This is a genomic window from Streptomyces sp. NPDC127595 (genome assembly GCF_042671685.1).
Taxonomy (GTDB): domain Bacteria; phylum Actinomycetota; class Actinomycetes; order Streptomycetales; family Streptomycetaceae; genus Streptomyces.
Map to the genome: position 1 here is coordinate 56,431 of NZ_JBHXWK010000005.1, position 115,343 is coordinate 171,773.

General features: G+C 68.8%; 88 protein-coding genes, 4 tRNA genes and 2 pseudogenes (1 of these 94 running past the window's edge). 24 read left to right on the plus strand and 70 right to left on the minus strand.

Annotation, left to right across the window (positions count from 1 at the left end; translation table 11 throughout):
- A protein-coding gene (gene hrcA, locus ACFVKT_RS17310; RefSeq protein WP_384392481.1) for a heat-inducible transcriptional repressor HrcA crosses the window boundary here: on the minus strand, window positions 1-585 show its 5' portion. 432 nt of this gene lie to the left of the window's left edge; 585 of the gene's 1,017 nt are visible here — the first part of the coding sequence; it begins with the start codon at window positions 583-585; the stop codon falls past the left edge of the window.
- 170 nt (window positions 586-755) lie between these two features.
- On the opposite strand from hrcA, the gene ACFVKT_RS17315 reads away from it, so the two are divergent.
- Together ACFVKT_RS17315 and ACFVKT_RS17320 are read left to right on the plus strand one after the other, a co-directional pair.
- Window positions 756-1,544, plus strand: a complete 789-nt coding sequence (locus ACFVKT_RS17315; RefSeq protein WP_385732254.1) for an MBL fold metallo-hydrolase — start codon at window positions 756-758, stop codon at window positions 1,542-1,544.
- A 45-nt stretch (window positions 1,545-1,589) separates the two neighbouring features.
- A complete protein-coding gene (locus tag ACFVKT_RS17320; RefSeq protein WP_385732256.1) occupies window positions 1,590-2,396 on the plus strand; it encodes a DUF3097 domain-containing protein in 807 nt (268 codons plus the stop codon).
- 193 nt (window positions 2,397-2,589) lie between these two features.
- Here the strand turns inward: ACFVKT_RS17320 and hemW are convergent, their stop codons facing one another.
- Both hemW and ACFVKT_RS17330 read right to left on the minus strand, forming a co-directional pair.
- Window positions 2,590-3,822, minus strand: coding sequence for a radical SAM family heme chaperone HemW (hemW, locus tag ACFVKT_RS17325; protein ID WP_385732258.1), 1,233 nt, complete (start codon window positions 3,820-3,822; stop codon window positions 2,590-2,592).
- A 162-nt stretch (window positions 3,823-3,984) separates the two neighbouring features.
- Window positions 3,985-6,330 carry a SpoIIE family protein phosphatase gene (locus ACFVKT_RS17330; RefSeq protein WP_385732260.1) on the minus strand — a complete coding sequence of 782 codons (2,346 nt, stop codon included), beginning with the start codon at window positions 6,328-6,330 and terminating at the stop codon, window positions 3,985-3,987.
- A 313-nt stretch (window positions 6,331-6,643) separates the two neighbouring features.
- Between ACFVKT_RS17330 and ACFVKT_RS17335 the strand changes: the two genes are divergently transcribed.
- Window positions 6,644-10,783, plus strand: coding sequence for a HAMP domain-containing protein (locus tag ACFVKT_RS17335; RefSeq protein ID WP_385733149.1), 4,140 nt, complete (start codon window positions 6,644-6,646; stop codon window positions 10,781-10,783).
- A gap of 12 nt (window positions 10,784-10,795) precedes the next feature.
- Window positions 10,796-11,380, plus strand: a complete 585-nt coding sequence (locus tag ACFVKT_RS17340; RefSeq protein WP_385732262.1) for a two-component system response regulator — start codon at window positions 10,796-10,798, stop codon at window positions 11,378-11,380.
- A 21-nt stretch (window positions 11,381-11,401) separates the two neighbouring features.
- Here ACFVKT_RS17340 and ACFVKT_RS17345 read toward each other — a convergent pair whose 3' ends face one another.
- Entirely contained in the window at window positions 11,402-13,276 is a 1,875-nt protein-coding gene (locus ACFVKT_RS17345; RefSeq protein WP_385732264.1) for an AMP-dependent synthetase/ligase, read from the minus strand.
- A 218-nt stretch (window positions 13,277-13,494) separates the two neighbouring features.
- On the minus strand, window positions 13,495-15,363 hold the full coding sequence (gene lepA, locus ACFVKT_RS17350; RefSeq protein ID WP_385732266.1) for a translation elongation factor 4: 1,869 nt from the start codon (window positions 15,361-15,363) through the stop codon (window positions 13,495-13,497).
- A 223-nt stretch (window positions 15,364-15,586) separates the two neighbouring features.
- Between lepA and rpsT the strand changes: the two genes are divergently transcribed.
- Complete coding sequence (rpsT, locus tag ACFVKT_RS17355; RefSeq protein WP_385732268.1) at window positions 15,587-15,853, plus strand: 30S ribosomal protein S20; 267 nt, start codon at window positions 15,587-15,589, stop codon at window positions 15,851-15,853.
- A gap of 384 nt (window positions 15,854-16,237) precedes the next feature.
- Here the strand turns inward: rpsT and holA are convergent, their stop codons facing one another.
- The 8 genes from holA to leuS form a co-directional block, all read right to left on the minus strand.
- The gene (gene holA, locus ACFVKT_RS17360; protein ID WP_385733150.1) at window positions 16,238-17,224 is read right to left on the minus strand and encodes a DNA polymerase III subunit delta; all 987 of its coding nucleotides are present in this window, start codon (window positions 17,222-17,224) and stop codon (window positions 16,238-16,240) included.
- A 166-nt stretch (window positions 17,225-17,390) separates the two neighbouring features.
- Window positions 17,391-17,636, minus strand: coding sequence for a hypothetical protein (locus ACFVKT_RS17365; RefSeq protein WP_385732270.1), 246 nt, complete (start codon window positions 17,634-17,636; stop codon window positions 17,391-17,393).
- 143 nt (window positions 17,637-17,779) lie between these two features.
- The gene (locus ACFVKT_RS17370) at window positions 17,780-18,619 is read right to left on the minus strand and encodes an arylamine N-acetyltransferase (RefSeq protein ID WP_385732272.1); all 840 of its coding nucleotides are present in this window, start codon (window positions 18,617-18,619) and stop codon (window positions 17,780-17,782) included.
- A 4-nt stretch (window positions 18,620-18,623) separates the two neighbouring features.
- Window positions 18,624-20,864: a ComEC/Rec2 family competence protein gene (locus tag ACFVKT_RS17375; protein ID WP_385732273.1), complete on the minus strand. Its 2,241-nt coding sequence runs from the start codon at window positions 20,862-20,864 to the stop codon at window positions 18,624-18,626.
- Between the two features lie 794 nt (window positions 20,865-21,658).
- Entirely contained in the window at window positions 21,659-22,450 is a 792-nt protein-coding gene (locus tag ACFVKT_RS17380; RefSeq protein ID WP_385732275.1) for a helix-hairpin-helix domain-containing protein, read from the minus strand.
- Between the two features lie 712 nt (window positions 22,451-23,162).
- A complete protein-coding gene (locus tag ACFVKT_RS17385) occupies window positions 23,163-24,008 on the minus strand; it encodes a DegV family protein (RefSeq protein WP_385732277.1) in 846 nt (281 codons plus the stop codon).
- 72 nt (window positions 24,009-24,080) lie between these two features.
- The gene (locus ACFVKT_RS17390) at window positions 24,081-24,815 is read right to left on the minus strand and encodes a hypothetical protein (RefSeq protein ID WP_385732279.1); all 735 of its coding nucleotides are present in this window, start codon (window positions 24,813-24,815) and stop codon (window positions 24,081-24,083) included.
- Between the two features lie 158 nt (window positions 24,816-24,973).
- The gene (leuS, locus tag ACFVKT_RS17395) at window positions 24,974-27,862 is read right to left on the minus strand and encodes a leucine--tRNA ligase (protein WP_385732281.1); all 2,889 of its coding nucleotides are present in this window, start codon (window positions 27,860-27,862) and stop codon (window positions 24,974-24,976) included.
- A gap of 417 nt (window positions 27,863-28,279) precedes the next feature.
- Between leuS and ACFVKT_RS17400 the strand changes: the two genes are divergently transcribed.
- Together ACFVKT_RS17400 and ACFVKT_RS17405 are read left to right on the plus strand one after the other, a co-directional pair.
- The gene (locus tag ACFVKT_RS17400) at window positions 28,280-29,584 is read left to right on the plus strand and encodes a cytochrome b/b6 domain-containing protein (protein WP_385732284.1); all 1,305 of its coding nucleotides are present in this window, start codon (window positions 28,280-28,282) and stop codon (window positions 29,582-29,584) included.
- Window positions 29,581-31,200, plus strand: coding sequence for an NADH-ubiquinone oxidoreductase-F iron-sulfur binding region domain-containing protein (locus ACFVKT_RS17405; protein ID WP_385732286.1), 1,620 nt, complete (start codon window positions 29,581-29,583; stop codon window positions 31,198-31,200). Before ACFVKT_RS17400 ends, ACFVKT_RS17405 begins: the two co-directional genes overlap by 4 nt.
- Window positions 31,201-31,249: 49 nt before the next feature.
- Here ACFVKT_RS17405 and ACFVKT_RS17410 read toward each other — a convergent pair.
- Window positions 31,250-31,322, minus strand: a tRNA-Ala gene (locus ACFVKT_RS17410).
- Window positions 31,323-31,470: 148 nt separating this feature from the next.
- Here ACFVKT_RS17410 and ACFVKT_RS17415 point away from each other — a divergent pair.
- Window positions 31,471-32,652 carry a glycosyltransferase 87 family protein gene (locus tag ACFVKT_RS17415; RefSeq protein WP_385732289.1) on the plus strand — a complete coding sequence of 394 codons (1,182 nt, stop codon included), beginning with the start codon at window positions 31,471-31,473 and terminating at the stop codon, window positions 32,650-32,652.
- Here the strand turns inward: ACFVKT_RS17415 and ACFVKT_RS17420 are convergent.
- Window positions 32,621-32,854: a hypothetical protein gene (locus ACFVKT_RS17420; protein ID WP_010986886.1), complete on the minus strand. Its 234-nt coding sequence runs from the start codon at window positions 32,852-32,854 to the stop codon at window positions 32,621-32,623. The genes ACFVKT_RS17415 and ACFVKT_RS17420 overlap by 32 nt on opposite strands.
- A gap of 593 nt (window positions 32,855-33,447) precedes the next feature.
- Here ACFVKT_RS17420 and ACFVKT_RS17425 point away from each other — a divergent pair.
- The gene (locus tag ACFVKT_RS17425) at window positions 33,448-33,969 is read left to right on the plus strand and encodes a hypothetical protein (protein ID WP_385732293.1); all 522 of its coding nucleotides are present in this window, start codon (window positions 33,448-33,450) and stop codon (window positions 33,967-33,969) included.
- Between the two features lie 124 nt (window positions 33,970-34,093).
- Window positions 34,094-34,345: a hypothetical protein gene (locus ACFVKT_RS17430; protein ID WP_385733152.1), complete on the plus strand. Its 252-nt coding sequence runs from the start codon at window positions 34,094-34,096 to the stop codon at window positions 34,343-34,345.
- Between the two features lie 80 nt (window positions 34,346-34,425).
- On the opposite strand, the gene ACFVKT_RS17435 is transcribed toward ACFVKT_RS17430, so the two are convergent.
- From ACFVKT_RS17435 to ACFVKT_RS17465, 7 genes are all read right to left on the minus strand, one after another.
- Window positions 34,426-34,498, minus strand: a tRNA-Ala gene (locus ACFVKT_RS17435).
- Between the two features lie 116 nt (window positions 34,499-34,614).
- Window positions 34,615-35,286: a histidine phosphatase family protein gene (locus ACFVKT_RS17440; protein WP_385732295.1), complete on the minus strand. Its 672-nt coding sequence runs from the start codon at window positions 35,284-35,286 to the stop codon at window positions 34,615-34,617.
- The gene (rsfS, locus tag ACFVKT_RS17445; protein WP_385732297.1) at window positions 35,283-35,726 is read right to left on the minus strand and encodes a ribosome silencing factor; all 444 of its coding nucleotides are present in this window, start codon (window positions 35,724-35,726) and stop codon (window positions 35,283-35,285) included. Before rsfS ends, ACFVKT_RS17440 begins: the two co-directional genes overlap by 4 nt.
- A gap of 254 nt (window positions 35,727-35,980) precedes the next feature.
- The gene (locus tag ACFVKT_RS17450) at window positions 35,981-37,804 is read right to left on the minus strand and encodes a LytR C-terminal domain-containing protein (protein ID WP_385732299.1); all 1,824 of its coding nucleotides are present in this window, start codon (window positions 37,802-37,804) and stop codon (window positions 35,981-35,983) included.
- 19 nt (window positions 37,805-37,823) lie between these two features.
- Complete coding sequence (nadD, locus tag ACFVKT_RS17455; RefSeq protein WP_384390847.1) at window positions 37,824-38,387, minus strand: nicotinate-nucleotide adenylyltransferase; 564 nt, start codon at window positions 38,385-38,387, stop codon at window positions 37,824-37,826.
- Window positions 38,388-38,703: 316 nt separating this feature from the next.
- Entirely contained in the window at window positions 38,704-38,868 is a 165-nt protein-coding gene (locus ACFVKT_RS17460) for a hypothetical protein (protein ID WP_192583393.1), read from the minus strand.
- A 398-nt stretch (window positions 38,869-39,266) separates the two neighbouring features.
- Window positions 39,267-39,428 (minus strand): hypothetical protein, encoded by a 162-nt coding sequence (locus tag ACFVKT_RS17465; protein ID WP_385732301.1) that lies wholly within the window; start codon window positions 39,426-39,428, stop codon window positions 39,267-39,269.
- Window positions 39,429-39,524: 96 nt separating this feature from the next.
- On the opposite strand from ACFVKT_RS17465, the gene ACFVKT_RS17470 reads away from it, so the two are divergent.
- A complete protein-coding gene (locus ACFVKT_RS17470) occupies window positions 39,525-40,706 on the plus strand; it encodes a M48 family metallopeptidase (protein ID WP_385732303.1) in 1,182 nt (393 codons plus the stop codon).
- Between the two features lie 120 nt (window positions 40,707-40,826).
- Here ACFVKT_RS17470 and ACFVKT_RS17475 read toward each other — a convergent pair whose 3' ends face one another.
- From ACFVKT_RS17475 to ACFVKT_RS17585, 23 genes are all read right to left on the minus strand, one after another.
- Window positions 40,827-41,891 (minus strand): hypothetical protein, encoded by a 1,065-nt coding sequence (locus ACFVKT_RS17475; RefSeq protein ID WP_385732304.1) that lies wholly within the window; start codon window positions 41,889-41,891, stop codon window positions 40,827-40,829.
- 124 nt (window positions 41,892-42,015) lie between these two features.
- Window positions 42,016-42,669 (minus strand): hypothetical protein, encoded by a 654-nt coding sequence (locus ACFVKT_RS17480; protein WP_385732307.1) that lies wholly within the window; start codon window positions 42,667-42,669, stop codon window positions 42,016-42,018.
- A 204-nt stretch (window positions 42,670-42,873) separates the two neighbouring features.
- Window positions 42,874-44,160, minus strand: a complete 1,287-nt coding sequence (locus ACFVKT_RS17485; RefSeq protein ID WP_385732310.1) for a glutamate-5-semialdehyde dehydrogenase — start codon at window positions 44,158-44,160, stop codon at window positions 42,874-42,876.
- 73 nt (window positions 44,161-44,233) lie between these two features.
- A complete protein-coding gene (locus ACFVKT_RS17490) occupies window positions 44,234-44,692 on the minus strand; it encodes a hypothetical protein (RefSeq protein ID WP_365441819.1) in 459 nt (152 codons plus the stop codon).
- A gap of 219 nt (window positions 44,693-44,911) precedes the next feature.
- The gene (gene proB, locus ACFVKT_RS17495) at window positions 44,912-46,039 is read right to left on the minus strand and encodes a glutamate 5-kinase (protein WP_385732312.1); all 1,128 of its coding nucleotides are present in this window, start codon (window positions 46,037-46,039) and stop codon (window positions 44,912-44,914) included.
- Between the two features lie 203 nt (window positions 46,040-46,242).
- Window positions 46,243-48,480, minus strand: coding sequence for a hypothetical protein (locus ACFVKT_RS17500; RefSeq protein WP_385732314.1), 2,238 nt, complete (start codon window positions 48,478-48,480; stop codon window positions 46,243-46,245).
- A 136-nt stretch (window positions 48,481-48,616) separates the two neighbouring features.
- Complete coding sequence (locus tag ACFVKT_RS17505; RefSeq protein WP_385732316.1) at window positions 48,617-50,116, minus strand: D-ribitol-5-phosphate cytidylyltransferase; 1,500 nt, start codon at window positions 50,114-50,116, stop codon at window positions 48,617-48,619.
- A 224-nt stretch (window positions 50,117-50,340) separates the two neighbouring features.
- Window positions 50,341-51,108, minus strand: a complete 768-nt coding sequence (locus ACFVKT_RS17510) for a hypothetical protein (RefSeq protein ID WP_385732317.1) — start codon at window positions 51,106-51,108, stop codon at window positions 50,341-50,343.
- A 9-nt stretch (window positions 51,109-51,117) separates the two neighbouring features.
- Window positions 51,118-51,279 carry a hypothetical protein gene (locus ACFVKT_RS17515; RefSeq protein ID WP_385732319.1) on the minus strand — a complete coding sequence of 54 codons (162 nt, stop codon included), beginning with the start codon at window positions 51,277-51,279 and terminating at the stop codon, window positions 51,118-51,120.
- Between the two features lie 425 nt (window positions 51,280-51,704).
- Window positions 51,705-53,141, minus strand: coding sequence for a GTPase ObgE (gene obgE, locus ACFVKT_RS17520; protein ID WP_385732321.1), 1,437 nt, complete (start codon window positions 53,139-53,141; stop codon window positions 51,705-51,707).
- A 136-nt stretch (window positions 53,142-53,277) separates the two neighbouring features.
- On the minus strand, window positions 53,278-53,532 hold the full coding sequence (gene rpmA / locus ACFVKT_RS17525) for a 50S ribosomal protein L27 (RefSeq protein ID WP_028802588.1): 255 nt from the start codon (window positions 53,530-53,532) through the stop codon (window positions 53,278-53,280).
- 14 nt (window positions 53,533-53,546) lie between these two features.
- Window positions 53,547-53,867 (minus strand): 50S ribosomal protein L21, encoded by a 321-nt coding sequence (rplU, locus tag ACFVKT_RS17530; RefSeq protein ID WP_081221565.1) that lies wholly within the window; start codon window positions 53,865-53,867, stop codon window positions 53,547-53,549.
- Between the two features lie 374 nt (window positions 53,868-54,241).
- A complete protein-coding gene (locus ACFVKT_RS17535; RefSeq protein ID WP_385732324.1) occupies window positions 54,242-55,036 on the minus strand; it encodes a class I SAM-dependent methyltransferase in 795 nt (264 codons plus the stop codon).
- Between the two features lie 96 nt (window positions 55,037-55,132).
- A complete protein-coding gene (gene rfbC / locus ACFVKT_RS17540; RefSeq protein ID WP_385732326.1) occupies window positions 55,133-55,729 on the minus strand; it encodes a dTDP-4-dehydrorhamnose 3,5-epimerase in 597 nt (198 codons plus the stop codon).
- 20 nt (window positions 55,730-55,749) lie between these two features.
- Window positions 55,750-57,342, minus strand: a complete 1,593-nt coding sequence (locus tag ACFVKT_RS17545; RefSeq protein WP_385732328.1) for a glycosyltransferase family 2 protein — start codon at window positions 57,340-57,342, stop codon at window positions 55,750-55,752.
- Window positions 57,339-58,238: a dTDP-4-dehydrorhamnose reductase gene (rfbD, locus tag ACFVKT_RS17550; protein ID WP_385732329.1), complete on the minus strand. Its 900-nt coding sequence runs from the start codon at window positions 58,236-58,238 to the stop codon at window positions 57,339-57,341. Before rfbD ends, ACFVKT_RS17545 begins: the two co-directional genes overlap by 4 nt.
- Window positions 58,235-59,224: a dTDP-glucose 4,6-dehydratase gene (gene rfbB, locus ACFVKT_RS17555; RefSeq protein ID WP_385732330.1), complete on the minus strand. Its 990-nt coding sequence runs from the start codon at window positions 59,222-59,224 to the stop codon at window positions 58,235-58,237. Before rfbB ends, rfbD begins: the two co-directional genes overlap by 4 nt.
- Complete coding sequence (locus tag ACFVKT_RS17560) at window positions 59,221-60,288, minus strand: glucose-1-phosphate thymidylyltransferase (protein ID WP_385732331.1); 1,068 nt, start codon at window positions 60,286-60,288, stop codon at window positions 59,221-59,223. Before ACFVKT_RS17560 ends, rfbB begins: the two co-directional genes overlap by 4 nt.
- Before the next feature lie 360 nt (window positions 60,289-60,648).
- Window positions 60,649-64,635, minus strand: coding sequence for an Rne/Rng family ribonuclease (locus tag ACFVKT_RS17565; RefSeq protein WP_385732333.1), 3,987 nt, complete (start codon window positions 64,633-64,635; stop codon window positions 60,649-60,651).
- 245 nt (window positions 64,636-64,880) lie between these two features.
- Entirely contained in the window at window positions 64,881-65,735 is an 855-nt protein-coding gene (locus ACFVKT_RS17570; protein ID WP_385732335.1) for a TIGR03936 family radical SAM-associated protein, read from the minus strand.
- A gap of 48 nt (window positions 65,736-65,783) precedes the next feature.
- Window positions 65,784-66,974, minus strand: coding sequence for a hypothetical protein (locus ACFVKT_RS17575; RefSeq protein ID WP_385732337.1), 1,191 nt, complete (start codon window positions 66,972-66,974; stop codon window positions 65,784-65,786).
- Window positions 66,975-66,989: 15 nt separating this feature from the next.
- Window positions 66,990-67,538, minus strand: a complete 549-nt coding sequence (locus ACFVKT_RS17580; protein WP_385732339.1) for a GNAT family N-acetyltransferase — start codon at window positions 67,536-67,538, stop codon at window positions 66,990-66,992.
- Window positions 67,539-67,840: 302 nt separating this feature from the next.
- A complete protein-coding gene (locus ACFVKT_RS17585) occupies window positions 67,841-68,578 on the minus strand; it encodes an SDR family NAD(P)-dependent oxidoreductase (RefSeq protein WP_385732341.1) in 738 nt (245 codons plus the stop codon).
- 115 nt (window positions 68,579-68,693) lie between these two features.
- On the opposite strand from ACFVKT_RS17585, the gene ACFVKT_RS17590 reads away from it, so the two are divergent.
- A complete protein-coding gene (locus tag ACFVKT_RS17590; protein ID WP_385732343.1) occupies window positions 68,694-69,359 on the plus strand; it encodes a TetR/AcrR family transcriptional regulator in 666 nt (221 codons plus the stop codon).
- Window positions 69,360-69,424: 65 nt separating this feature from the next.
- Here ACFVKT_RS17590 and ACFVKT_RS17595 read toward each other — a convergent pair whose 3' ends face one another.
- Window positions 69,425-69,667: a VOC family protein gene (locus tag ACFVKT_RS17595; protein ID WP_385732346.1), complete on the minus strand. Its 243-nt coding sequence runs from the start codon at window positions 69,665-69,667 to the stop codon at window positions 69,425-69,427.
- A gap of 125 nt (window positions 69,668-69,792) precedes the next feature.
- Between ACFVKT_RS17595 and ACFVKT_RS17600 the strand changes: the two genes are divergently transcribed.
- Window positions 69,793-70,239: a DUF6069 family protein gene (locus ACFVKT_RS17600; protein WP_385732348.1), complete on the plus strand. Its 447-nt coding sequence runs from the start codon at window positions 69,793-69,795 to the stop codon at window positions 70,237-70,239.
- A gap of 118 nt (window positions 70,240-70,357) precedes the next feature.
- Here the strand turns inward: ACFVKT_RS17600 and ACFVKT_RS17605 are convergent, their stop codons facing one another.
- Window positions 70,358-71,173 (minus strand): MerR family transcriptional regulator, encoded by an 816-nt coding sequence (locus tag ACFVKT_RS17605; RefSeq protein ID WP_385732350.1) that lies wholly within the window; start codon window positions 71,171-71,173, stop codon window positions 70,358-70,360.
- A gap of 41 nt (window positions 71,174-71,214) precedes the next feature.
- Here ACFVKT_RS17605 and ACFVKT_RS17610 point away from each other — a divergent pair, with 41 nt between their 5' ends.
- The 6 genes and pseudogenes from ACFVKT_RS17610 to ACFVKT_RS17635 form a co-directional block, all read left to right on the plus strand.
- Window positions 71,215-71,700: a DUF6194 family protein gene (locus ACFVKT_RS17610; protein ID WP_385732352.1), complete on the plus strand. Its 486-nt coding sequence runs from the start codon at window positions 71,215-71,217 to the stop codon at window positions 71,698-71,700.
- Between the two features lie 1,284 nt (window positions 71,701-72,984).
- Window positions 72,985-73,521 (plus strand): hypothetical protein, encoded by a 537-nt coding sequence (locus ACFVKT_RS17615; RefSeq protein ID WP_385732354.1) that lies wholly within the window; start codon window positions 72,985-72,987, stop codon window positions 73,519-73,521.
- A 293-nt stretch (window positions 73,522-73,814) separates the two neighbouring features.
- The gene (locus ACFVKT_RS17620; RefSeq protein WP_385732356.1) at window positions 73,815-74,993 is read left to right on the plus strand and encodes a Cmx/CmrA family chloramphenicol efflux MFS transporter; all 1,179 of its coding nucleotides are present in this window, start codon (window positions 73,815-73,817) and stop codon (window positions 74,991-74,993) included.
- A complete protein-coding gene (locus ACFVKT_RS17625) occupies window positions 74,990-76,000 on the plus strand; it encodes an IS481 family transposase (protein WP_385732358.1) in 1,011 nt (336 codons plus the stop codon). Before ACFVKT_RS17620 ends, ACFVKT_RS17625 begins: the two co-directional genes overlap by 4 nt.
- Before the next feature lie 984 nt (window positions 76,001-76,984).
- Complete coding sequence (locus ACFVKT_RS17630; protein ID WP_385732360.1) at window positions 76,985-82,300, plus strand: DUF6531 domain-containing protein; 5,316 nt, start codon at window positions 76,985-76,987, stop codon at window positions 82,298-82,300.
- A gap of 755 nt (window positions 82,301-83,055) precedes the next feature.
- Window positions 83,056-83,721 (plus strand): annotated as a pseudogene (locus tag ACFVKT_RS17635) (transposase family protein); the annotation flags it as partial.
- Window positions 83,722-84,030: 309 nt separating this feature from the next.
- Here the strand turns inward: ACFVKT_RS17635 and ACFVKT_RS17640 are convergent.
- The 11 genes from ACFVKT_RS17640 to ACFVKT_RS17690 all read right to left on the minus strand — a co-directional run bounded on the left by ACFVKT_RS17640 (window position 84,031) and on the right by ACFVKT_RS17690 (window position 100,002).
- Entirely contained in the window at window positions 84,031-85,980 is a 1,950-nt protein-coding gene (locus ACFVKT_RS17640) for a TIGR03960 family B12-binding radical SAM protein (protein WP_385732362.1), read from the minus strand.
- Between the two features lie 324 nt (window positions 85,981-86,304).
- Window positions 86,305-87,834 (minus strand): CHAD domain-containing protein, encoded by a 1,530-nt coding sequence (locus ACFVKT_RS17645; protein WP_385732364.1) that lies wholly within the window; start codon window positions 87,832-87,834, stop codon window positions 86,305-86,307.
- A gap of 126 nt (window positions 87,835-87,960) precedes the next feature.
- A complete protein-coding gene (gene rodA / locus ACFVKT_RS17650) occupies window positions 87,961-89,160 on the minus strand; it encodes a rod shape-determining protein RodA (protein WP_385732366.1) in 1,200 nt (399 codons plus the stop codon).
- Window positions 89,157-91,433 carry a penicillin-binding protein 2 gene (gene mrdA, locus ACFVKT_RS17655; RefSeq protein ID WP_385732368.1) on the minus strand — a complete coding sequence of 759 codons (2,277 nt, stop codon included), beginning with the start codon at window positions 91,431-91,433 and terminating at the stop codon, window positions 89,157-89,159. The genes rodA and mrdA overlap by 4 nt, the downstream gene beginning before the upstream one ends.
- A gap of 98 nt (window positions 91,434-91,531) precedes the next feature.
- On the minus strand, window positions 91,532-92,203 hold the full coding sequence (gene mreD, locus ACFVKT_RS17660) for a rod shape-determining protein MreD (RefSeq protein WP_385732370.1): 672 nt from the start codon (window positions 92,201-92,203) through the stop codon (window positions 91,532-91,534).
- A 13-nt stretch (window positions 92,204-92,216) separates the two neighbouring features.
- Window positions 92,217-93,155, minus strand: coding sequence for a rod shape-determining protein MreC (gene mreC / locus ACFVKT_RS17665; RefSeq protein WP_385732372.1), 939 nt, complete (start codon window positions 93,153-93,155; stop codon window positions 92,217-92,219).
- Between the two features lie 216 nt (window positions 93,156-93,371).
- Window positions 93,372-94,391 (minus strand): rod shape-determining protein, encoded by a 1,020-nt coding sequence (locus tag ACFVKT_RS17670; RefSeq protein WP_164369335.1) that lies wholly within the window; start codon window positions 94,389-94,391, stop codon window positions 93,372-93,374.
- Window positions 94,392-94,776: 385 nt separating this feature from the next.
- Window positions 94,777-95,190, minus strand: a complete 414-nt coding sequence (ndk, locus tag ACFVKT_RS17675; RefSeq protein WP_365441692.1) for a nucleoside-diphosphate kinase — start codon at window positions 95,188-95,190, stop codon at window positions 94,777-94,779.
- 104 nt (window positions 95,191-95,294) lie between these two features.
- Window positions 95,295-95,666 carry a DUF4233 domain-containing protein gene (locus tag ACFVKT_RS17680; protein WP_385733154.1) on the minus strand — a complete coding sequence of 124 codons (372 nt, stop codon included), beginning with the start codon at window positions 95,664-95,666 and terminating at the stop codon, window positions 95,295-95,297.
- A gap of 5 nt (window positions 95,667-95,671) precedes the next feature.
- On the minus strand, window positions 95,672-97,201 hold the full coding sequence (locus ACFVKT_RS17685) for a bifunctional folylpolyglutamate synthase/dihydrofolate synthase (RefSeq protein ID WP_385732374.1): 1,530 nt from the start codon (window positions 97,199-97,201) through the stop codon (window positions 95,672-95,674).
- 176 nt (window positions 97,202-97,377) lie between these two features.
- Window positions 97,378-100,002 (minus strand): valine--tRNA ligase, encoded by a 2,625-nt coding sequence (locus tag ACFVKT_RS17690; protein ID WP_385732376.1) that lies wholly within the window; start codon window positions 100,000-100,002, stop codon window positions 97,378-97,380.
- Window positions 100,003-100,139: 137 nt separating this feature from the next.
- On the opposite strand from ACFVKT_RS17690, the gene ACFVKT_RS17695 reads away from it, so the two are divergent.
- Window positions 100,140-101,111: a hypothetical protein gene (locus ACFVKT_RS17695; protein ID WP_385732379.1), complete on the plus strand. Its 972-nt coding sequence runs from the start codon at window positions 100,140-100,142 to the stop codon at window positions 101,109-101,111.
- Between the two features lie 68 nt (window positions 101,112-101,179).
- Here ACFVKT_RS17695 and clpX read toward each other — a convergent pair whose 3' ends face one another.
- From clpX to ACFVKT_RS17720, 5 genes are all read right to left on the minus strand, one after another.
- On the minus strand, window positions 101,180-102,466 hold the full coding sequence (gene clpX / locus ACFVKT_RS17700) for an ATP-dependent Clp protease ATP-binding subunit ClpX (RefSeq protein WP_385732381.1): 1,287 nt from the start codon (window positions 102,464-102,466) through the stop codon (window positions 101,180-101,182).
- A gap of 160 nt (window positions 102,467-102,626) precedes the next feature.
- Window positions 102,627-103,307 (minus strand): ATP-dependent Clp protease proteolytic subunit, encoded by a 681-nt coding sequence (locus tag ACFVKT_RS17705; protein WP_384468206.1) that lies wholly within the window; start codon window positions 103,305-103,307, stop codon window positions 102,627-102,629.
- A 116-nt stretch (window positions 103,308-103,423) separates the two neighbouring features.
- Complete coding sequence (locus tag ACFVKT_RS17710; protein ID WP_385733156.1) at window positions 103,424-104,029, minus strand: ATP-dependent Clp protease proteolytic subunit; 606 nt, start codon at window positions 104,027-104,029, stop codon at window positions 103,424-103,426.
- A gap of 431 nt (window positions 104,030-104,460) precedes the next feature.
- A complete protein-coding gene (gene tig, locus ACFVKT_RS17715) occupies window positions 104,461-105,843 on the minus strand; it encodes a trigger factor (RefSeq protein ID WP_385732384.1) in 1,383 nt (460 codons plus the stop codon).
- A gap of 201 nt (window positions 105,844-106,044) precedes the next feature.
- Window positions 106,045-106,121, minus strand: a tRNA-Pro gene (locus ACFVKT_RS17720).
- 152 nt (window positions 106,122-106,273) lie between these two features.
- Between ACFVKT_RS17720 and ACFVKT_RS17725 the strand changes: the two genes are divergently transcribed.
- Window positions 106,274-106,347: transfer RNA gene (locus tag ACFVKT_RS17725), tRNA-Gly, on the plus strand.
- A 66-nt stretch (window positions 106,348-106,413) separates the two neighbouring features.
- Here ACFVKT_RS17725 and ACFVKT_RS17730 read toward each other — a convergent pair.
- Both ACFVKT_RS17730 and ACFVKT_RS17735 read right to left on the minus strand, forming a co-directional pair.
- Complete coding sequence (locus ACFVKT_RS17730) at window positions 106,414-106,587, minus strand: integrase (protein WP_385732386.1); 174 nt, start codon at window positions 106,585-106,587, stop codon at window positions 106,414-106,416.
- 410 nt (window positions 106,588-106,997) lie between these two features.
- On the minus strand, window positions 106,998-107,420 hold the full coding sequence (locus ACFVKT_RS17735; RefSeq protein WP_385732388.1) for a DUF6578 domain-containing protein: 423 nt from the start codon (window positions 107,418-107,420) through the stop codon (window positions 106,998-107,000).
- Window positions 107,421-107,892: 472 nt separating this feature from the next.
- On the opposite strand from ACFVKT_RS17735, the gene ACFVKT_RS17740 reads away from it, so the two are divergent.
- Window positions 107,893-108,852, plus strand: coding sequence for an IS481 family transposase (locus ACFVKT_RS17740; RefSeq protein WP_385732390.1), 960 nt, complete (start codon window positions 107,893-107,895; stop codon window positions 108,850-108,852).
- Window positions 108,853-108,862: 10 nt separating this feature from the next.
- On the opposite strand, the gene ACFVKT_RS17745 is transcribed toward ACFVKT_RS17740, so the two are convergent.
- Together ACFVKT_RS17745 and ACFVKT_RS17750 are read right to left on the minus strand one after the other, a co-directional pair.
- The gene (locus tag ACFVKT_RS17745; protein ID WP_385732392.1) at window positions 108,863-109,489 is read right to left on the minus strand and encodes a YdcF family protein; all 627 of its coding nucleotides are present in this window, start codon (window positions 109,487-109,489) and stop codon (window positions 108,863-108,865) included.
- Window positions 109,486-109,785: pseudogene (locus ACFVKT_RS17750) on the minus strand (UTRA domain-containing protein); the annotation flags it as partial. The pseudogene ACFVKT_RS17750 and the gene ACFVKT_RS17745, both read right to left, overlap by 4 nt.
- A 697-nt stretch (window positions 109,786-110,482) precedes the next feature.
- Between ACFVKT_RS17750 and ACFVKT_RS17755 the strand changes: the two are divergent.
- Window positions 110,483-111,115: a hypothetical protein gene (locus ACFVKT_RS17755; RefSeq protein WP_385732394.1), complete on the plus strand. Its 633-nt coding sequence runs from the start codon at window positions 110,483-110,485 to the stop codon at window positions 111,113-111,115.
- A 321-nt stretch (window positions 111,116-111,436) separates the two neighbouring features.
- Here ACFVKT_RS17755 and ACFVKT_RS17760 read toward each other — a convergent pair whose 3' ends face one another.
- Window positions 111,437-111,631, minus strand: coding sequence for a hypothetical protein (locus ACFVKT_RS17760; protein ID WP_055611884.1), 195 nt, complete (start codon window positions 111,629-111,631; stop codon window positions 111,437-111,439).
- A gap of 613 nt (window positions 111,632-112,244) precedes the next feature.
- Between ACFVKT_RS17760 and ACFVKT_RS17765 the strand changes: the two genes are divergently transcribed.
- Window positions 112,245-113,435 carry an acyltransferase family protein gene (locus ACFVKT_RS17765; protein ID WP_385732397.1) on the plus strand — a complete coding sequence of 397 codons (1,191 nt, stop codon included), beginning with the start codon at window positions 112,245-112,247 and terminating at the stop codon, window positions 113,433-113,435.
- Between the two features lie 43 nt (window positions 113,436-113,478).
- On the opposite strand, the gene ACFVKT_RS17770 is transcribed toward ACFVKT_RS17765, so the two are convergent.
- Together ACFVKT_RS17770 and ACFVKT_RS17775 are read right to left on the minus strand one after the other, a co-directional pair.
- Window positions 113,479-113,931, minus strand: coding sequence for an HD domain-containing protein (locus ACFVKT_RS17770; protein WP_385732398.1), 453 nt, complete (start codon window positions 113,929-113,931; stop codon window positions 113,479-113,481).
- A 200-nt stretch (window positions 113,932-114,131) separates the two neighbouring features.
- Entirely contained in the window at window positions 114,132-115,316 is a 1,185-nt protein-coding gene (locus ACFVKT_RS17775) for a PP2C family protein-serine/threonine phosphatase (RefSeq protein WP_385732400.1), read from the minus strand.
- Window positions 115,317-115,343: the final 27 nt, after the last annotated feature.

A 115,343-nucleotide genomic window follows, 5' to 3' on the forward strand; every position in this document is an offset into this window, starting at 1 on the left:
CAGTTGCGGAACGTCCGAAAACCGCCGCCCCGCGACCCGGCTGTTGAGCCGCGCGCGCAGATCCGCGAGAGACGTCTCCCCGAACGGCGCCGGGCAGTCGATCAAGCGCTGCTCGACCCGGCCGGTGTCCGTGATCAGGACGAGCATGACGCGGGCCGGAGCCAGCGACAGCAGCTCGACGTGCCGCACGGTCGACCGCGTGAGGGACGGGTACTGCACGACGGCGACCTGCCGCGTGAGCTGCGCGAGCAGCCGCACCGTACGCCCCACCACATCGTCGAGGTCGACGGCGCCGTCGAGGAAGTTCTGGATGGCCCGCCGCTCGGGCGCGGTCATCGGCTTGACGCCCGCGAGCTTGTCGACGAAGAGCCGGTAGCCCTTGTCGGTGGGGATGCGCCCGGCGCTGGTGTGCGGCTGGGCGATGTACCCCTCGTCCTCCAGGGCGGCCATGTCGTTGCGGACCGTCGCCGGGGAGACCCCCAGCCGGTGCCGCTCGGTGAGGGCCTTGGAGCCGACCGGCTCCTCCGTCCCCACGTAGTCCTGGACGATGGCGCGCAGCACTTCGAGCCTGCGTTCGCTGAGCATCGCGCACACCTCCAGATGTCGTCGCCATGGTCTCCCGGAATCTCCCCCTGGCACTCAGCGCGTGCGAGTGCCAGCGTTCCCCGGCCAGTGTACGGCGGGGAGGTACGCCCCCGGCAAGGGCGGGCCCCGCGCGGTCGTGCCGACAGCGTGCTCGCCGTTAGCGTCTGCCCATGAGCGTGACTTGGGAAGAGGCGGGGTGGGAGAGGCTCGCGCCGCGGGTCGGACGGCGGCGGCTTCCTGGCTGGGACTGCACGGTCGGGCTGGTGGTCGGCGAGGGAGCCGCCCTGCTGATCGACGCGGGGTCGAGCCTGCGGGAGGGCGCGCGGTTGCGTTCCGAGGCACGGAGGCTGCTCGGCGAGACCGGCGAGGACACGCGGCCGACTCCCGGGACGCGGAGGCCACCCGGCAGCGACCCCCGCGTGACGCATCTCGCGCTCACCCACGCACACTTCGACCACGTGTTCGGCGCGGCCGCCTTCGCGGGCGTGGAGGTGTTCGGGGCGGCCGGCCTGGACACCGTCCTGGCGCACGGCCGTGAGGAACTGCGCGTGGACGCCGTACGCAACGGCCTGGACCCGCTGGAGGCGGCCGAGGCCGCCGATCTGCTGGTCCGCCCCCGCCACCAGGTGTCCGGCGAGTGGACCCTGGACCTGGGCGGCGGCACCCAGGTCCTCCTCGCGAACGTCGGCCCCGGCCACACCGCCCACGACCTGGTGGTCCTGATCCCAGGATCGCCGTCACGGCCCGCCGTCGTCTTCTGCGGCGACCTGGTGGAGGAATCCGGCGAACCCCAGGCGGGCCCCGACGCCGCCCCCTCCAACTGGCCGGCCGCGCTGGACCGTCTGCTCGATCTGGGCGGGGAGGACTCGGTGTACGTACCCGGTCACGGAGCGGTGGTGAATGCGGCGTTTGTCCGGGCCCAACGGGACACGCTGGCGGGCCGTTTCGGCGTGTCGTAGGAGGCCGTACGACACGGGGGCCCGGCTTCTCCTATCGTCATCCGAATGCGCCAGTACTCTCCGGACCTGACCCCGCCGTGGAAGAAGCCCAAGCCCGTGCCGGAGGTCCCCGCGGACCCCGGGCTGGTGGTCGAGGAGCCCGGCACCGGCTTCTGCGGCGCGGTGATCCGCTGCGAGGCGGGCACGGTGACGCTGGAGGACCGCTTCGGCAAGCACCGGGTGTTCCCGCTGGAGCCGCGCGGTTTCCTCCTGGAGGGCAAGGTGGTGACGCTGGTCCGCCCGGCGGCGGGTGCGCCCGTACGTCCCTCCCGCACCGCCTCCGGTTCGGTCGCGGTGCCGGGCGCGCGGGCGCGGGTGGCGCGGGCCGGGCGGATCTATGTGGAGGGCCGGCATGACGCCGAGCTGGTCGAACGCGTCTGGGGCGACGACCTGCGCATCGAGGGCGTCGTCGTCGAGTACCTGGAGGGCATCGACGACCTGCCCGCGATCGTCGCCGACTTCGCCCCGGGCCCGGACGCCCGCCTCGGCGTCCTCGTCGACCACCTGGTCCCCGGCACCAAGGAATCCCGCATCGCCGACGCGGTCACCAGCGCCCACGCCCTGGTCGTCGGCCACCCCTACATCGACATCTGGGAGGCCGTGAAACCGTCCTCCGTCGGCATCCCTGCCTGGCCTCGCGTCCCCCACGGCCAGGACTGGAAAACCGGCGTCTGCCGCGCCCTTGGCTGGCCCGAGAACACCGGAGCGGCCTGGCAGCACATCCTGTCCCGGGTCCGCTCCTACAAGGACCTGGAGCCGGAACTCCTGGGCAGGGTGGAGGAGTTGATCGATTTCGTGACGGCGCCGGAGTGAGCCGCAGGGTGTTTTCTCGCCCGGCGGGGCTGAGGATTTCTCCGGCCGCGGCTGGAGAGTTTCAGCCCGTCCGGCGTTTGGGGACGAGCGCGTTCAGCGCGACAGCGGAGTCTGGGGGCGGCAGCGGGGTCTGGGGGCGGCAGCCCCCAGAAACAAGGGACGGGCAGGGGCGGAGGGGGCGAAAAACCCCACCTCAGTCCACCAGATCCCGCACCACCGCATCCGCCAACAACCGCCCCCGCAACGTGAGAACGGCACGACCGGCGTCGTAGGGCCCGTCCTCCAGCAGCCCCTCGGACAGCGCCCGCCGAGACGCGGACAACCCCTCCGGCCGGAGCAGCGACAAGGGACACCCCTCCCGAAGCCGCAGCTCAAGAAGAATCCGCTCCACCCGCCGGTCCTCACCGGACAGCAGCTCCCGCCCCGCCCCGGGCGACCTTCCCGCCGCCAGGGCGCCCGCATACGCCCCCGGATGCTTCACGTTCCACCACCGCACCCCGCCCACATGACTGTGGGCACCAGGCCCGGCACCCCACCAGTCGGCGCCCCGCCAGTACAGCTCGTTGTGGAGACACCGCCCGGCATCGGAGGTGGCCCAGTTGGACACCTCGTACCAGTCGAACCCCGCCCGGGCGAGCACATCGTCGGCGATCAGATACCGGTCCGCGTGGACGTCGTCGTCCGTCATCGGCACCTCCCCACGCCGGATCCGCCGGGCAAGCTGCGTACCCTCCTCGACGATGAGCGCGTACGCGGAGATGTGATCGGGCCCGGCCCCGAGGGCCGCCTCCAGCGAGGCGCGCCAGTCGTCGTCGGACTCCCCAGGGGTGCCGTAGATCAGGTCGAGGTTCACGTGGCCGAAGCCCGCCGCACGGGCCTCGGCGACACAGGCCTCGGGCCGCCCGGGCGTGTGCGTGCGGTCGAGCACCTTCAGCACGTGCTGCCTGGCGCTCTGCATACCGAAGGAGATCCGGTTGAAGCCGCCGGCCCGCAGGGTCGCCAGGTACGCCGGGTCGACGGACTCCGGGTTCGCCTCGGTGGTGATCTCGGCGTCGTCCGCGAGCCCGAACTCGGCACGGATCGAGGCGAGCATCCGTACGAGATCGGCGGCGGGCAGCAGCGTGGGCGTACCGCCGCCGACGAACACCGTACGGACGGGACGCGGGTCGTCGCCGAGCACCTTGCGGGCGAGACGGATCTCGTCGATCAGCGTCTCGGCGTAGTTGTCGCGGGAGGCGAGCACGCCTCCGGTGCCCCGCAGCTCGGTCGCCGTGTAGGTGTTGAAGTCGCAGTAGCCGCAGCGGGTCGCGCAGTACGGCACGTGCAGATAGAACCCGAGGGGGCGGTCGGCGGCACCGGCCAGGGCGTGCGCGGGCAGCGCCCCGTCGTCGGGGACGGGCTCACCGTCGGGGAGTGCGGAAGGCATACCTTCCATTGTCCCGTACGCCCGCCGGAACTCCGTACGGGACGCTGTTCGGCACTCCCCGGAGCCGAATGGTCCGCACTCCCCGGCCGAATGATCCGCACTCCCCGGAGCCGAATGATCCGCACTCCCCGGAGCCGAATGATCCGTACGCCTCACGGCCCGCTATTCCGCCTGGAGGACCAGCAGCGCCATGTCGTCCTCCGGCGCCTTGGCGCCGAACTCGTGGACCAGCCTGCGGATGCGTTCCGCGATGAGTTCGGCGCTCAGGCCGGTACAGCCGACCAGGGCAGCGGCGAGGCCGTCGTCGTCATCGAACTGACGGGGCCCGCTGCGGCGCTCGGTCACGCCGTCCGTGACGCACAGCAGGGTGTCGCCGGGGTGCAGATCGAAGGTCTCGGAGACGTAGGTCGCGTCCTCGAAGACGCCGAGGAGGGTCTGTGGGCAGGCCACCTCGCGTACGTCGCCGTCGGGGCCGAGGAGCAGCGGCAGCGGATGCCCGGCGGAGGCGAGGGTGCAGCGCACTCCGCCGTCGAAGGGCACCAGTTCGCCGTACAGCATGGACAGGAAGCGGGTCTGCGGTCCGGGGTCCGCGGCGAGCCCGGGTCCGCCCGCCGCGACGAGCGCGCGGGCCGCCGCGTCGGCCGCCTCCGTCGCGTCGTCGAGCAGGAGCCTGTTGAGGCGGTCGAGGACGTCGGCGACCTCGTACCCCTCGCGGCCCAGCAGCCGCAGCCAGGGCCGGGCGAGGCCGATCACCACGGCGGCCTCGGGCCCCTTGCCCTGTACGTCACCCACGACGAAGCACCAGCGCCCGTCACCGGCCGGGAAGAGGTCGTAGAAGTCGCCGCTGGGCCCGCCCTTGTCGAGCGGCTCGTAGACGAGGGCGCTGCGCACCCCGGGTATCTCGGCGACCGCGCCGGGCAGCAGGCCGCGCTGGAGGACCCGGCTGATGGTGGCCTGGCGCGCGTACTGGCGGGCCGCGCCGATGGCGAGCGCGATACGGCGGCTGAGGTCCTCGACGAGCCCCGTGATCTCGTCGGGGAAGCCGGTCGCTCCGGCCCGCCCGATGACGAGCGTGCCCAGCGGCCGCCCACCGGCGATCAGCCGATACGCGAGCGCCGCCCCACTCACACCGGGTCCGCTCACACCGCTACTGATGCCGGCCCCGCTCCCGAGACCGGCCCCACTCGCCCCGCCCACCAGGTCAGCCGCGCTGCCACTCGCCCCACTCGCCAGGGCCGGCGCACTCCCACCCGGCCCACTCGCCAGCCCCACCCTTTCCGCACCGCCCGCCCCGCCCGCCCCGCCCGCCCCGAAAATCCCACCTGCCGTACCCGCCCCACGCTCCCCATCTGCCCCACCGGCCCCTTGCACCCCACCCATCCCGTACGCCCCACCCGCCCCACCAGATGCACCAGCTCCACGCACCTCACCCCCTCGATCCGCCCCGCCACTCCCTCCGCTCCCCCCGCCCGAAGCCAGCGCCTCCCCCGGCCAGGGCACGGGCACGGCCCGGGAACGTACCGAGTCGGGCAGCCGGGGTGGGTCCTTTTCCAGGGCGCGGCGCAGGTCCTCGATGCGGTTCTCGCTGCCGTGCCAGACGCGGGCCAGGCGCGGCCCCAAGGCGAGGCCAAGACCGCCGGCGCGGTCGGTGGCCTCGTCCTCCAGCCACACCGCGCACCAGTCGGCGAGGCGCGGCACGATCAGCTGTCCGGCGAGGGCGGCGACGAGGTCCTCGTCGAGCTGCCCGGCGAGCAGATCGGAGGCCTCGGCGAGGAGGGAGAGGGCGCCGCGATCGAGCCAGTCCTGGTCGTGCTGGGCGCTGCGCCTCGGCTCGGGGGCGAGTATTTCGGCCACCGGCTGCCCGCGCTCCAGGACCTGTTCACCGGCGTACGCCTCTGTCTGTTCTGTCTGTTCTGTCTGTTCTATCTGTTCGCCGACTTCCACGACCCTGTCGGCCCTGTCGATGCCCGAGATCACCTCGCCGCCCACACCCAGGCCGCCTCCGCCCACGGGCAGCCGCGCCCAGACGGTCTTGGTTCCGGTGCGGTACGTGATCCCCCAGGCGTCGGAGAGCGCGGAGACGAGCCGTAGACCGCGCCCGTACTCCGGTGTGCCGTACGGCCGTTCGACGCAGTCGTCACGTATCGCGCGCGTGGCATGGTGATCGGACACCTCGATGACCAGCGGGCCCGGCGAACCCTCGTCCGTGCTCTCGAGGCCGCATGCCAGCTCAACGTCGGTGCCCGCGTGCACAACTGCGTTGGTGACGAGTTCGCTGACCACCACGACGGCGTCGTCGGTGAGTCGATCGTCGATCATCTCGGCGCCGTGCGGGGCGAGTTCGGCCCACTCGGCGAGTGCGGCGCGCACGAAGTCGCGGGCGGCTCCGGGCGCGAGCGGGGTGCCCGGCAGCGAGGTGCGGGCGACCGATTCATGGCCGGCGCGGTGGTGCGCGGGCGCATCGGGCGCACGCGCCTTGGACTCCCGTTGCGTCGGAATGGCCCCCACGGTGCGGCTCCCTGAGCAGTTCGGACGAATTGGCCTCAGCCGATGCGGACACAGTGACAGACTGACTGTGCCCATAAGCGCCGAGTTACCGAAGTGGGCCGCCATGGCTGAGAACAGTGGTATGCGTGGGCTCGAAGACGGTCGGCTCGACGACCGGGTCGACGACCGGGTCGACGACCGGGTCGACGACCGGGTCGACGACCGGATCGACGACCGGATCGACAGCCGTGTCGACAGCCGTGTCGACAGCCGGAGCGACGGTCAGATCGACAGCCGGATTCGGGCATCGGATCTGCGTCCGCTGCTCGCCGCGATGACCGCCGCCCGAGACGGTGACTTCAGCAAGGTGCCGGAGACCGGCGACGGTGTGGTGGCCGATCTCTGCGCGATGTTCAACCAGATCATGGACCGCAACTCCCACTTCAACTCCGAGGTGCAGCGAGTCCGCCGGGACCTGGTGCGGCACGGCCGCCTCGACGAGCGCCTCTCGGCGAGCCCGGGCCAGGGCAACTGGACGACGCGGGTCAACGACGTGAACCAGTTGCTCGACGCGCTGGTCGCGCCCGCCGCGAACGCGACACGCGTCCTGGACGCGGTGGCCGGCGGCGATCTGACCCAGCGGGTGGACCTGCACGACGGCAACCGTCAACTGCGGGGCGACTTACGTCGGTTGGGCCGGGCCGTCAACAAGATGGTGGACCAGCTCTCCCTGTTCACCGGCGAGGTGACCCGGGTCGCGCGCGAGGTCGGCACGGAGGGACGGCTCGGCGGCCGCGCCAAGGTGACGGGTCTGTCCGGGAGTTGGCGGGATGTGACCGAGGCGGTCAACACCATGGCCTCCCGGCTGACCGCCCAGGTCCGGGACATCGCCCTGGTGACGACCGCGGTGGCCCGCGGCGACCTGACCCGCACGGTGACCGTCGAGGCGACCGGCGAGCTGCTCGAACTGAAGCTCACCGTGAACACGATGGTCGACCAGCTCTCCGCCTTCGCCGACGAGGTGACGCGCGTCGCCCGCGAGGTCGGCACAGAGGGGCAGTTGGGCGGCCGGGCGCAGGTGCGGGGTGTGTCCGGCGTCTGGAAGGACCTCACCGACAACGTCAACTTCATGGCCTCGAACCTGACCTCCCAGGTCCGCAACATCGCCCAGGTCACCACGGCCGTGGCGAACGGCGACCTGAGCCAGAAGATCACGGTCGACGCACAGGGCGAGATCCTCGAACTGAAGTCGACGATCAACACGATGGTCGACCAGCTCTCCGCCTTCGCCGACGAAGTCACGCGCGTCGCCCGCGAGGTCGGCACCGAAGGAAACCTCGGCGGCCGCGCGCAGGTGCGGGGTGTGTCGGGCGTATGGAAGGACCTCACCGACAACGTCAACTTCATGGCGGACAACCTGACTTCGCAGGTCCGCAACATCGCCCTGGTGTCCACGGCGGTGGCCCAGGGCGACCTCGGCAAGAAGATCACCGTGGAGGCGAAGGGCGAGATCCTGGAGCTCAAGTCGACCATCAACACCATGGTCGACCAGCTCTCCGCCTTCGCCGACGAAGTGACGCGCGTCGCCCGCGAAGTCGGCACCGAAGGAAACCTCGGCGGCCAGGCTCAGGTGCGCGGGGTGTCCGGCGTCTGGAAGGACCTCACCGACAACGTCAACTTCATGGCCCTGAACCTGACTTCGCAGGTCCGCAACATCGCGCAGGTCACCACGGCCGTGGCGAACGGCGACCTCTCCAAGAAGATCACCGTCGACGCCCGCGGCGAGATCCTGGAGCTGAAGGACACCGTCAACACGATGGTGGAGCAGCTCCGCGCCTTCGCCGACGAGGTCACCCGCGTCGCCCGCGAGGTCGGCACGGACGGCCGGCTGGGCGGTCGCGCCCAGGTGCTCGGCGTCTCCGGTGTCTGGCGCGACCTGACCGACAACGTCAACTACATGGCCGACAACCTGACTTCACAGGTCCGGAACATCGCGCAGGTCGCCACCGCGGTGGCCCAGGGCGACCTCTCCAAGAAGATCGACGTGGACGCGCGCGGCGAGATCCTGGAGCTGAAGACGACGATCAACACGATGGTCGACACCCTCTCCTCCTTCTCCTCCGAGGTCACCCGCGTCGCCCGCGAGGTCGGCTCCGAGGGCCAACTCGGCGGCCAGGCACGGGTCGAGGGCGTGTACGGCACCTGGAAGCGCCTGACGACGAACGTGAACGAGCTGGCGCTGAACCTGACGACCCAGGTCCGCGCCATCGCCGAGGTGGCCTCCGCGGTGGCCCAGGGCGACATGTCCCGCTCCATCACGGTGGAGACCCAGGGCGAGGTCACCGAGCTCAAGGACAACATCAACCTGATGGTGGCCAACCTCCGTGAGACCACCCGCGCGAAGGACTGGCTGGAGTCGAACCTCGCCCGCCTCGCCTCGCTGATGCAGGGCCACCGCGACCTGATGGAGGTCGCCGACCTGATCCTGCGCGAGCTGACCCCGCTGGTGAACGCGCAGTACGGTGCCTTCTTCCTGGCCGACCCCGGAGAGGAAACCCTGCGGACCGCCATCCCCGCCAAGGGGCTCGCCTTCATCGCCGGGTACGGCTCGGCACAGGGCGCCACCGTCGACACGGGCGGCATGCCGGTGCACGGACTGGTCCGGCAGGCCGCGCGCGAGAAGAAGCGGATCCTGGTGGAGGAGGCCCCACCGGACTACATCAAGATCAACAGCGGGTTGGGTGAGGCCGCCCCCGCGAGCGTCGTCATCATCCCGATCCTCTTCGAGGACAAGCTCCTCGGCGTGATCGAACTGGCCTCGTTCTCCCGCTTCTCCGACGTCCACCTGGCCTTCTTCGACCAGTTCGTGAACACCATCGGCGTCGCGATCAACACCATCATCGCCAACTCCCGCACCGAGTCCCTGCTCGGCGAGTCCCAGCGCCTCGCCATCCAGCTCCAGGACCGCTCGGACGAACTCCAGTCACAGCAGGCGGAGTTGCAGCGCTCGAACGCGGAACTGGAGGAGAAAGCAGCCCTCTTGGCGACGTCGTCGCAGTACAAGTCCGAGTTCCTGGCGAACATGTCGCACGAACTGCGCACCCCGCTGAACTCACTGCTGATCCTCGCCCGCCTGTTGTCGGACAACCCGGACGGCCATCTCTCCGACCAGGAGGTGCAGTTCGCGACCACGATTCACCGGTCGGGCTCCGACCTGCTCCAGCTCATCAACGACATCCTCGACCTCTCGAAGATCGAGGCCGGCCGGATGGACGTACGCCCCAAGAAGCTCCCCCTCATCAAACTGCTCGACTACGTCCACGCCACCTTCCGCCCGCTCACCCTCGACCGGGGGCTCGCCTTCGAGGTGGCCGTCAGCGAGGACGTACCGCGTGAGATGTGGTCGGACGAGCAGCGGCTCCAGCAGATCCTGCGCAATCTTCTCTCCAACGCGATCAAGTTCACCGCGACCGGCCGGGTCGAACTGCGCGTCAAGCGCGTCAAGGACCCGGACCACGTCCACACCCGCGAGAACAGCGACGACGTGATCGCCTTCGCCGTCTCCGACACCGGCATCGGCATCGCCGCGGAGAAACTCCCGGTGATCTTCGAGGCGTTCCAGCAGGCCGACGGCACCACCAACCGCAAGTACGGCGGCACGGGCCTCGGCCTGTCCATCAGCCGGGAGATCGCCGGGCTGCTCGGCGGCCGGATCGTCGCCGAGAGCAAGCCGGGCCGGGGTTCCACCTTCACGCTGTACGTCCCTGTCGTCAGCCCCGGGCACGCGGCGACCGGTCCCACCCACGAGGACCACGACCTGCCGGTGCCCGAGCTGTCCACCGAGCCGTACACCGCCCACGACGCGGACGACACCTGGCCCACGCCCACCAAACTGGAGGCGTGGAAGGCCGGCCGGGCGGGCCAGGTCCTGCCGGGGCGGCGGGTGTTGATCGTCGACGACGACATCCGCAACGTCTTCGCGCTCACCCATGTGCTGGGCCGGGTCGGCATGCCCGTCCTGTACGCGGAGAACGGCCGCGAGGGCATCGAGACGCTGGAGCGCAACCCCGACGTCGAACTCGTCCTGATGGACATCATGATGCCGGAGATGGACGGCTACGAAACGATCTCCGCCATCCGCCGCACCCCCCGCTGGGCGGGCCTGCCCATAGTCGCCCTCACCGCGAAGGCGATGCCGGGAGACCGCGACAAGTCCATCGCGCAGGGCGCCAACGACTACGTACCCAAACCGGTGGATGTCGACCAACTGCTCACCGTCGTCTGCGCACTCCTCGACCCGCAGGCCACGACGGACTCCGGGGACCCGGGCACCCCGGTTGTGCCGGAGGAACCGGGGAACCCGGAGCGCGCGAACGAGGACCGGCGGCCGGACGCCGCCACAGAGACTGCTGTACCCGTTGTACCGGGACCGAGCACATCAGGGGAGCCCGCGATCCCGCCGACGACTGAGTGAGGCACAGTCACCATGAGCGCTGAGGAAACGACCGACGAGCGCGCCAGCATCCTCCTGGTGGACGACATGGAGGACAATCTGATCGCCCTTGAGGCCGTCCTGGGGTCACTCAACGAGCCGCTGGTGCGCGCGCGTTCGGGCGAGGAGGCGATGAAGGCCCTGCTGCGGCAGCGGTTCGCCGTCGTGCTCCTCGACATCAGGATGCCGGGCATGGACGGCTTCGAGACCGCCGCGAACATCAAGCGGCTCGACCAGACCAAGGACGTCCCCATCATCTTCCTGACCGGCACCGACGCCGACGCGGGCTACGCCTTCCGCGGGTACGCGACCGGAGCCGCCGACTATCTGACGAAGCCCTTCGACCCTTGGGTACTGCGCGCCAAGGTCACCGTCTTCCTCGACCTCCACCGCAAGAACCAGCAGTTGGAACGCATGCTCGCCCGCGAACAGGAACAGTTCGACGAACTCGCGGGCCGCCTGAAGAAGATCGAGACACACATGTCGGCCGGCAGCGCGCAGGATGTGTCCGAACTGCGTCACCAGGTACGGCAGATGGAAGAGCTGCTGCGGGAGATGCGGAGGGGGCGAGGCCTGTGACTCCCCGCCCCCTTGGGCGGCTTACGCCTCGCGCGACCCCGCGTACATCTCCTCGATCAGGTGCTTGTACTCGCGCTCGACGACCGGTCGCTTCAGCTTCAGGCTCGGCGTGACCTCACCGTGCTCGACGTCGAGGTCACGGGGCAGCAGCCGGAACTTCTTGATGGTCTGCCAGCGCTGCAGCCCTTCGTTGAGTTCCTTGAGGTAACCCTCGACGAGGCTGACCGTGGCGGGCGCGGCGACGACTTCGGCGTACGACTTGCCCTCCAGGCCGTTCTCCGCCGCCCAGACGAGAATTGACGGCTCGTCAAGTGCGATCAGCGCGGTGCAGAAGTTCCGGTCGGCGCCGTGGACGAGGATGTTGGAGACGTACGGGCACACGGCCTTGAACTGGCCCTCGACCTCCGCCGGCGAGATGTACTTGCCGCCCGAGGTCTTGATGAGGTCCTTCTTGCGGTCGGTGATGCTGAGGTAGCCGTCCGGGGACAGCTCGCCGATGTCACCGGTGTGGAACCAGCCGTCGGCCTCCAGCACTTCGGCGGTCTTCTCGGGCAGCCCGTGGTAGCCCTCCATGATGCCGGGGCCGCGCAGCAGGACCTCACCGTCGTCCGCGATGCGCACCTCGGTGCCGGGCAGTGGCTTGCCGACGGTGCCGGTGCGGTAGGCCTCACCGGGGTTCACGAAGGAGGCGGCGGAGGACTCCGTGAGGCCGTACCCCTCCAGGATGTGGATGCCGGCGCCGGCGAAGAAGTAGCCGATCTCGGGCGCGAGCGCCGCGCTGCCCGAGACACAGGCGCGCAGCTTGCCGCCGAACGCCTCGCGGATCTTGGCGTAGACGAGCGCGTCGGCGACCTTGTGCTTGGCGCCGAGCGCGAAGGGCACGGAGGCGACGCCGGTGCGGCGGAAGTTGTCCTGGCTGGCCTTCGCGTACTCGCGCGAGACCTCGGCCGCCCACTGGAAGATCTTGTACTTGGCGCCGCCGCCGGCCCGCGCCTTGGCCGCGACCCCGTTGTAGACCTTCTCGAAGATGCGGGGCACGGCCGCCATGTACGTCGGCTGCACCACCGGAAGATTCTCGATGATCTTGTCCACGCGGCCGTCCACGGCGGTGACGTGCCCGATCTCGATATGGCCGGAGGTGAGCACCTTGCCGAAGACGTGCGCGAGCGGCAGCCACAGGTACTGCACGTCGTCGGGGCCGAGCAGCCCGGTCGCGGCGATGGCCTTCGCCATGTACGACCAGTTGTCCTGCGGCAGGCGGACACCCTTGGGGCGGCCGGTGGTACCGGAGGTGTAGATCAGCGTCGCGAGCTGGTCGGAGGTGATCGCGCCGACCTTCTCCTTGATCAGGTCGGGGTTCTTCTCCAGGTACGCGGCGCCGCGGGTCTCCAGCTCGGCGAGGGTGAGGACCCAGTCGCTGCTCTCGACGCCCTCGGGGTCGATCACCACGACATGCGTCAGCTCGGGAAGGTCGGCGCGCTTCTCCACGGCCTTGGCGAGCTGTGCCGCGTCCTCCGCGATCAGGATCTTGCTCCCGGAGTCCGAGAGGATGAACGCCGACTCCTCGGCGTTCGTCTGCGGGTACACGGTCGTGGTGGCCGCGCCCGCGCACAGGATGCCGAGGTCGGCGAGGATCCACTCGACCCGGGTGGAGGAGGCGAGCGCGACGCGCTGCTCGGGCTGTACGCCCAGTTCGATCAGGCCTGCCGCCACGGCGTAGACCCGCTCGGCGGCCTGGGCCCAGTTCAGCGACTTCCAGTCGTCCGGGCCCTCGCCCGAGGCGGCGGGCACCGGGTAGCGGTAGGCCTCGGCGTCCGGCGTGGCCGCCACACGCTCCAGGAAGAGCGCCGCCACGGACGGCGGACGGTTCTCGATCAGGGTCTGTGTGTCGCTCACGACATCCTCCGGGGCCCGCGACAGTGCGGCTGGCTCAATGGTGCGGCTGTTGTTTAACTCGCGAGTAACTATCGAGCAGTGATCAGAGTAAAGCCCGTCCGGCCACCGCGTAAGAGTCGGCGGCCTGTCACTTCCTACAGAGCGCGACCGGACGCATGCGCAGGGGCCCGCCGCGCCGGAGCGCAGCGGGCCCTTGAGAACAACGGCGTACCGCGGGTCTACTTCTTCCCCTTGCCCGAGTTGCTGTCCTCGTCGCTGGAGAGCACGGCGATGAAGGCCTCTTGCGGAACCTCCACAGAGCCCACCATCTTCATCCGCTTCTTGCCTTCCTTCTGCTTCTCCAGCAGCTTCCGCTTACGGGAGATGTCACCGCCGTAGCACTTGGCGAGGACGTCCTTGCGGATGGCGCGGATGGTCTCGCGGGAGATGACCCGCGAGCCGATGGCCGCCTGGATCGGCACCTCGAAGGCCTGCCGCGGGATCAGTTCCCGCAGCTTGGCGACGAGCCGCACCCCGTACGCGTACGCCGCGTCCTTGTGCGTGACCGCCGAGAAGGCGTCGACCTTGTCGCCGTGCAGCAGGATGTCGACCTTGACCAGGCTGGAGGCCTGCTCACCGGTGGGCTCGTAGTCGAGCGAGGCATAGCCGCGGGTCTTGGACTTCAGCTGGTCGAAGAAATCGAAGACGATCTCCGCGAGCGGCAGCGTGTAACGGATCTCAACCCGGTCCTCGGAGAGGTAGTCCATGCCGAGCAGGGTGCCGCGCCGGGTCTGGCACAGCTCCATGATCGAGCCGATGAACTCGGAGGGCGCGAGGATCGTCGCCCGCACGACCGGCTCGAAGACCTTGTCGATCTTCCCCTCGGGAAACTCGCTCGGATTGGTGACGATGTGCTCGCTGCCGTCCTCCATGTCGACGCGGTACACGACGTTCGGCGCGGTCGCGATGAGGTCGAGCCCGAACTCGCGCTCGAGCCGCTCCCGGATCACGTCGAGGTGCAGCAGTCCGAGGAACCCGACACGGAACCCGAAGCCGAGCGCGGCGGAGGTCTCCGGCTCGTAGACGAGCGCGGCGTCGTTGAGCTGCAGCTTGTCGAGGGCCTCGCGCAGCTCGGGGTAGTCGGACCCGTCGAGCGGATACAGCCCGGAGAAGACCATGGGCTTGGGGTCCTTGTACCCGCCGAGCGCCTCGGTCGCCCCCTTGTGCAGGGTGGTGATGGTGTCACCGACCTTGGACTGCCGGACGTCCTTCACGCCGGTGATGATGTAGCCCACCTCACCGACACCCAGCCCGTCGGCCGCGGTCATCTCGGGGGACGAGACCCCGATCTCCAGCAGCTCGTGGGTCGCACCGGTGGACATCATCCGGATCCGCTCACGCTTGTTGAGCTGCCCGTCGATCACACGCACATAGGTCACGACACCGCGGTAGGAGTCATAGACGGAGTCGAAGATCATCGCGCGAGCGGGTGCGTCCACGACACCGATCGGGGCGGGGATCTCGGCGACCACCTTGTCCAGCAGCGCCTCAACACCCAGCCCGGTCTTGGCCGAGACCTTCAGTACGTCCTCGGGATCGCACCCGATGAGGTTGGCGAGCTCCTCGCCGAACTTCTCCGGCTGCGCGGCCGGCAGGTCGATCTTGTTGAGTACGGGGATGATCTTGAGGTCGTTCTCCATCGCCAGGTAGAGGTTGGCGAGAGTCTGCGCCTCGATGCCCTGGGCGGCGTCGACGAGGAGCACGGTCCCCTCGCAGGCGGCAAGCGACCGGGACACCTCGTACGTGAAGTCCACGTGCCCGGGGGTGTCGATCATGTTGAGGATATGGGTCTTGCCCGGGTCCTCGGACGGTGCCCAGGGCAGCCGGACCGCCTGGGACTTGATCGTGATGCCACGCTCGCGCTCGATGTCCATGCGGTCGAGGTACTGGGCGCGCATCTGCCGCTGCTCGACCACCCCGGTCAGCTGGAGCATGCGGTCGGCGAGTGTGGACTTGCCGTGGTCGATGTGCGCGATGATGCAGAAATTGCGGAGCAGCGCCGGGGCGGTACGGCTCGGCTCGGGCACATTGTTAGGGGTCGCGGGCACGCAGGGTCCTGTCTCTTGAGGCGCCTGTCGCCTCGGGTCGGATCGATACGTAGGCTCCATGGTCCCACGGGCGGGGAGCTGCGACCGGTTTGGGCCGCTCGCACGAGCACTGGTAGCCTGGGTAGCTGTGTCTCATGCCCTCTCTGCAGGAGGCACACCCAAGGAAATCAAACGGCGTGCGAGACGTGCTGTCTCGCGTGCCTGAACCTGTAAAGGCTCATTCGTGGCGAACATCAAGTCCCAGATCAAGCGGATCAAGACCAATGAGAAGGCTCGGCTGCGCAACAAGGCCGTCAAGTCCTCCCTGAAGACCGCGATCCGCAAGGCCCGCGAGGCCGCTGCCGCCGGTGACGCCGAGAAGGCCACCGAGTACACGCGCGATGCTTCGCGCGCGCTCGACAAGGCCGTCTCGAAGGGCGTCATCCACAAGAACCAGGCCGCCAACAAGAAGTCGGCGCTTGCTTCCAAGGTCGCTTCCCTCAAGGGCTGATCCAACCCGACTTAACCGCCGGAAAGGACCCAGCGGGCCCTCTCTTCCGCTCCTGCCCGGCACCCCGGACCCACGCACGATCTGCGTTCGCCACGCGGGCGTGGTTCCAACAACGTGATCCAGAGCCCCGCCTTCCCTCCCTTCCCCGGGAGGAAGGGCGGGGCTTCTGGCGTTTCTCAGCCTGCCCGAGGCTGGAGGCCTTCCCCCACCCGCCTGCGGGGGCGGTGCTCTTCATCCCGGGCCGGGGTAGATCTTTTAGCCCGTCCGGCGTTTGAGGACGAGCGCGTCCAGCGCGATACGGGGGTCTGGGGGCGGAGCCCCCAGAAACAAGGGACGGGTAGGGGCGGAGGGGGCGAGGAAACGCCCCTACGTGGGGCCGGACACCTATCCCCGCCGGGCCCGCGCAGCCCGAGCAATCACCACAACGGCCTTCTCCAAGGCGTACTCAGGATCATCCCCGCCCCCCTTGACGCCCGCGTCAGCCTCAGCAATCGCCCGCAGGGCATCGGAAACCCCATCCGGAGTCCACCCCCGCATCTGCTGCCGAACCCGATCGATCTTCCACGGCGGCATACCGAGCTCACGGGCAAGGTCGGCCGGCCGCCCACCCCGCGCGGACGACAACTTCCCGATCGCCCGCACCCCTTGCGCCAACGCACTGGTGATCAGCACCGGAGCAACCCCGGTCGACAGAGACCACCGCAACGCCTCCAGCGCCTCCACCGCCCGCCCCTCCACGGCCCGATCGGCCACGGTGAAACTCGACGCCTCGGCCCGCCCGGTGTAGTACCTCCCGACAACGGCCTCGTCGATCGTCCCCTCGACGTCCGCGGTCAGCTGCGACACCGCGGAAGCCAGCTCCCGCAGATCACTCCCGATGGAATCCACGAGCGCCTGACAGGCCTCAGGCGTGGCCGACCTCCCCACCGCCCGGAACTCACTCCGCACGAAAGCCAGCCGATCCGCCGGCTTCGTCATCTTGGGGCACGCCACCTCCCGTGCCCCCACCTTGCGCGCGGCATCGAGCAGCCCCTTGCCCTTGGCCCCACCCGCGTGCAACAGCACCAGGGTGATCTCCTCGGCGGGCGCCCCCAGATACGCCTTCACGTCCTTGACCGTGTCGGCCGACAGGTCCTGCGCATTGCGTACGACCACGACCTTCCGCTCGGCGAAGAGCGACGGACTCGTCAGCTCGGCAAGCGTGCCGGGCTGCAACTGGTCCGGGGTGAGATCCCGTACATCCGTGTCGGCGTCGGCAGCCCTCGCAGCGGCCACCACCTCCTGCACGGCACGGTCGAGCAGGAGATCCTCCTGGCCCACCGCAAGCGTGAGGGGGGCGAGAGGGTCGTCATTAGCAGTCTTCCTGGCCATCGCTGCAAGCATCCCACGCGCCACTGACAACACGACGCGAGCGCCCGCCACCCGACACTCCGCACCCGGCACTCCGCACCCGCATCCTGCGCCCAGCACCCGGCACCCGGCACCCGGCACCCGGCACCCGGCACCCGGCACCCGGCACCCGGCACCCGGCGGAGCGTTACGGCTCCTCGCGCCACCCGTCCCACTCCGCCACGAACTCGTCCAGTTCCTTCGGGTCGAGCCGCTCCTCGGTATCGCGCAGCACCACCAGCCACTGCGCGTCCTCGGCGTCATCCTCACCGGCCAGCGCGTCCCGCAGGAGCTGCGGTTCCTCATCCAGCCCGAACCTGTCACCCAGTGCCTGCGCGGCCTCTTCGGCGGCGTCTCGGTCGGGCAGTACCAGCACATGTCTCACATCACTCACGCAGACATTTTCCGATACGCCGGACGCCGACCGACGCCAGACCCCACCAACGCCAGACCCCACCAACGCCGAGGCCGACCACCGCACGCGAGTGCCCCGGGGGGACCGACCCGGCCAAGCCCCCTCACCCAGGACCCCGGTGCTCAGCCCGCCTCCCCCGACTCCCGTACCTCGGGCACTCCCTCCAACTCGATCCCGAACTGGTCGCGATAGGCCGCCAGCACCTCCTCGTCCGTGGCCAGTTCCGACACCTGCTTCGTCCCGTCGGCCGCAGTCACCGTGAAGCTCCGACCGCTGAGCGTGATCCTGCCGCCGTCCCCGGTGACCCGCGAACAGACCAGCGACCGCGCGAAATGCGACGTCGGCGAGGTGCTGTGCCACCAGACCCCGGTCACGAAGTCCTTGAGCACCCGCGGCCGCACCTCCAATCGGTACTGCACCTTGCCGTTCCGGATGACGTCGAGGTCCTCCCTTTCGCGCGACCCGCCGGCACCCCGCACCCCCGCCCCGTCCGGCCCCGCCTCCACGACCCGGAACGTGCCCCCGGGCTCCTGCTGCTCCCCTCGCTCCCCGAATGCCAGCGGGTAGAGGCTGAGCGCCCCGAACCCGACATCGCTCAGCCAGTCACCCCCGTCCACCGTCCGCACACGCAGCGCGAGATGGTCGTACGGAATCCCGAGCCGCTCCTCGTCGTCGTACACCCGCCCCGCCAGCAGCGTCACATCGAAGCCCAGCGCTCCCAGCAACGCCCCGAACGCACCGTTCAGTTCGTAGCAGAACCCGCCTCTGCGCGCCCCCACCAGCTTGTCCAGCAGCCTCTTCTCCTCCAGCACGATCTCCTCACCGAGGTGAATCGACAGGTTCTCGAACGGCACCGTCTCCAGATGGCGGCGATGGAGCTCACGCAGCGCATCGGAGGTGGGCCACGCGGGGTACTGAGCCCCGATCCTGCGGAGGTAGGCGTCGGCCTGTGCGGAGTTCATGGGTTCAGTGTCTCGCCACGCTCGGCTCTCCGCCCGCACCTACGACCGCCAGCGCCCCGTCCTCGTCGGTCCGCAGCACCACCGCACCCCCGGCCCGCAGCGCGGCGACCGTGCTGGGCGCCGGATGCCCGTAGGGGTTGTCCTCGCCGCACGAGATGAGCGCGAGCCGCGGCGCCACCCTGCGTATGAGGTCCGGGTCCTGGTAGGCCGAGCCATGATGAGCAACCTTGAGTACGTCCACGGCTCCCAGCTCAGCGGCCGCGGGCGATCTCGACAGCGCCTGCTGAGCCGGCGGCTCGAGATCGCCGAGCAGTAGCATCCTCAGCCCCGCCGATCGTACGAGCAGGGTGACACTGGCGTCGTTCGGGCCGTCCGGCGTTGGAGCCGAGCTCGGCGGCGGCCACAGCACCTGCCAGTCGAGACCGCCCGTACGCCGCCGCTCCCCCGACGCAGCCCGCGTCACCGGGATGTGCCGTGCCGCGGCCTCCCGTCTCACGAACTCGGCCTGGTCCGGCGGCTCTTCGAGACCGGTCGTCTCGATCGCACCCACCGAACGCCCACGCAGCACTCCCGCCAGCCCCGCCACATGATCGGCATGGAAGTGCGTGAGTACGACGAGCGGAATGCGGGTGATGCCGAGCGCGCCCAGACACCGGTCCACCAGTACCGGGTCGGGCCCGGCGTCCACCACCACAGCGGTACCGTCACCCGCGGCGAGCACCGTCGCGTCTCCCTGTCCCACGTCGCACATCACCATCCGCCAGCCGGGCGGTGGCCACCCCGTAATCACCCTGGTGAGCGGCGGCGGCTGCACCACGGCCAACAGGAACAGCACCCCGCAGACACCAGTCAGCCACGGGTATCTCAGGAGCCGTCGGCCGACGAACACCACGGCCACCACCACCAGGGCGAGCAGCAGCGCCCCCGTCCAACTGCCCGGCCAGTCCACTCCCCCACCTGGCAGCGCCGCCCCGGTACGAGCGATGTCCGCGATCCACTGGACAGGCCAACTCGCGCACCACGCCATGGCCTTGGCGGCGGGCATCGCGACCGAGGCCGTCGCCAGCGTCGCGAAGCCCAGCACCGTGGCCGGTGCGACCGCGAACTCCGCGAGCAGATTGCACGGCACCGCCACCAGACTCACCCGGGCCGAGAGGACCGCGACGACCGGCGCGCACACGGCCTGCGCAGCGCCGGCGGCGGCGAGCGCCTCGGCCAGCCGCGGCGGCACCCGACGCCTCTGGAGCGCGGCACTCCACCGTGGCGCCAGGGTGAGCAGCGCACCGGTCGCCAGGACGGAGAGCACAAAGCCGTAACTTCGGGACAGCCAGGGGTCGTACAGCACCAGCAGCAGGACAGCCGTGGCCAGCGCGGGAATCAGCGATCTACGGCGCCCGGTCGCGATGGCGAGCAGCGCGATCGATCCGCAGGCCGCGGCCCGCAGCACACTCGGGTCCGGTCGGCACACGATCACGAAGCCGAGCGTGAGCGCGCCGCAGAACAGCGCGGTGGCCCGTAGCGGGATGCCGAGCCGCGGTGCGAGACCACGCCTCTCCACACGCTGAGCGAGGCCGGGTGGTCCGATGAAGAGAGCAAGCAAGATCGTTAGGTTGCCGCCACTGACCGCCAGAAGGTGCGTGAGATCGGTCGCCTTGAACGCTTCGTCCAGCTCTGGTGTGACCCGTGATGTGTCACCCACGACCAGCCCCGGAAGCAGCGCCCGCGCGTCCGCGTCCAATCCGTCGGTCGCCTCCCGCAAGCCCTCACGCAGCCCGCCTGCGAACTGCTGTGGCCCGGACGGCTCCCCCACGACCTCCGGCGGCGCACTCCCCCGCACCCGCAACACCGCCGCGATCTCGTCCCCACCCGACAGGGCGGGCGCGAGCCGCGCGGCCACCCGCAACCGTGTGGACGGCAGCAGCGACAGCCAGGGCGAACGCTCCCCGGACAAGCCTGGCGATCCCCTTGCCGAGCCGGCGTCGACGATCATCAGCACCGGTGTACGCGTCACCACGTCGGTCCCGTCCGCCCGCATCAGCCGCCGGACCTCGGCGTCGAGGAGCACTGCCGTCGGAGCCGCGTGATCTCCCTTGACCCGGGGCCGGGTGAGCCGTGGATCGGAGGTGACCTCGACCTCGACGGTCACCTGCGCGTACTGCTTTGCCAGGGCAGGAACGGGCCCCCGCCGCAGATCCGCCCCGTGCAACCCCGCGGAAGCAGCGGCCGCGGCGACACAGAGCAGCACGGCGGCAACAGACGCCCGCGGCCACGTGCGCGACCGTTCTCCCCGGCGCCCGTCGACGAAGGGAACCCGTTCTCGCCGTCCACCGAGCCGAAGCGCCGCCGGCCCCTCCCGAAACCGACCTTCCCATGCCCTTTCCCGAGGCCAACGTCCCTCCAGCCCTTCCCGAAACCGACCTTCCCCCGCCCCCTCCCGAAGCCAACGTCCCTCCGGCCCTTCCCGAAACCGACCTTCCCATGCCCTTTCCCGAGGCCAACGTCCCTCCAGCCCTTCCCGAAACCGACCTCCCGCCGCCGCCTCACCGACCCGACGGCCAGCTTGCCCTCCACCGGGTCGGAACCGTCGTTCCGCGCGCCCCTCCCGGAGTGGACCTCCCTCGCCCACCTCGCCGACCCAACGTCCGTGTTGCCCCTCACCGAAGACGAACCGTCGTCCCGCGCGCCCCTCCTCGCCCTCCTCGCTGTCGCCGTGCACCCCCCTTCGTCCCGCAATCAGCAGCGCCCCACCCACGACCAGGCAGCCCACCGCCACGCCTGCGACCCACCCGGGCGGCCCCCCAAGCGTCACCGCCGCCGTAACCCACGCCGCCAGCGCGGGCGGCACGAGCCGCAAGTCCGCCGGTCCTTCCTCCCGGGGATTCGAGGCTCCCAGCCGCTTGCCAGAGGCAGCATGCACAGCACGCCGGTTCGCGGCACCGACCTCAGGCCCACCGGGATCAGCACCACCCCCAGGCCCCGCACCAGCACCAGCACCAGCACCAGCACCAGCACCAGCGAAGCGCACAACCCTCCGCCCGCTCACGGACGCACCAGATTCCGCAGATCGGCGAACCGACGGTCGCCGATCCCATTGACCTCACGAAGCTCGTCCACCGAGCGGAAGCCTCCGTTCTGGGCGCGGTAGTCGACGATGTGCTGGGCCAGTACGGGGCCGACGCCCGGAAGGCCGTCGAGCTGCTCCACGGTGGCCGTATTGAGTGAGACGGGAGCGGCGGGAGCGGCGGGAGCGGCGCCGCTGACGGATGCGGCGCTGCCGGCCGCCCCCGCGCCCGGTCCCCCGGCGAGCGCGGGCGCACCGACCGCGACCTGTTCGCCGTCCACGAGGAGGCGGGCACGATTGAGTCCTTCAGTATTCGTGCCCGGACGCACCCCGCCCGCGGCTCGTAGCGCGTCCTCCACGCGAGAACCGGCCGGCAGGCGTTGGAGCCCGGGACTGCGCACCTTGCCGCTGACATCCACCACGATCACGGACCCGGCCGCACCAGCCGGGCCGGGGGATCCGGCCGAGGCATCGGGCGCCAGCTCCTGCTGTTTCGCCTGTCCGGCCGTCTCACCGAATGGAGCCGCCGCCCGAACCACCTCAGGGGCCCGCACCGGCTGAGTCCGGCCGGTCCAGAAATGCTGCCCGGCGAAGACCGCAGCAACGACGAGCAGGACGGTAAGGGCGATCACACTCCTGCGTTCAAGCCCACACCTCGACTGCAACCACAGCGGCATCCGCTCCCGCACGGCGGGCCCGACCCGATCCCGCCACGCCCCCACCGCCCCACCGGAGGCAACGTCGCCACGCACACCGGCGTCAACAGCCACCCCCTCACCTGAAGCATCACGGTCAACCGCCCACCTCACACGGGAGGGTTCACGGCCGTCCTCCCCGCTCCCCCGCCAACCACCAGGGTCAACTGCCCTGCGCCTGCGGAGACCACCCTCGCCCCCGACTCCCCGTACCGCGGACGACTCACCCTCACCCCGGCCCGAACCCCCAACACCACGCCCCTCAACCCCCCACACATCAGCGACGCCCACCCCCACCGCAGTTTTCGCGCGTGGGCTGTCCCCCACATCCCAATCCCCCGCCCCCGGAGGCCCACTCCCACCCCCACTCCCACTCCCGTTCTCGAACTCCCGCCGCTCTTCAGCCCTTTCGCCAAAGAGCGCCTCCGCGCGCAGGCGGAGTGCCTCGGCGGCGGCCTCGCGGCGCCGGGCACGGCTTCGGGGATGGTTGCGGTCATGGTGATGGTCAGGGCGACGGCGATGGCGGGTGCGGCCGTCGGAGACGGGCCCGCGGCCCGGGCCGCTGGTCGGAGTGGCTGCGTGTGAACGTGATCGAAGTGCCATGCGGCGAGGATCCAGCACCTCGACCACTCCGCGATGATCTTGCTCAATTCCCGGGGACTACCGCCCAGTTGTGGATAACTCCTTCACCCGCACGAGCCACACTCGCCGCCGCACCCGGCGACACCGCCGACACCCGCCAGAGGAAACCCCCCACACACCCCTGGCCTCGCCCTCCCCCTCCCCCTCACCGGGGAGAGACAACCGCCCCCAGCAGACCAGGCCCCGTGTGCGCACCGATCACCGCACCGACCTCGCTGACATGCAGATCCACGAGACCGGGCACCCGCGCCCGCAGCCGGTCCGCGAGAGCCGAGGCCCGGTCGGGAGCGGCGAGGTGGTGGACGGCGATGTCGACCTGGGCGCCGCCCGCGCGGTCGGCGGCGATCTCCTCCAGGCGGGCGATGGCCTTGGACGCCGTCCGTACCTTCTCCAGGAGTTCGATACGGCCGCCGTCCAGCTGCAGCAGCGGCTTGACCGCGAGCGCGGAACCCAGCAGCGCCTGCGCGGCTCCGATCCGGCCGCCGCGGCGCAGATAGTCGAGGGTGTCGACGTAGAAGTACGCGGAGGTGCCGGCGGCTCGTTTCTCCGCGGCCGTGACCGCCTCGTCGATCGTGCCCCCCGCCTCCGCGGACTCCGCCGCGGCCAGCGCGCAGAAGCCGAGTGCCATCGCGACCATCCCGGTGTCCACCACACGCACGGGTACCGGAGCCTCCCGCGCGGCGAGGACCGCGGCGTCGTACGTACCCGAGAACTCGGACGACAGGTGGAGGGAGACAATGCCGGTGGCGCCCGACTCGGCGACCTTGCGGTAGGCCGCGGCGAAGACTTCGGGGCTGGGCCGTGACGTCGTGACGGAGCGCCGCTTCTGGAGCGCCTGGGCCAGGGAGCGGGCCGAGATCTCGGTGCCCTCTTCCAGGGCCCGGTCGCCGAGGACCACGGTGAGGGGCACCGCTGTGATGCCGTGGCGCTCCATCGTCCGCGGCGGCAGGTAGGCCGTTGAATCGGTGACGATCGCGACATGGCGGGACATGAGCTGGAGGTTACCTGCCGGGGCACACGGTCGGCAGCCCGGCCCCTCCCACCTGCGGCTGGTGCGGCCGGATCAAGTCGTGCTCTCGGGGCGGGGCTTCTTCTGCCAGGGGTAGACGGGCCGCTGTCCGGGCGGGGTGATGGCAGGCCGTGTCGGCTCCTCGGCCATGCGGGCCTCGGGGCTGTCGGGCCAGGTCTGTCGTCCGTCGGAGGAGGCCGCGTCCGGAGCCGGTGCCTCGGGCCACGAAGCCGCGGGCTCCGGCTCCGTGGTCCAGTGCCGCAGCGCGCCGGCCTCGACGTCTATCTGCGCGCTCAGCGAGTCCAGGTCGTCGTCCGCGAACCGGTGGGCCCTGTCCCGCGCGGCCCAGCGCAGCGAGTCCGCCGAGTGTGTAATGCGCTCGGTGCGCTCGCGCAGTCCGGGCAGCAACGAGATGAGCGTGCGCCGGTCGGGCTCCGTCTCCAGGCGCTTGAGGTCGGCGTCCAGTTCGTGTCCGTGCACGCTGAGCCGGCCGAAGAGGCTCAGGGACTCCTTCAGGGACTCGTCCTCCGTCACGCCCGCGTGCAGTGCGTCCTGTGTGGCGCGCATGGAGGTGCGCAGCTTGAGGCGGAGCTGGGCCAGCTCGCCGAGCGGGCCCGGCTGGGCGTAGGTCTTGGCACGCAGGGTGGTGTCCTCCACGGTGCGGCGGGCCTGCGCGATGGTGCGGTCCACACCTCGCTTGGCGGCACCGACCACCTTCACCGTGGCGTACACGCCCAGACCCACGAACAGCAGGAAGAGCAGGGCGATTACTGTGATCACGGCTTCCACCACACTCCTCCTCCGAACAGGTCGCGGCAGTTGCCACGGCTCTCTTCAACGGTAAACGCTACGGGCAGACCCCGAGTTCCAGAAGAACCCCGAACCTGCCCGTAGGGGACTACCCCGACAGCCGCGCTCGAAAAGCGCGCGACTGCCGTCTTTCAGAGTTACGCCGGAACGATGTTCACCAGTTTCGGCGCCCGCACGATGACCTTGCGGATCCCCGCACCACCCAGCGCGGCGACGACCTTCTCGTCTGCCAGGGCCACCTTCTCCAGTTCCTCGTCGGAGATCGACGGGGAGACCTCCAGGCGCGCCTTGACCTTGCCCTTGATCTGCACGACGCAGGTCACGGCCTCGTCCACGGCGTATGCCGGGTCGGCGACGGGGAAGTCCTGGTGGACGACCGAGTCGGTGTGGCCAAGCTTGCGCCACAGTTCCTCGGCGATGTGCGGGGCCAGCGGTGCGATCAGCAGCACCAGGGGCTCGGCGACCGTGCGCGGCACGGGGCCGCCCGCCTTGGTCAGGTGGTTGTTCAGCTCGGTGACCTTGGCGATGGCGGTGTTGAAGCGCATGCCCCCCAGGTCCTGGCGTACGCCGTCGATGGCCTTGTGCAGGGCACGCAGGGTGTCCTCGTCGGCCTCGGAGTCGACGACCGTGACCTCGCCCGTGACCTCGTCCACGACGTTGCGCCACAGCCGCTGCAGCAGCCGGTACTGGCCCACCACCGCGCGCGTGTCCCACGGCCGCGAGACGTCCAGCGGGCCCATCGCCATCTCGTACAGGCGCAGCGTGTCCGCCCCGTACTCGGCACAGATCTCGTCCGGAGTGACCGCGTTCTTCAGGGACTTGCCCATCTTGCCCAGCAGTCGGGAGACCTTTTCGCCCTGGTAGTAGTAGGCGCCGTCGCGCTCCTCCACCTCGGCGGCGGGCACCGCGATGCCACGGCTGTCGCGGTACACGTAGGCCTGGATCATGCCCTGGTTGAACAGCTTGTGGAACGGTTCGGCCGAGGAGATGTGGCCCAGGTCGAACAGCACCTTCGACCAGAAACGCGCGTACAGCAGGTGCAGTACGGCGTGTTCGGCGCCGCCGACGTACAGGTCGACGCCGCCGGTCGGCTGTCCCTCGCGCGGGCCCATCCAGTACTGCTCGATGGCCGGGTCGACCAGCTTCTGGTCGTTGTGCGGGTCCAGGTAGCGCAGCTCGTACCAGCAGGAACCGGCCCAGTTGGGCATGGTGTTGGTCTCGCGGCGGTAGCGCTGCGGACCACGGCCGTCACCCAGGTCCAGCGTGACGTTGACCCAGTCCTGGTTACGGGACAGCGGCGTCTCCGGGGACGTGTTCGCGTCGTGCGGGTCGAAGGTGCGCGGCGAGTAGTCGTCGACCTCGGGCAGCTCCAGCGGCAGCATCGACTCGGGCAGAGAGTGGGCGATGCCGTCCGCGTCGTAGACGATCGGGAAGGGCTCTCCCCAGTAGCGCTGGCGGCTGAACAGCCAGTCACGCAGCCGGAAGTTGACCGTGCCCTCGCCGATGCCCCGGGCCGCCAGCCACTCGGTGATGCGCGCCTTGGCCTCGACGACGCCCAGGCCGTCCAGGGAGACGCCGTCACCGGTGGAGTTGACGATTTTCGCCTCGTAGGACACAAAGGCCTCGTCCCACGCGGAGGGGTCCGTACCACGACCGTCCGTCGGCTCGACCACGCATTTGATCGGCAGCTCGAAGGCGCGCGCGAACTCGAAGTCGCGGCCGTCGTGCGCCGGCACGGCCATGATCGCGCCGGTGCCGTAGCCCATCAGGACGTAGTCGGCGATGAAGACCGGGACCTGTTCGCCGTTGACCGGGTTGGTCGCGTACGCGCCGATGAAGACGCCGGTCTTGTCCTTGGCCTCGGCCTGTCGCTCGACGTCCGACTTGGCGGCGGCCTGCGCGCGGTACGCGGCGACGGCCTCGGCCGGGCTCGCGTGGCCGCCGGTCCACACCTGGTGCGTGTCCTGGGGCCACGCGTCCGGAGTGAACTTCTCGACCAGCGGGTGCTCGGGCGCCAGCACCATGTAGGTCGCACCGAACAGGGTGTCCGGGCGCGTGGTGAAGACGGTGATGCGCTCGCCGTCGATCGGGAAGTGGACGCGGGCGCCCTCGGAGCGGCCGATCCAGTTGCGCTGCTGCAGCTTGATGGCCTCGGGCCAGTCCAGTGCGTCCAGGTCGGCCAGCAGCCGGTCGGCGTACGCGGTGATGCGCATGTTCCACTGGCGCAGCTTGGCCTTGAAGACGGGGAAGTTGCCGCGCTCGGAACGGCCGTCGGCGGTGACCTCCTCGTTGGCCAGTACGGTGCCCAGGCCCGGAGACCAGTTGACGGGCGCGTCGGAGGCGTACGCCAGGCGGTACTCGCTCAGGACGTCGGCGCGCTCGACGGCGGTCAGCTCGTTCCACGCGCGCGCGTGGCCGTCGGTTGCCGGTACGGCGCGCTCGCCGCTCTCGAACTGGGCCACCAGCTCGGCGATCGGGCGGGCCTTGTCAGCCTCCTCGTCGTACCAGGAGTTGAAGATCTGCAGGAAGATCCACTGGGTCCACTTGTAGTACTCCGGGTCGATCGTGGCGAACGACCGGCGCTTGTCGTGCCCCAGGCCCAGCGCGCGCAGCTGGGACTTCATGTTGTTGATGGCCGCCTCGGTGGTGATCCGGGGGTGCTCGCCCGTCGATACGGCGTGCTGTTCCGCGGGCAGTCCGAAGGCGTCGAAGCCCAGGGTGTGCAGGACGTTGTGGCCCGTCATGCGCTGGTACCGGGCGGATACATCGGTGGCGATGTATCCCAGGGGGTGACCGACGTGCAGGCCCGTACCGGAGGGGTACGGAAACATGTCCATGATGAACTTCTTGGGCTTGGCGACCAGCTCGGGGTCGCCCGCCAGGTCCCCGCTCGGGTTCGGAGCCTCGTACGTCCCCTCGGCGTCCCAGAAGTCCTGCCAGCGTGCCTCGATCTCAGCGGCCAGCGCGGCCGTGTAGCGGTGCGGCGCGGCCACCTCGGAGGCGGCAGCGGTATTCGTCTCGCTCATGATCCTCAAAGCTCCATCGATCGTCTCTGCCAGCGGCTCAGGAAATGAAAAAACCCCTCGCACAGGAGGGGACGCCGCGCCGATGCCGACCACGATTCGTCAGTGGCCGGGACTGGTCAGCGCGGCTCGCTAAGCAGAAGGCGTACGGCACGCATGGCGTCAGGGTACCGCAGCCTCCACGCGGGCCGCGACGGGCTTCCGAGGAGCAGCCGACACTCCGTGCCACCACACAGAATCGTCACAAAAAATTGACCAGCGTTCAAATGTTACTTCGCGTAACGGAACCTAAGGGACAACACAAGGGCCTCAGCGCCCTTAGATAACAACGCAATAACTCAAACGTCGCACTCATAGGTATGGCTCGACTTAGAGTGCGGCTTCGGGACCGCTTCCCCGAACTGTTTGGGAGTAACCCCCATGACCCCTCTTCGCAAGAACAGCTCGCTCCCTCAACCGGGCCGATCGGCTTACGGGGCGCTGACGGCTGCCGCGCTGTTGCTCATACCCATGGTCGTGCTGGTCGGAGGTGACGGCCTGCGCGACTTCCTCAACTTCGGCGCCGGCGTGCTGTCACTGGTCGCCCTCACCTGCTCCGTGGTGTGGGGAATCGTCGCCACCGACCGGCTGTTCCTCAACGCGCGCCAGCGGCTGATCGCGCAGGCCGTGCACAGGACGACCGCCGTGTCCTCGGTCGCCTTCCTCTTGTTGCACGTTTCGGTCAAAATCGTGCTGGACCACACCACACTGGTCGCCGCGTTGGTCCCCTTCGGGCTCGGCATCACGGGCACCAACGGACTCATCGGCTTCGGCTCCCTGGCCGGCCTGCTCATGATCTTCACGGCCATCACCGGCGCGCTGCGCAGCGCCTTCGCGTCGCCCGCGCCGGTCGCGGCACGCTGGCGCGCCGTGCACATGCTGGCCTACCCGGCCTGGTGCTCGGCCCTGGTGCACGGCCTGTACGCGGGGCGTCCCGCCGCGACCTACGTCACGGTGATGTACAGCCTCTGCCTGATCTTCGTAGCGGTCGCCCTGGCGTTGCGCTCGTCCTCCGGCCCCTTCAAGCGCGCCGTCGCCGAGCGGATCCTCGCGGTCCTCGGAGAGGGCAACAACACCGGCGGCCGCCTCGCTCGCGAGGATCTGGCGGCATCGCGTGCCGCCGCCGCGGGCTCCTCGTTGCCGGGCTTCGCCCCGCGGCCACGGCAGTCCCCGGAGGACACGTACGCGCCCCCACAGCGCACGGCGCCTCCCACGCAGCCGTACGAGGCCCCGTACGACCCGAACACGGCCACCGGGGGCAACGGCTTCGCCGCCGCCTACCGCGCCGTACAGGGAGGCAGCACGCCCGGCGGAAACACCCCGGGCCCCGAGCGCTTCCAGGCGCCCATGGACATGCAGCCCACGCAGGCGTTCCAGCCCGTCGACAACGGGAGCACGTCGGGCAGCTGGCCCATTCCCTCGCCGCCGCCCGTCGGCGCGGCGCCCCCCTCCGCGTACGACCCGCTCAACGACACGGGCTACAACATCCCCGTCTATGACAATTCGGCCACCAACGTGTACGGCACAAGTGATGTGTACGACACCGGTGAGTCGAACCAGGCCTACGGCACGTACAACGCCAACGACACGTACGACAGCGGTCCCACGACTGAAGTACTGCCGGGCGCCTTCGACGCTCCTGGCTCCGGTGAATCATGGAACGCCCCTTCCGGAGGCTTTAAGTGAACGAGGCCCTGCCCGACGTCCCGGAAGTCCGCGTCGTCGGACTTCCGCAGCTCACGTCGGGTTTCGACCTGGTTGAACGACTTGACCTCCCGATGCACCTCAAAGTGCACGGGCCGCTCGAACCCATGGGCGGCGAGCAACTCGCGGGCCTCGCCGAAGCGATCTCCCTGAAGGGCCGCGGCGGCGCGGGCTTCCCCTTCGCCAAAAAACTGCGCTCCGTCGCGGAATCGGCCATCAAGAAGGGCATCCGCCCGGTGGTCGTCGTCAACGGAAGCGAGGACGAACCCGCCTGCCGCAAGGACACGGTGCTCATCAACCGTGCCCCGCACCTCATCCTGGACGGCGCGCTGCTCGCCGCCGAGGCCATGGGCGCCCGAACCCTCGTGATCGGCGTGACCCGTGAATCCACCCAGCGGTCCATGGAGGCCGCACTGGCCGAGCGCGGGCTGAGCAACCGGCGCGGATCACCCCTTCGCGCGCGCGTGCAGCGCAATCCGGTGCGCATGGTGACCGGAGCGGCCGCCTCACTGATCCGCTCCATCGACGGCGGCCCGGCCATCCCGCCCGGCCGCAAGGTCAGCGCCTCGCAGACCGGTGTCGGCGGCGCGCCCACGCTGCTGTCCAACGCCGAGACGTTCGCCCAACTGGCCATCGCCGCCCGCATCGGCCCGGACCGCTATCGCAACACGGGCCTGTACGACGAGCCGGGCACCGTCATGCTGACCGTCTCCGGCGCCGTCGCCCGCCCCATGGTGATCGAGGTCCCGACCGGCGTCCCGCTGCGCTACGTGCTCCAGCTCGCGGGCGCCCCGCCCATGCCGCAGGGCGTGCTGACCGGCGGATACCACGGCAAGTGGCTGGACGCGGCGACCGTCAACGAGGCGATCGTCTCGCGCAACTCCCTGGACGCGGTGGGCGGTGCGCTCGGCGCCGGCGCGATTCTCCCGATCACCCAGCAGACCTGCCCGCTCGGGGAGTCGCTGCGAGTGGCCCAGTGGCTCGCCGAGGAGAGCGCGGGACAGTGCGGTCCCTGCTACCTCGGACTGCCGGCCGCGGCCCGCGGCCTCGAGGACATCCTCAACGGCGGTGGCCCGGCCGCGCTGGAGGCCGTGAAGCAGGTCGCCAAGGCCGTGAAGCGGCGCGGCGCGTGCTCGCACCCGGACGGCTCCGCGATGTTCATCGAGTCGACGATCAAGGCCTTCACCGACGACCTGGCCGCGCATGTCCTCGGCAATGGCTGCGGAAGGCCCGTGGAGGGCGTTCTGCCGCTCTTCGAGGGCGGCCAGACCCCTACGGGCATCCCGGGCGGCCAGAACCAGCTGGAGGCGGGTCCTCCCCGCCAGAAGATCTACGTCGACTGGACGCTGTGCCGCGGCCACGGCCTGTGCGCGGACATCCTTCCGGAGGTCTTCGAACTGGGCGCCGACGGCTTCCCCACCGTCGCGCAGGCGCCGGTGCCCCGGGTCGCGGAGGCGAAGGCCCTGCGCGCCGTACGCCGCTGCCCGGCGCTGGCACTGCGCCTGGAGGAGGACACCCGGTCGTCCGCTCCCGCGCGCAACAACCTGCCCGTGCTCTCCCAGGGACGCGGCCGCCGGGCGCTCGGCAGCGGTCGCTGAACACGAAGAAGCGGGCCACCCGGATCGGGTGGCCCGCTTTCAACGTCTGTGGAGCTAAGGAGAATTGAACTCCTGACCTCCTGCATGCCATGCAGGCGCTCTACCAACTGAGCTATAGCCCCTCGCGGTCATGCGCCGAAGCCGCATATTGACCGCGTCGCCCCGGTTTCCCTGGGGGCGACGCCAACATTACACGGTCCTCCGGGTGCACCACCAAATCGTTTCCGGGCTGTGCGGACAATACGGATATGCGGGATAGTGTCGGCCTTCGTGACCGTGATCGCCGTGCCCCGTGTCCGCCGGGTGCCCGTTGCCCTGGGGGCATGCCTTCTGTCGTTCGCGGCCTTCTGGTGCGCGCAGCGGGCCGCGCACGTGTCGATGATCGACCTGATGGTGTACCGGGCGGAGGGCGAGACGGTCCGCGCAGGCGGCGACCTCTACGCACTGCGCACGACCGACGCCCATCTGCCCACCACCTACCCGCCGTTCGCGGCGCTGCTGTTCACCCCGCTGACACTGCTTGACGCGGCGAGCATGCGCACCCTGGCAACGGCCGGAAACCTGGCCCTCCTTGTGGCGTTCGTGGCCCTCTCACTGCGGCTCGTCGGGCACGCACGCGTGGAGAGCGTCTGGTGGGTCTCGGCGGCGGCCGTGTGGTGCGAGCCGGTGTGGACGACGCTGCGATACGGCCAGATCAATCTGCTGCTCGCCGTGCTGGTGCTGTGGGACCTGTCCCGGCGGCCCGGGCACCGCTGGGCCGGGGTGGGCATCGGGATCGCGTCGGCGGTCAAGCTGACACCCGCACTGTTCGCGGTGTTCCTGCTGGCCACCGGCCTTGTGGAGTACGCGAGGCGGGGCTCCGGAGGGCCATGGTTACGGCACGCGCGCAGAACGGCCGCCACATTCGCAGGGGCGACCCTGCTGGCGGCGGCATTCCTGCCGTACGACTCCTGGCGCTTCTGGACCCGTATGGTCTTCGAGGCGGGTCGCGTGGGGCTCGTCGAGGACACCGCGAACCAGTCCCTGCGCGGCGTCCTGGCCCGGCTGCTGCACACCACGGAGCCCGGCGCCTGGTGGGCCGCCACGGCGGCCGTGGCGGGCGCGTCGGGCCTCGTTCTCGCCGTGGCCGCCGAGTTGCGCGGGCGGCGGGCCTGGGCGGTGGTCACGTGCGCGGTGACGGCTCTGCTGATCAGCCCGGTGTCGTGGTCGCACCACTGGGTGTGGTGCGTACCGCTGCTCCTGCTCCTCGCGACGACCAGCCGGCCCGCCGTCATCTGCACGGCGCCGGTCTTCTTCTCGTACGCACTGTGGTGGGTACCACACGGCCCCGGCAGGCTCGAACTTCATCAGACCGGCGTCGAGTTGACGCTGTCGGCACTCTACGTGGGAGCCGGTTCAGCCTTCCTGGCCCTCACTGGGCTCAGGCTGTCGCGAACGAATAGAACCGTTTGAGAGTGCAGTGCTCGTCGAGGAGCCGGCCGTAGATCGGCTCGCCCTCCAGTTCGCGGTACGTCTCGATCGGGTCGCCTTTTATGATCAGCGCCCGCGCGCACTCCTCGCACCAGTACTGGTAGTCGTGGTTGACCGGTTCCATGTCGCGGACAATGGGCGTACCACTGCCGCACCAATCGCATTTTCGCCTGTGCGCACCCATCGATCAGCTCCAGCTGTGGCCGCAGGCCGTGCACACGTAGGAGATCCCTCCGTTGTCACCGAGAACCTGGGCGACATGGAGCGATCCGCAGGAAGGGCAGTCAAGGAGAGTGACTTTTCTGCGTGTCTGTGCCGCTTCGAGAAGATCGTCGACCTCCTCGAGCCTGCTCCCAGGCATCGCTACTCCCTCCCGTCGGGCCGCGCCCCCTTCCGGCCGTTTGATTCTGCCACGGCCGGAGCAATACGGTCAGCGACGCCTGCGTACCAGTCCGGACACAGCGCCCAGTGTGGCTGTCCCGGCCAGGGCATACGTGCACGCGAGGAGCGCCTCCGCAGAGGTATACGCCCCGAGGGCCCCAAGTGACTCAAGCCGGTTCAGCGAATTCTTGCGGGGAACCCCGGGCATTCACGCCCGGGAGGAATCGCATCCTCAAGGCTGCTGCGCGGAGCGCCGCAGCGGCGTTGTGGTTGTTCGGCCGCGGAACGGCTGAGTGTCACGACTGGCGGAGACTGTCGATGCAGAGCCCATCCGTTCGCTCGATCGCGTGATCAATATCGACGGGTAGTGGCGTCTCGCGCAGGTGTGTACGTCCGGTGATCGTGAAGATGGTGGTGCAGGTCAGACTCCTGCCAACGCCCGAGCAGGCGGCGGCGCTTGAGGCGACATCGCACGCCTGTAACGAGGCCGCCAGCTGGGTGAGTGAGGTGGCCTTCGAGCGCGGGGAGTTCAAGGACTTCGCCCTGCGTAAGCACACCTACGACAACGTCAGGTCCCGCTGGAACCTGGGCGCGCAGGCCGTCCAGCACACGGTCAAGAAGGCGTGTGACGCGTACACCACATTGAAGGCGAATCTGAAAGCCGGCAATCTCGGCAAGCCCGGCTCGAAGCGCTACCGCCAGGTCACCGAGAAGCCGATCGCCTTCCGCCCACACGGCGCGCAGCCTTACGAAGACCGCATGCTGTCCTGGCAGGCCCACGCGAGCGCGGCCTGCGCACCAAACTCCGGAAGAAGAACACCTCGTCCGCCAAACGCCGCCTCAAGAAGCGGCGCCGTAAGAGTGCATACGTCGATCCGGCGTACACCTCCCGCACCTGCGCCGAATGCAGCCACGTAGACAAGGCGAACCGGGTCTCGCAGGCCTGGGTTCGCGTGCCGGTCGTACGGATTTGTTGATCACGCAGACCGGAGCGGCTCCCGCAACAGCCGCGCCCTCGGCCCAGAGAGTGGCCAGGGCCTTGGTGACACTGTCGGAGGCCAGCGCGCTCTTCGACCGGCTGTGGCGCGACGGCGATGTGGCGCGGCCGGGCCAGCGCGGGAAGACGTTCCGGCACAGGGCGGTCGGTGAGATGCGGGTGACGTCCGTCTCCCTGTCGATCAACGGCATGCCCGAGTGCCGGATCGTGGTCCACCAGCCGGACGACGAGGAGAGGCACCTGCGGACGGCACGGCTCAGGGACCTACGGGCGGCACCGACAGCCATCCAGAGATGACGGCAACGAAAAATCCCGCCCCCCTGATGGGGACGGGATCCTTCACCACTGATCTTTGACAACTCAAAAGAGTTGATCTGTGGAGCTAAGGAGAATTGAACTCCTGACCTCCTGCATGCCATGCAGGCGCTCTACCAACTGAGCTATAGCCCCGTGTGTTCTTCCCGCCCGGCGGGGCGAACAAGAAGAACTTTAGCCTGCGACCAGCCGGAAAGTGAAATCCGGTCCCGACGGGTCCGCGGGGCCGGAGGCCGGCCTGCCGGGGCCGCTCAGTCGTCGTCGCCGAGCACCGGTTCCGGCAGCGTGCCGGCGTTGTGCTCCAGGAGGCGCCAGCCGCGGGCGCCCTCCCCGAGGACCGACCAGCAGCAGTTGGAGAGGCCGCCGAGGCTCTCCCAGTGCTGGGACTCCAGACCGAGAAGGCGACCGATGGTGGTGCGGATCGTGCCGCCGTGGCTGACGACCACAAGGGTGCCTTCGTCGGGGAGCTTTTCGGCATGCCGCAGCACCACAGGGGCGGCACGGTCGGCGACCTCGCTCTCCAGTTCGCCACCACCGCGCCGCACGGACTCACCGCGCTTCCAGGCGGAGTACTCCTCGCCGTGCCGGGCGATGATCTCGTCGTGTGTCAGCCCCTGCCAGACGCCCGCGTAGGTCTCGCGCAGGGCCTCGTCGTGGGTGACGTCGAGGCCGGTGAGCACGGAGAGTTCGGCGGCCGTGTCGGCGGCGCGCTTGAGGTCCGAGGCGACGATCAAGTCGGGCTTCAGCGAGGCGAGCAGCCGGGCGGCACGGCGGGCCTGGCCGATGCCGGTCTCGGTCAGCTCGACGTTCGTGGTGCCCTGGAAACGCCGCTCCACGTTCCACGACGTCTGTCCGTGCCTCCAGAGGATGATGCGGCGTCCCCGGCCGGGCTTCTTCCCGGCCTCGGCACCCGCGGCGCTCACCGCAGCTCTCCGAGCTCGGCGACGTCCTCCGCATCCTGCAGCTTGGCGTGCTCGGCGCCCTTGCCTCGGGTCGCCTTGGCGTCGGCGGGCAGGTCGACCTCCGGGCAGTCCTTCCACAGCCGCTCCAGAGCGTAGAAGACACGCTCCTCGCTGTGCTGCACATGCACCACGATGTCGACGTAGTCGAGCAGTACCCAGCGGGCCTCGCGGTCGCCCTCGCGGCGTACCGGCTTGGTGCCGAGTTCCTTGTTCAGCCGCTCCTCGATCTCGTCGACGATCGACTTGACCTGGCGGTCGTTGGGCGCGGACGCCAGCAGGAAGGCGTCGGTGATCGAGAGTACGTCGCTGACGTCGTACGCGATGATGTCGTGCGCGAGCTTGTCTGCAGCCGCCTGCGCGGCGGTCTTGATGAGCTCGATGGAGCGGTCCGTGGCGGTCACTACGCGGCTTTCCGTCGGCGGTCAGTAATGACCCAAGGGTCTCACGGACCGCCGACGACACCCCACGCGTTTCTCCGACCTTGCTCCGGGCGCCCCGGGGAGGACCGCCCACCCTGCCCGGGAGGGCCGTCCGCCGTCCCCGGGAGGACCGTCCGCCGTCCCCGGGGGGTCTAGGCGACGGCCCTTCGCCGGGGCCGGCGCTCCGCACTCCGGCACTCCGGCACTCCGACCTCTGGCCCCTGGCCCCTGACCGCCTACGGCGACGAGGGCTCGTAGTCCTGGCCGAGGACCACGGACACGTCCGCGTTGGAGGTGACCGTGCCCTTCTTCACCGAGGTGGTGGGCAGGCCCAGGGTCTTGGCGACCTCGACGGCGTTGTCCTTCTGGGCATCATCCGCGTACGTGATCTGGGACACGCTCTGGGCATCGGCTGCCGTACCGGAGTCCAGGAAGGTGTAGCCGCCGTTGACCAGGACGACACGGGCCTTCTCGGTGGTGTCCTTGTCGCCGGTCGCGTTCTTGATGCCGACGCGCACGGCGGCACCCTGCTCGGGGCTCTTCACGGTGCCTCCGAGCACGTCCTTGACGACGCTGCCGGTGGCCTCCTCGCTGAGGGTTCCGTCCTCCTGCACGGGCAGCAGCGCCGTCTTGTAGTCGCCGCTCTTGGCGTCGTCGGCCAGCTTCGCGAGGAAGGTGCCCAGGTCCTTGTCGGTCAGCGACGGGTCGAGGATCTGCGCCAGGGTCTGCACGGTAGTCGTGGCGGCCTGTGAGTCGGAGGACAGCTTGCGCAGCACTCCCTGCATGACCTGGCCGAACCGCTCCAGCTGGGCGGTCTGCGACTCGCCGGAGGCCTTGTAGGTGGCGTAGGCCACGGCCATCTTGCCGCTGAGGGACTGGTCCGACCCCTTCTTCACGAGGGGGGCGTCGCCCTCCTTCTCCGCATCGGGGTCCGGCACCTCGGCGTTGGTGTCGATCTCGATGCTGCCGACGAGTTCGACGAGGTTGTTCAGGTACGGGGTGTCGAGGCGCCAGGTGCCCTCGATGTCGGTGCCGAGCACCGTGTCGATGGCGTCCAGGGTTCCGGCCGAACCGTCGTCGTCGACGGACTTGGCGAGCGTGGTCGTGCTGCCGTCGTCGCTCGTCAGGGCAAGGGAGTTGGGCAGCAGGACGGTGGTGCCCTGCTTGGTGGTGGTGTTGTTGACGAGCAGCATCGTGGAGGTGCCGCTGCCGCTGGTGTTGTGCAGGTGGACGACGATCACGTCGCGCTTCTGGGCGGCCGCGGACGTGGCGGTGCCGGTTTTCTCACTCGTCGAGGACAGGCCGGGCAGCTTGCCCGCGTACCAGAGGTAGCCGACACCGCCGGTCGCGACCAGGGCGAGCGCCACGACCAGGCCGATGATCCGGCCGCGGGTGCGGCGCTTGGCCTCCTCACGGCGTTCGGTGCGGTTCTCGGTGAACTTCAGCCAGTCGATGACGTCTTCGGACTCGGCTTCCTGCTCCTCGACGAAGGCGAACTGCTCGGTGCGGTAGTCCCGGTCGGCCCGGGCTTCGCCCTGCTCCGCGGGACCCGCCTGCTGCGGGATGTACGCGGTCTGCTCGGCAACCCGGGGCTGCTGACCGGTACTTGACGCCTGCCCGGCCTGCCCGGTCTGCGCAGCCCGCCCGACCTGGCCGGCCTGACCCGTCTGCCTGGTCTGCCCGCCCTGCCCCTGCCCGCCTTGGCCCGCCTGCCCGTACGGGTCGTACGCCGTGGGCGTCCCGCCGGTCCCGGGTGCGCCGGTGCCGTACGGGTCGTAGGAGTCGGGCGAGTTGTAGGTGGGGACGGACGGCTGTTGGCCGGTGTCATGGGACGACACCTGTTGCTGCTGACCGGTGTCATACGGCGACACAGGCGGCTGCTGGTCCGTCGCGTAGGGGTCGTAGCCGTAGCCCTGCGGGTGCTGCTGTCCGTAGGTGTCGTAGCCCTGCTGCTGAGGCTGCTGGGGCGACACCTGCTGGTACACAGGCTGCCCGAACTCGTCGTAACCGACGAGCTCGTACTGGTCGCCGCCCGCGTACCCGTCGTATCGGTCGTTCACCGGTGCCCCTCTCGGCTCACTAGCCGCGGTACAGCTCACGCTTGTCGATGTAGCGCACCACACCGTCCGGCACCAGGTACCAGACAGGATCGCCCTTGGCGACCCTGGCACGGCAGTCTGTGGACGAGATGGCGAGTGCGGGGACCTCGACGAGCGAGACACCGCCCTCGGGAAGCCCCGGGTCGGTCAGGGTGTGGCCGGGCCGGGTGACCCCGATGAAGTGCGCGAGGGAGAACAGCTCTTCCGCGTACCGCCAGGTGAGGATCTGGCCGAGCGCGTCGGCGCCGGTGATGAAGAAGAGGTCCGTGTCGGGGTTGAGCGCGCGCAGGTCGCGCAGGGTGTCCGTGGTGTAGGTGGGGCCGCCGCGGTCGATGTCGATGCGGCTCACCGAGAACGTGGGGTTCTCCGCGGTCGCGATGACCGTCATCAGATAGCGGTCCTCGGCCGGGGTGACCTTGCGGTCGGTCTTCTGCCACGGCTGTCCGGTCGGCACGAACACCACCTCGTCGAGGTGGAACTGCGCGGCGACCTCGCTGGCCGCCACGAGGTGCCCGTGGTGAATCGGGTCAAACGTTCCGCCCATGACGCCGAGGCGGCGTTTGCCCGGATTCAAGGGGGCGTTCCCGGGGCCGATCGTCAGACGCTTCACGACGTCAGGGCTCACCGCGCCGGAACTCACCACGCCCGAACTCACCACGTCAGGGTCCACCGCGCCACCACCGACAGTGCCATCACCGCCCGCGCCACCGGCGATCCCGGCGCTCGCGTTGCCGTCGGCCGCACCGCTCTCCGTGTCACTCGCCGGACCGGTAGGCATGTCCTGCTCTCCCATGCGTGCAGACCCTACCGGCCCGACCTACGAGCCCTGATCGACAGGGTCCCCGGAGGCTCCGGCGGGGTCAGCGGTCCCGGTTGAAGCGCGTGGTGATCCACAGCAGCAGCAGAAGGACGAAGAGGGCGCCGCCGCCGGTGAGGTAGGGGCTGAGGCTCTCGTGGTTGCCGCCGTGCTCCTCGCCCTCGGCGGCGAGCGTGACCAACTGTGCGGCGGTGCTGTGGAAGCTCATCTCGGCAGACCTATCCGGTGTGGGCGGGATAAAGACGTCGGCCCATCGTAAGCGTGGGCCTCGGCCACGATCACGCCGACTCCGCCGTTGGTGAGACATACGGCACTCGAGCAACCACCGGCCACCAGCTACCCGGTATCCGGCATCCACAACTGCGACCCACAACCCACAACCCGCAACCCGCAACCCGCAACCCGCAACCCGCAACCCGCAACCCGCAAGCAACGTCGACCGCAAGGAAGACGTCAGTCAAGAAGAAGGCCCGGCACCAGGGACCCAGGCACCATAGCAAGCACGCCGGTCGACAAGAACGGCAAGACCGACGAGACCGACCGGATCGACAAGAGCGACGAGAGCGACGAGAACCTCCGGTCGTCCAGACGAGAACTTCCAGTCGTCTAGTCGTCGTCCCGCCTGTACCCGCGCAGCAGGAACCACGCCAGCAGGACGGAGCCCAGCACCATCACGATCAGCACGACACGGAGCAGATCGCCCGACCCCTGTCGGTCGGCGGCGTCGGCCGCCTCGGTCAGCCAGAGGGCCGCGGGAATGTGCTCCATGGGGATAGCTCCTTACGGTGTGCTGCCCCATCACCGTATCTCCGCCTACGCTGGAGCCCGCTTCGGGGGCACGGCACTCAGAGCATGGGGGAACACATGTCCGATGACAGCCAAGAGCAGAACGGGCACGAGAACGTGCCCAGCAGGCAGCGCAGGCGCTTCGAGGGGATCTCCTCGCGGGCGTACGAGCACCCGGCGGACCGTTCGGCCCTGGTGGCCCTGCGCAAGCTCAGCGGCTTCGACACGGTCTTCAAGGCGCTCAGCGGTCTGCTTCCGGAACGCAGTCTGAGGCTGCTGTTCCTGTCCGATTCGGTGCGCGTCTCGGACGCCCAGTTCGCGCACCTCAACGCCATGCTGCGGGACGCCTGTTACATCCTGGACCTGGAGAAGGTCCCGCCGATGTACGTCAACCAGGACCCGCAGCCGAACGCGATGTGCATCGGCCTGGACGAGCCGATCATCGTCGTCACGACCGGCCTCGTCGAGCTGCTGGACGAGGAGGAGATGCGCGCCGTCATCGGGCACGAAGTCGGCCACGCGCTCTCCGGCCACGCGGTCTACCGCACGATCCTGCTCTTCCTGACCAACCTGGCGCTCCGGGTCGCGTGGATCCCGCTGGGCAACCTCGCGATCATGGCGATCGTAACCGCGCTGCGCGAGTGGTTCCGCAAGTCGGAGCTGTCGGCGGACCGCGCCGGCCTCCTCGTCGGCCAGGACCTGAAGGCCTCGATGCGCGGCCTCATGAAGATCGCGGGCGGCAATCACCTGCACGAGATGAACGTGGACGCGTTCCTCGCGCAGGCCGAGGAGTACGAGGCGGGCGGCGACCTGCGCGACTCGGTGCTCAAGATTCTCAACGTGCTGCCGCGCACCCACCCCTTCACCACGATCCGCGCCGCCGAGCTGAAGAAGTGGGCGGAGTCCCGCGACTACCAGCGGATCATGGACGGCCACTACCCGCGGCGCAGCGAGGACAAGGACACGTCGGTCGCGGACTCCTTCCGGCAGTCGGCGGCGAGCTACGCCTCCGACGTGAAGAACTCCAAGGACCCGCTGATGAAGCTGGTCGGCGACATCGCCGGCGGCGCGGGCGACCTCGGCGGCCGGGTGCGGCGCGGCTTCGGCGGCTTCGCGAGCAGTTCGCCGAAGGACTCGGGCGGTTCACCGAAGGACTCGGGCGACTCGCCCAAGGGCTCCACGGCCACCAAGGACCAGGACACGCCGCCCCGGGCCACCGACGACCGCCCGGACGACGAGCGCCCCGACGGCAACAGCTGACCGGAGGCCGGCACGACAAACACAACCGGAGACCGGCACGACGAAACACAGGAGCTCCGGGGCGCGCAAGGACTCAGCCCCGGGCTCAGCCGCAGCTCAGCCCCGGACTCGGCCCCGGACTCAGACCTTCGGCTGTGCGCTCGTCGCCAACGACCCGCACAGCGCCGTGGCGCTCCCGGTCGCGTACGGATCCGTACCGGCCGGGCCGCCCGCCTTCGCCGTCTGCCCCGCGAGCAGCGGGCGCAGTTGGTCGACCGAGTCCTCGGAGCAGGCGAGCGGTCCGGCCTGGACGTAGGAGACGACCAGCTCGGCCTGGTGCATGCGCAGGTCGTCCCGGTCGAAGCGGAAGTGCAGCTCGCGCCGGACGGTGAAGAGTGAGGCGGCGGCCTTCTCGTCCGAGCCCGTCGGCTTCAGCGCGTAAACGAGGGTGTGGTCGGCGATGACCTCAAGGGTGTTCGAGTCGAACTCCGCGGCCTGGAGGGAGCCCTGCACCCGGATCTTGGTGTCGGCGAGCTGGACGGTCGGGTCGAAGCGCACCAGCCAGCCGGTGGGGGCGTGCCGTCCGTCGGCGGTCGGGCGGGCGAAGCTCTGGTCGAACTGGTCCAGTTGCTGAGGGTCGAGCAGGATCCGTACGGGCCGGGTGGCGCCGCCTGTGAGTACCTCAGGGTCCAGGGAGGACTCGACGAGGTAGTCCTTGACGGTGGTCAGGGCGGTGACGACCTGGCTGTCGGAGAAGTGGGCGGTGCGCCGTGAGGCGGGCAGCGTGATGCCCTCGGCGCCGATGCGGAACTGGGCGGCCGGGCTGTTCGCGTACAGGTCCTCGGGGCGCGCGGCCCCCGGTACGACGGTCTGCGGGGCGAGCGGGATCACCGTCATCCGCAGTGGCTCGGGGGGCAGGGCTACAGGGGTCTGGTACGGGTGGCGTACGCCCATGTAGATCGCGGTTCCGAAAGCGACGGTGATCAGCAGGACGAGGATCAGCGCCTGCCGGGAGAGGCCGTGGCGGCGGGGCGGGCGGCGGCGTACGGCCGGGGCGTGATCGGCGATGCGCTCCTGCGCGGAGAACTCCTGGAGGCGGGCAGCGCGGACGAACGACTCGTCGAAGACGACGGATCGGTACTCGTCCTCTCCACCTGCGGGAGCCCCCTCGGGTGTCCCCTCAGGTGGGTCTCCAGGCCCGCCCATACCTTCAGAGTAGGTCGCGGGAGGCTCACATAAACGCCCTGCTACACGACAAGTTCTGACAGGTTCTCACCAGAGTCGTCCCGGCGTTCGCTCCGGGTTCGCCCTGGTGATCACCCAGCCTTCGTCACGGTGTGCGAGGCACCGCCGACACCGCCGGCTGGGAATAGTCGGCCGAAGCGGAAGGACTGCTGCCGGTGACCTTGTCCAGGCCCTGTTCGAGACCCTGCTCGAGGCCCGTCGAGGCGGGCGCCGGGACCTGCTCCTGGCGGTTCGAGGACGCTCCCCGGTAGACCGCCGTGAAGGCCAGCGCGACCATGCCGATGCCCATCACGAGGGCGAGCATCCAGGCGACGGGGCGCTGCCAGCGGGTGTGCTTCCCGTAGGCCCTGCCGTACGTGCCCGGCATGCCGTAGCGACGCTCCAGGGTCTCGGCGTCGTCCAGGTCGTCCAGATCCGGGTCATGGCCGAATTCACCACGGCCATCGGGGCCGAACCCGTCCTCGTAGCGCTCGTCGTCGCCGCGTGCGCCCCGGGTGTGTGCCCGGCGCGCCTCGGCCTCGGAGGCCTCCGCGCGGGCCTGGGCCGCGGCGAGCAGCCGCTCCACGGCGGTCGGCTCGTGGACCGCGGCAGCCCGTACGAAGTCCTCGTCAAAGACCACGGAGGCGAACTCTTCGTCCGCACCCCCGCGGTCGCGGTCGTCGTCGGGCTCCCAGCCGTCGGGAAACGGCGAGCCCCCCACGTCCTCCGGCACGAATCCAGAGTAGACCTGGGGGGTCATTTTGGGCAGACGGTATGGAAATTCATCCACCTGACGAGACGCGTCTCACGCGCCGCGCGCCCCGCCCCCACGCCGGACGCGCCCGCCGAAAACACCCCTGAACGCACCCGCCGAAACCCGTAGGCCACCTCAGCGCCGAATGGGTCCGATGGGTCCAATGGGTCCAATGGGTCCAGCGGGCCCCCGTCGCCCGCCCCCGCCACTTCAGCGCCGGATGTGCCCGTCCCCCGTGACGATGTACTTCGTGCTCGTCAGCTCCGGCAGCCCCATCGGCCCCCGCGCGTGCAGCTTCTGCGTGGAGATACCGATCTCGGCGCCGAAGCCGAACTGGCCACCGTCGGTGAACCGGGTCGAGGCGTTGACCGCGACCGTCGTGGAGTCGACCAGCTGGGTGAAGCGGCGGGCCGCCTGCTGCGAGGTGGTGACGATGGCCTCGGTGTGGCCGGAGCTCCACAGCCGGATGTGCGTCACGGCCCGGTCCAGCGAGTCCACGACGGCCGCGGCGATGTCGTACGACAGGTACTCGGTGTCCCAGTCCTCGGCCGTGGCCTCCACGACGGTGGCCCTGGAGCCCTTGGCGTACGCGAGGACACGCTCGTCGGCGTGCACGGTGACCCCGGCGTCCGCGAGGGCGTCCAGGGCGCGCGGCAGGAACTCCGGGGCGATGTCCTGGTGGACCAGGAGCGTCTCGGCGGAGTTGCATACGCTGGGCCGCTGCGCCTTGGAGTTGATCAGGATGTCGATCGCCATGTCGAGGTCGGCGTGCGCGTCGACGTACACATGGCAGTTGCCGGTGCCGGTCTCGATGACCGGGACGGTCGATTCCTGGACGACCGTGCGGATCAGCGAGGCGCCGCCGCGCGGGATGAGGACGTCGACCAGGCCCCTGGCGCGCATCAGCTCGCGCACGGCCTCGCGGCCCTCGCCGGGGACGAGCTGGATGGCGTCGGCGGGCAGCCCGGCGCCGCCGACGGCGTCGCGCAGGACGCGGACCAGGGCGGTGTTCGACTCGAAGGCGGAGGACGAGCCGCGCAGCAGCACGGCGTTGCCGGACTTCAGGCAGAGGGCGGCGGCGTCCACCGTCACGTTCGGGCGGGCCTCGTAGATGATCCCGACGACGCCGAGCGGGACGCGGACCTGGCGCAAATCGATGCCGTTCGGGAGGGTCGAGCCGCGGACGACCTCGCCGACCGGGTCGGGCAGCGCGACGACGTCGCGTACGTCCGAGGCGATCGCGCGCACGCGCTCGGGCGTGAGCGTGAGCCGGTCGATGACGGTCTCGCTGGTCCCGGCCTCGCGGGCGCGCGCGATGTCCTTGGCGTTGGCGGCGACGATCTCGCTCGTACGGACCTCCAGCGCGTCCGCGATCGCGAGCAGCGCGTCGTCCTTCTCGGCCCGCGGCAGGGGCGCGAGGTCGGCGGCGGCAGACTTCGCGCGGTAGGCGGCCTGGGTGACCGGAGACATCGAGTCGTACGGCGAAAGCGTGGTCATGTCGGCAGCGTAATGCTCCGAACGGGTCTGTTCAGCCCATGTCCCAAACCCCGAGACACACGGTGAAGGTGGCTCAAAAGGGGTGAACGCCGACAGGTGTGGCCGGCAGGGGTCCGTAGCCCTCCGCGATCCGCTGGTGGTAGGTCTCGCGGTCGATGACCTCCAGGCCGACGATCTCCCAGGGCGGCAGCTTGGCGGTCTGCCGGTGCTCGCCCCACAGGCGCAGCGCGACGGCGGCCGCGTCGTGCAGGTCGCGGGCCTCTTCCCAGTAGCGGATCTCGGCGTGGTCGTTGGCGTACCGGCTGGTCAGCAGAAAGGGGTGGTCGTGGGCGAGCTGCTCGAGGCCGCGCCTGACCTCCTTCAGCGGTGCCTCGTCACCCGAGACGCTCAGCGTGACGTGCCACAGCCGGGGCTGGTCCGCCGGCTTCTCGCTCTCGTACGTGTCTCCGGCCGCGACACTCGTCAGCGCCCGTTCCTCACCCACCGCACGGGAGGCGGCACCACCGCGGGACGCCGCCGCCCCAGGGCGCACTCGTCTCACGACGGCCTCCTTTACGCAATGGTGGTGATGAATCTCGGGGTCTCCCTGCAACAAAGTTGAGCAGGTGGGGCGCCGTCGCGTGGCGGTTTTACGGAACGTCCCCCGGCGGAGGACGGGCTTTCGGACGTTTATGGGGCAACTCCACGACAACTGCACGTGCGGGTGCACGAGGTCCTGCACGTGCGGGACCCCAGAACACCTACTGAACTCTTACTGCTGGAGCAGGACGAGAGCGTCCCTGTGTACGACCTCGCGTTCGTACGCGGGTCCCAGCTCGCGCGCCAGTTCCCTGGTCGAGCGTCCGATGAGCTGGGGGATCTCCTTGGCGTCGAAGTTCACGATCCCCCGTGCCACCGCCCGCCCCGTGCTGTCGCGCAGTTCGACGGGGTCACCCGCGGTGAACTCGCCCTCGACGGAGGCGATTCCCGCGGGCAGCAGCGAGGTGCGGCGCTCGACGACCGCGCGCACGGCTCCGTCGTCCAGGGTGAGCGCGCCCTGCGGGGTCGAGGCGTGCTGGAGCCAGAGCAGCCGGTCGGCGGAGCGGCGCCCTGTGGGGTGGAAGTAGGTGCCCGTGTCCCGGCCCGCGAGGGCGTCGGCGGCGTGGACCGCGCTGGTCAGCACCACGGGGATGCCCGCGCCGGTCGCGATCCGGGCCGCCTCGACCTTGGTGACCATGCCGCCGGTGCCGACGCCGGCCTTGCTCGTGCTGCCGATGTCGATGCCGTCGAGGTCGGACGGACCGCGTACTTCGGCGATCCGCGACGTACCGGGTTTGCTGGGATCGCCGTCGTACACGCCGTCCACGTCGGAGAGCAGGACGAGGAGGTCGGCTCGTACGAGATGGGCGACGAGCGCGGCGAGACGGTCGTTGTCGCCGAAGCGGATCTCGTCCGTGGCGACGGTGTCGTTCTCGTTGACGATCGGCAGGGCTCCCATCGCGAGGAGCTTGTCGAGGGTGCGGGAGGCGTTGCGGTGGTGGGCGCGGCGGCTGGTGTCGTCGGAGGTGAGGAGCACCTGTCCGACGCGGATGCCGTGGCGGGCGCAGGAGGCGGTGTAGCGGGCGACCAGGAGGCCCTGGCCGACACTGGCCGCGGCCTGCTGCCGGGCGAGGTCCTTGGGACGGCGGCGCAGCCCCAGCGGGGCGAGGCCGGCGGCGATGGCGCCGGAGGAGACGAGGACGACCTCCCGCTCGCCGCCGCCACGCACCTTGACGAGTACGTCGACGAGGGCGTCGACCCGGTCGGCGTCGAGGCCGCCGGCGGCGGTGGTCAGCGACGAGGACCCCACCTTGACGACGATCCGGTGAGCCTGCGCCACGGCCTGCCTTGCCCCTGCCACCTGCGTGCATCCCCTCGCGTTCGGTCCGGCTCCCCCGCCCGGCAATTTACGCGAACGGGACCGGGCATCGCGCATCGGTCCACTTCCCGGACAGGCGTCTTGTGCATATTCGGCCCGTACGTACGCTTCCTCGACGCAAGGGGCCCGGCTGCCGAGGGAAATCCTCGGCAGCCGGGCCCTGGAGCACTCGCTGATCCGGCAGGTCAGCCCTTGACCGCCGCGCCGTCGGTCCCGCCGGTCCCGCCGGTCGCTCCCCGGCCGGGCAGCGCGCTCGCCAGGTCCTCGGCCGCGGCCGAGGCGGGCGAGGCGTCCGGGGAGGCGGCATCCGGCTCCGGGGCGCCCGGGGCCGGGACATCCTCGGCCGAAGTAGCCGAAGTAGCCGAAGTAGCCGAAGTGACCGAAGAAGTGGCCGAAGAAGTGGCCGAAGTGCCGCTCTCCTGGCCGAGGTTGCGCGTCTCGGCCTGCTGCGCCAGCTGCCGCACCGCGGAGTTGAACTGTTCGATCGAGGTCGGCTCGTCGGGGCCGAGCAGATACCGCTTCAGCTCCTGACGTTCGGCGGCCTGCGCGTCGGCCGCCGGGTCGCGCACCGCGGTGAGCAACTCGGTCAGTTCGGCAGCCGAGTTGGACAGGATCACGGCGGCCCGCACCGCGGTGTTCTGCCGCTTGAACTCCTCGACGCCGAGCTCCGCGGAGTCCGTGACGGCATACGGCTTGCCGCTCGCGATGAAGTCGGAGACCACGCTGGAGATGTCGGAGACCATGGCGTCGGAGACGTTGAAGCAGTCGTACAGGCGCGGCTCGGTGCCCATGATGACGCGGTGCTCCCAGCTTCCGGCCGAACGCCAGTACGCGGCGTCCCACTCGGCGCGCAGCCGCAGGATCTCGGCGTGCTTGGCCAGGTCGACCATGCCGTCGCGGGTGGCCTCGGCCTCGTCGCCCGCCTCGGCGCCGCCGGTCAGCTTGGCGATGCGCGCCTCGATGCCGGTCAGCTCGGCCTGCGCCGCGCTCCGGTCCTCGGTGTCGGCGGCGAAGCGCGGGTCGGCGGCGCGTTCGGCGGCCGCCTTCACGATCAGCGCGACGATCCGTTCGTGGGCGGTCTTGGCCTGCGCGCTGACGGTGCCGGTGAAGGGGTGCGGCTTGTAGAGGACGCGGACGGGCGGGTCGGCGGCGAGCAGTTTCCGCACGATGTTCCCGCCCGCGAGCAGGAGCGAGGTGTTGCCGGGGTTGCCGTCCCAGCCCTCCCAGGTGGGCGCGTAGAGGACGGTCGGCATGCCGCCGTCGACGGGCTCACCACGGCCGGTCCGGATCGGCGCGAGCTGCGGGCGGCCGACCTCGACGATGTCCTCGTCGCGGACGCCGACGTCGGCGATGGCGTAGCGGTCGCGGCCCGCACGGCCGGCGGTCCACACCTCGTCGTACGCCTTGCTGAACGGGTTGACGCTGGCGAGCTTGTCGCTGTCACCGTGGCCGATGAAGACGTGCTTCATGGTCGGGACGCGCAGCAGGTGGATGTTCTTGCCGACGTTCGCCGCGTACAGCGCGACCCGCACCGTGGACAGGTCCATGTTCATCAGGTGCACCCCTCCGGGCACGCAGATGACCGGCACGGTGGTGGGTGCCATGAGCTCCAGGATGGCGCGCTCACGGAGGATGATCAGCGGCCGGGTGTCGAGCTGCTCCATCGTCTCCAGCCACATGTTGACCTGGTACGCCGAGTCCTTTGAGCCCGAGAAGTAGAGCACCGTCTCCGGGCGGTACTCGCGCAGCCACTCGTCGGCCGCCGCCAGGACCTTGTCCGCGTCCGGCGGGGTGCTCTTCCCACGGACGTACGGGACGAGCACGGCGACGTAGCCGAGGGCCAGCACCAGCGTGATGCCGACGCCGACGAACCCGTACACGGCAGAGCCGGTCGCCGCGGTGAGGAGCACGCCGACGACCGCGGCCAGGTCGAGGTGGAGCATCTTCTCGGCGGACCGGTCCAGCAGGCCGTTCGGAGGCGCGTCCGGGATGCGGATGCGGGAGCCGAGGTCGACGTTGCGGGTGACGACCGGCATCCTGCGGCGCGACCGGATCAGCGTGGCCAGCGCGCTGTGCGGGACCTGGAAGCCGAAGAAGGTCAGGAAGCAGGCGATCGCCGTGTAGAAGACCATGCTGTCGGACAGGTCCAGGCGGGCCAGGAGCAGCACCAGGAGCAGTTCCCGGATCAGGAACCTGATGGACAGACCGGCCCGCACCTTGCCGAGGCGGTTGATCAGGTAGCTGCCGCGCCGGTGCAGATAGTGGTCCGCCAGATAGGTCACAGCGGCCGCGGCCGCGAAGGCGGGGACGCTCGGCAGCAGCGCGGCGACCATCAGGCAGGGGAAGCCGAGCATCATGAGGGCCGCCGCGGCCAGCTCGGCCGCACTGCCCACCCGGGCAACGCGAATAGCGGTGGAAATCACGAAGAAACCTGCTCTTGGGAGTGAGTGCGGGTCCGATGCCAAAAGAAGAGGGTTTGAATATTTACGGATTCAGGCCTCTGTGAATGCGCGGAAAACGCAACCACAGAGGCCTGAATTATTAAGATCGATTAATTGATTATGCCACGCCGTCCTGGCGGTCGAGAACACCGGCCAGTGCCGCCTCGAAGCCGGAGGCCTTTCCGGCCTCGGCCGTCGGGTCCTGCTGACGGACGTCGATGACGTGCCCGGTGAGCTCGGAGAGCAGCACGTCGAGCGAGGTCCGCGCGACGGCCTCGGAGGAGAGCAGCGAGTCCGCCGGTTCCTGGCCGAACGCCTTGGTCCGCATGGGGGTCGCGGTGCGCTCGGGGTTGATGCAGTTGACCCGGACACCGTCGGCGGCCCACTCGTCGGACAGCGCCTGGGTGAGGTTGACCATGGCGGCCTTGGTCGAGGAGTAGAGGCTGTACTCGGCACGCCCGCGGGTGTAGCTGCTGGACGTGTAGAGGAGCAGCTGGCCCTTGGTCTCGGCCAGGTACTTGTACGAGGAGCGGGCGATCTGCACCGGCGCCAGATAGTTGACCTTGAGCGCTTCCTCGATGGTCGCGTTGTCCGTCTCGGCGAGCTTGCCGATGCGCAGCACGCCCGCGGTGTTGATGACGTAGTCGATCCGCCCGGTCGCCGCGTACGCCGCGGACAGCGCGTCGTCGACCTCCTCCGGGTTCTCGACGTGCGTGCCGGTGGTCGAGCGGCCCAGCGCGTACGCCTTGGCGCCGTAGCTCTCGGCGAGCTCGGCTATGTCCTTGCCGATGCCGTACGAACCGCCGAAGACCACGACGGTTTTGCCGGTGAGGAGCTCGCGGTAGGCGGCCTCGTCGGCCTGCTCGGGCGCGGCGGTGGAGGCGAGCTGGAAGAGCTTGTCGGCGATGAAGACGTCGACGGGCTGGGTGACCTTCATGTTGTACTCGTCGCCCGCGACGACGTGGATCGGCACGTCCGGCAGGTACTTGAGTACGACACTGCAGTCGTCGGTGGCCTGGAAGTTGGGGTCGCCCGCGGCGACCTCGTAGGCCCGGCGGATGGTGGACAGCTTGAAGGCCTGGGGCGTCTGGCCGCGGCGCAGCCGGGAGCGGTCCGGGATCTCGGTGATGAACTCGCCGTCCTCGCCGTGGGTGCGGGTCACGATGATCGTGTCCGCGGACGGGATGGCGACGTCGACCGCCTGGTAGCGCTCCAGGGCGATGACACAGTCGTCGATGACACGCTCGGACAGCAGCGGGCGCACGGCGTCGTGGAAGAGGACATTGGCGTCCTCGCCCTCGGCCAGGCCCTCGCCGAGGGCCGCGATGGCACGCTCGGTGGTTTCGTTCCGCGTGGAGCCGCCCTCGATGATCCTCGTCACCTTGGCGAAGCCCGCCTTCGCGACGATCTTCTCGACGTCCGCCACATAGCCCGGCGCCATCAGCACGATGATGTCGTCGATCGAGCCGGCCTTCTCGAAGGTGGCCAGCGTGTGCTCGATGACCGCCTTGCCGGCGATCTTCAGCAGCTGTTTCGGAATCGACAGGCCGACGCGCTGACCTGTCCCACCGGCAAGGATCACTGCGGTGGTACGGGGCTTGGCGATGTACTCAGACACGGGCGACCTACCTTGGGGGAACAGGGAACGCTTGAATGGTCCCACTTTCGGTTACCGCCATGCAAGGTGAGCGACGTCTGCTGCATATGTACGCGCAACCAGTTATTCACCTTGCATGCAGGCGCCTTCCGAGCGCCGAACCGGATCGTCCGTATTTGCTGTGAGTAACTGCACACGATTTCCGTACGGCCTTCACGCGGACGTCAGACGCGGACTTCGGCAGCTCAGGTCCGCCTCAGACGCCTGAGGACCCGGTGGCCCGGCAACCGCACGAGTTCCCTGGACGGGGTCTGGCGAACCGTACGTGCCGGGGCCGCGCCCGGAGGTACGGCCGCCGCGGCGGCGAGCGCGCCGTACAGCGCCTGTGCGGCCACCTCCGGGTCGATCCGCACGGGCGCCGGCTCCGCGCCTTCCGCATTTTCAGTGCTTTTCGCGGTGGGTACGGCGGACAGCAGTGCCGGATCTCCGATTACCCGTACGCCCATGTCCGCGATCCGCCCGGCCATTTCCGCGCCGATTCCCGCGGCCGAATCCAGCGCCCAGGCCGGCGCGCTGATCCGTGCGTCTTCCGGGGTGGGGCGGCAGGTGTTTTTCATATGCAGGACCGCGCCGCCGCGCACGAGCTTGGAATACAGCTCGTCCGGCAGGCCATTTCCGCGGAATTCCCGGTTGAGCTTCCGCAGCATTTCTGTCTCGGCCAGCGTGAGGGAACGGTTGACGGTGTCCGGCTCCGGCTCCGGCTCCGGCTCCGGCACCAGAAGACCGCCGGGCAGACCGAGGAGGGTTTCGAAGGCACGCATGAGGCCGCCCCGGTCGCTGTCGTCGACCACGACGACGGGGAGGTTCTCGGCGCCGACGACCCGCACCCAGCGCTCCACGAGCCGGTCATCGCGGTGCCGCCGCCAGAAGCTCGGGTTGGGCCTCTCGTACGGCGCCTTGCGCGGCATGTGGGTGAGCCAGTCCTCGTAGCCCATGCGCAGCCCGTTCTGCACGTACTGCTGTCACTGCGAGGGCATGATCCTGGCCAGCGGGCGCAGGGTGATCAGCACGGGCACCCGGTCCCGGCCCAGGTCGTCGACGATCCGCGCGATGGTCTCGTCGTCCGGGGCGTCGGCGAAGAACTCGCTGCTGACCACCGAGGTGCGCTTCCCGGTAGCCCGCACCAGATCCACGAGCCGCTGCCAGTGCTGCTCGGCCGGGCCGGGTGTCGCCGATCATGCCGGGCCGCGCGCAGACCGCCAGAGCGGCTTCCATGGGGTGTCTGCTGCGCGCCGGGAAGTCGATGCCTTGCCCGGCCATCGCGTCCTTCGCGACGAACAGCGCGCCCTGGATCGAGGCGGTCCCGGTCTTGCGGGGGCCTATGTGCAGCAGCCGGGTGCCCACGGGAAGCGGGCGCCGGCAGGGTCGTCTCCGCGGTCACCCCGGCGATCATCTCTGCGGCCGTCTCCGCAGCCGTCCCGTCAGATGTCGAACAGTCGATCTCCACGGTAAGAGGACGTCAAGAGGAGATGCCGAGGGGACACTGAGAATGCCCTGGGACTCAGGTGAGTCCCAGGGCATCGGAGTCTTCACAGGAGTGGGCCCCGGCCTAGAACGGCTCGAAGTCGTCGTACTCCTTCTCCGTCTCGTCCCGCTCCGCCTGCTTGTCACGGCGGCGCTGGGTGGCCGGACGCGGCGCTTCGAGGCGGTGGTCCTCGCCGCGGCGGCCGAGCATCTCGGCGCCGGCCATCATCGTGGGCTCCCAGTCGAAGACGACCGCGTTCTCCTCGGGGCCGATGGCGACGCCGTCGCCCGAGCGGGCGCCCACCTTCATCAGTTCCGTCTCGACACCGAGGCGGCTGAGGCGGTCGGCGAGGTAGCCGACGGCCTCGTCGTTGCTGAAGTCGGTCTGGCGGACCCAGCGTTCGGGCTTCTCGCCGCGGACGCGGTAGAGGCCGTCCTCCTCGCGGGCGACGGTGAAGCCGGCGTCGTCGACCGCCTTCGGGCGGATGACGATCCGGGTCGCCTCCTCCGTCGGCTTGGCGGCGCGGCCCTGGGCGACCACCTCGGCGAGCGCGAAGGACAGTTCCTTGAGGCCCGTGTGGGCGACCGCGGACACCTCGAAGACTCGGTAACCGCGCGACTCCAGCTCGGGCCGCACCATCTCTGCGAGGTCCTTGCCGTCCGGTACGTCGATCTTGTTGAGGACGACCATGCGCGGCCGGTCGCCGAGGCCGCCGTACTGCTTCAGCTCCTCCTCGATGATGTCGAGGTCGGAGACCGGGTCGCGCTCGGACTCCAGGGTGGCCGTGTCCAGGACGTGGACCAGCACACTGCAGCGCTCGACGTGGCGCAGGAACTCCAGGCCGAGACCCTTGCCCTGGCTGGCGCCGGGGATGAGCCCGGGCACGTCGGCGATCGTGTAGACCGTCGAACCGGCGGTCACCACACCGAGGTTGGGCACGAGGGTCGTGAAGGGGTAGTCCGCGATCTTCGGCTTGGCGGCGCTCAGCACCGAGATCAGCGAGGACTTGCCCGCGCTCGGGTAGCCGACGAGCGCCACGTCCGCGACGGTCTTCAGCTCAAGGACGATGTCCTGGAGGCCACCGGGCACACCGAGCAGCGCGAAGCCGGGCGCCTTGCGGCGGGCCGAGGACAGCGCCGCGTTGCCGAGGCCACCGCGGCCGCCCTCTGCGGCGACGTACGACGTGCCCTGGCCGACCAGGTCGGCGAGCACGTTGCCCGCCTTGTCCTGCACGACGGTGCCGTCCGGCACCGGCAGGATCAGGTCCTGCCCGTCCTTGCCGGAGCGGTTGCCGCCCTCGCCGGGCTTGCCGCTGGTCGCCTTGCGGTGCGGGGAGTGGTGGTAGTCGAGCAGCGTGGTCACGGACTGGTCGACGACGAGGATCACGTCACCGCCGTGGCCGCCGTTGCCGCCGTCCGGGCCGCCGAGCGGCTTGAACTTCTCCCGGTGTACGGAGGCACAGCCGTGACCTCCGCTACCCGCGGCGACATGCAGCTCGACGCGGTCCACGAAGGTGGTCATGGGATGTGCCTCCAGTTACGTACGGAAAGTCTTTGGGATGGCGCGCCCTGTCATAGGGCCGCATCCATTGAAAACACGCGAAAGGCGGACCCGCTTCCCGAAAGGGAAGTGAGGTCCGCCTCGCGAAAAGTACCGGTCAGGCGACCGGAACGATGTTCACGACCTTGCGGCCACGGTGGGTACCGAACTCCACCGCACCGGCGTCAAGGGCGAACAGAGTGTCGTCCTTGCCACGGCCGACGCCGTTGCCCGGGTGGAAGTGCGTGCCGCGCTGGCGGACCAGGATCTCACCGGCGTTGACGACCTGACCGCCGAAGCGCTTCACGCCGAGCCGCTGAGCATTGGAGTCGCGACCGTTCCGAGTGGACGATGCGCCCTTCTTGTGTGCCATCTCTCCTCAGTCCCTTACTTCGCAGCCGCGGGGATCTCAGTGACCTTGATCGCCGTGTACTGCTGGCGGTGGCCCTGACGACGGCGGTAACCGGTCTTGTTCTTGTACCGAAGGATGTCGATCTTGACGCCCTTGTGGTGGTCCACGATCTCGGCCTGGACCTTGATCCCGGCGAGGACCCACGGGTCGCTGGTCACGGCTTCGCCGTCGACAACGAGCAGCGTAGAGAGCTCTACGGTGTCGCCAACCTTGGCAGTGGAAATCTTGTCAACCTCAACGATGTCGCCTACAGCAACCTTGTGCTGGCGACCACCGCTGCGCACGATGGCGTACACGCGGATCTCACTCTCTGACTCGAAGCGGGTCCCTCGCAGTCCAGCCGCACGCGGGGCGGGCGGCCTCTCCCGGAGACCGGGAGGCTTCCGGAAGAGTCCGGAAGGAAGGGTTTACGAGGGGCGTAGCGCGCAATGAACACGCCGACGGTCTAGGTTACGGGGCGCCGGTCGGAGGGTCAAACCGGGTCCTGACAGGGCCGCGGCCCGCATTCCGGCCGCCGACGTCACGTCGTGAAACCGCAGAACCGGCCGCCGTCACGGCCGCGATCCGGGCACCGGCCCCGAGGTCGGCAATGTGCTGAATGTGAGTGGCTGTCCAGGTGCGTGTCCCTCGGGCCGGACGTCCTCGGCCCGAGGGTCAGCGGGTGCGGGTGTCAGCCGGCCACCGCTTCGAGGCTGCGGCGGATGGGCGCGAACGCCGAGCGGGGGCGACGCAGATTGCGGGCCCTGACCAGGGCCGGCCAGAAGTCCGCACCGAGCAGAGCCTCGCCCTGGATGGCGTTCTTGCGTACCAGGACTTCCTCCGGGACGACCTGCGGGTCGTCGGCACGGTACTCGTCCATGATCTTGTCGTAGTTGTCCTTCAGCACGGTGCTGGCCGGGTCCGCCCCGAAGATCGCGACGACACCGGTCGGCTTCGTGTCGAGTTCCACCACCACCAGATCGGGGCGGAAACGCCGCAGCACCTGCGCCACCTTGAACACGTCGCCGGTCCACATCCCGGTGTGCCGGTCGCGGGCCGCCTCGTCGACGTTGCGCGGCAGCATGTCGTCCAGCACGATCACGCTCGACCAGCGCGAGTGCCGCTCGACGTTCATGAAGTCCCGCAGCGCGAACTCGAACAGGTGCATGCCGTCGATGAACGACAGGTCGAGCGTCGGCTCACCGCCCAGGAGGTTCAGCGGATCGCGGCGGGCGAGCGCGCGGAACGGGTTGCGCCCGTTCCGCAGGTGGATCAACGGGTCCTTGCGCTCGAAGAAGGCGTCACTCGTGGCCTTGACCAGGTGCACATCGCAGCTCAGCTCCGACGTCACCTTGAATGCCGGATCGATGGCGACCGTGGGGACTCGGGACAGCGTCAGACTGCGGCCGTCATTGACTCCGATCTCGAGATAGTTGCGGGGTCGATAAACCTTGTGCAGCTGGCGAAGAATTCCGTGCCGATCCACGTAGAACGCGCCCTTCACTGGCAGTTGACTGGATACCGATCCAACGGAAGCTAGCCGGGAGGTGACCGGGGAGTAAACACCTACCTGCGGGTAACTTCAGTGCTTGAGAAGGCCCTCACGATAGGCGGTGCAGTCCTCGTATCGGGGGAGCAGACCCTGGGCCGCCGCGTCCGCCAGCGTCGGGGCGGCGGCATCCTTGTCCGACAGCAACGGCTCCACGTCCGTCGGCCATTCGATGCCCAACTCGGGATCCAGGGGATGGATGCCGTGCTCCCGCTTCGGTGCGTAGCCCTCGGAACACAGGTAGACGACCGTCGCGTCGTCGGTCAGCGCCAGGAAGGCATGCCCGAGGCCCTCGGACAGGTAGACCGAGGCGTGAGTCTCGTCGTCGAGCCGGACCAGCTCCCACTGCCCGTAGGTGGGGGAGCCGACCCGTATGTCGACGATGGCGTCGAGCACGGCGCCGCGTACGCACTTCACGTACTTGGCCTGGCTCGGCGGCACGTCGGCGAAGTGGATACCCCGCAGGGTGCCGCGCCGGGAGACCGAGCAGTTCGCCTGGGCCAGAGACAGGTCTTGCCCGGTGTTCGCCCGGAAATCCGATCCGCCGAACCATTCGTGGAAGCTACCGCGCTCGTCCGGAAAAACGTTGGGCTCGTAGAGCCAGGCGCCTTCGATGGAGAGGGATTTCATGATGTCGCGAGACCTCCGGATCAGGGTGCGAGAGCTCGTTTGACCTTCCTGGCGACTCTCCGCCAGATGGCCTGGGATCCGGCTGACTTGTCCGGCACCTTGTGCATGTTCCCGCCGATGTCGAGAGCCAGCCGCCCGTCCCGGGTCCAGTAGGGGGCAGCCTGGATGTTCAGGCGCTGCGACCGCTCACCGCCGCAGGGCAGAAGTTCACTCACCGGGCCGCCCTCGACGCGGGCCATCCGGTCGATCCCGAGCAACTGGACGTTGACGTGAACGTCGTAGAGCCCCTTGGGGAGCCGACCGCCACATGCGGCGGTGTCGGGGTCGATCTGGAGGGTTCCCTGGATCTCCACGGTCCCGTCGGCGGTGACAGTCACCTTGGACTCGACTTCGGGGAACCAGGCCTGCGACTTGTTGCGCTGTCGCAGTTGGAAGTCAATGGCCGCACGGTTCTCGATGTCCTTGAAGGTCCAGTCGGGCCCGCCGTCGATCCCGTGGACCAGGGCGAGGTCGAGGCCGTAGCCGTCGCCCAGCTTCCTGACCTTCACCGGGGCACCGTCCTCGTACCGCAGCCGGGCACGGAACGGCGCCACCAGCACACCCTTCCGCCAGCGCACCGGTCCGCTGAACTCGACCTCGCTGACGGCGTCGCGGTAGCGCTGGGCCACCTTGCGCAGGTCCTCGACCCGGTCGGCCTCGAGCAGTTCGGCGCGGAACCGCCACAGCGGCGGCAGCCCCTCACGGACGGAGTCCGAGTACTCCTCGACCACTACCTTCCGGGCCGCCTCGTAGTGCCCCATGCTGAAGGGATCACCGTTGAGGAAACCCTGCGTAGAGGTGTTCCGCAGGACTTCGACCCGGTAGTTGCGCGTCAGGAAGGCGTCGCGCGCCGGTCCCGGGGTCGTGTTGGCCTTGACGATCTGTGCGGTCTTGGCAAGCCACGGGTAGTAGTCGCCCGGCTCGGTCCGGCTCTTGCTGTTGTTGCTGCCGTCGTCACGCTTGCTCCAGTCGTAGCACACGACATCGCCGACGATCGTGATGTTCTTGGCGAGCGGATAGGCCTTCGCCAGGAACATCTGGTCCTCGAGACGACAGCGCCCTTCCTGGAAGGTGATGTCGTTGTCGAGCAGGAATTCACGCCGGAACATCTTGTGCGGAGTCAGCGTCTCGTACAGCTCGGCGAAGTCCGGGCCGGTGCTTTCGACCGACTCGCGGAACAGGCGAATGGGGCCACGCATATTGCCCTTGACCTTGCCGACGACGATGTCGGAATTGTTCTTCACCGCCCGGTCGTACATGACCTCGAGCGCCTTCGGGCCCAGGCCGTCGTCCTGGTCGAGGAAATGCACGTACTCGCCGAGTGCGTTGGCGACACCGACATTGCGGGGGCGCCCGGGCCAGCCCGAGTTCGGCATGGAGAGCACCCGGAAGTTCTCGGTCTTGTCGGCCACCGACTGGAGCCGCTCCGCGGAGTCATCGGTCGACCCGTCGTCGACGAAGATCACCTCGAGCTCGTCCTGCGGCAGCGTCTGCTTCAGGATCGAGCTGATCGGGCGCTCGATGTACTCCCCCGCGTTGTAGACCGGGATGATGATGCTGACCTTCACGGTCATGAATTCCCCTCCTGGGGCTCGGCGACCAGCACGGGCATCGCGGAACTGAGTCCTTCGGACCAGTCGCGCAGCGGTTCGATGCCGGCCTTCTGCCAACGGTCGTGACCCAGCACGCTGTACGCGGGCCGGGGCGCGGGGCGGGCGAACGCCGCGCTGGTGGTCGGCCGGACCCGCGCCGTATCGGCGCCGAGCAGCCGGAAGATCTCGCGGGCGAAGCCGAACCAGGTCGTCTCGCCGCTGCTGGTGCCGTGATACACACCCGCCGGGGCGGTGCCGGCCAGCGCGGCCTGACCCAGGAGGACCAGCCGGTCGGCCAGATCCACCGTCCAGGTCGGCTGGCCGCGCTGGTCGTCGACGACGTCAAGGGTGTCCTTGACGCCCTCCAGCTTGATCATCGTACGGACGAAGTTGCCGCCGCCGGCCCCGTACAGCCATGCCGTACGGACCACGAACCCGCTGCCGGGAAGCGTCGAGAGGACCGCCTGCTCGCCGGCCAGCTTGGTGCGGCCGTACGCGCTGCGCGGCCCGGTCGGGGCGTCCTCGGCGTACGGCTTCTCGGCGTCGCCGGGGAAGACGTAGTCCGTGGAAACGTGCAGGAGTACGGCGGTCAGCTCGCGGCAGGCCTCGGCGAGGTGGCGTACGCCGTCGCCGTTGATCCGCAGGGCTTCGTCCTCGCGGGTCTCCGCGTCGTCGACGGCCGTCCAGGCGGCGCAGTTGACCACGACGGCCGGGCGGTGCTCCGCGAGCACCGCGCGCACGGCGGCGGGGTCGGTGATGTCCAGCTCGGTGCGGGTGACCGCGACCGCCGGGATGCCGGCGTCCGCGAGCCGGGCCAGGACATCCTGCGCGAGCATCCCGCCCGCGCCGGTCACCAGCCAGTTCCGGGTGTCGCTCACAGGGCTGCCCGCTCCTTCAGCGGCTCCCACCACGCGCGGTTGTCGCGGTACCACTGGACCGTCTCCGCGAGCCCCTGCTCGAAGCTCTTGCGCGGGACGTAACCCAGCTCTTCGCGGATCTTGGTGCAGTCGACGGAGTAGCGGCGGTCGTGGCCCTTGCGGTCCTCGACGTACTCGACGCTGGTCTCCCAGTCGGCGCCGCACGCGGCGAGCAGCAGCCCCGTGAGCTCCTTGTTGGAGAGCTCGGTGCCGCCGCCGATGTTGTAGACCTCGCCCGCGCGGCCCTTGGTGCGGACCAGGTCGATGCCCTGGACGTGGTCGTCGATGTGCAGCCAGTCGCGGACGTTGCCGCCGTCGCCGTACAGCGGGACCTTCTTGCCGTCGAGGAGGTTGGTGACGAAGAGCGGGATGACCTTCTCGGGGAAGTGGTGGTGCCCGTAGTTGTTCGAGCAGCGGGTCACGCGCACGTCGAGGCCGTGGGTGCGGTGGTACGACAGCGCGATCAGGTCGCTGGAGGCCTTCGCCGAGGAGTAGGGCGAGTTGGGCTCCAGCGGATGCGTCTCGGGCCAGGATCCCTCGTCGATCGAGCCGTAGACCTCGTCGGTGGAGATGTGCACGAAGGTCCTGATGCCGGCCCGGTGCGCCGCGTCGATGAGCGTGTGGGTACCGACCACGTTCGTACGGACGAACTCCGCGCCGCCGTCGATGGAGCGGTCGACATGCGACTCGGCGGCGAAGTGCACGACCTCGTCGTGCTCGGCCATCAGCTTGCCGACCAGCCCGGGGTCGCAGATGTCGCCCTGCACGAAGGCGAATCCGGGGTGCGCGCGCACCTCGTCGAGGTTGGCCGGGTTGCCGGCGTACGTCAGCTTGTCCAGGACGGTGATCGAGACATCACCGGGACCCTGCGGGCCGAGCAGCGTACGGACGTAGTGCGAGCCGATGAAACCGGCGCCGCCGGTGACAAGGATCTTGGTCGTCGTCATGAAGAGATCTGCACCTTGCTGTGGTCACCGAGCACGAGCCGGTGGGCTGCGGGGTTGCGCGGGGCCGGCGTGACCTCGACATTGCGGCCGATCAGCGAGGCCTCGACCCTGCGCACGCCGGTCACGGAGGAGCCGCGCAGCACGATGGAGTACTCGATCTCGCTGTCCTCGATCCGGCAGTCCTCGGAGACGGAGGTGAACGGACCGATGTACGCGTCGCTCACCACCGTGCCGGCGCCGATGATCGCGGGTCCGACGATCCGGCTGCCGCTGATACGGGCACCCGCCTCGATGCGCACCCGGCCGATGATCTCGCTGTCCTCGTCCACGGTGCCCGCGTTCACCGGCTCCACGGTCTCCAGGACGGACCGGTTGACCTCCAGCATGTCGGTGACGTTGCCGGTGTCCTTCCAGTAGCCGGAGATCGTGGTGGAGCGGACGTCACGCTTCTCGTCGATCAGCCACTGGATGGCGTGCGTGATCTCCAGCTCGCCGCGCCAGGAGGGCTGGATGGAGCGGACGGCCTCGTGTATGGCCGCGGTGAACAGGTACACGCCGACGAGCGCCAGATCACTCTTCGGCTTCTTCGGCTTCTCCTCCAGGCCCACGACCAGGCCGTCGGCGTCGAGCTCGGCGACACCGAAGGAGGTGGGGTTGGGGACCCTGGTCAGCAGGATCTGCGCGTCGGGCCGGTCCGCCCGGAACTCCTCCACCAGGCCGGTGATGCCACCGACGATGAAGTTGTCGCCGAGGTACATGACGAAGTCGTCGTCACCGAGGAAGTCCTGCGCGATGAGCACGGCGTGAGCGAGGCCCAGCGGCGCGTCCTGCGGGATGTAGGTGACCTTGATCCCGAACTGGGAACCGTCGCCCACCGCCTCGCGGATCTCGTCCGCCGTGTCTCCGACGACGATCCCGACCTCGCTGACGCCGGATTCGGCGATCGCCTCCAGGCCGTAGAAGAGCACGGGCTTGTTCGCGACCGGCACCAGCTGCTTGGCCGAGGTGTGCGTGATCGGGCGGAGGCGGGTGCCCGCTCCCCCGGAGAGCACGAGAGCCTTCACGTGTTGCCCCCAGATACTATGTTCATACGGGACAGATATCCCAATTTTTCTTAGTTTGACGTTAATCTCGCTCCTCATCTTAGCCCGATCGTGCATTGCGGGTTCACATGTCGTTCACCTATGCGATTTGTGAATGACGGCTCGTGGGGGGTGCGGAACGCGGAACGGCGGTGGCCCCGCCCGGTGGGGACCCCGCGGGGGCCACCGCCGGGAAGACCCCGGTGACAAAACCCCCGACCAGAGGGGGACAACGGGCCCCGCCCGGTTCTCACCGGGCGGGGCCACCGCCGTTCTTCCGCCTTGTCACAAGCCGCCGTACGTCTCGGTCACAAGGCGCCGTACGTCTCGCGAAGGAGTCGCTCAGTCCTCCGTGAGCGCCGACACCGTCGGCTGATCCTGCTGCTCGGCCGCCGCTGTCTTCTTCGACGCCGCCTTCTTGGCGGTCGTCTTCTTCGCCGTGGTCTTCTTCGCAACCGTCTTCTTGGCCGCGGCCTTCTTGGTGACGGCCTTCTTCGCCGTCACCTTCTTGGCGGTCTTGCGGGCGGCCGCCTTCGTGGCCGGAGCGTCCGCGTCGGCCTCGGCCGTCTCGGTCACCGTCTCCACCGAGACCGACGGGACGACCACGACGGCCGCCTCCTCGGACGCGGTGGCCTTGCGGACGGCGCGACGGCGCGGGCGGGCCGGGGCGCCGCTCTCGACGGGCGCCTCGGCGGCCTGCTCCGCGGCGGGCTCGGACTTCGGCTCCTCCGCGACAGGCGGCGCGACCGGCTCCGCGACCGTCACCACGGTCTCTTCCGCCACCTTCGGCGAACCGGCCGGGGCCGACACCTGCCGGGTCGCACGACGGCGCGTACGGCCCTTGGGAGCGGCCTCGTCCTCCTGTACGGCGGCGACGGGGGCCTCGATGACCTCGGGCTCCTGGACAGCCGGAGCCTCGACCACCGGGTCCTCGACCGCGACCGGCTCGGCCTCGGCGGCGTCGCGGGACTTGGCCGCCCGCTCCTCACGCCGACTCCGGGGAGCCCGCTCCTCGCCCTTGGGCGCACCGGCGGGAGCCGACGCACGCCGGGTCGCCCGGCGGCGCGGACGCCCACGGGAAGCCGCGGCCTCCGCCTCGGCGGCGCTGCTGTACAGGTCCTCGTCGGGTACGAACTCCGGCTGAGCGAAGGGCACGGGCGCGGCGACCTCGGCGGCCAGTTCGGCCTCGGTCTCGACCTCGTCCAGGGCCTCCGCCTCGGCGGTCTCCGTGGGCAGGAGCTCGTGATCGTGGTCGTGGTCGTGGTCGTGCGTGTGCTCCTGCTCGGAACCGCCCCGGCCGCGCTTCTTGCGCTTGCCGCCGCCTCCGGCGGAGGTCGGCTGCTCCATGTGCACGATCACGCCGCGGCCGTTGCAGTGCACGCAGGTCTCGGAGAAGGACTCCAGCAGACCCTGTCCGACGCGCTTGCGCGTCATCTGGACGAGGCCCAGCGAGGTCACCTCCGCCACCTGGTGCTTCGTACGGTCGCGTCCCAGGCATTCGAGCAGGCGCCGCAGCACCAGATCCCTGTTGGACTCCAGGACCATGTCGATGAAGTCGATGACGACGATGCCGCCCAGGTCGCGCAGCCGCAGCTGACGCACGATCTCCTCGGCCGCCTCCAGGTTGTTCCTGGTCACGGTCTCTTCGAGGTTGCCGCCCTGGCCGGTGAACTTGCCGGTGTTGACGTCGACGACGACCATCGCCTCGGTCTTGTCGATCACCAGCGAACCGCCGCTGGGCAGCCAGACCTTGCGGTCCAGCGCCTTCATCAACTGCTCGTCGATCCGGTACGTCGCGAAGACGTCGACCTCGGAGGTCCACTTCGACAGACGGTCGGTCAGGTCGGGCGCGACATGGGCGACGTATCCGTGGATGGTCTCCCAGGCGTCCTCGCCGCTGACGATGACCTTGGTGAAGTCCTCGTTGAAGATGTCGCGGACGACGCGGACGGTCATGTCCGGCTCGCCGTACAGCAGAGTCGGCGCGTTCGAGGCGCCGCCGCTCTTCGACTTCTTCTGGATGTCCTCCCACTGCCCCTGCAGCCGCTCGACGTCACGGCGCAGTTCGTCCTCGCTCGCGCCCTCGGCGGCGGTGCGCACGATGACGCCCGCGTCCTCGGGGACGATCTTCTTGAGGATGGTCTTCAGGCGCGCGCGCTCGGTGTCGGGCAGCTTGCGGCTGATGCCGGTCATCGAGCCCTCGGGCACGTAGACCAGGTAGCGGCCGGGGAGGGACACCTGGCTGGTGAGGCGGGCGCCCTTGTGTCCGATCGGGTCCTTCGTGACCTGCACGAGCACCGACTGACCGGACTTCAGGGCACTCTCGATGCGACGCGGCCCGTTGGCCATGCCGAGCGCCTCGAAGTTGACCTCACCGGCGTACAGCACGGCGTTGCGGCCCTTGCCGATGTCGATGAAGGCGGCCTCCATCGACGGCAGCACGTTCTGCACCTTGCCGAGGTAGACATTGCCGACGTACGAGGTCGACTGCTCCTTGTTGACGTAGTGCTCGACGAGCACGTTGTCCTCGAGGACGCCGATCTGGGTGCGCTCGCCGCTCTGGCGGACGACCATCACACGCTCGACGGCCTCACGGCGGGCCAGGAACTCGGCCTCGGTGATGATCGGAACACGCCGGCGGCCCTGCTCGCGCCCCTCGCGGCGACGCTGCTTCTTGGCTTCGAGACGGGTCGAGCCCTTGATGGACTGCACCTCGTCGGAGGGGTGCTCGTCCCGCTTGCTCGGGCGAGGCTCGCGGACCTTGACGACGGTGCGCTCGGGGTCGCTCCCGGTGGGCTCGGCCTCGGTGCCGGAGTCACCGGCGCGACGGCGACGACGCCGACGGCGCCGGCTGCTGCTGGAGCCGGAACCGCCCTGCTCGTCGCGCTCGTCGCCCTCCTCCGCGTCATCCTCGATCTGCTCGGCGGTGTCCTCGGCGTCCTGCGCGACCTGCTCGGAGGCGTAGTCGTCGTCACCGGACTCGCCGTCCGACTCGGCGGACTCGCCACGACGACGGCGACGGCCACCGCGGCGGCGACGGCGACGTGAGCCCGCGGACTCCTCGTCACCCTCATCACCGTCGGCTGCGTCCTCGGCGGACTCGGCGGACTCTGGATCCTCCACCTCGTCGGTGACGGGCTCCGGGGCGGCGGGCTCCTCCTCGACGGCGCGGCGGCGACGGCGCCGACGCGGCCCCGTCTCCTCCTCGACAGCCTCCGGGGCTACGACGTCCTCGCGGGCCTGCGGAGCCACGGCGGCCCGGCGCGGCTGCCGGGCCACGGGGGCCTCGACGAGCTCCGGAACCTCCTCGACGTCCTCCGTCGCCTCCGCGGCAGCCGCGGCAGCGGCCCGCTCCGGCGTCTGGAACATCGGCTCGGTGAACACGGGCGCCTGGAACACGGCGACGGCCGGACGCGCGGGCTTGCGCGCCGACTCGGCTTCCTTCGGCGCGGGCGCGGAGAAACCGACGGCGGCCTTGCGCGTGGCGCGACGGCGGCCACGACGCGGAGCCTCGTCCTCCGCCTGCGCGGCCTCGTCCTGCACGACCTCGGCCTGCGCGGGCTCCTTGGGCTGGGTCTCGCTTGTCACGGGCGCCTCCACACGCTCGTCGCCGGTGTCGCCCTCAGGCGCGCCGGCGGGTGCGGAGACGCGCCGGGTGGCGCGACGTCGGGTCGTACGACGGGGGGTGGCTTCCTCGGCGACGGGAGCGGTGTCCGTGTCCTCGGGCTCGACGACGGCAGCCACCGGCTCCTCGACGGTCGCGGCGGCGGTGACCGGCCCGTCGACGGTCTCGGCCGCCTGGGCGGGCTCGGCCGCCTGGGGAGCGCCGGTGGGCGCGGAGGCGCGGCGGGTCGCACGGCGCCGCGGGCGACCGGCGGAAGCGGCTTCCTCGGGTTCCACTGCGGCGGCGGGGGTCTCGGCGGGCGCGGCCTCGGCCGTCACCGCGGGCACCACGGTCTCGGCCACCTCGGCGGCCTCAGCCGTCTCGGCGGCACCGGCGGGCGCGGACACCCGGCGGGTGGCACGACGACGGGCACGGCGCGGCGCGGCATCGTCGACGGGGGCGGCGGCGGTTTCAGCCCCCGCGACCGCCTCATCGGTCTCTTCAACCGCTTCAGCCACTGGTGTCGTCTCGTCCGCCTCCTCCACGAGGTCGGCGGACGCCACGGCCGGTATGGCCGGCGCGGTGGTCTCGGCCGCGGCTTCGGCGGCGCCCGTGGGCGGGCCGGCGGGGCGCGACGCCGCACGGCGGCGGCGCCGCGGCGGCAGGGTGTCGCTGGGGGTGTCGTTGTTGTCGGAACCCTCGATGGGTTCGGTCGGTTCGAGCATGCGGGTGGATCTCCCGTCAGGCTCCCGGGCGCCGCACCTGGTCCGGCGGTGCCGGTGACGTCCGCGGCTCGCGCGATGCGCGGTGCCGCCGTCCGGGGCGCGGGCGCCGCACGGGAGCTCTCTGTGTCCTGTCTCGCCGGTTCCGTACGCCATGTGTGCGTACGGCCTGGCGAAAGTCTTGTGGTCGGTGCGCTGCCCGACCCGGTTGGCTCCCGAGTACAAGGGCTGCGCTACGACATCTGTCCTTACGCGGTACCTACCGGCACCGGCGCCTTCGCGGCGGCGGCTTCGGCGACCCCGGTGCGATCGGCTGGGGCTGCCGTGACTGCCTCGCGGTCGGGCGCGAGCGGGTCGGTCACCGTGCCGGTCTCTTCATCGAACAGCCCCTGCGCCAGCCTGGTCACCGAAGCGGCGACCGGCGGCGCCAGGTCGGCCACGGCGCGAAGACCGGACAGGACGTCGTCGGGTCGAACGGCAGGCGTCACGTGCCGAACAACCAGCCGCAGTATCGCACAGGCCTGGTCGCTCGACCTATCAGCCTGTGGACTGTTCGTCCCACTGTTCATTTCGGTGCTTGCTTCACGGCTTGCTTCACCGCTTGCTTCACTGCTCGTGGTTTCGAGGCTTGCCACGGCGGCTCGGGCGTCGAACGTCCGGATGCCGTTCTTGGCCTTGCGCTGCACCTCGACGACATCCGCCGCCTTGAACGCCTCGACCGCACGCTCCGCCTCTGCCGGGTCCACGCCGTCGAGGCGCAGCTCCCAGACCGAAGCGGTGAGCCGGTCGGCGAGCCCGGACGTCCGGGCCTCGACCGCCTCGATGATGTCGAGCCCGACAGGCATCGACTCGTCGAGGAGATCGCGCAGCTTGTCCGGGTCACGCGCCTGGGTGAGCGCGATCTCCAGGTACTCCGCCTCACTGCCCGTGCCGGTGGGTGCGGCATTGGCGTACGACACCTTCGGATGCGGTGTGAACCCCGCCGAGTACGCCATCGGAACCTCGGCACGGCGCAACGCACGCTCGAAGGCGCGCTGGAAGTCACGGTGGCTGGTGAACCGGAGGCGGCCGCGCTTGGTGTAGCGCAGTCGGATGCGCTGCACCGCGGGTGCGGGCGGCGGGCCTTCGGGCTGTCGCTTGCCCAGTGTCGTTCAGTCCTTCGTGAGAGCGGTCTTACTCCTACCTAGAGTACGTGTCTCGTCGGCTCCCGGTTCCCGCCGGGAGCCGACGACAGCGGCGGGCGCGGGCTCACGCGGTACCGGAACGGGCTCCACCGGCGTCCCGAAAAGCATCCGCCGGAAGTCGGCACGGGCCTGCCGGGCGGACTCACGGGCGGCCGCGAGGGCCTGCCGCGTCACCCGTCCCACGCTGCGCGCGGCCTCGGCGGCGGGCCGCAGGACCGTGTCGCGGACGGCATGCCCGACAGGCGTCAGGACGGCCTGGTACACCCACCGCACCGGCTCCACGAAGATCCACCGGAAGAGTCGCGCGAGGAACCTCCCGACGGCGAGCGAGAGGTACCCGGCGATGCGCCAGGCGTGCCCGAGCGCCGTACCGACCTCGCGCCCGATGACGGCCAGGACGCGCCCGACCGGCACGAGCACCCACCGCCACACGGCGAGCGCGGGCAGCACCAGCAGCACACGCAGGGTCCAGTAACACGCGAGCCCGATGCCGGTGAAGATCATCCGTACGAGCCACCCGAGCCCCCGTACGGTCCAGGCGATCCCCCTCCCGACGGGCGCGAGGATCCACTCGTACAGCCACACGCCCGGTACGACGAACAGATAGCGCACCAGCCACGCGACGGCGGTGTACAGCCCGGTCCCGAGAGCCACGAGTACTGCAGCCACGCCCCTGCCCAGCCAGGCGATCGCCTGCCCGACGGGCGTGAGCACCCACGCGTACACCCAGCCGAACCCGGCACCGATCCCCCGCACCACCCAGCCGATCCCGGCCGCGATGCCCCGGGCAGCCCAGGCGACCGCGTGCCCGATCGGCGTCAGCACAGTCCGGTAGAGCCACACCAGCGGCACCACGACCAGGACATGTCCGAGCCACCCGACCGCCTTGGCGACCGGCACGACGACATACCGCCACACCGTCACGCACGGCCAGACGAACACCGACCACGCCACCCAGGCCAGCGCCCGCCCCACCGGCCGCAGCGCGTAGTCCCGCAGAAACCGGCCGGCGACGACCAGCGCGTCCCACACCATCCGCACCGGCAGGACCAGCACGAGCACCACGATCCGCACCGGGATACGGATCGCGACCGCGAGGCATCCCTCGGCCTGCGCCTGCGGTACGGGCCGCTCAACGGGCGTTTTCTCCAGATCCATACCGACGTAGACGCCTCAACCTGCCGTCTGGATGCGCTCTGTCCGGACCCAGTAACGCAACTTTCCGCCCCGCGCGTCCTCGAACTCCCCGCCATTGGCCTCGATCACCCTGCGGGAGCCGGTGTTGGCGACATCGCAGGTGACGAGCACCCGGTCGAGCCCGAGGCCTCGGGCGTACGGCAGCACATCCCGCAGCATCGCCGTGGCATACCCCTTCCGCCGGGCGGAGGGCCGCACGCCGTAACCGATGTGACCGCCCAGTTCGAGCAGCGAGGGTGTCAGCCGGTGCCGTATCTGGATACGGCCGAGGTACGAGCCCCCGTCCACGTACCAGTACCAGGTGGCCGGCACGAACCCCAGGGGCCGACGCCCCTCCTCGAGCGCCTCTTCGCGGATCGCGGCGACATAGCGCGCGAAGCCCGCCGCCTCGTGCCAGGTGTCCCCGTAGACGTCCAGTTCGCTGCTGAGGGAGTCCCCCATGACCTCGCCCTCGGCGACGTTCTCCCCCACGGCCTCGACAAAGGAGGCCCGGTACCGGACATGAGGCGTCGTCAGCTGTGGCATCGCGTCAGTGTGCCTGGACGGGAGAAGGCCCGGCCAGGGATTTCCCCCGGTTGCTGGGGGATGGTGACCAGGACTCGCCCCGACCGCCTGCGTCGACGCGGTCGTGGGCCTTGGCGATGTCGCCGAGCGGGTAGCGGTCGCCGGTGTCGACCGAGAGGGCACCGACGGCGAGGGGGACCGGGAGTGTTGGCGTCTGCCGCCTGATGCTGGTCTGCCAGATTTCTCGCACACCCCCGGCTGCCGCCCGCGACGATCTCCCAGCGAGTCGAACGCCCGCGGGAGTTCCTGGGCCACCGGCAGGATCAGATGGCGGGCACGCCCTCGGCCGGGTTCGCCCGCTCGACCGCGTCGCGCTTGGTGTACATGTCCCAGTACTGCGCGGCGAGTTCGTCGGGGTCGACAAACGGGACGTCGGTGCCCTCCGGCAGGTCGAGGGGCATCTCGCCGGAGGTGATGGCCTGGTGGCCGTCGCTCCGCTCGATCACGGCACCGATGATCAGGGTTCCCACGTAGACCCCCTTGTCGGCCACTTCGCCGTGGAGGGAGAAGAGGTAGTTGCGGGTGGCCGCCATGGCCGGACCGAGGCCGCTCATGTTCGGGACGGGGTGGGCGGCCGTGAAGCCGTGGGTGACGAGGATGGCTCCGTCGCCGCGTTCGATCATCTCGGGCAGGACGGCCTGGACGACGGTGACCGGGGTCACCGTGAGCAGGTCGAGATGGGTCCGCAGCCTCTCCCCGGAAAGCTCCGCCGCGGGCGTGAACAGCAGGTCCAGCCCGATCGGGGCGTACTGGACGACGTCGATCCGGCCGAAGTGCGCCCTGATTGACTCCACGAGGGCGGGGACGGCGACGACGTCCGTGAGGTCCGCGGGGAAGGCCGCGGCCTCGATGCCTTCGTCGGCCAGTTCCGCGACGAGTGCGTCCAGCCGTCCCTTGCGTCGGGCGACCAGCGCGACGCGGAATCCCTCGCGGCCGAAGTGACGGGCTACGGAAACCCCGAGGCCGGTCCCGGCACCGAAGATGGCGATCACCTTGGACATGAGATGCTCCCTAGCAATGGAAACAGCACTTTGAGGCATTCCTCAACTTGTTACCGAGACCGTAGCAGCCAATCTTGAGGAGTACCTCAACTTGGGTGGTTGGGAGAGCGCGGCCATGGCCGATCGGCAACCGGAAAGCGCCGGCGCGAAGCCGGCACTGCGGCGTGACGCTCAGCGCAATCTGGAGAAGCTGACGACCGCCGCCGTCGACGTCTTCGGGGAACGCGGACTCGGCGCACCACTGGAGGAGATCGCACAGCGGGCAGGAGTCAGCATCGGCACCCTCTACAACCGGTTCGCCACCCGCGAGGCGCTCATCGACGCGGTCATTCCGGAGCTGGCCGCCACCCGTCTCGGCGCCACCGCCGAGCGGGCACGCGCCTGCGCGGACCCCTGGGAAGGCTTCGTGCTCTACGTCGAGGAGCTCGGCGAGATGCAGGCCGGCGACCCGACGCTCAACGACGTCATCTCACGTCGGTTCCCCTACGCCACGCGCCTGATGGAGGTCTGCGACATACAGCTCGCCCAGACCGGGCACATCATCGAGCGCGCCCAGCGCAACGGCTCCCTGCGCGCCGACTTCGTCCCCGAAGACATGCCCCTGCTGATCTGGTCGACCGCCGCCATGATCCACGCCGCCGGAGACGCCCGCCCGGACATCTGGCGCCGGGGCATCCGGTTCATCCTGGACGGCCTACGGGCCGACGCAGCCGCACACCCCCTGCCCGTCGGCCCCATGACGGTTGATCAGCTGCATAGGGCGATGCGGCAGGACGGCTAGGTCCTGCCGTCAAGTTCCCGTCGTCCACCCCGAGGGTGGGTCGCCGGGCACAGGACGTGTGGGGTTCAGCGGTGGAGGGGCGCGCGTCCACCCTTGGCGAAAAGGTCGGGATCATTCCAGTCCCAGCCTGGGACGTCGATGTAGAGCTCGACCTCGTTGCCGTCGGGGTCGTGGACGTACAGGGAGTGAACGAAGCCGCCGTCGGCCGTGCCGACGATTGCGGCGAGGCCGGGACGGGCCCTGAGGCGGGTGAGGAGGGCGCGCAGGTCGTCGTCGGTGTCGCCGACCTTGACGCCGAAGTGGTACATGCCCAACCGCCGCCCCAGAGGTACGGGTTGTGCGTCGCGGCCGACTTCGATGAGGAGTCAACTCTCCCTATGGTCACTTGACGATTCAAGTTATCCCCGTGCTGACGCCTCCCCTTGGAGCACCTGTGTCCGACCTGACCGCAACCGCCTCCGCCGTACGCCGGCCCGGACGTCTCGTCGTCATCGGCGGCGTGCTCGCCGCCATCGTCGCGTCCTCGATCATCGAAGCAGTCGTCGCCTCCATCGCTCGCGCCGCCGGCGCCTCCGACGACTTCATGCCCCTGCAGGCATCCGCCTTCGTCTTCTTCACTGTGGTGGGCCTGGTCGTCGGCGCCATCGGCTGGATCATCGTCCGGAGCAGGTCCGAGGCCCCGGAGTCAATGCTGCGCAAGCTTGTCCCCGCCGTGCTCGCGATCTCCTTCATTCCCGACCTCGCCATGCTGGCCAGCGACTACTCGCCGCACTCCAACACCGTGGGCGTGGTGGCGCTGCTGGTCATGCACGTCGTGGTGGCGGCGGTCGGGGTGTTCACCTTCCACAAGGTCCTGCCCGTCGAGAACTCCGAGAAGTAGCCTGCGCCGAACCGATCCGCCGAACACCCCGTTCACTGACGGGCCACCGGCTCTACAGCCGGCGTGCGGTGTGAACAGCTCCGAGCAGGCCGGGAGTTCGGCACCCCGACGGTGTACGTCAAAACGGCTGGGCACCCGTTGGCGCCCAGTGGTCCCCAAAACCGGGATACGCCGTCCCGTCGTCACCCGTGGTCGTCGGCACCTGGGTCGACGTAACGACGACTGCCAGGTCTGCGCCCGCTCGAAGTAGCGCCACCGTCCGGCCGGCGATCTGGTCAAGACGCTGCCGCAGGATGCGTTGGGCCTCTTCCGGACCGTCGAGCCGGTGCAGGGACGCCATGATCTCGCGCACTGCGGGAATGCTGTACCCGGTGCCGCGGAGGGCCACCACGACGCGGGCCGCTCCAATGGCCGAACCCCCGTAGCGACGTGCTCGCAGTGATGTCACGCGCTCGGGGCTGACAAGCCCTTCCTGCTCCCAGAACCGCAGGGTCGAGGGACGTACCCCGAGCGCTGCGGCGAGCTCCGTGATCGTCATCGCATCGCTGTCCTGCTCGAACTCGGTGGTGTTCGCTTCGGCCCGGATCGCGCGCAACGCCTGTTGAGCGCGCAGGGCCTCCTCCCGTTCCCGAGCGAGCCGGACATGGGCCGCGTTGATCACTGCGGCTGCCTCCGCCAGGGTCTCCGTTCGCAGCTCCGTGAGCATCTGCCGGGCTGCGACAGGCCCCACGGCACCTGCGAGTCCTCGATAGGCGCGAAGAGCGTGCACGTGAAGCGGAGCGTAGGAACGGTAGCCGTTGCTCGATCGATCGGCCGGGGGAATGACTCCCAACCGCTCCAGATCGCGAACCTGTTGCACCGAGTACCCGGACTCCCTGGCGACATCGACGGTCCGGAGCGGCAATCGTTGCGAACCGCTCACCAGCTCACCCATCGACCAACCCCACATAAGCACTTGAAGGTGACGCTTGAACCATGAGTATCGAACAGATCATCGCGACCGTGCGAGGCTTCGCCGGCGCCCTCGTGATTGTCCCGGAGCCGGGCGGTAACTTCCCCGAGGTCGCTTGGGGAGATGCGTTCTTCTACTACGCCCCCGACGGTCAGATGCCTCGGAACGTCCAGCCCTACGGAACCATCGTCATCAAGGACTACCCCGACGACGCGGCTTCCGACCTGGATCCTCCGGGCCGCTGGCGCGTGAACATCCACGTCGACCGTGCGACGTTCCGGGAGCTCACAGGGGAGGAACCGCACAGCCTCACCCGACCCCGCGACCACACAGCCGCCGACAGTGTGATGCCGCACCCGGTATACGGAGCACTCAGCTGGATCTCCGTCGTCAATCCTGGCGACAGGACAACCGACACGGTCGTGCAACTTCTGGGCGGAGCCCACGACGCCGCCCGTGCCAGGTTCGCCCGGCGATACGAAGCGGGAAGGCCGGCGGAGAACGACTGACACGGTTCCAGATCAACCGGACTGAAAGCGGGCGTTGCCTGTTCAGTAACTGGCAGTGCGGTTGAAGCTGGTGATGTTGAGCTTGACGCCCTTCACGCTCTCGAGCGTCGTGGGGTACTCACCCTGGGCGGTCTGGCCGGGTTGCACGTCAGTGTCGAATTGGGAACCGTTCGCAAGTCGGACGCCGTTGGCGCCAACCGCCTCCCAGTCCCACGAGTAGTCGGACTTCTCGCTGCTGCTGTTCTTGATCGTCCAAACGACCCAGATATTGGTGAAACCGGCTACTGAGCGGTCGTCCAGCTGGAAGGCAACGAGGTCCGCTCGCTCACCCCCGGGTTCCTGCGCCTTCTCTCGCGGCGTCGTGTCGGTAGTGGTTTTACCGGGCGCAGGTGTAGTGCTCTCATCACTGGCCCCAGCGCGATCACCAGCACAACCACGACGATGACGATCACCGCGGCCAGGGGCGCCGGCGCACCCCCAGAGACAGGCACGACCCCGCCGTTTCTTCTGCGGCGCCCCAGCAGGAGACGCCCACTCCCCAGGAGGGGGACCGCCATCTCCCCGGCTACCCCACCGAGGACCGTTCGCCGGCGGTCCGCCAGGAGGCTGCTCGCTTGCCGGCATGTCTGCCTCCTCCGTAGCGGATATCGCCACGTTAGGAAGCCAGGGAGCACCCCGCGAACCGGAGAGCAGCCACTCAGGCGACAGCCGTCGTGTACGAGCCCCTCGCGAGATGTCAGCCCTCAGACCCACTCCACCTCGGAGTGCACAGTCGAAGAGCCTCCAGGCTGCGGCGGGAGCGTCCGCTGCGTCTCCCGCACGATCCTCTGCCGCCCATGCCGAGCACCAAGCACCCTCAGGACAGCAGCCACCTCTTCCTCGCTACCGTCCCCGATGGCCCCTACGACGCGCCGCAACCCCTCACGCACGTCAGTGAGCGTGTCCGCTGTTCACGGCGCCCTTGACCGCCAAGGGCGGCAACTTCTTCCCGCTGTTACTTACTTGTGGCCAAGTGTCCACCTGCGGACACACCACCCCACGAAGAGCGGGCTTCCTGCCCTTCGAAACGTGGCCGTCGGTCTACCCGCGGCCGGGGACCTGTCGGTGGCGTCCGCTTGGATGTGCTGCATGACTGTTCACGATGTCGCCCGTGTGCTGCCCACTGTCCCTGCCCTGCGAAATCTCTGCCGCTCCATTGCAATGGTGGAGGCCGTCCTGAACCCCGTTGGCGAGCGGTTCTACTCGTTCAACTCAACGTGGTCACAGACCGAGGAGCTCGCTTCGATGAGGAACGGGTCAGGTGACGAGTTCGACATCGTCTTCTCGCCCGCCGGCGCATACGTACGGGGCTTCGATCACGAGTCACCGTTCAGTCCGTACCATCACGACGACGTACCCCGGACATGGCCCGGAGTGGTGGACTCCGTGCCCTCGATCTTCCAGCGCTACGTCCACGAACCTGCCTTCACAGACGAGAACGGCACCGCTGTAGTGACAGCGTGCCTGTGGCGCGAGGCCGAGGCTGACCACTGGCAGGCCGGACCGGTCGACTTCCCCGACGGACATCCCGACCCCGACGGCTCCACATGGCTGTTCGAGCTACTCGTCGACCCGACACCAGAGGCATTTCAAGCATTCGGCGAGGACTACTACGAGACCACCATCGCCATCGACGCCGTGCGCCACGTCTACGACCTGCGTCCCCTCGACCTGGCACTGATCGCCAGTCTCAACCCCACGGCATCCGTCGAGGACGTCGCGCAGGAGGCTGCAGCGATCGGATACCCGCTCGTGCGAGAGCTCTCGCTCACGACCGACTGATTCTCCGCGCGGATATCGCCACGCTAGGTGTTGCGGGACATGACGTTGGTGACACAGGCCGATGTCAGTGAAACCAAGATGCTTCGACGGGCATCGGTCAGGTAGCGTGCGGGCCATGTCGAGTCCTGAGTCAGACAAGGTGGGGGCTTTCTGTCACGCCGTCAGCCCCCTGAACCACTGAGCTCGTAGCCCTGTCGTCGCGCCGCATTCTGCGGCCGGGCGAGTGTGCCCTTGGGGCTGGCCGCGGTGACGAGATGACCTTCTCGTGCTTCTCCTCACCTCGGAGCCACTCGATGCCTCTCCCGCTGTACCTGCTTGCCATGGCGGTTTTCGCCATGGGCACCTCGGAGTTCATGCTCGCCGGCCTCTTGCCGGACATCGCCTCAGACCTCGACGTCACCGTCGGGACAGCCGGAACGCTCACCTCGGCCTTCGCGGTCGGCATGATCGTCGGCGCCCCGCTTGTGGCCGCGCTTGCCCGCAACTGGCCCAGGCGCGCCAGCCTTCTCGGGTTCGTCCTCGTTTTCGCGGCAGCTCATGCCGTGGGCGCCATGACCACGAGCTTCCCGGTCCTGTTCGCCACCCGGATCGTCGCCGCGCTTGCGAACGCAGGGTTCCTTGCCGTCGCTCTGACGGCTGCGGCCACGCTGGTTCCACCCGACAGGAAAGGACGTGCGCTGGCCGTGCTGCTGTCAGGCACGACGGTGGCCACGATCGCCGGTGTCCCTGGCGGCTCGGTGCTCGGCGCGTTGCTCGGCTGGCGGGCCACATTCTGGGCTGTCGCCGCTCTCTGCCTGCCGGCAGCTCTCGGCATCCTGAAGGGAATCCCAGCAGGACGTGATGAGGATGAGGCGACTGGCAGGCCAGCGTTGCGAGCGGAGCTGGCCCAGCTCACACGGCAGCGGTTGATTCTGGTGATGCTGCTCGGCGCGCTGGTGAACGCGGCAACTTTCGGAAGCCTCACCTTCCTCGCCCCCGTGGTGACCGACAGCGCCGGGCTGGGCGAGTTGTGGATCTCTGTCGCTCTGGTGCTCTTCGGCGCGGGTTCCTTCGTGGGCGTCACCGTCGCTGGCCGGTTGTCCGACCGGCGTCCCGGTCCGGTCATCGCGGTCGGCGGCCCGCTGCTGCTCATCGGCTGGCCGACCCTCGCGATGCTGGCCAACGAGCCGGTCGCCCTGTTCATCCTCGTATTCGTGCAGGGCGCACTGTCGTTCGCGCTGGGCAGCACGCTGATTACGCAGGTCCTCTACGAGGCCGCGGAAGCCCCCACCATGGCCGGCTCGTATGCGACCGCGGCGCTCAACGTGGGCGCCGCCGTCGGCCCCGTCATCGCTGCGGCCACCCTCAGCACCGAAGCCGGGGACCTCGGGCCTCTCTGGGCAAGCGGACTCCTCGTTGCGGTCGCGCTGCTCATCGCGTTCCCCCTCCTCACCGCCCTCACGGCCGGCCGGAGCACCGAGGTGCTCCGGTGACACACGCGAACGCCCCCTTGAACATCGAGGGACGCCGAAGGCTCGTGGAGCGCTGCCGCACCCGTCCGATCGCGCACGTCGCCGCCGAGGCCGGTGTCTCCCGCGCCTGCCTGTCCAAGTGGAAGAACCGGTACGACACGCACGGCGAACTCGGGCTGCAGGACCGCCCAAGCGTCCCGCGATCCTCACCGACCCAGACCCCACCCGATGTCGTCGAACGCATCGAGCAGCTGCGGCGGGACAACAAGTGGTCCGCCCGCCGGATCACCCTCGAACTCGCAGGTCAGGGAGTGCGGATCAGCGAACGCACCGTAGGCCGGTGGCTGGCGCGCCTGGGCATCAACCACCGCCGGTTCCTCGACCCCGACGGCTCGGCCAACAGGCGCCCGTGGAAACGGATCGTGGCCCGCTACCCGGGCCACATGGTCCACCTGGACGTCAAGAAGGTCGGACGGATCCCTGACGGCGGCGGGTGGCGGGCCCACGGACGGGGCTCCTCGCAGGCCAGGGCCGCACAGCGCGCGAAGACCGCTGGCGCCAAGAGCGGGTACGTCTACCTGCACTCTGCCGTCGACGGATTCTCCCGCTTGGCCTACACCGAGCCCCTTCCCGACGAGAAGGCCGCCACCACCGTGGCGTTCCTCAGCCGCGCCCGCGCGTTCTCCGCGGCCCACGGCATTCACCGGGTCGTGCGCGTGGTCACCGACAACGGCGCAAACTACCGCGCCGCAGTCTTCGTTCGCTCCCTGATCTCGTGGGCCTCCCGCCACCAGCGGATCAAGCCCTACACGCCCCGGCACAACGGCAAGGTCGAGCGCTACCAGCGCATCCTTGCCGAAGAACTCCTCTACGCCAGGCAGTGGACCTCTGAAGCAGAACGAGCTCGGGCGATCGCGGTCTGGAACGTCCACTACAACTACCACCGGCCTCACACCGCCGCCGGTAACCGTCCTCCAGCCTCACGCCTCCACGCGAGCGTCACCAACGTCATGGCCAGCAACAGCTAGGAAGCCAGACCCCACCCCGCTAATCAAGAGCAGCCACTCACGACGGCCAGCCTCGTATGGCCCCCTCTTGGGCCCGTCAGCCCCTCAGACCCACTCCACCTCAGGAGTGGACAGTGGAAGCGCCCCCAGGCGACGGCAGAGGCGTTCTCGGCACCTCCCGCACGATCCCCCGCCGCTCACTCCGAGCGCCAAGCACCCTCAGGACAACAGCCACCTCTTCCTCGCTACCGTCCCCGATGGCCCCTACGACGCGCCGCAACCTCTCACGCACGTCAGTGAGCGTGTCCGCCGTCCGCAGCACCCTTGACCGTCAGCGGCAGCAGCTTCTTCCCCGTCAGTCCGATTTGGATGGTCGTGTCCATGGCAGGCACGACGCCCACTCGAAACCGTTACGGGTGATCTCGAAGGCCAGGACGGCCTCCTGACGGGCTTTCGCACCTCAGCCACAGGCATACGTCATCCACAAGGACGACCGCTTGATCCACACCATCCGGCCCTGCTTCCACGCGGCGGGAAAAGATGCCGCCGCGGCTCAACGCCCATCGAAGCAAAGCTCACGCCATGTGCCGATCGGCTCGCCGCCAGCCGAGCAGATCACCAGGAGCGAGAGCTGAGCGCACACGTCCCCCTGCGAAAGCGGAAATCGTGAGCCCGGTCATGATCGTCCACACTCACCAACCTTGAACGCCGTCGAGGAATCACGCTCGACAGCGCGGGGATCAGCTCTGCGCTGATCAGAGAGGCACATGCGCGCGAAGGGGCCAAAGTGATTGCCGTGAGTTTCCTCACGTGCACGCACTGTGTACGGCCAGGTGCGGATTGGCATGGTCCTGGCAAGATCGCATGACTGCTTGATCACGGAGCCTGTGTGACCGCAGGCTGAGGGAGGAACTTGCTGTGCTGAGCACGCGAATGGCACGTGTTGTTGCCGTTCTGACGGTAGTGGTAGCGCTGATATCCACGGAGGCAACGCACGCAATCGCAGTGCCGATCCGACCCAAAGCCATAGAGGCGGCGGCGACCGCACAGACCGCCCAGGGCAAGCCGAAGCCCCTCACGCCCGAGAAGGCGATGACCGCCAAGCAGCGCGCGGCGCAGGTCCAGCGAGATGAACAGCTCGCGGTGGCGCGCCCTGCTCTACGACACAGCGAACCGGTGCAGAAGGCGCTGAGCAGTGCTACGGACGAGAGCCGTGACTCGGTTCTGACCGCTGAAGGCGAGCTCAAGCTCTCCACGGAGGCGGCTCCGGCTGCGGCCGCAGCCGACCCGGTCTTCGAGGGAGCCCTCTGGGGATCCACGTACATCGTCAACGACGAGTCCCAGCTGGATCCCGCCGGGGTGGCGACGGTGTTGAAGGCCAACGCACCGGTCAGTCCGCAGGTCTACCCGAACTACCGGCCGGGACGGACGACGTGGTACGTGGAAGCGGGCTGGACGGAGACGTCCAGCATCCCGCCGGTCATGCTGCGTATGCAGCTGTACCGGGCGTCGGACAACCAACTGGTGGCCACCCGGCTGACGAGCAGGGACACCGCCGCCAGCGCCGAGACCAGCAGTCTGTGCATGAGCTGGGTCGTGGGGAGCGCGCCGAAGACATGCGTCTGGTCACTTCGCGACGGGCTGCTCGTGGGGAAGGCGGGTACGGCCTACTACGCAAAGCTCTCCTACGCGACGGAGATGACCAACCACTTTTACCAGGTTCCGAATCAGACGAAGCCGACCTACCGCGAGTACTGGCTGCCGACCAAGTGGACCACGGCGGTCACTTCTCCCGCTGCCCCGGCCGTCTACACACCTGGCATCAATGAGGGCCTGTCAGGCCAGTGCACCTGCTGGTTCCAGACACTCATCGCAGACCCCGTGAACACGGCCACAGGCGCGGTCACAGAAACCGTCACCGACGCACTCGTGCCCGGCAAAGGCCTCCCTCTGACCCTTTCCCGGTCCCACTCGTCGGCCGCGACCGATACGGGCGGGCTGCTGGGCAAGGGATGGAAACTGCCATACGAATCCGGCTTGACCGTGGCCGCCAGTAGCGTGACCTTGGTCGAACCAGACGGCGCCAAGGTCGCATTCGCCAAACAGAGCGACGGTACGTTCACGGCGCCCAAGCCGGTTCGCTACGTGCTGACCCAGACGAGCAGTGGCTTCACGGTGACCAATGCCGATCACACGAGCCGCGTCTTCAACTCCTCGGGCCGGTTGACCGGTTGGCTCGACGGCGCCGGGCAAGGGTTGGCGCTCAGCTATTCCGACGCCAGGCTTACGAAGATCACTGATGCCGCCGGTCGGGACACGTCATTTGATGTCGATGCGACAACGGGCCGACTCAACTCCGTGACGCTTTCTGACGGCCGCAAGGTGGCGTATGGCTACGAGGCCGGACAGTTGGCGACAGTTACTGGCACCGACGATGGCGTCACCCGGTACACGTACACCGGCGGGCGGCTAGCCACGGTTGTCGACCCCAGAGGCAACACCGTCACCCAGAACACCTACGACGAGACCACGGGGCGCATCCTCCGCCAGATCGATGCCAACGGCGGCACGTTCAGCTTCGCCTGGAAACCCGCCGCGGACGCACCGGCCGGCTCAGGCGAGTCGAATGTGACCGACGCGGCGGGAGGCATCTGGACGGACATCTACGAGGCCGGCGTCCTCATGCGCAGCTACCGTCCGGAGGGCGGCGGTACCGACCGGACCTACGACCAGAACCTCAACCCCACGACGGAGTACGACTCCAACTCCAACAAGTTCTCGCGGACGTTCGACGCCCGGGGCAATATCGCCTCCCAGGTGGCGGGCGGGGTGACGGAGAAGTTCGTCTTCGACACCTCCGACCGCATCAAGTCCGTGACGAACGGCCGTGGTTACAGCACGTCGTATGAGTACGACGGCAGCGGCGACCGAGTAAAGGCCATCACGGGTCCGGCAGGCGCCACGGCGTACACCCACACAGTCGGCGGACAGGTAGAGACGGAGACCGCGCCAGGTGGTGGCGTTACCCGCTACAGCTACACCGGCGCAGGGCTCGTGGATTCGGTAACCACACCGGAAGGCAGCAAGACGACCTACGCGTATGACGCCGCCCACCGGTTGAAAACCGAGACGGATCCGCGGGGAAACGTGGAGGGGGCCAACCCCGCCGAGTACACCACGAGCTACGAGTACGACGCCCAAGGGCGCCTGTGGAAGGTCACAGATCCGGAGCGCCAGACCACCGCATACGGCTACGACGCCAACGGCAACGTGAAGACTGTCACCGACGCTCTGGGCCAGGTCACCGCGTACGAGTACAACAAGTCGAACCAGCCGACCAAGGTCACCGGCCCTGACGGCAAGTACACCACCACGGAGTACGACGCCCGAGGCAACCAGACGGCTGCCGTGGACGAAACCGGTGGCCGGACAACCTACGGCTACGACGGTGCCGGCCGCCTCTCATCGATGACGACGCCGCGTGGCAACGTCGCCGGTGCCGATGCGGCGAAGTACACCACCACGTACGGATACGACGACAACGGCAACCTCATCAAGACCGTCGACCCGACAGGCGCCGCGACCAGCACCACGTACGACGCCTTCGACCGGCCCCTCAAGCTCACCGACCCACTGGGTCGCGCCACGACCACCGCCTACGACGCCAACGGCAACGTCGCCCAGGTCACCGACCCGCTGAGCAAGGTCACCAAGTACACCTACACAACCGCCGACCTGCTCCTGACGGAGACCGACCCGCTGGGCAAGGTCACGACCTACGGGTACAACACTGCGGGCAACCGCACCTCGGTAACCACACCGCTCGGCTACAAGACGACGTACGCCTACGACGGCGACGGCCGTCAAGTGAAGATGGTCAGCGCCCGCGGCAATGTCTCCGGTGCCGACCCGGCGAAGTACACCTGGACCACCGGCTACGACGCCGCTGGCAACCCGAACAGCCTGACGGACCCCTTGGGTGATGTTGCGAAGAGGGCCTACGACGCGCTCGGCAATGTCACCTCCGAAACCGACCCGGCGCAGCGCACTGTCGCCTACGACTACGACGCCCTCGGCCAACTCGCCTCGGTGACCGCGCCTGACGGCGGCAAGACCTCCTACGGATACGACCCGTCCGGCAACCTCACCCGGCGCACGGACCCCAACGAGCACGTCACCGACTACGGCTACGACGCCGCCCAGCAGCTGACTTCGGTCACCGACCCGCTCGGCCGCAAGACCTCATACGCCTACGACGCTGACGGAAACCGCACCAAGGAGACCACGCCCCGGGGGTCCACCAGCCAGACCTGGGACGCCCGAGGCCTGCTGACCAAGGTCGACTACTCCGACTCCACGCCGGACGTCACCTACCAGTACGACGCGGCCGGGCAGCTGACGCTGCGCAACAACGGCGTCCTCTCCGAGGACTTCGTCTACAACAGCGCCGGACAGCTCACCAAGACCCGCGGCTTTTCCTACACGTACGACGCCGCCGGCCAGATGCTCACCCGCAAGTACGCCGACGGCAACACCATCACCAACACCTACGACGCCGACGGCCGCACCGCCACCATGGTCGCCGACTCCACCGCCACCAACTACGCCTACAACCCCGAGGGAAACCTCACTCGCACCACACTCCCCAACACCCTCATCGAGGACCGTGCCTACGACACTGCTGGCCGATTGACGTCCGTCGCCTCCACGAAGGCCGGAGCGGTGATCACCAAGACCGCCCTCACCCTGTCGGCTGCCGGGCAGCCCACCCGCATCGACACCACTCGCACCGGAGTGGCCGCAGGCGGCTACGACCTCACTTACGACAATGCCGGGCGCATCACCGCCGGCTGCTTCCCCCAACAGGCGGTCAGCGGCTGCGCTGACACTCGTACCACCACCTACAGCTACGACAAGACGGGTAACCGGCTCTCCGCGACGCTGGGCACGAGGAACACCAGCTACAGCTACGACGCAGCCGACCAACTCATATCGTCGACCACCGGCGCCACGACCACCGACTACGGCTACGACGGTGAGGGCAACCAGACCAAGGCCGGGGCCAACACCTACACCTACGACCTGGCCAGGCAGATGTCCGCCGCCAATGTCGGCGGTATTGCTTACGCCTACCAGCACGACGCCGAGGGCAACCTGGTCACCACCAGCCAGGCCGGCGCCCTGACCAAGCGCACCGAGTGGGACCCCAACGCCCCGCTGCCGGTCTTGGCCACCGAGTACGACGGCGCCGGGGCGGTCCAGCAGTCCTACCGTTATGACCCGCTCGGCCAGGTCGCCTCCGCCAAGACCGGCGCCGGCAAGGTGTTCACCTATACCCACGACGCCTTGGGCTCGCCCCTCGACGTCACCGGCAGCACCGGCACGGTCCACCAGCGATGGACCTACGATCCCTTCGGCACCCGGGTCCGCAGCACCCTAGCCACCGGCGCCCCGGACTCCGCCCCCTCCTACGCAGGCGCCTACTTCGACACGACGACCAGCTACCTCGACCTGCGGGCCCGCCAGTACGACACGGCCACGGGCCGCTTCACCCGCCCCGACCCGCTCACCCCCGACACGGACACGCCCTACACGCAGCCGTACGCCTACGTGGAGAACATGCCCACCAGCCGCGTCGATCCGAGCGGCCTGTGCAGCGTCACCACGCAGATGAAGGACCTGTTCTCGGGCAACTGGGGCTGGAACAACAACTGCGCGAAGGAGGACCGCGAAACCGCAACGAAGCCCCCGGCGGTCCAGTCGGCGAAGAACCTCTCCGACAACGTGACCAAGGGAGCGATCGAGGCCGCGGGCCAGGCAGGCCTCGGCGTCGTCGACGGGCTGACCCTCGGCTTGTTCAGCTCCCTCAGCGGAGCCCAGATCACCTGCCCGCCGGCGTACAACGTCGGCCTGTACGGCAGTATGTTGCCGTTCCCGATCGGAGGCGGAGAGTGGGCGGCTGGTCGACTGGGGCTCGACGGCATCAAAAGGACCGTGGCCTCGGGCGAGATCTATGCCTTCAATGCACGTTTCGGAGGTGGGGTGCTGCTGCATGGTTCCCCGGAGAGCACGGCCATCAATGCCAGTCGCTACCATAGTCTTTGGGAGAAGGCAGCCGTCTACATCCGCGACATTGCTGGCTCGCACATGTTCGACAACGGCAACAAGCGCACCGCGCAAGCGGTGGTAGAGGAATTGCTGGATCGAAACGTGATTATTCCGGGACCATCATCAGGTGAGATCCGCAGAGTCATCAGCAGCGTCGCCACGGGCGGGCTGTCCAGTGTGGAAGAGATAGCGAGGGCTCTCCGTGGATTCTGACCCCGAATCCGAGATGCGCCTTCTCGGCGTGCTCGCTTCCCTGGGGCGCCGCGGTCTCGTCGCCATGATGAAGGTAGACGGTGAGCGACGCGAGCCTGATGCCCAAAAATGGACGTTCGTGGTAACTGGTAGCTTCCTGAACGCTGCTCCGATTCGCGTTGACGCCGCGTCTCCAGAAGCCTGCATGGAGGAAGCTCTGCGGATTCTGCGGGAACGAGGTATAGAACTCAGCTGACGTGTCCCGCTTCCTGCGGGATGGTGCAGGGCCCGCCCGGTGCTACGAAGCTGATCACAGGGGAACATCAGAGAGCGGTGGCAGCCGCCGAAGCCGGTGGCTGCCACCGTTGGTTTGAGGGCAGATCACGAGAAGTCGGCAGAGAAGTGGAGAGCGAGTTCTGGATCCCCAAGAGCCCGAGGAGTATCGCGAACCTACGCGAGGGTAGTCGGGCCTGTCCTACTTGTCGGTGAAGTTCACATCGGCCTTCGCGCGAGAGGGGTCTGAAAGGCCCGTCAGCGGGCTGGTCTTGCTAGGCGACGCACGAGAAGCGTGGCCATGGAAAGCTATTTGGCATTCTCTGAACAGACGCGCAGGTCCTCGTAGTTCTTTGACTGCCGGCGACACCGTCCCAGCCAGGCGAATGTCCTCCAGCGCCCAAGCACCCGGTCAGGTAACGGGAGCGGTGACCGCAGCACACAAGACTCCGTGCCGTTGACTGAGGTGTTCAACGTCTCAACTCATTCGCGCAGGAGCCTTGTTGGTTGCCTACCCTGCCGCACTCGACCTGCCTTACGCCCTGGTCCAGTGGGTCACCATGCTCATCATCACCCGGGAGGGTGACCGCGCTGCAAGCTCCCGCCGCACCAGCGCGCCCTGGTCGGCCTGGTGTACCTGCGGCGGCACGACACCCGCGCGCAGCTCGCGGCCGGCTTCGGTGTCTCCGTCGGTACCGCCCACGCCTGCACGGCAGCCGTCATCGCCTTGCTCGCCGACCGCGCGCCCAGACTTCTTCGTTCCCTGCGCGAAGCCGACCCCGACTACATCCTGCTGGACGGCACTCTCGCGGGGTGCGACCGGGTCGGCGGCAGCCGGGCCGACTTCTCCCACAAACAGCGTCGGCACGGGGTGAACGTGCAGGTGGTGACCGACCCGACGGGTCGGCTGCTGTGGATCTCGCCTGTCCTGCCCGGTTGTGCTCACGACCTGACCGCGAGCCGGGACCCATTGGATCATCCGGATCTGTGAACGCCAGGGCGTCCCGGTCCTCGCAGACCGCACCTACCTGGGGGCCAGCCCGCGGGTGATTACACCCCTCAGACGCCTGCCAGGCCGCGACCTCACACCCACCCAGCAGACCGTCAACCGCGCGCTGTCCGCGGCGCTGGCACCTGTCGAGCGCGGCGTCGCACGACTGAAGTCCTGGCTGCCTCCTCCGCAGCGGACTACGCCACGCTAGGAAACCAGAGCCCACCCCGCGAGTCGGGAGGAGCCACTCACTCAGGCAACGGCCGAACCCGTACGGTCCGCTCCCGGGCTGTCAGCCCCTCAGACCCACTCCACCTCAGAGTGGACACTAGAAGAGTGTCCAGACAGCGGCTGAGGCGTTCTCGGCACCTCCCGCACGATCCCCCGCCGCTCACTCCGAGCGCCAAGCACCCTCAGGACAACAGCCACCTCTTCCTCGCTACCGTCCCCGATGGCCCCTACGACGCGCCGCAACCCCTCACGCACGTCAGTGAGCGTGTCCGCCGCTCGCAGCGCCCTTGACCGTCAGCGGCAGCAGCTTCTTCCCCGTCGGTCCGATCTGAATTGTCGTGTCCATGGCAGGGCACACCCCGCAGTCGAAGCAAGGCGTCCACCGGCAGTCCTCGACCTCTGTCTCGTCGAGGGAGTCCTGCCAGTCCTCCCAGAGCCAGTCCTTGTCGAGGCCGGAGTCGAGGTGGTCCCAGGGGAGGACTTCCTCGTAGGTGCGCTCGCGGGTGGTGTACCAGTCGATGTCCACGCCGAAGGCGGGGAGGGTCTTCTCGGCGCAGGCCATCCAGCGGTCGTAGGAGAAGTGCTCGCGCCAGCCGTCGAAGCGGCCGCCGTCCTCGTAGACCGCGCGGATCACGGCGCCGATACGGCGGTCGCCGCGGGAGAGCAGGCCCTCGACGATGCCGGGCTTGCCGTCGTGGTAGCGGAAGCCGATGGAGCGGCCGTACTTCTTGTCGCCGCGGATCTTGTCGCGGAGCTTGGTGAGGCGGGCGTCCGTCTCCGCGGCGGAGAGCTGCGGGGCCCACTGGAACGGGGTGTGGGGCTTCGGGACGAAGCCGCCGATGGACACCGTGCAGCGGATGTCGTTCTGGCCGGAGACCTTGCGGCCCTCGGCGATGACGTTCATCGCCATGTCGGCGATCTGCAGGACGTCCTCGTCGGTCTCCGTCGGCAGGCCGCACATGAAGTACAGCTTCACCTGGCGCCAGCCGTTGCCGTAGGCGGTCGACACCGTCCGGATCAGGTCCTCTTCCGAGACCATCTTGTTGATGACCTTGCGCATGCGCTCCGAGCCGCCCTCGGGGGCGAAGGTCAGGCCCGAGCGGCGGCCGTTGCGCGTCAGCTCGTTCGCCAGGTCCACATTGAAGGCGTCCACGCGGGTGGAGGGGAGCGAGAGGCCGATCTTGTCCTCCTCGTACCGGTCCGCCAGGCCCTTCGCGATGTCGGCGATCTCCGAGTGGTCCGCGGAGGAGAGCGAGAGGAGGCCCACCTCCTCGAAGCCCGTTGCCTTCAGGCCCTTCTCCACCATGTCGCCGATGCCCGTGATCGAGCGCTCGCGCACCGGGCGGGTGATCATGCCCGCCTGGCAGAACCGGCAGCCACGCGTGCAGCCGCGGAAGATCTCCACCGACATGCGCTCGTGGACCGTCTCCGCGAGCGGGACGAGGGGCTGCTTGGGGTAGGGCCACTCGTCGAGGTCCATGACCGTGTGCTTGCTGATCCGCCACGGGACGCCCGACTTGTTCGGTACGACGCGCGCGATCCGTCCGTCGGCGAGGTACTCGACGTCGTAGAACGCCGGGATGTACACCGATCCCGTCTTGGCGAGGCGGAACAGCACCTCCTCGCGGCCGCCGGGCCTGCCCTCCGCCTTCCAGGCGCGGATGATGTCCGTCATGTCGAGCACGGCCTGCTCGCCGTCGCCGATGATCACCGCGTCGATGAAGTCGGCGATCGGCTCGGGATTGAAGGCCGCGTGGCCGCCGGCGAGGACGATCGGGTCGTCGAGCGTGCGGTCCTTCGACTCCAGCGGGATGCCGGCCAGGTCCAGCGCCGTCAGCATGTTCGTGTAGCCCAGCTCCGTGGAGAAGGACAGGCCGAAGACGTCGAAGGCCTTCACCGGCCGGTGGCTGTCCACCGTGAACTGCGGGACCTTGTGCTCCCGCATCAGCTCCTCGAGGTCCGGCCACACGCTGTAGGTGCGCTCGGCGAGCACGCCCTCGCGCTCGTTCAGTACCTCGTAGAGGATCATGACGCCCTGGTTGGGCAGCCCCACCTCGTACGCGTCGGGGTACATGAGCGCCCAGCGGACGTCGCAGGCGTCCCAGGGCTTGACCGTGGAGTTGAGTTCTCCGCCGACGTACTGGATCGGCTTCTGCACATGCGGGAGCAGAGCTTCGAGCTGCGGGAAGACCGATTCGGCTGGCATCTGGCGAACCTTCGTGAGCTGAGGGGGCGGACAGGGCGAGCTGACAGGGTGAGTCACACGGGTGACCATCCAGCCTAACGCGGCCCGAGGGACCCCTCGCACCGCCGTTCCACCACCCTGACCCCCACCGTGCGGACCGCCCGTCGATCCACCGCCCTGTCCCCCGTGCGGAGCGCCCGCCAATCCACCACCCTGTCCCCCGTGCGGACCGCCCGCCAATCCACCACCCTGCTCCCCACCGTGCGGACCGCCCGCCGATCCACCGTCCTGTCCCCCTTGCGGACCGCCTCCCGATCCAGCGCCCGACCGCACCCGCGTACGTGATCAGACCGCGGCCCGTTCCCCGATCTTCGCCCAGGCCTCCGGCAGCGCCGCCTCGGCCTCAGCCGCCCGCAGCTCCTCCCTCCCGTACAGCACCCCGTACGTGAAGGCGCTCTCGCCGGCCGCGTACGCCTCGGCTCCCAGTTCGAGAAGCGCCTCGCGGGCCATCACGCTGTCCTGGTGGTCGCCGAGCAGGCTCTGCAGGGACTTCATCGACTTGACCAGGTCGGCGGCCGGTTTGCCCAGGGCGGGGGCGGCGGCCTCGGCCGCGTACCGCGTGCGCTTGGCCTTCTTGCGGGCCTCGTGCATCGCGAAGTCGCGGTCGGCGCCGGAAGGGCGGTCGAGGGCCTCCGCGATCAGGTCGGAGACCTTCTTGAAGTCCTTGCGTACGGCCTTCGCGAGCACCGTCGACGGATCGCCCTCCGCCGCTTTGAGCAGCGGCGGATCCGCGACGAGCGCGTCGAGCGCGATCAGCAGGTCGAGGTAGCGCTTGCCGTCCAGTACGTCGATCAGCCGCTGCCGGGAGCCACCGCGGCGGGCATCCGACCAGGTGTTCAGACGGGCCGGGACGGGCCCGGAGACAAGGTTGCGCGGCAGCTCGTCGAGGGCCTGCGTCAGCCGCTCGGTGAGCACCTCCTGGTCGCGGTCGACGCCCAACTCGCCTGCCAGCCACTTCAGTTCGTCGCCGATCGGGTCGGTGACGGCGCGGTCGAGGATCTTGCCGTACGAGCGGAACGTGCTGCGCATCCGGCGGGTGGCGACCCGCATGCTGTGCACGGAGTCGTGGAGGTCGCGCCGGACGGCCGGGTCCAGCTCGATGATCGCGTCGCGCTGGGCGCAGACGTAGGCGAGGACGTGGTCGCCCGCGCTGACGGGCTCCTTCTCGGCGGCGGGTGCCCCGGGCTTCTTCTTGCCCTTGGCCTTCGGCGCGGTCTCCCCCAGCGCCTTCGCCAGCTTGGAGGCCGACGAGGAGCGGGCCAGGCCGGCCTTGCGGAGCTTCTTCTCGACCTTGTCGAGGAAGGCGGGGTCGCCGTCGTCCGCGAGCTCCACCTCGATCTCGGTCCACTCGGCGGTGCCCTTGCCGCCGCTGAGCCGCTCGGCGCGCACCCGGTCGAGGCTGACCTCGGCGAGCAGGGTTCCGGAGTCGTCGACGAGGTGGCGGATGTCGCGGGCCGAGCGCAGCCGTACGAGGGGGACGAGCTCGGCGTCGCGCACCCGGGAGCGGACGAGGCCGGTCAGCTCGTGGGGCAGGTCGTCGGAGAGCGGAGCCTGGATCTCGTCGCGTACGCCTTCGGAGACGGGGAGTTTGAGGTGCCAGCCGGCGTCGTCGCCACCGGTGCGGCGGCGCAGCGTGAGGGAGGCGGCCGCGAGCCGTTGGTCGGCCGTGTCGTAATAGGTGGCGTCGAGTTCGGCGACGCCCTTGTCGATGACGGATGCGACCCCCGCGACGCCCGTCAGTTCCGGCAGACCCGCGTCACCCTTGGCCGCGGGACCTTCGTATTTCCGCTCGATCTCGCGCTTTGTGTCCGCCATAGACCGAATCTAGACGCGATCGCGGCCCAGGGGCATCCCCCTTGTATGCGGAGTTGTTATCTGAGCCACATTTGCCGTTGTTTCCGGTGTCGCCTCGCGTTCCCGGAGGCGACACCGGAACGTCACCTACGCCGACATCGGTCGCTGCACCCTGATCGACTGCAACAGCCCCACAGCTACCCACACGGCGAACATGGATGAGCCGCCGTACGACACAAAGGGCAGTGGGAGCCCCGCGACCGGCATGATGCCGAGGGTCATGCCGATGTTCTCGAAGGACTGGAAGGCGAACCAGGCGATGATGCCGGCGGCGACGATCGTGCCGTACAGCTCGGTCGTCTCGCGGGCGATTCGGCAGGCGCGCCACAGGATGACGCCGAGGAGCACCAGGATCAGTCCGGCGCCCACGAAGCCGAGTTCCTCGCCCGCGACGGTGAAGACGAAGTCCGTCTGCTGTTCGGGGACGAACTGGCCGGTGGTCTGCGAGCCCTTGCCGAGGCCGGTGCCGAAGAGGCCGCCGGAACCGATGGCGATACGCGCCTGGTTGGTGTTGTAGCCGACGCCTGCCGGGTCGAGCTCGGGGTTGGCGAAGGCGGCGAAGCGGTTGATCTGGTACTCGTCGAGGATCTTGAGCTGCCAGACCGCGATCGCCCCGAGCGCGCCCGCGCCGAGCAGCCCGAACACCCAGCGGTTGGAGGCGCCGGAGGCGAGCAGCACGCCAAGGACGATGATGACCATGACCATGACCGAGCCCAGGTCGGGCATCAGCATGACGACCATCATCGGCACGGTGGCCAGGCCGAGCGCCTGGAGGACCGTGCGGTGGTCGGGGTAGGGCTTGTCGCCCGCGTCGACCCGGGCGGCGAGCAGCATCGCCATACCCAGGATGATCGTGATCTTCACGAACTCCGAGGGCTGGAGCGAGAAGCCGCCGCCGAGCACGATCCACGCGTGGGCGCCGTTGACCGTGGCGCCCAGCGGGGTCAGCACCGCGAGGATCAGGGCGACCGAGAGGCCGTACAGGATCGGGACGGCCGTGCGCAGGGTGCGGTGGCCGAGCCAGACCGTGCCGACCATCAGGCCGAAGCCGATGCCGGTGTTCATGAGGTGGCGGATGAGGAAGTAGTACGGGTCGCCCTGGTTGATCTCGGTGCGGTTGCGGGTCGCCGAGTAGACGAGGGCTGAGCCGATGACCGAGAGCGCGAGGGCCGAAAAGAGTATCGGCCAGTCGAGCCGGCGGGCCAGCGAGTCGCGCGCGAACAGCCGCGAGAGGCTGCCGCGTTCGGGTCCGTACCCGGAGACGGAGAAGTTGTTCGCGCCGGTCATGTGAGCAGTCTCCGATTCCCGGTCGTCCTGCGCCTGCCACACCCGCGGCCTCGGGCTCTGCGCCGTCGGGTGTCACGGTTCTCCGCCGACGGCGTGGAGACCGTCGCGCCCGGGAGCTGTCCGTCGATCCCGCCGAGCGCCTCGGTCTCGCTCGCCTGCTCCTTCTTCGGGTCGTACTTCTCGATCTTCGGGGCGTCGATCGAACCGTCGGTCTGGATCTTCGGCAGGCTCTTCTGCGGGGTGGGCAGCAGCGCCTTCTTGCTGTCGATCTTGCCGTCCTCGGAGACGCCGTAGAGCGCGTTGTAGATGTTGCGCACGGCGGGGCCCGAGGCGCCGGAACCCGTACCACCCTGGGAGATGGTCATGACGACCGTGTAGTCCTTGGTGTACGTGGCGAACCACGAGGTCGTCTGCTTGCCGTAGACCTCGGCCGTACCCGTCTTGGCGTGCATCGCGATCTCGTCCTGCGGCCAGCCGCCGAAGCGCCAGGCGGCCGTACCGCGGGTCGCGACTCCCGCGAGGGCTTCGTCTATTTCGTCGCGCGTCTTCGAGGTCATCGGCAGCTTGCCGTTCGCCTTCGGCTCGATCTCCTCGACGCTCTTGCCGTCGGCGCTGACGATGGCCTTGCCGACGGTGGGCTCGTACAGCGTGCCGCCGTTGGAGATCGCTCCGTAGATCGCGGCCATCTGGATCGGGGTGACGAGGGTGTCGCCCTGGCCGATGGAGTAGTTGACGGAGTCACCGGCGCGCATCTTGTTGCCTTCGAGGCAGTTCTCGTACGCGATCTGCTCGGCGTACGTGCCGCCCTTCTTGCCGTACTTGCACCAGGAGTCCTTGTTGGCCTCCCAGTAGCTTTCCTTCCACTGACGGTCGGGGATGCGCCCGGTGACCTCGTTCGGGAGGTCGATGCCGGTCTCCGCGCCGAGGCCGAACTGGTGGGCCGTCTTGTAGAACCAGTCGTTTGGGTTCTTCTTCGGGTCGATGCCGCCGTCCTTCTTCCACTCCTCGTGCGAGAGGCGGTAGAAGACGGTGTCGCAGGAGACCTCCAGGGCCTGGCCGAGGCTGATCGGTCCGTAGCCCTTGGACTCGAAGTTCTTGAAGGTCTGGCCGCCGATGGAGTACGAACTGGAGCACTCGTAGGGGCCGTTGAAGGAGTAGCCGGCGTTTATGGCGGCGGCCGTGGGGACGACCTTGAAGATCGAGCCGGGGGCCGACTGGCCCTGGATCGCGCGGTTGAGCAGCGGATAGTTGGAGTTCTTGCCGGTGAGCTGGGCGTAGTCCTTGCCGGAGATGCCGCCGACCCAGGCGTTCGGGTCGTACGTCGGGTTGGACGCCATGGCGACGACACGGCCGGTCTTGGCCTCCATCACCACGACGGCCCCGGAGTCCGCCTTGTAGTTCTCGCCGGTGTTCTTGTCGAACTGGGTACGGGCGACCTTCATCGCCTCGTTGAGCTCGTACTCGGCGACGCTCTGCACGCGGGCGTCGATGCTGGTGACGACGTTCGAACCGGGCTGGGCGGCGTCGCTCTCGGCCTGGCCGATGACACGGCCGAGGTTGTCGACCTCGTAGCGGGTGACGCCCGCCTTGCCGCGCAGCTCCTGGTCGTACTGGCGCTCGAGGCCCGAGCGGCCCACCTGGTCGGAGCGCAGATACGGCGAGTCGGTGTCCTCGGCCTTGGTGATCTCGTCGTCGGTGACGGGCGAGAGATAGCCGAGCACCTGGGCGGTGTTGGCCCCGCCGGGGGCTGCGTAGCGGCGTACGGCCTCGGGCTCGGCGCTGATGCCGGGGAAGTCCTCGGAGCGCTCGCGGATCTGCAGGGCCTGCCGGGCGGTGGCCTCGTCGGTGATGGGGATCGGCTGGTAGGGCGAGCCGTTCCAGCACGGCTGCGGCGTCTCGGCGTCGCAGAGGCGGACCTTCTCCATGACCTCCTGGGGCTTCATGCCCAGGACGCCGGCGAGCTTGGTGAGGACGGCCTCGCCGTCGTCCTTCATCTTCAGCAGGTCGGTGCGCGAGGCGGAGACCACGAGCCGGGTCTCGTTGTCGGCGATCGGCACCCCGCGGGCGTCGAGGATCGAGCCGCGTACGGCGGGAGAGACGACCTGCTGGACGTGGTTGCCGGAGGCCTCCTTGGCGTACTCGTCGCCGTTGCGGATCTGGAGATACCAGAGGCGTCCGCCGAGGGTGCCGAGGAGGGAGAGTACGAGAATCTGGATGACGACGAGTCGGATCTGGACCCTTGGGGTCCGACCGGTCTCGGGGATGTTGGTCACTGCTGCTGCCTCCCCCTCTCAGTGTGCGTACGAGTCATACGAGTACACGGTGAACCTGTGTGACCAGGCCATCGACCGGGCCACCAACTGATGTGCGCTCAAAGCCGCTTGACCCCCTTGATGCGTCCCGCCCGGGCGACCCGCGCCTTGGCGGCCTTCACTCTGAGTCCGCCGCGCTGGCTGCCGATGCGCAGCCCGGTGCCCGAGGACAGCCAGCCCGCGGCGACGTCGGCCGACTTGCCGCCCGAGTTGGTCTCGGCGAGCGGGTCGTTCTCGGCGCGTCTGGCCAGGGCCATCAGCCCCGGGACCACGAAGGGGGCGAGCAGCAGGTCGTACAGGGCGGCGCTGAACAGCAGGCCGGAGAGGCCCACATGGCGGGCGGAGGTGTCGCCGACGAGGGCGCCGACTCCGGCGTACAGCAGGGTGGATCCGATCGCGGCGGCGACGACCACGGCCATCGGTCCGGTCGCGGACTTGAGCTGGCCGTTGTCGGGCTTCACCAGCCCGGCCAGGTAGCCGATGATGCACAGCACGAGCGCGTAGCGGCCGGCCGCGTGGTCGGCGGGCGGGGCGAGGTCGGCGAGCAGGCCGGCGCCGAAGCCGACGAGGGCGCCGCCGACATGGCCGTAGACCATGGCGAGGGCCAGCACGGTCAGCAGCAGCAGGTCGGGGACGGCGCCCGGGAGGTGGAGCCGGGCGAGGACGCTCACCTGGATCACCAGGGCGACGATCACCAGGGTGGTGGAGAGCAGCATCCGGTTGAAACGCATGGGGATTCGGCTCCTACTGCAGCTGGCCGTCGACGGGCACGTCCGCCGAGGGGGTGACCGTCACGGTCACCGTCGGCGTGGGCGTTGGCTTGGGTTTCGGCGGCAGCACGGCGTCGCGCGGGTCCTTGTCGGGGGTCTGCACGACGACACCGACGATGTCGAGCTTCGTGAACGAGACGAACGGCTTGACGTACAGGGTGCGGGTCAGGTCGCCGCCGGACGGGTCGACGCGGGAGACGACACCGACGGGTACGCCGGGCACGAAGGGCTTGTCGGCCTGCGAGCCGAAGGTGACCAGCCGGTCACCCTTGTTGATCTTGGCCTTGCCGTTGAGCAGCTCTACGCGCAGCGGCTGGTCGCCCTGTCCGGAGGCGAAGCCGAGTTCGTCGGTGGCCTCCATGCGGGTGCCGACGGTGAAGTCGGGGTCGTTGGCGAGCAGCACGGTGGCGGTGTTCGGGCCGACCGTGGTGACGCGCCCGACCAGGCCGTCTCCGTTGAGGACGGTCATGTCGCGGGTGATGCCGTCGCCGGAGCCCACGTCGATCGTCACGGTCCAGGAGAAGCCCTGGGCCGCTCCTATGGCGATGACCTCGGCGCCCTTGATGCCGTACTGTCCGGCGCCCGCCGTCTTCAGCATCTTGTCGAACTGCGCGAGACGGCTGCTGTTGCGGTCGTCGCTGCCGAGCTTCGCCTTCAGCGCCGCGTTGTCCTGTTCGAGCTGGGCGATGCGGTCGTGCCGCTCTCCGGAGTCGCGGACCGCCGCGATCGCGTTGCCGACGGGGTCGACCGCGGACGCCACCCCGTTCTCGATCGGGCCGAAGACCGTGGCGGCGGCCCCCCGGGCACCGTCGACCGGTGAATCCTCGCCACCGCGGATGTCCACCGTGATCAAAGCGAACGCGATGGCGATCAGCAGCACCAGGAGCAGCCGGCTCTCTCGTGTGTCCCTCACGTGCGGCGGCCGTGCCTTCCTACGTCGGAATGGTTCAGGAAAAGAGTTCGGGATGGGTCGAGGTCGGTCAGGGTGGGCCGGGATGCGTCAACAGGGGCGCACCCCGAGCAGAAATGCCAAGGGTGTTGAGGATGTTATGAGGGAGCTTATTCCTGAATATCAACGATCCGCCGTACGAGAAGGGTGCATCTCGTACGGCGGAATCGAAGAGTTACCTCATCTGCGCGGCTGGGCGTCCAGAACCTGCTGGAGTGCCTCGAACTCCTCGACGCACTTGCCGGCGCCGAGCGCCACGCTGTCCAGCGGGTCCTCCGCGATATGGATCGGCATACCCGTCTCGCGACGCAGCCGCTCGTCGAGACCGCGCAGCAGGGCTCCGCCGCCGGTCAGAACGATTCCGCGGTCCATCACGTCACCGGAGAGCTCCGGCGGGCACTTGTCGAGTGTCGTCTTCACGGCGTCGATGATCGCGTTGACCGGTTCTTCGATGGCCTTGCGCACTTCGGCCGCGGAGATGACGACGGTCTTGGGCAGCCCGGACACGAGGTCCCGGCCACGGATTTCGGTGTGTTCGTCATTGTCGAGGTCGTACGCCGAACCGATCGTGATCTTGATCTGTTCGGCAGTCCGCTCACCGAGAAGGAGCGAGTACTCCTTCTTGATGTGCTGGATGATCGCGTTGTCCAGCTCGTCGCCCGCGACGCGGATGGACTGGGCGGTGACGATGCCGCCGAGCGAGATGACCGCGACCTCCGTGGTGCCGCCGCCGATGTCCACCACCATGTTGCCCGTGGCCTCATGGACCGGCAGGCCGGAACCGATGGCCGCGGCCATGGGCTCCTCGATGATGTGCACCTGGCGCGCCCCGGCCTGGGACGACGCCTCGATGACGGCACGGCGCTCGACGCCCGTGATGCCCGAGGGCACACAGACGACGACACGGGGGCGGGCGAGGTAGCGCCGCTTGTGGATCTTCAGAATGAAGTAGCGGAGCATACGCTCGGTGATCTCGAAGTCGGCGATGACGCCGTCCCGCAACGGACGCACGGCAACGATGTTGCCGGGGGTCCGCCCGATCATCTTCTTCGCTTCCGCGCCGACCGCGAGAATGCCACCGGTGTTGGTGTTGATCGCGACGACGGACGGCTCGTTGAGTACGATCCCGCGACCCCTGACGTACACCAGCGTGTTGGCGGTCCCGAGGTCGACAGCCATGTCACGGCCGATGAACGACATTGAGTTCCCCATCAGGATTCGTCTGGCCTTCCCAAGTGGAGCTTTGACGGCTTTTTAGGACGGCGAGTTGGGTGCAGTGACGTGAAGGCTTACATCGTAGACGCGCCTGCACGAACACTGCGCGAGGGTCTTCGCCATTGTCAGCAGATGTGACGCCGCCCCGCTCCTGGAGACGGGCCATCGGGGGGACGCGTTCCCCCGATCGGCACGCATATGCCACGGGACGGCCGTAAATACACGGCCGTCCCAGGTCAGACATCCGAGTGGAGCTGACGCTCCATCAGAAAGATTCTCGAAATACTTACGGCCCGGAGCTCAGGATACTGACGGCCCGAAGCTCCGGCCCCGCCACTCGTTCAGCCGCGGCCGGGGAAGAAGATCTTCCTCAGCCGCGGCCGGGAAAGAAGATCTTCAGCTCGCGCTCGGCGGACTCCTCGGAGTCGGAGGCGTGGATCAGGTTCTCGCGGACGATCACACCGAAGTCGCCGCGGATGGAGCCCGGCGCGGCGGCGATCGGGTCGGTGGGACCAGCCAGTGCGCGCACGCCCTCGATGACCCGCTCGCCTTCGACGACGAGCGCCACGACCGGCCCGGACGCCATGAACTCCACCAGCGGCTCGTAGAAGGGCTTGCCCTTGTGCTCGCCGTAGTGCTGCTCCAGCGTGTCCTGGTCCAGCGTCCGCAGCTCCAGCGCGGTGATCTGCCAGCCGGCCTTGCGCTCGATACGGCTGATGATCTCGCCGGTCAGGCCGCGACGGACGGCGTCGGGCTTGAGAAGGACGAGGGTGCGCTGGCTCACTTGATGGCTCCTTCGATCACATGGTGTGCGAGGAACCGAGGCTACAGGGCGTGTCTGGGTAGGTGTTACGCAACGTCAGGTGATACGGGGGCACGCCGCCACCACTACGCCGCGTGACCCCCCGGTTGCCCCTGCGCCGGGTCCTGCGCCTGCGCCGCGAACCGGGCCTTGGCCTCGTCGATCTGCCGCCCGTAGTGGATCGACGCCCACCACAAGGCGGCGAAGATCAGCCCGAGGATGAACATCGACGGCACGAAGAAACCACTGGCGATCAGCGCGATCTGCAGGGCCCAGCCGAGCTGCAGGCCACCCGGCCGGGTGATCACGCCGCAGAGCAGGATGCTCAGCGCCATCAGGATCCCGCTGACCGTCCACACCGTGGAGGTCGCCAGATCGGGGTCCTTCATCGCGACCAGCGCGGCGAACCCGATGACGAAGAACTCACCGATCAGAGTCGAAGCACAGAGCGTACGCACAGCCGTCATCCCCTCCCCAACAGCAGCCGGGCCTCGCCGACGGTGATGACGGAGCCAGTGACCAGCACACCGCTGCCGGCGTACTCGCCCTCTTCCTCGGCCAGCGTGATCGCGGCCTCCAGGGCGTCGTCGAGCCGCGGCTCCACCTGCACCCGGTCGTCGCCGAAGACCTCGACGGCGATCCCCGCCAGTTCGTCCGCGTCCATCGCGCGCTGACTGGAGTTCTGCGTGACGACGACTTCGGCGAGGATCGGCTCGAAGGCCTCCAGCAGCCCTCGCACGTTCTTGTCGGCGCTGGCGCCCACGACGCCGATGAGCCGGCTGAAGTCGAAGGCGTCCGGGATCGCCTCGGCGGTGGCACGGGCGCCCGCCGGGTTGTGCGCCGCGTCCAGCACGACCGTCGGGGACCGTCGTACGACCTCCATACGGCCCGGAGAGGCGACGGCCGCGAACGCCTTGCGGACCGTGTCCAGGTCGAGCGGGTCGGGGCGCTGGGCGCCGACGCCGAAGAACGCCTCGACGGCGGCGAGCGCCACGGCAGCGTTGTGCGCCTGGTAGGGGCCGTGCAGCGGGAGATAGATCTCGTCGTACTCGCCGCCGAGGCCGCGCAGCGTGAGGAGCTGTCCGCCGACGGCGACGTTTCGGGACACGACGCCGAACTCGAGACCCTCCCGGGCCACGGTCGCGTCGGCCTCCACGGCCTTCTTCAGCAGCACCTGCGAAGCGTCCACCGGCTGCTGGGCCAGGATCACGGTGGCGTTCTGCTTGATGATCCCGGACTTCTCCACCGCGATCTCACCGGGCGTCTCGCCGAGCCGGTCGGTGTGGTCGAGGTCGATCGGGGTGATCACGGCGACGTCGGCGTCGATGACGTTCGTGGCGTCCCAGGTGCCGCCCAGGCCCACTTCCACGACGGCGACATCGACGGGCGCGTCCGCGAACGCGGCGTACGCCATTCCCGTGAGCACCTCGAAGAACGACAGCCGGAACTCCTGCTGAGCGTCGACCATCTCGACGTACGGCTTGATGTCGTTGTACGTCTCGATGAACCGCTCGGCGGAGATCGGCACCCCGTCGAGGCTGATCCGCTCGGTGACCGACTGCACGTGGGGGCTGGTGTACCGGCCGGTGCGCAGGTCGAAGGCGCCGAGCAGGGCCTCGATCATGCGGGCCGTGGACGTCTTGCCGTTCGTCCCCGTGATGTGGATCGACGGGTACGCCCGCTGCGGGTCCCCCAGGACGTCCACCAGCGCGGCGATGCGGCTGACCGACGGCTCCATCTTCGTCTCGCCCCAGCGGGTCGCGAGCTCGGCCTCCACCTCGCGGAGTGCCTTGTCGGTCTCGGGGTCGGCCGGCCGGCCGGGTACGTCGGCCTCCGGGCCGCCGACGCCCTGCGTGCGCAGGGTTCGGCTGCCGGCCTCGATCACCGCGAGATCGGGGTCACGGCCGGTCTCGGCCTCGACGATCTCCTCGAAGAGCCCGAGGGGATCCTGGGGTTCGGACTCGCTGCTGTCGTGCGGGGGGAGCTGGCTCACGGGGCCAGTCTACGGAGCGGTTGAATGCTCTCCGGCTCGGGCAAGAGTTTCAGCCCGTCCGGCGTTTGAGGACGAGCGCGTTCAGCGCGATAGGGGGTCTGGGGGCGGAGCCCCCAGGTACGGGACGGGCAGGGGCGGAGGGGGCGAAAAACCACCCCACCCCACCCCGCCCCCGGTCACGCCTCCGGCAGTCGCTCCAGCTGCTCCTTGATCCGGGCGATGTCCTCGTCCGCCTTGGCGAGGCGGGTGCGGATCTTCTCGACCACCTGGTCCGGCGCCTTGGCGAGGAACGCTTCGTTGCCGAGCTTCCCGTGCGCCTGCGCCTTCTCCTTCTCGGCGGCGGCGAGGTCCTTGGCGAGCCGCTTGCGCTCCGCGCCGACATCGATCGTGCCGGAGAGGTCGAGCGCGACGACGGCGCCGCCGACCGGCAGGGTCGCCGTGGCGGAGAAGCCCTCGCCCTCCGGCTGGAGACGCAGCAGCTGCCGGATGGCGGCCTCGTGCGGGGCCAGCGCGGTCCCGTCGAGCGTCAGCCGGGCCGGAACACGCTGCCCCGGCTGCAGCCCCTGATCGGCACGGAAACGCCGCACCTCGGTGATGACCTGCTGGAGCGTCTCGATCTCCCGCTCGGCGGCGTCGTCACGGAAGCCGCTGTCTTTCGGCCACTCGGCGACCACGACGGACTCACCGCCCGTGAGAGTGGTCCAGAGCGTCTCCGTCACGAACGGGACGACCGGGTGGAGGAGCCGAAGCGTCACGTCCAGGACCTCACCGAGGACCCGGCCGGACACCTTCGCCGGCTCGCCGCCCGCCATGAACGTCGTTTTCGACAGCTCGACGTACCAGTCGAAGACCTCGTCCCACGCGAAGTGGTAGAGCGAGTCGGACAGCTTCGCGAACTGGAAGTCGTCGTAGAGCGCGTCGACTTCGGAGACGGTCTTGTTCAGCCGGGACAGGATCCACCGGTCGGTCGCCGACAGCTTCGACGGCTCGGGCAGCGGGCCCTGAACTGTCGCGCCGTTCATCAGCGCGAAGCGCGTGGCGTTCCAGATCTTGTTGGCGAAGTTCCGGGAGGCCTGCACCCAGTCTTCGCCGATCGGCACGTCGGTGCCGGGGTTGGCGCCGCGGGCGAGGGTGAAGCGGACGGCGTCGGAGCCGTACTTGTCCATCCAGTCGAGCGGGTCGACGACGTTGCCGAAGGACTTCGACATCTTCTTGCCGCGCTCGTCGCGGACCAGGCCGGTGAGCGCGATGGTCTTGAAGGGGGCCTCGCCGTCCATCGCGTACAGGCCGAACATCATCATCCGGGCGACCCAGAAGAAGATGATGTCGTGGCCGGTGAGGAGGACGTCGGTCGAGTAGAACTTCTGCAGGTCCGGGGTCTGTTCGGGCCAGCCGAGCGTGGAGAACGGCCACAGGCCGGACGAGAACCAGGTGTCGAGGACATCGGTGTCCTGCGTCCAGCCCTCGCCGCTCGGCGGCTCCTCGTCGGGGCCGACGCAGACGACCTCGCCGTCAGGGCCGTACCAGATGGGGATCCGGTGGCCCCACCACAACTGCCGTGAGATGCACCAGTCGTTGAGGTTGTCGACCCAGTCGAAGTAGCGCTTCGACATGTCGGCGGGGTGGATCGCGACGCGGCCGTCGCGGACGGCGTCGCCGGCGGCCTTGGCCAGCGGGCCGACCTTGACCCACCACTGCATGGACAGGCGCGGCTCGACGGTCGTGCGGCAGCGCGAGCAGTGGCCCACCGAGTGGACGTACGGACGCTTCTCGGCGACGATCCGGCCCTGCGAGCGGAGCGCGCCGACGATGGCCGAGCGGGCCTCGAAGCGGTCGAGTCCCTGGAAGGGGCCGTGGACGGTGATGACCGCCCGCTCGTCCATGACGGTGATCGACTCCAGGCCGTGGCGCTGGCCGATGGCGAAGTCGTTCGGGTCGTGGGCGGGGGTGACCTTGACGGCGCCGGTGCCGAACTCGGGGTCGACGTGCGTGTCCGCGACGACGGGGATGGTGCGGTCGGTCAGCGGCAGCTTGATCCGCTTGCCGACGAGGTGCTTGTAGCGCTCGTCGTCGGGGTGAACGGCGACGGCGGTGTCACCGAGCATCGTCTCGGCGCGGGTGGTCGCGACCACGAGGGTCTCGTCGCCCTCCCCGTACTTGATCGAGACGAGCTCGCCGTCGTCCTCCTGGTACTCGACCTCGATGTCGGAGATGGCGGTCAGACATCGGGGACACCAGTTGATGATGCGCTCGGCGCGGTAGATCAGCTCGTCGTCGTACAGCTTCTTGAAGATGGTCTGGACGGCCTGCGACAGACCCTCGTCCATGGTGAACCGCTCACGCGACCAGTCCACGCCGTCCCCGAGCCGGCGCATCTGCCCGAGGATCTTGCCGCCATACTCTTCCTTCCACTGCCAGACGCGCTCGACGAACGCCTCACGGCCGAGGTCCTGCCGCGACTTGCCCTCCTCGGCGAGCTGCTGCTCGACCTTGTTCTGGGTGGCGATACCGGCGTGGTCCATCCCCGGCAGCCACAGCGCCTCGAAGCCCTGCATGCGCTTACGGCGCGTCAGCGCGTCCATCAGCGTGTGCTGGAAGGCGTGGCCCAGGTGCAGCGACCCGGTGACGTTCGGCGGGGGGATGACGATCGTGTACGGGGGCTTGTCGCTCTTCGCATCGGCGGCGAAGTAACCCCGCTCGACCCAGCGCTCGTACAGCTTCCCCTCTACCTCGGCCGGCGCGTACTGGGTCGGCAGGTCGGAGGTGGGCGCGGGTGGCTGCTGCTGAGCGTTGTCGGTCACGGGGTCAGTTTAGAGGCGTCACAGGGGTGTCCCGAAACGCGTTTACTTCGTAACGGTGCGGCCCCCGAGGACCTGGCTGTCTGACCTGTACGCGAGGATGTCAGGAACACATAAGCATCTGGAGGGGGAACCCAGGAATGAGCTACAACCAGCCGGGCCCGTACGGCGGGCAGCCGCAGCAGCCCGGACCGTACGGTCAGCCGGGCGGTCAGCCGGGCCCCTACGGCCAGCAGCCCCAGCAGCCGCAGGCGGCCCCCCAGCCCGGTTATGGCTACCCGCAGCAGGCTCCCCCCGCTCAGCCCGGCTACGGCTACCCCCAGCAGGGTGCCCCGGGCGTCCCGCCGCAGACCCCGCCCTACGGCCAGGCCCCGTACGGCCAGCAGCCCTACGGCGCCCCGCAGCCGCCCCCGCCGGGCGGCGGCGGCAAGAAGACGGGCCTCATCATCGGCGCGGTGGCCGTCGTGGCCGCGATCGCCGTGGGCGCGTATCTGGTCATCGGCGGCGGCAGCGGCGGTAGTTCGGATGTCGCGGACGACGGGGCGCACAAGCTGACTACTCCGGCGACGGTACTCAACGGTGAGTACAAGAAGGCCGATGACGCCGACAGCGGCGGCTTCGACGAGAGCGACGTCAAGGACGCCGAGAAGCACGGCGTCAAGGGTGCCAAGGATGTCCACGCGGGTTACCAGGCCGGGGACGAGGGCAACCCGCTGGCCATGCAGATGGTCAACTTCATGGGCGTATACGGAGAGATCGAAGACCCGGAGAAGGTCGTCGACGCCATGTTCGCAGACATGAAGGACGGCGCCGCGGAGAACCCGGACGAGGGCCAGGCCGTGGGCAGCCCGAAGAGCTACACGCCCAGCGGTCTCGACGGCGCGGTCCTGAAGTGCCAGGAGACCAAGATCACCGACACCGAGTCGTCCGGCGACGCGGCCTCCGGTCCCTCGGAGATCAGCATGCCGGTGTGCATCTGGGGTGACCACAGCACGCTCGGCGTCATCATCAACATCGACATGGCCAGCGCCATGGCGGGCAAGAGCGCCGACCTCGAGGCAGCCGCCGAGCTCACGGCCAAGTTCCGCAAGGACGTGCGGGTGAAGATCTGACCTCGGCACGTCAACCACGAAGGGGCCCCGGTCAGTTGACCGGGGCCCCTTCGTCGTACGGGATCTGGCTACGCCGTCTTCTGCTCGCCCGGACCGCGTCCGCGCGCATCCCGCGGGATCAGCGTCGGGTTCACGTTCGAGCGGACGACGTCCGAGGTGATGACGACGCGGGCCACGTCCTTGCGGGACGGGACCTCGTACATCACGGACATGAGGACTTCCTCCATGATGGCGCGCAGCCCGCGGGCGCCGGTCTGGCGGAGGATGGCCTGGTCGGCGATGGCTTCGAGGGCCTCGCGCTCGAAGTCCAGCTCCACACCGTCGAGTTCGAAGAGGCGCTGGTACTGCTTCACCAGTGCGTTGCGGGGCTCGACGAGGATCTGGAGAAGGGCCTCGCGGTCCAGGTTGTGGACCGAGGTGATGACGGGTAGACGGCCGATGAACTCGGGGATCATGCCGAACTTGACCAGGTCCTCGGGCATGACGTCCTCGAACTGGTCCTTGGCTTCGAGTTCACGCTTGGAGCGGATCGTCGCGCCGAAGCCGATGCCCTTGGCTCCCGCCCGCGACTCGATGAGCTTCTCCAGACCCGAGAAGGCGCCGCCCACGATGAACAGCACGTTCGTCGTGTCGATCTGGATGAACTCCTGGTGCGGGTGCTTGCGTCCGCCCTGCGGCGGGACCGAGGCCGTGGTGCCCTCGAGGATCTTCAGCAGGGCCTGCTGGACACCTTCGCCGGACACATCGCGGGTGATCGAGGGGTTCTCGCTCTTCCGCGCGACCTTGTCGATCTCATCGATGTAGATGATGCCGGTCTCGGCCTTTTTGACGTCGTAGTCCGCTGCCTGGATGAGCTTCAGCAGAATGTTCTCGACGTCCTCGCCGACATACCCCGCCTCCGTCAGCGCCGTCGCGTCGGCGATGGCGAACGGGACGTTCAGCATGCGGGCCAGGGTCTGGGCGAGGAGTGTCTTGCCCGAACCCGTCGGGCCGAGAAGCAGGATGTTGGACTTCGCCAACTCGATGGCGTCCTCGCGGTTCTGCCCCGCGCTGTTCTCACCGGCCTGGACGCGCTTGTAGTGGTTGTACACCGCGACCGAGAGCGCCTTCTTGGCCGGCTCCTGGCCTACGACGTACCCCTCGAGGAACTCGTAGATCTCGCGGGGCTTGGGGAGTTCCTCCCAGCGCACCTCGCTCGTCTCCGCCAGTTCTTCCTCGATGATCTCGTTGCAGAGATCGATGCACTCGTCGCAGATGTACACACCAGGGCCTGCGATGAGCTTCTTGACCTGCTTCTGGCTCTTGCCACAGAACGAGCACTTGAGCAGATCGCCGCCGTCACCGATGCGTGCCACGGTGTGCTTCCCCTTCGCCTGGGAGACGCCTAGGTCCAGCGGCTCCTGGTGCTGCCTTATGTCCGACGGTACCTTGCCGAGCCCCCCGTTCGGGCCCCCCTTGGCGCGGTTCACTTTGTCGTGAACCGCGCCAAGGAGCGGCAGATGCTACAGGGATACGTCAGACGACCGCGTTGTTGTTCATCTTCCGGGTGGAGATGATCTGGTCGATCAGGCCGTACGCCAGCGCGTCCTCAGCCGTGAGGATCTTGTCGCGCTCGATGTCCTCGCGGATCTTCTCGATCGGCGTGGTCGAGTGCTTGGCCAGCATGTCTTCCAGCTGCGCACGCATCCGGAGGATTTCGTTCGCAGCGATTTCGAGGTCGGAGACCTGCCCGCGGCCGGTCTCACTGTAAGGCTGGTGGATCAGAACGCGCGCATTGGGAAGAGCCATACGCTTGCCCGGCGTACCGGCGGCCAGCAGGATCGCGGCGGCCGAGGCGGCCTGACCCATGCAGACCGTCTGGACGTCCGGCTTCACGAACTGCATCGTGTCGTAGATGGCCGTGAGCGCCGTGAATGAGCCACCGGGGCTGTTGATGTAGACCGAGATGTCACGGTCGGGGTCCATCGACTCCAGGCACAGGAGCTGCGCCATGACGTCGTTGGCGGAGGCGTCGTCGATCTGCACGCCGAGGAAGATCACGCGCTCCTCGAACAGCTTCGCGTACGGGTCGTACTCACGCACGCCCTGCGAGGTGCGCTCGACGAAGCGCGGGATGACGTAGCGGGACTCCGCGCGAGGACCGGTGTACTCGGCCTGCGTGCGGGCGAAGAGGCCGCTGCCGGGGAAGTCGTTCACTGTGTCTCCTGAAGAGCCTGAAAAGGGCTGTGGCGGTCGGCTGAAGGCGCTGGGGCGCCTGCGCCACCCCTGGGGGCGGTGAGAGGCCCGCGCCGCCCTGAGGGGCGCTGTGGGGCTTACGCCGCCCCGGTACCGCCGCCGCCCGGCATGGCGGACGCGGTGGGCATGATGTCGTCGATGAGGCCGTACTCCTTGGCCTCCACCGGGTCGAACCAACGGTCGCGGTCCGAGTCGCGGGTGACCTGCTCCACGGTCTGGCCGGTGTGGAACGCGGTCAGCTCCGCCATCCGCTTCTTGGTGTGCAGCAGCCGCTCGGCGTGGATCTTGATGTCCGACGCGGAGCCGGCGAGGCCGGCCGAGGGCTGGTGGATCAGGATCTCGGCGTTCGGCAGCGCGAAGCGCTTGCCGGGGGTGCCGGCGCTGAGCAGGAACTGGCCCATCGAGGCCGCCATGCCCATGGCGATCGTCACCACATCGTTCTTGATGTACTGCATGGTGTCGTAGATCGCCATACCGGCAGTGATCGAGCCGCCGGGGCTGTTGATGTAGAGGTAGATGTCCTTCTCCGGGTCGGAGGCAAGGAGCAGCAACTGCGCGGTGATCTTGTTGGCGATGTCGTCGTCGACCGCCTGGCCGAGGAAGATGATCCGCTCGCCGAGCAGCCGGTTGTAGACCTGGTCACCGAGGCCACCACCGATAGGGTCGCCGGCAGCTGTGGGCATCAGATTCGTCACGTATCCACCTGCTCGTCTTACGACGGCGCCGGGCCGTCTCACGTCTTCGGCTGGGGCGTGGGACCCCGGTACACACCGCCATGGGAGCGGCTGTACACCGCCTCCGGGCGGCTTCGGGGACTCCCCTGCCCTCGTCTTCATGGACCCTAACGCGCGGGTCCCTCCGGGGAATCCCGGAGGGGGAACTGTTCGCTGTGAGCGCATGCGCGGCGCTGGCTTGAGCAGGGGTTCAGCGGGGCTTTCTCAGGGGTGCGGCTCCCTTCGCCCGTAAAGCCGCGGACGCGTCCGCCATGGACGGCTCGTCGGCGGGCGCGGCTTGTCGTGGGTTGCTCGGGCAGTTCCCCGCGCCCCCAAAGACCGACGGGCCCCCGGGGGCAGGAAGTCCCCGGGGGCCCGTCGTGGCGTACAAGGCGAGGCGGTCAGGCCTCGGTCTTCTCGGCACCGGCGCCCTCGACGGACTCGGCGGCTTCCTCAGCGGGAGCGTCCTCGTCCTCGTCGTCCAGGTCGACGATCTCGCCGTTGGTGTCCTTGACGACGGCGGCCTCGACGACGACCGCGAGGGCCTTGCCGCGGGCGACCTCGCCGACCAGCATCGGGACCTGGCCGCCTTCGACGACGGCCTGGGCGAACTGGTCGGGGGACATGCCGGAGGAGGCCGCGCGCCGCATGAGGTGCTCGGTGAGCTCCTCCTGGTTGACGTTCAGCTTCTCCTTGTTGACGAGCTCGTCCAGGACGAACTGCGTCTTGATGCCCTTGACCGCGGCTTCCTCGGTCTCGGCGTCGAACTCCTCGGCCGTCTTGCCCTGGATCTCGAGGTACTTCTCGAGGTCGAGGCCCATCTGGCCGAGCTGGTGGTGCTCGAGGTTGTGCTTACGGGTGTTGATCTCGTCCGCGAGCAGCTTCTCGGGGACCGGGACCTCGACCAGCTCGAGCAGCTTCTCCAGGACGCGCTCCTGGGCCTGCGTGGCCTGGTCGTACTGCTTCATGTTCTCCAGGCGCTTGCGGCTGTCCGCCTTGAGCTCCTCGATGGTGTCGAACTCGGAGGCGAGCTGCGCGAAGTCGTCGTCCAGCTCGGGCAGTTCGCGCGCGGCGACCTGGGACACCTTGACGGTGACCTCGGCCTCCTTGCCGGCCGCCGAGCCGCCCTTGAGCTCGGAGGCGAAGGTGGCCTCGCCACCGGCCTCCAGGCCCTTCACGGCCTCGTCGATGCCGTCGAGCAGCTCGCCGGAACCGATGGTGTACGAGACGTCGGAGGCGATGCCGTCCTCCAGCACCTCGCCGTCGACCTTGGCCTCCAGGTCGAGGGTGACGACGTCGCCGTCCTGGGCGGCGCGCTCGACCGGGGAGGTCGAGGCGAAGCGCTCGCGCAGCTCGGTGACGGCCTTCTCGACGTCCTCGTCGCTGACCTCGACGGCGTCGACCTCGACCTCGATGCCGGAGTAGTCCGGGATCTCGATGGACGGGCGGACATCGACCTCAGCGGTGAAGTTCAGCGTTTCGCCGTCCTTCAGCTCGGTGATGTCGACCTCGGGCTGGCCGAGGACGTTCAACTCAGCCTCGTTGACCGCTTCGGTGTAGAACTTCGGGAGCGCGTCGTTGACGGCCTCCTCCAGCACGGCGCCGCGACCGAACCGCTGGTCGATGACGCGCGCCGGGATCTTGCCCTTCCGGAACCCCTTCACCGTGACCTGCTGGTTGATCTTCTTGTACGCCGCGTCGAGGCTGTCCTTGAGCTCCTCGAAGGGCACCTCGATGCTGAGCCGAACCCGAGTCGGGTTCAGGGTCTCCACGGCGCTCTTCACGGTTCGGTCTCCTTGTGGCTGACTTCTTGGGGGTTCTGCTGCGTGCTGCTGCCGAGTCGGGCAGAGCCTTGGGCGGATTCGCGGCCCTTGAGAGACGTCGTAACAATGCAGACACACGGGCACGCAGCTTGCATAGTAACCGCAGGCGGTACACGCCCCAAAAGGTGATCTTGGCGATCGTCCGGCACGGTGGCCGCACGGTGGTCGGGGTGGCGGGATTTGAACCCACGGCCTTCCGCTCCCAAAGCGGACGCGCTACCAAGCTGCGCCACACCCCGTCTGGTGCGACACGTAAGATACATGCCCCAGGCGGGTACGGCTGCCGCATTTCGGGAGCGTGCACGGGGCACGTAACGGGATGTGCGGCCAGCGGGTGCGACCCGCTACGATGCCTTCTGTGCCGCGGTCACTGACCTGCGGTGCGTCCCTTGCGGGCGTAGCTCAATGGTAGAGCCCTAGTCTTCCAAACTAGCTACGCGGGTTCGATTCCCGTCGCCCGCTCCAAATGACGTAGGGCCAGGCCAGAGGTTCAATCCTCCGCCTGGCCCTTGTCGTTGCCGGGAACTCCGTTCAGTCCGCCGTGTCCCCCGCGTGCCCCTTGGGCTTTCGATCTTGCTTCTTCGGCTTCCTGGCGCCCTTCCGGCCCTTCTTCACCAGACCGCTCACCGCGTCTGCGATCAGGCGATCGCGATCGGCGCTCGCGTGCTGGTAGATCAGCGCGGCACGGGCGGTGCTGTGGCCCATGCGGGACATCAGCTCCCTTGTGCTCGCGCCCGTGGACGCGGCAAGAGTGTTACCAGTGTGCCGAAGATCTCTGCCAAGCCCAGTGCATCGTTGACACCGTCAATCTGTACGAAGACGCCGAAGGGCTGTCGACCGATGGCCTTGCCACTCACGGTGGCGCCGACGGGCAGGGCGGCCTTCGTTGCTGGCCACGCACGTCGTATGTCCTCCGGCCTCGGATCACCGACACCCTTCGGCCACGTGTACCCCGTCATGCGCCACATCCCCCGGCGATCGTGAACTTGAACCTCTGGCCTCATCCTTATCAGGTCGATCGAGGTGGTCTCTCGACCCTGATGAACGTCCGCTGAGCCCTGGTCCTGCTGCCGCTGAGGTTCACCGTTGATCGGCAACGTACGCCCGTGTTGGTGTCAGCCGCTGGTGTCAGACGACGCAGGCGCCCTTGACAGTTCGGTCCGCTCGGCCGTCACGAGGTAGCCGGTGAACTCGACGTGTGGGCGATTCGCTGCCCGTCCGTCCCCTTCTCGGACCCCTACCAATTCGGTTGTGCCTGGTACCGGATGCCGTACGTTCGACGTGCTGCCTAGAGGGACTTCGTACCTACAGTGCACCTCCGTGATAGTCAGCACCCGCAACCGGGTTGGCGCATGCTCGCCTTCCCCGCCGTGATGCTCTTCGCAAAAGTCGATCTCCGCAGCACGTTCGCTGCCAACGAGGTCGGCGTAATCCTCGGGATCGACTTCCAGCAGGTGCCAGGAGACGACATCCCCCGGCGTGAAGTTCTCCCCGCAGCACTGGATCTGCCAGTCATCGACCCAAATCGTCAACGTCATGCGGTCATTGTCCGTAGGGTGTCCTGCGCTCACCAGGGGTTTTGCTCGCACCCTCTGCACAGACCTCAACCCACCGCTCTCCCCTGCTCGGCTCTGCCTGGGGCGACGGTGAACGGGATGGGAGCCACCACGCTCGCCACGATGTGCCCGCGGCCGGGAACGGCGCCCCCTCCCACCCGGTGCCGGCCGATCCCCCGCCGGAGGCATGTCCTTGACCGTGGGCCGCATGCGTTGGGGCGCTCGCCTCATGCCTCCGGGCCTATCCGCAGTGGGCGGGCGTCGGCGCAGCCGGGGCGGAGCGGGCCGACGGCAGGAGCGGCGCCCCGAGCGGAGCCGGGAGCCCGCCCGGCGGAGCGGAGCGCAGCCGGGGCTTGATGAGGTAGAGAAACCTGTAACAGCTCCGGCCCGCGTCATGCTATAAAACTGCCGATCATCGTTGACACCTGGGTCTCTGATCACTACGGAGATCCACATGTCGAAGACCATCCCCACCACCCCGCCGCTTGACCGTGAGACCAAGCGGCGCCTGGCGGTCATACGCCACGTCGAAGAAGTCAGCGGCAACGTCGCAATGTCCTGCCGGTACTTCGGGATCAGCAGGCAGGCGTACTACACCTGGTACCGGCGCCACCAGGCCGAGGGCGTCGAGGGCCTGCGCACCCGCTCCAAGGCTCCCAAGCACAGTCCCAACGCGACGCACGTCGAGATCGTCGGGAAGATCATCTATCTGCGGCAGAACTACCACTTCGGCCCCGAGAAGATCGCCATGTACCTCAAGCGGTACCACGACGTCACCATCAGCAAGTCCGGCGTCTGGCGGATCCTCAACCGGCTGGACATGGGCCGCCTGCCGGCCTCCCAGCGTTACAAGCGCCACGACCGCAGATGGAAGCGGTACGAGAAGCAACTACCCGGCCACCGCGTCCAGATCGACGTGAAGTTCATCGAGCCCCTCGCATCGATGCCGCAGGGGCGCCGCGGCGGGCGCAACAAGTACTTCCAGTTCACCGCGATCGACGACTGCACCAGGCTGCGCGTGCTGCGGATCTATCCGACGCTGAACCAGGCCACCGCGATCCAGTTCCTCGACTACGTCGTCCAACGCCTGCCGTTCCAGGTCGAGGTCATCCAGACCGACAACGGCGCCGAGTTCCAGTCCGCCTTCCACTGGCACGCGCTCGACAAGGGCATCGCCCACGCCTACATCAAGCCGCGAACACCTCGCCTGAACGGCAAGGTCGAACGCTCCCACCGCATCGACGCCGAGGAGTTCTACCGACTCCTCGACGGCGTCATCATCGACGACGCCGAGGTCTTCAACGACAAGCTGCGCGAGTGGGAGGACTACTACAACTACCATCGCCCGCACGGCGGCCTCGGCGGCCAGACCCCCTACGAACGCCTCAAGCAGAAGACCACGGCCCAGGCGTAATCGGTGATCGTCAGTTGCACAGGCGGAGGCGCTCATACGCCTCGATCACGTCGGCCGGTACGCGCTGGCGGATCATGAATCCCTGCTCCGGGTAGACCATCAGACGCTGTAGCGCACCCACGAGCATGTCGATCACGAGACGCGCGTCTCCGATGGAGTCGACGTAGTCGTCGAGCGTCATCGGCGTAGAAGCGCTGACGATCTCGACTTCGGGCCAGAGCTTGCGTGTGGTGGCGTACGCCCGGCGCTCCTCATACGGCTTGCTGATCAGCAGGACGGAGGAGACATCAACGCTGGCTTCCCTCAGCAAGTCGCGCGAGAAGCGGATGTTCTCCCCGGTGTTGCGGGCACGCGGCTCCACGAGCACGGCCGAACTGGGTACACCAAGTTCGAGTGCCCGTTCCCGGTAGTGGACAGCTTCCCCGCGGGGCATGCGGTCCCGAGTCGTGGGGCTGGTGGCTCCGGTGAACAGCAGCAGTGGTGCCATGTCGCGCTTGTAGAGGTCCACTGCCGTATCGGCAACCCCGAGGTCATGACTGCCGAGTCCGATGGCGACCGAGCAGGGCCGGGGGTAGTGGCCCATCTGGTGGTAGTCCCACACGCGCCGGGCATCCGCCCAATCCTGCGTCGAGATCACTTTTGCTGCCCTTCCTCGTCCCTTGCCGAATCCGGCACCTTGAAGTCGTACGCCCAGGCGAAGCGCGATGCCGCGTGCACCCCGATGGCGAATTCAACGACTGTGCCAAAGGCCGTATCGGTCGTCCTATGCAGCTCGACGACCGGTTCGCCAGCGGGCAGTTGGAGGAGCTTCACCTCATCCGTTGTGGCGGCACGGGCAAAGAGTTCCTCCTTCATGTGATCGATCTCGTAACCCGCGTCCTACAGCACGCGAAATCCACCGCCTCGGCCGGCCGGTCCAGGCGTCGGGTCCGTAGTGGCGTGCGCGGGGTGCTCCCATCCCGTCCACCGTCGCCCCAGGCAGAGCCGAGCAGACGCGGCCCATGGCGTCCAGGTCGTTCGTACAGTGGCGCGCTCCACCTGGACGCCGTGAACCACACCCGCTCCACGGTGTGTGGGTCGACGGCGGACGGGATGGGAGCTGGGGAGAGTGGTGGGTGAAGGGAGATCGTAGACTCCGGCCTGTGCTCGCCTTTCAAGACAAGCTCAAGCGTGCCTTCTGGTCCATAGATCGGATGCTCGGCGGACAGCAGCCACCGACTCGATCCCAGCGGTTCTCCGCTCGCCATCCGCTCGGTATCGGCCTATGCACCGCAGTACCGATCGCGGTCTTCGGCACGGCGGTCGCGCTCGGGGACCATGGATCATTGGGCGAGGTGTTGATTTCGGGAGGCTTGGGCGCAGCTCTGGGGGCTGTCTTCGGGTTGACGGCCTTGGGAGAGCGTTACAGACAGCGCCGCCTCCAACGTCTGGGCCTTTGGAACGCCTTCTCCGGCGATCGTTCAAGCGGCGGTTAGAGGCGCCCGCTCGGCGCCAACGCTTGTCAAGACCGTATGGAGCGGTTGACACCAGCGGTTGACACCAACAAGCGCGAACGGCGGCGGTCAGCACTGGACCTCAGGGGACGATCGATCCAGGGGCAGCACTCGTTGACGGACGTTGCTGCACCCCCATGATCGACCTGATAAGGATGAGGCCAGAGGTTCAAGTTCACGATCGCCGGGGGATGTGGCGCATGACGGGGTACACGTGGCCGAAGGGTGTCGGTGATCCGAGGCCGGAGGACATACGACGTGCGTGGCCAGCAACGAAGGCCGCCCTGCCCGTCGGCGCCACCGTGAGTGGCAAGGTCATCGGTCGACAGCCCTTCGGCGTCTTCGTACAGATTGACGGTGTCAACGATGCACTGGGCTTGGCAGAGATCTTCGGCACACCGCCTGGAACCGTCCCTCCGCCGCTGGGCTTCATGATCAGTGGGCATGTAGTCGCGCACGCCGACCACAACTGCCAGGTCAGGCTCAAGCTCAACGACTGGGGCGACGAGCACGCAGTCCTGCCGCTGGAACCCAACGAGCGTCTTGCCAACCGTGAAGCTCTGAGCGGCTTTCTAAGGCGTCTTCGGCAGGACTTCGAGGCGAGCGGCGACCAGTGGGAGAACCGGACGCTGGACAGCTCCCTGGAGGCTCTGGAAGCGTGGGTGGGCGACGCCCCGGGGTGGTACGCGAACCACGGCCAAGAGCTACCGGCCGACGGTGACTGGACGTTCATAGCTCGGGCCCTGAGCGCAGCGCGGTTCTACGAGTAACGACGTGCCCCCTGCGTGCCCGATGGGGAAGCGGCCAACGGGGAGCAGAGTCTCGGCGAACGGTCCGAGAACACGCAGGTCAGCGTCTCGCCAGCTCAGCCCGGATCCGCATACGCGATCTTCCAAACTAGCTACGCGGGTTCGATTCCCGTCGCCCGCTCTGCGCAGTCACTTGGGGCCTGGTTCCACGGAATCGGGCCCCAAGTGCGTTCTCAGGCGTTGTGCCTGCATCCCGTTCGGGCCCTGTGACATCCAGGCATGGCGGAGCCTCCGCGGCCCGACGTTCGTCGCGGGGCGCTCTCGCCGGGCGCGGCAGTGCGCTCAGAACTGGATCGAGTTGATGGTCTCCGCAACCGAGTTCAGGAACCGTTGGATGTCGTCCGCCATGCCTGTGGAGGCGAGGAAGAAGCCGAAGAGCACGGCTACCACCGCCGGCCCTCCCTTGATCGATCCACCCCGTATCAACACCACCAGGACGATCCCCAACAGCAGCACCACTGACAGCGAAATGGCCACAACTGATCACACCCTACGGTCGGTCCGCTCTCCCGGCCCGGGGGTGCAGCCCCGCACACCCCCGCCAGAACCATCGTGCCACCAACCCGGCTCCCGTATGCCGCGGGTGACGCATCGTCGGCTACGGCCACATGAGCCCCACACCGCCGTTGCCCCTCCGGCCGGGTGAACTGCGGTGCTGCGCACTGCAATTCGAAGGTACGTCCTCACGGGAAATTAACGGCGATCGTTGCCATGTCCACACACCCTGTTCGCAGGCAATTCGAATTGTTGTCACAGGAGCATCGAAGGTGACACAGAGAAGCTGATAAAGACTGACTAACCGGACATACCTCCGGAGTCCGCCGCGTACCTTATGCACCATTTAGTCGGGATGAATGCGGACAGAACGGCCGTATGCGGTAAGCGACTCGGTATACGGGAACACTGGCGAACGAGACAGCGGCCCTCCTCGATTCCCGGGTACTCGCAGGCAATAGCCAGGAATGCCATCGACGGTTTTACGAGGACGTATGGAAAACGCTAGGGTGCCTCAGATGTTCCACGCCGCCACGTCCCCCGTATGCGCAGCGAGGTCACGAGACGTCTCCCCGGATTTTCGGCCGGAGGAACTGTGACGAACTCGCTACGACCGCAAGGCCCCCATGGATCCCCACTCGCCCCGTCGCAGCAGCCTGCGCGGGGAGTTCCGGGCCCCCGCTCGTCCAAGAGCGCGAAGGCGGCCATCGGTGCCGTCGGCCCGGGTGCCTCGTCCACCAGGCCCGCCAAGCAGCGCGACGCGTTCTTCGACAACGCCAAGTACCTGGCGATCGTGCTCGTGGCCGTGGGCCACGCGTGGGAGCCTGTGAAGGGCCAGAGCCGTGGTCTCGAAGCGCTGTACACGGTCGTGTACGCCTTCCACATGCCGGCCTTCATCCTCATCTCCGGCTACTTCTCCCGCAGTTTCGACATGCGCGCCGACCGGCTCAAGCGGCTGGTGACCGGTGTCGCCGTGCCGTACATCGTCTTCGAATTGGCCTACTCCCTCTTCGCGCGCTGGGCCGACCACGATCCCGGTCAGGCGATCAGCCTGCTCGACCCCCTGTACCTCACCTGGTTCCTGGCCGCGCTGTTCGTCTGGCGGCTGACGACACCGCTGTGGAAGCTGGTGCGGTGGCCGCTCCCGCTCGCCGTCGTCATCGCCATGCTCGCGAGCGTGTCACCGGAGATCGGTGACGATCTGGACCTCCAGCGCGTGCTGCAGTTCCTGCCGTTCTTCGTCCTGGGCCTGTACATGAAGCCGGAGTACTTCCAGCTGGTGCGCCGCCGCGAGGTCCGGATCCTGTCGGTGCCGGTCTTGGCGGCCGCGCTGGTCGTGGGCTACTGGGCGGTGCCGCGGATGAACACGGCCTGGTTCTACCACCGTGACAGCGCACAGCAGTTGGGGTCGCCGTGGTGGGCCGGTCCTGTCATGACGCTCGCCCTCTTCGGCTGCTCGCTGCTGCTCACCGCGTGCTTCTTCTCCTGGGTGCCGCGTCGCAAGGTCTGGTTCACGGCGCTCGGCGCGGGCACGCTGTACGGCTACCTGCTGCACGGTTTCCTGGTCAAGGGCGGTGACTACTGGGGCTGGTTCGACCATGACTGGCTGCACGGGCCGCTCGGGCAGGCCTTGGTGACGCTCCTCGCGGCCGTGGGCGTCACGCTGCTGTGCACGCCGCCCGTCCGGCGCGTCTTCCGCTTCGCGATGGAGCCCGGTATGGGGTGGGCGTTCAAGCGGGATGCTGCGGAACTTGCGCGTGAGCGGGCCGGCGTGGGCAAGGCGTAACCCCTCAGCGGGACTTCCCCGAGGGCTACGGCCATTTCCGCGCTCAGGGAGCGAGGCCCAGTAGCGCGCGCATCGAGCCGTACTTCTTCGTCAGGCGGGCTCTGGTGTGTTCGTCGAGGACCGCGAGCCGGGCCGGGTCGGCGTTGTGCGCCAGGTCCGAGGCCTTGACCAGGAGGGCGCCCGGGGTCGTGCGGATACGTTTCGCGTACGACTCCGGGGGCTCGCCGTCCCGCTTGGTGAGCGCCAGCACGATGGCCTTCGTGCGGTTCGTGAGCGCGGCCTCGGTCAGCCACTCCTCCGAGAGCGCGTCGTCCTCGACCGCGTCGTGCAGCCAGGCTGCCGCTATCTGCTCGTCGTCGCCGCCGCGTTCGCGGACGCCCTCCGCCACGGCCTGGAGGTGCTCGGCGTAGGGGCGGCCCGCCTTGTCGGTCTGGGCGGCGTGCGCCTCACGGGCGAGGGCTTCGACTTCAGCCAGGGTCAGGAGAGTTCGCGTCACGGGAACAGTGTCGCCCCATGTGGCGTGGCGTGGGGGCGGACGGTGTGGTCGTCGCGCCTGGTTTTCGCCCCCGCCGCCCCTACCCGTCCCTTGCTTCCTGGGGGCTGCCGCCCCCAGACCCCGGCTGTCGGCCTGAACGGCCTCGTCCTCAAACGCCGGACGGGCTGAAAACCTCCAGACTGGGCCGGAGTGAAGGGGCTTCAGATGATCGCCGCGGCCGCCGTCGTTCCGCCCTCGCGGCAGATCAGGAGTAGAGCCCTGTCGTCGTTCACGTCCTTGGCCACCGCTTCGATGAGGTGCCAGGCGGCTCCGTGGAAGCCGCCGGCGACGTAGCGGTCGGCTTCGCCGGTGAGGCGGTCGATGCCCTCCACGATGTCGCGCTCGGAGGTTTCGACGAGGCCGTCGGTGAAGAGCATCAGGACGTCGCCGGGGCGCAGGGAGCCCTTGACGGGGTCGAACTGGGCACCGTCGTACACCCCGAGGAGCGGGCCTTCGGCGGCCTTCTCCTCCCAGCGGCCGTTGCCCGCGCTGAGCTGGAGACCGGGCGGGTGTCCGGCGGAGAAGAGTTCGTAGTCGCCCGAGTCCAGGTCGAGGACGAGGTGGATCGACGTGGCGAAGCCCTCGTCCCAGTCCTGGCGGAGGAGATAGCCGTTCGCGGCGGGGAGGAAGGCGTGCGGGGGGAGGGAGCCGAGCAGGCCGCCGAAGGCTCCGGACAGGAGCAGTGCGCGCGAGCCGGCGTCCATGCCCTTGCCCGAGACGTCGGTCAGGACGACCTCCATGGTCCGGCCGCCGTTCGTACGGGCCGCCACCACGAAGTCGCCTGAGAACGACTGCCCGCCGGCCGGCCGAAGCGCCATCTCCCGGTGCCAGCCCAGCGGCAGCTGCGGCAGCTTGCTCTGCACCCGGATCCGTTCGCGCAGGTCGAAGAGCATGGTGCCGCCGCGTCGCCACGGGACGCCCACCCGGCTGCGGAACTGGGCGATCAGCAGACCGAAGAAGCCACAGGCCGCGACGACCAGGACCACACCCGGCGTGACGCGGGAGGGACCCTCCGTGTACGGGCCGAGCTGCACGGACTCCACTATCAGGGCGGTGGCTGCCGCCGCGTACAGGCCCAGCAGGCTGGCGGGGCGCAGCAGCAGGCCGCCCGCCACGATCGGGAGGACCAGGGCCGCGGGTGAGCACCACACGGAGTTGACCATCGTGGTGGCCGCGATCACCGGAATCGTCAGCAGCAGACCGGCGAGCGCGATCCAGTCGGAACCGTCACCCCGGAAGTAGTCCACGGCGGATCTGCGCAGGCCGGTGCGGACCCGGTGTACCTGCTTCTTCAACCGGGCCGTGAACGTATCGGCTTCAGCGCGCCGCTCTCGTCCTGCTGCCATTAGTTCGGGACCTTATCCATCGGACCA

Coding starts and splice junctions, on each gene's coding strand:
- ACFVKT_RS17385 (WP_385732277.1), bottom strand. CDS start 24,008: ATGTCCCGCCATGTCGCGATCGTCACCGATTCAACGGCCTACCTGCCG.
- ACFVKT_RS17775 (WP_385732400.1), bottom strand. CDS start 115,316: ATGGCAGCAGGACGAGAGCGGCGCGCTGAAGCCGATACGTTCACGGCC.
- ACFVKT_RS17485 (WP_385732310.1), bottom strand. CDS start 44,160: ATGACCACGCTTTCGCCGTACGACTCGATGTCTCCGGTCACCCAGGCC.
- ACFVKT_RS17585 (WP_385732341.1), bottom strand. CDS start 68,578: ATGTCCAAGGTGATCGCCATCTTCGGTGCCGGGACCGGCCTCGGGGTT.
- ACFVKT_RS17605 (WP_385732350.1), bottom strand. CDS start 71,173: ATGGGTGAGCTGGTGAGCGGTTCGCAACGATTGCCGCTCCGGACCGTC.
- leuS (WP_385732281.1), bottom strand. CDS start 27,862: ATGAGCGAGACGAATACCGCTGCCGCCTCCGAGGTGGCCGCGCCGCAC.
- ACFVKT_RS17740 (WP_385732390.1), top strand. CDS start 107,893: ATGTCGAAGACCATCCCCACCACCCCGCCGCTTGACCGTGAGACCAAG.
- ACFVKT_RS17710 (WP_385733156.1), bottom strand. CDS start 104,029: ATGCCCACAGCTGCCGGCGACCCTATCGGTGGTGGCCTCGGTGACCAG.
- rfbB (WP_385732330.1), bottom strand. CDS start 59,224: ATGACGACGACCAAGATCCTTGTCACCGGCGGCGCCGGTTTCATCGGC.
- ACFVKT_RS17645 (WP_385732364.1), bottom strand. CDS start 87,834: ATGGCGGACACAAAGCGCGAGATCGAGCGGAAATACGAAGGTCCCGCG.
- holA (WP_385733150.1), bottom strand. CDS start 17,224: ATGGCCAGGAAGACTGCTAATGACGACCCTCTCGCCCCCCTCACGCTT.
- nadD (WP_384390847.1), bottom strand. CDS start 38,387: ATGGGCGGAACGTTTGACCCGATTCACCACGGGCACCTCGTGGCGGCC.
- ACFVKT_RS17320 (WP_385732256.1), top strand. CDS start 1,590: ATGCGCCAGTACTCTCCGGACCTGACCCCGCCGTGGAAGAAGCCCAAG.
- ACFVKT_RS17470 (WP_385732303.1), top strand. CDS start 39,525: ATGTCCGATGACAGCCAAGAGCAGAACGGGCACGAGAACGTGCCCAGC.
- ACFVKT_RS17460 (WP_192583393.1), bottom strand. CDS start 38,868: ATGAGCTTCCACAGCACCGCCGCACAGTTGGTCACGCTCGCCGCCGAG.
- ACFVKT_RS17735 (WP_385732388.1), bottom strand. CDS start 107,420: ATGACGTTGACGATTTGGGTCGATGACTGGCAGATCCAGTGCTGCGGG.
- ACFVKT_RS17670 (WP_164369335.1), bottom strand. CDS start 94,391: ATGTCGTTCATCGGCCGTGACATGGCTGTCGACCTCGGGACCGCCAAC.
- ACFVKT_RS17695 (WP_385732379.1), top strand. CDS start 100,140: ATGAGCTACAACCAGCCGGGCCCGTACGGCGGGCAGCCGCAGCAGCCC.
- ACFVKT_RS17340 (WP_385732262.1), top strand. CDS start 10,796: ATGAGCGCTGAGGAAACGACCGACGAGCGCGCCAGCATCCTCCTGGTG.
- ACFVKT_RS17465 (WP_385732301.1), bottom strand. CDS start 39,428: ATGGAGCACATTCCCGCGGCCCTCTGGCTGACCGAGGCGGCCGACGCC.
- ACFVKT_RS17480 (WP_385732307.1), bottom strand. CDS start 42,669: ATGACCCCCCAGGTCTACTCTGGATTCGTGCCGGAGGACGTGGGGGGC.
- ACFVKT_RS17730 (WP_385732386.1), bottom strand. CDS start 106,587: ATGGGCCACAGCACCGCCCGTGCCGCGCTGATCTACCAGCACGCGAGC.
- ACFVKT_RS17400 (WP_385732284.1), top strand. CDS start 28,280: ATGACCCCTCTTCGCAAGAACAGCTCGCTCCCTCAACCGGGCCGATCG.
- ACFVKT_RS17420 (WP_010986886.1), bottom strand. CDS start 32,854: ATGGGTGCGCACAGGCGAAAATGCGATTGGTGCGGCAGTGGTACGCCC.
- rpmA (WP_028802588.1), bottom strand. CDS start 53,532: ATGGCACACAAGAAGGGCGCATCGTCCACTCGGAACGGTCGCGACTCC.
- rfbC (WP_385732326.1), bottom strand. CDS start 55,729: ATGAAATCCCTCTCCATCGAAGGCGCCTGGCTCTACGAGCCCAACGTT.
- ACFVKT_RS17370 (WP_385732272.1), bottom strand. CDS start 18,619: ATGAACTCCGCACAGGCCGACGCCTACCTCCGCAGGATCGGGGCTCAG.
- ACFVKT_RS17315 (WP_385732254.1), top strand. CDS start 756: ATGAGCGTGACTTGGGAAGAGGCGGGGTGGGAGAGGCTCGCGCCGCGG.
- ACFVKT_RS17615 (WP_385732354.1), top strand. CDS start 72,985: ATGAGGAACGGGTCAGGTGACGAGTTCGACATCGTCTTCTCGCCCGCC.
- ACFVKT_RS17620 (WP_385732356.1), top strand. CDS start 73,815: ATGCCTCTCCCGCTGTACCTGCTTGCCATGGCGGTTTTCGCCATGGGC.
- hemW (WP_385732258.1), bottom strand. CDS start 3,822: ATGCCTTCCGCACTCCCCGACGGTGAGCCCGTCCCCGACGACGGGGCG.
- obgE (WP_385732321.1), bottom strand. CDS start 53,141: ATGACCACCTTCGTGGACCGCGTCGAGCTGCATGTCGCCGCGGGTAGC.
- ACFVKT_RS17590 (WP_385732343.1), top strand. CDS start 68,694: ATGGCCGATCGGCAACCGGAAAGCGCCGGCGCGAAGCCGGCACTGCGG.
- ACFVKT_RS17640 (WP_385732362.1), bottom strand. CDS start 85,980: ATGCCAGCCGAATCGGTCTTCCCGCAGCTCGAAGCTCTGCTCCCGCAT.
- ACFVKT_RS17755 (WP_385732394.1), top strand. CDS start 110,483: ATGATCGACCTGATAAGGATGAGGCCAGAGGTTCAAGTTCACGATCGC.
- ACFVKT_RS17580 (WP_385732339.1), bottom strand. CDS start 67,538: ATGCCACAGCTGACGACGCCTCATGTCCGGTACCGGGCCTCCTTTGTC.
- ACFVKT_RS17545 (WP_385732328.1), bottom strand. CDS start 57,342: ATGACCGTGAAGGTCAGCATCATCATCCCGGTCTACAACGCGGGGGAG.
- ACFVKT_RS17610 (WP_385732352.1), top strand. CDS start 71,215: ATGAGTATCGAACAGATCATCGCGACCGTGCGAGGCTTCGCCGGCGCC.
- ACFVKT_RS17475 (WP_385732304.1), bottom strand. CDS start 41,891: ATGGGCGGGCCTGGAGACCCACCTGAGGGGACACCCGAGGGGGCTCCC.
- ACFVKT_RS17335 (WP_385733149.1), top strand. CDS start 6,644: ATGACCGCCGCCCGAGACGGTGACTTCAGCAAGGTGCCGGAGACCGGC.
- ACFVKT_RS17565 (WP_385732333.1), bottom strand. CDS start 64,635: ATGCTCGAACCGACCGAACCCATCGAGGGTTCCGACAACAACGACACC.
- ACFVKT_RS17595 (WP_385732346.1), bottom strand. CDS start 69,667: ATGTACCACTTCGGCGTCAAGGTCGGCGACACCGACGACGACCTGCGC.
- mreD (WP_385732370.1), bottom strand. CDS start 92,203: ATGCGTTTCAACCGGATGCTGCTCTCCACCACCCTGGTGATCGTCGCC.
- rodA (WP_385732366.1), bottom strand. CDS start 89,160: ATGACCGGCGCGAACAACTTCTCCGTCTCCGGGTACGGACCCGAACGC.
- ACFVKT_RS17575 (WP_385732337.1), bottom strand. CDS start 66,974: ATGGATCTGGAGAAAACGCCCGTTGAGCGGCCCGTACCGCAGGCGCAG.